At 28.8% G+C, this 115,343-nt stretch carries 140 protein-coding genes, 1 tRNA gene and 1 riboswitch (2 of these 142 running past the window's edge); of the genes, 16 read left to right on the forward strand and 125 right to left on the reverse strand.

The annotated features are described in order from the left end of the window. From K5V21_RS05915 to K5V21_RS05945, 7 genes are all read right to left on the reverse strand, one after another. A protein-coding gene (locus K5V21_RS05915) for a sirohydrochlorin cobaltochelatase (RefSeq protein WP_221859903.1) crosses the window boundary here: on the reverse strand, positions 1-608 show its 5' portion. 226 nt of this gene lie to the left of the window's left edge; the window shows 608 of its 834 coding nt (coding positions 1-608); it begins with the start codon at positions 606-608; the stop codon falls past the left edge of the window. A gap of 157 nt (positions 609-765) precedes the next feature. Continuing rightward, positions 766-950, reverse strand: a riboswitch (cobalamin riboswitch). 63 nt (positions 951-1,013) lie between these two features. Then, positions 1,014-2,450 (reverse strand): MDR family MFS transporter, encoded by a 1,437-nt coding sequence (locus K5V21_RS05920; protein ID WP_221859905.1) that lies wholly within the window; start codon positions 2,448-2,450, stop codon positions 1,014-1,016. 127 nt (positions 2,451-2,577) lie between these two features. Next, positions 2,578-3,156, reverse strand: coding sequence for a TetR/AcrR family transcriptional regulator (locus tag K5V21_RS05925; RefSeq protein ID WP_221859907.1), 579 nt, complete (start codon positions 3,154-3,156; stop codon positions 2,578-2,580). A 153-nt stretch (positions 3,157-3,309) separates the two neighbouring features. Then, entirely contained in the window at positions 3,310-5,208 is a 1,899-nt protein-coding gene (gene tdc / locus K5V21_RS05930; protein WP_221859910.1) for a tyrosine decarboxylase, read from the reverse strand. Continuing rightward, positions 5,192-6,643 (reverse strand): tyrosine-tyramine antiporter, encoded by a 1,452-nt coding sequence (gene tyrP / locus K5V21_RS05935; protein WP_307495020.1) that lies wholly within the window; start codon positions 6,641-6,643, stop codon positions 5,192-5,194. Before tyrP ends, tdc begins: the two co-directional genes overlap by 17 nt. Positions 6,644-6,918: 275 nt before the next feature. Further along, positions 6,919-7,356, reverse strand: a complete 438-nt coding sequence (locus K5V21_RS05940; RefSeq protein ID WP_307495018.1) for an N-acetyltransferase — start codon at positions 7,354-7,356, stop codon at positions 6,919-6,921. A gap of 109 nt (positions 7,357-7,465) precedes the next feature. Next, positions 7,466-7,645: a hypothetical protein gene (locus K5V21_RS05945; protein ID WP_221859912.1), complete on the reverse strand. Its 180-nt coding sequence runs from the start codon at positions 7,643-7,645 to the stop codon at positions 7,466-7,468. A gap of 170 nt (positions 7,646-7,815) precedes the next feature. On the opposite strand from K5V21_RS05945, the gene K5V21_RS05950 reads away from it, so the two are divergent. After that, positions 7,816-8,400, forward strand: coding sequence for a restriction endonuclease (locus K5V21_RS05950; protein WP_221859914.1), 585 nt, complete (start codon positions 7,816-7,818; stop codon positions 8,398-8,400). A gap of 54 nt (positions 8,401-8,454) precedes the next feature. Here K5V21_RS05950 and K5V21_RS05955 read toward each other — a convergent pair whose 3' ends face one another. The 4 genes from K5V21_RS05955 to gloA all read right to left on the reverse strand — a co-directional run bounded on the left by K5V21_RS05955 (position 8,455) and on the right by gloA (position 11,887). Next, positions 8,455-9,393 carry a TRM11 family SAM-dependent methyltransferase gene (locus K5V21_RS05955; protein ID WP_221859916.1) on the reverse strand — a complete coding sequence of 313 codons (939 nt, stop codon included), beginning with the start codon at positions 9,391-9,393 and terminating at the stop codon, positions 8,455-8,457. Between the two features lie 24 nt (positions 9,394-9,417). Next, on the reverse strand, positions 9,418-10,098 hold the full coding sequence (locus tag K5V21_RS05960) for a 23S rRNA pseudouridine(2604) synthase RluF (protein WP_221859917.1): 681 nt from the start codon (positions 10,096-10,098) through the stop codon (positions 9,418-9,420). A gap of 27 nt (positions 10,099-10,125) precedes the next feature. After that, complete coding sequence (locus K5V21_RS05965) at positions 10,126-11,331, reverse strand: BaiN/RdsA family NAD(P)/FAD-dependent oxidoreductase (RefSeq protein WP_221859919.1); 1,206 nt, start codon at positions 11,329-11,331, stop codon at positions 10,126-10,128. A gap of 172 nt (positions 11,332-11,503) precedes the next feature. Next, positions 11,504-11,887, reverse strand: a complete 384-nt coding sequence (gloA, locus tag K5V21_RS05970) for a lactoylglutathione lyase (protein ID WP_221859922.1) — start codon at positions 11,885-11,887, stop codon at positions 11,504-11,506. 182 nt (positions 11,888-12,069) lie between these two features. Between gloA and K5V21_RS05975 the strand changes: the two genes are divergently transcribed. Further along, on the forward strand, positions 12,070-12,483 hold the full coding sequence (locus K5V21_RS05975; protein WP_204594352.1) for an EamA family transporter: 414 nt from the start codon (positions 12,070-12,072) through the stop codon (positions 12,481-12,483). Between the two features lie 115 nt (positions 12,484-12,598). Here K5V21_RS05975 and K5V21_RS05980 read toward each other — a convergent pair whose 3' ends face one another. The 3 genes from K5V21_RS05980 to K5V21_RS05990 all read right to left on the reverse strand — a co-directional run bounded on the left by K5V21_RS05980 (position 12,599) and on the right by K5V21_RS05990 (position 14,830). Continuing rightward, positions 12,599-13,210: a manganese efflux pump MntP gene (locus tag K5V21_RS05980; protein WP_221859924.1), complete on the reverse strand. Its 612-nt coding sequence runs from the start codon at positions 13,208-13,210 to the stop codon at positions 12,599-12,601. Positions 13,211-13,445: 235 nt separating this feature from the next. Beyond that, complete coding sequence (locus tag K5V21_RS05985; RefSeq protein WP_221859926.1) at positions 13,446-14,276, reverse strand: Cof-type HAD-IIB family hydrolase; 831 nt, start codon at positions 14,274-14,276, stop codon at positions 13,446-13,448. A 167-nt stretch (positions 14,277-14,443) separates the two neighbouring features. After that, positions 14,444-14,830 carry a hypothetical protein gene (locus K5V21_RS05990; protein ID WP_221859928.1) on the reverse strand — a complete coding sequence of 129 codons (387 nt, stop codon included), beginning with the start codon at positions 14,828-14,830 and terminating at the stop codon, positions 14,444-14,446. 336 nt (positions 14,831-15,166) lie between these two features. On the opposite strand from K5V21_RS05990, the gene K5V21_RS05995 reads away from it, so the two are divergent. Continuing rightward, positions 15,167-15,694, forward strand: a complete 528-nt coding sequence (locus tag K5V21_RS05995) for a hypothetical protein (RefSeq protein ID WP_221859930.1) — start codon at positions 15,167-15,169, stop codon at positions 15,692-15,694. 107 nt (positions 15,695-15,801) lie between these two features. Here K5V21_RS05995 and K5V21_RS06000 read toward each other — a convergent pair whose 3' ends face one another. The 55 genes from K5V21_RS06000 to K5V21_RS06270 all read right to left on the reverse strand — a co-directional run bounded on the left by K5V21_RS06000 (position 15,802) and on the right by K5V21_RS06270 (position 49,479). Then, the gene (locus K5V21_RS06000) at positions 15,802-16,434 is read right to left on the reverse strand and encodes a peptidylprolyl isomerase (RefSeq protein ID WP_221860197.1); all 633 of its coding nucleotides are present in this window, start codon (positions 16,432-16,434) and stop codon (positions 15,802-15,804) included. 387 nt (positions 16,435-16,821) lie between these two features. Next, positions 16,822-18,279: a DUF4041 domain-containing protein gene (locus tag K5V21_RS06005; protein ID WP_221859932.1), complete on the reverse strand. Its 1,458-nt coding sequence runs from the start codon at positions 18,277-18,279 to the stop codon at positions 16,822-16,824. A 160-nt stretch (positions 18,280-18,439) separates the two neighbouring features. Continuing rightward, positions 18,440-19,330 (reverse strand): N-acetylmuramoyl-L-alanine amidase, encoded by an 891-nt coding sequence (locus K5V21_RS06010; protein ID WP_221859934.1) that lies wholly within the window; start codon positions 19,328-19,330, stop codon positions 18,440-18,442. Between the two features lie 80 nt (positions 19,331-19,410). Further along, the gene (locus K5V21_RS06015; RefSeq protein ID WP_221859936.1) at positions 19,411-19,719 is read right to left on the reverse strand and encodes a phage holin family protein; all 309 of its coding nucleotides are present in this window, start codon (positions 19,717-19,719) and stop codon (positions 19,411-19,413) included. Positions 19,720-19,772: 53 nt separating this feature from the next. Next, entirely contained in the window at positions 19,773-20,027 is a 255-nt protein-coding gene (locus tag K5V21_RS06020; RefSeq protein WP_221859938.1) for a hypothetical protein, read from the reverse strand. Positions 20,028-20,045: 18 nt separating this feature from the next. Further along, positions 20,046-20,312, reverse strand: a complete 267-nt coding sequence (locus K5V21_RS06025) for a BhlA/UviB family holin-like peptide (RefSeq protein ID WP_221859940.1) — start codon at positions 20,310-20,312, stop codon at positions 20,046-20,048. Positions 20,313-20,327: 15 nt separating this feature from the next. Continuing rightward, a complete protein-coding gene (locus tag K5V21_RS06030; RefSeq protein ID WP_245000656.1) occupies positions 20,328-20,480 on the reverse strand; it encodes an XkdX family protein in 153 nt (50 codons plus the stop codon). 19 nt (positions 20,481-20,499) lie between these two features. Then, on the reverse strand, positions 20,500-20,697 hold the full coding sequence (locus K5V21_RS06035; protein ID WP_221859942.1) for a hypothetical protein: 198 nt from the start codon (positions 20,695-20,697) through the stop codon (positions 20,500-20,502). Further along, positions 20,684-22,012 carry a hypothetical protein gene (locus tag K5V21_RS06040; protein ID WP_221859945.1) on the reverse strand — a complete coding sequence of 443 codons (1,329 nt, stop codon included), beginning with the start codon at positions 22,010-22,012 and terminating at the stop codon, positions 20,684-20,686. Before K5V21_RS06040 ends, K5V21_RS06035 begins: the two co-directional genes overlap by 14 nt. An 18-nt stretch (positions 22,013-22,030) precedes the next feature. After that, positions 22,031-22,183 (reverse strand): XkdX family protein, encoded by a 153-nt coding sequence (locus K5V21_RS06045; protein ID WP_221859947.1) that lies wholly within the window; start codon positions 22,181-22,183, stop codon positions 22,031-22,033. A gap of 1 nt (position 22,184) precedes the next feature. Further along, a complete protein-coding gene (locus K5V21_RS06050; RefSeq protein ID WP_221859949.1) occupies positions 22,185-22,553 on the reverse strand; it encodes a hypothetical protein in 369 nt (122 codons plus the stop codon). A gap of 12 nt (positions 22,554-22,565) precedes the next feature. Further along, entirely contained in the window at positions 22,566-23,027 is a 462-nt protein-coding gene (locus tag K5V21_RS06055; protein ID WP_221859951.1) for a hypothetical protein, read from the reverse strand. 19 nt (positions 23,028-23,046) lie between these two features. After that, positions 23,047-25,266, reverse strand: a complete 2,220-nt coding sequence (locus K5V21_RS06060; protein ID WP_221859953.1) for a Gp37-like protein — start codon at positions 25,264-25,266, stop codon at positions 23,047-23,049. Beyond that, positions 25,245-25,874 carry a hypothetical protein gene (locus K5V21_RS06065; RefSeq protein ID WP_221859955.1) on the reverse strand — a complete coding sequence of 210 codons (630 nt, stop codon included), beginning with the start codon at positions 25,872-25,874 and terminating at the stop codon, positions 25,245-25,247. The genes K5V21_RS06060 and K5V21_RS06065 overlap by 22 nt, the downstream gene beginning before the upstream one ends. 11 nt (positions 25,875-25,885) lie before the next feature. Next, positions 25,886-26,761, reverse strand: coding sequence for a phage distal tail protein (locus K5V21_RS06070; protein WP_221859957.1), 876 nt, complete (start codon positions 26,759-26,761; stop codon positions 25,886-25,888). An 11-nt stretch (positions 26,762-26,772) separates the two neighbouring features. After that, entirely contained in the window at positions 26,773-30,333 is a 3,561-nt protein-coding gene (locus K5V21_RS06075) for a phage tail tape measure protein (RefSeq protein WP_221859959.1), read from the reverse strand. Next, positions 30,334-30,474, reverse strand: a complete 141-nt coding sequence (locus tag K5V21_RS19340) for a hypothetical protein (RefSeq protein ID WP_245000657.1) — start codon at positions 30,472-30,474, stop codon at positions 30,334-30,336. It lies immediately after the preceding gene. A 143-nt stretch (positions 30,475-30,617) separates the two neighbouring features. After that, a complete protein-coding gene (locus K5V21_RS06085; RefSeq protein WP_221859961.1) occupies positions 30,618-30,959 on the reverse strand; it encodes a hypothetical protein in 342 nt (113 codons plus the stop codon). Between the two features lie 13 nt (positions 30,960-30,972). Further along, positions 30,973-31,497: a hypothetical protein gene (locus K5V21_RS06090; RefSeq protein ID WP_221859963.1), complete on the reverse strand. Its 525-nt coding sequence runs from the start codon at positions 31,495-31,497 to the stop codon at positions 30,973-30,975. 386 nt (positions 31,498-31,883) lie between these two features. Then, entirely contained in the window at positions 31,884-32,297 is a 414-nt protein-coding gene (locus tag K5V21_RS06095; protein ID WP_221859965.1) for an HK97 gp10 family phage protein, read from the reverse strand. Further along, positions 32,290-32,598: a hypothetical protein gene (locus K5V21_RS06100; protein WP_221859967.1), complete on the reverse strand. Its 309-nt coding sequence runs from the start codon at positions 32,596-32,598 to the stop codon at positions 32,290-32,292. The genes K5V21_RS06095 and K5V21_RS06100 overlap by 8 nt, the downstream gene beginning before the upstream one ends. Before the next feature lie 12 nt (positions 32,599-32,610). Continuing rightward, positions 32,611-32,916 (reverse strand): phage head-tail connector protein, encoded by a 306-nt coding sequence (locus tag K5V21_RS06105; RefSeq protein WP_221859969.1) that lies wholly within the window; start codon positions 32,914-32,916, stop codon positions 32,611-32,613. Positions 32,917-32,957: 41 nt separating this feature from the next. Beyond that, complete coding sequence (locus K5V21_RS06110) at positions 32,958-33,827, reverse strand: N4-gp56 family major capsid protein (RefSeq protein WP_221859971.1); 870 nt, start codon at positions 33,825-33,827, stop codon at positions 32,958-32,960. Positions 33,828-33,830: 3 nt separating this feature from the next. Further along, positions 33,831-34,451: a phage scaffolding protein gene (locus tag K5V21_RS06115; protein ID WP_221859974.1), complete on the reverse strand. Its 621-nt coding sequence runs from the start codon at positions 34,449-34,451 to the stop codon at positions 33,831-33,833. Positions 34,452-34,580: 129 nt separating this feature from the next. Next, complete coding sequence (locus K5V21_RS06120; protein ID WP_221859976.1) at positions 34,581-34,844, reverse strand: DUF6275 family protein; 264 nt, start codon at positions 34,842-34,844, stop codon at positions 34,581-34,583. 25 nt (positions 34,845-34,869) lie between these two features. After that, positions 34,870-35,172, reverse strand: a complete 303-nt coding sequence (locus K5V21_RS06125) for a DUF4406 domain-containing protein (RefSeq protein ID WP_221859978.1) — start codon at positions 35,170-35,172, stop codon at positions 34,870-34,872. Continuing rightward, positions 35,172-35,378: a Thoeris anti-defense Tad2 family protein gene (locus K5V21_RS06130; RefSeq protein ID WP_221859980.1), complete on the reverse strand. Its 207-nt coding sequence runs from the start codon at positions 35,376-35,378 to the stop codon at positions 35,172-35,174. Before K5V21_RS06130 ends, K5V21_RS06125 begins: the two co-directional genes overlap by 1 nt. Before the next feature lie 15 nt (positions 35,379-35,393). Then, positions 35,394-35,543: a hypothetical protein gene (locus tag K5V21_RS06135; RefSeq protein ID WP_221859983.1), complete on the reverse strand. Its 150-nt coding sequence runs from the start codon at positions 35,541-35,543 to the stop codon at positions 35,394-35,396. A gap of 8 nt (positions 35,544-35,551) precedes the next feature. Beyond that, positions 35,552-35,851 carry a hypothetical protein gene (locus K5V21_RS06140; RefSeq protein ID WP_221859985.1) on the reverse strand — a complete coding sequence of 100 codons (300 nt, stop codon included), beginning with the start codon at positions 35,849-35,851 and terminating at the stop codon, positions 35,552-35,554. A gap of 15 nt (positions 35,852-35,866) precedes the next feature. Beyond that, on the reverse strand, positions 35,867-36,634 hold the full coding sequence (locus K5V21_RS06145) for a minor capsid protein (RefSeq protein WP_221859987.1): 768 nt from the start codon (positions 36,632-36,634) through the stop codon (positions 35,867-35,869). Further along, entirely contained in the window at positions 36,627-38,063 is a 1,437-nt protein-coding gene (locus K5V21_RS06150) for a phage portal protein (protein ID WP_221859989.1), read from the reverse strand. Before K5V21_RS06150 ends, K5V21_RS06145 begins: the two co-directional genes overlap by 8 nt. 17 nt (positions 38,064-38,080) lie before the next feature. Continuing rightward, positions 38,081-39,340, reverse strand: a complete 1,260-nt coding sequence (locus tag K5V21_RS06155; protein ID WP_221859991.1) for a PBSX family phage terminase large subunit — start codon at positions 39,338-39,340, stop codon at positions 38,081-38,083. After that, positions 39,324-39,725: a terminase small subunit gene (locus tag K5V21_RS06160; protein ID WP_221859993.1), complete on the reverse strand. Its 402-nt coding sequence runs from the start codon at positions 39,723-39,725 to the stop codon at positions 39,324-39,326. The genes K5V21_RS06155 and K5V21_RS06160 overlap by 17 nt, the downstream gene beginning before the upstream one ends. Further along, complete coding sequence (locus K5V21_RS06165) at positions 39,718-40,029, reverse strand: hypothetical protein (RefSeq protein WP_221859995.1); 312 nt, start codon at positions 40,027-40,029, stop codon at positions 39,718-39,720. Before K5V21_RS06165 ends, K5V21_RS06160 begins: the two co-directional genes overlap by 8 nt. A gap of 38 nt (positions 40,030-40,067) precedes the next feature. After that, positions 40,068-40,283, reverse strand: coding sequence for a hypothetical protein (locus tag K5V21_RS06170; RefSeq protein ID WP_221859997.1), 216 nt, complete (start codon positions 40,281-40,283; stop codon positions 40,068-40,070). Positions 40,284-40,429: 146 nt separating this feature from the next. Further along, positions 40,430-40,505, reverse strand: a tRNA-Asn gene (locus tag K5V21_RS06175). A 139-nt stretch (positions 40,506-40,644) separates the two neighbouring features. Then, on the reverse strand, positions 40,645-41,184 hold the full coding sequence (locus K5V21_RS06180; protein ID WP_221859998.1) for a coiled-coil domain-containing protein: 540 nt from the start codon (positions 41,182-41,184) through the stop codon (positions 40,645-40,647). A 10-nt stretch (positions 41,185-41,194) separates the two neighbouring features. Beyond that, complete coding sequence (locus tag K5V21_RS06185; protein ID WP_221860000.1) at positions 41,195-41,599, reverse strand: YopX family protein; 405 nt, start codon at positions 41,597-41,599, stop codon at positions 41,195-41,197. A gap of 148 nt (positions 41,600-41,747) precedes the next feature. Continuing rightward, the gene (locus tag K5V21_RS06190; protein WP_221860002.1) at positions 41,748-42,173 is read right to left on the reverse strand and encodes a YopX family protein; all 426 of its coding nucleotides are present in this window, start codon (positions 42,171-42,173) and stop codon (positions 41,748-41,750) included. Between the two features lie 31 nt (positions 42,174-42,204). Continuing rightward, positions 42,205-42,360, reverse strand: a complete 156-nt coding sequence (locus tag K5V21_RS06195) for a hypothetical protein (protein WP_221860004.1) — start codon at positions 42,358-42,360, stop codon at positions 42,205-42,207. Between the two features lie 42 nt (positions 42,361-42,402). Next, positions 42,403-42,606 (reverse strand): peptidoglycan-binding protein, encoded by a 204-nt coding sequence (locus K5V21_RS06200; RefSeq protein ID WP_221860007.1) that lies wholly within the window; start codon positions 42,604-42,606, stop codon positions 42,403-42,405. A gap of 40 nt (positions 42,607-42,646) precedes the next feature. Further along, complete coding sequence (locus tag K5V21_RS06205) at positions 42,647-42,910, reverse strand: nucleoside triphosphate pyrophosphohydrolase family protein (RefSeq protein ID WP_221860009.1); 264 nt, start codon at positions 42,908-42,910, stop codon at positions 42,647-42,649. After that, positions 42,911-43,393 carry a Holliday junction resolvase RecU gene (locus K5V21_RS06210; RefSeq protein WP_221860010.1) on the reverse strand — a complete coding sequence of 161 codons (483 nt, stop codon included), beginning with the start codon at positions 43,391-43,393 and terminating at the stop codon, positions 42,911-42,913. Positions 43,394-43,475: 82 nt separating this feature from the next. After that, on the reverse strand, positions 43,476-44,189 hold the full coding sequence (locus tag K5V21_RS06215; RefSeq protein ID WP_221860012.1) for a hypothetical protein: 714 nt from the start codon (positions 44,187-44,189) through the stop codon (positions 43,476-43,478). Positions 44,190-44,223: 34 nt separating this feature from the next. Next, positions 44,224-44,616 carry a replication terminator protein gene (locus K5V21_RS06220; RefSeq protein WP_221860014.1) on the reverse strand — a complete coding sequence of 131 codons (393 nt, stop codon included), beginning with the start codon at positions 44,614-44,616 and terminating at the stop codon, positions 44,224-44,226. A gap of 1 nt (position 44,617) precedes the next feature. Continuing rightward, complete coding sequence (locus tag K5V21_RS06225) at positions 44,618-44,920, reverse strand: hypothetical protein (protein WP_221860016.1); 303 nt, start codon at positions 44,918-44,920, stop codon at positions 44,618-44,620. Next, on the reverse strand, positions 44,898-45,308 hold the full coding sequence (locus K5V21_RS06230) for a hypothetical protein (protein WP_221860018.1): 411 nt from the start codon (positions 45,306-45,308) through the stop codon (positions 44,898-44,900). The genes K5V21_RS06225 and K5V21_RS06230 overlap by 23 nt, the downstream gene beginning before the upstream one ends. 4 nt (positions 45,309-45,312) lie before the next feature. Beyond that, entirely contained in the window at positions 45,313-46,245 is a 933-nt protein-coding gene (locus K5V21_RS06235) for a DNA cytosine methyltransferase (protein WP_221860020.1), read from the reverse strand. Positions 46,246-46,342: 97 nt separating this feature from the next. Further along, positions 46,343-47,089: a DUF4373 domain-containing protein gene (locus K5V21_RS06240; protein WP_245000658.1), complete on the reverse strand. Its 747-nt coding sequence runs from the start codon at positions 47,087-47,089 to the stop codon at positions 46,343-46,345. 13 nt (positions 47,090-47,102) lie between these two features. After that, positions 47,103-47,414: a hypothetical protein gene (locus tag K5V21_RS06245; RefSeq protein ID WP_221860022.1), complete on the reverse strand. Its 312-nt coding sequence runs from the start codon at positions 47,412-47,414 to the stop codon at positions 47,103-47,105. Next, on the reverse strand, positions 47,407-47,943 hold the full coding sequence (locus K5V21_RS06250) for a hypothetical protein (protein WP_245000659.1): 537 nt from the start codon (positions 47,941-47,943) through the stop codon (positions 47,407-47,409). Before K5V21_RS06250 ends, K5V21_RS06245 begins: the two co-directional genes overlap by 8 nt. Positions 47,944-47,951: 8 nt before the next feature. Beyond that, entirely contained in the window at positions 47,952-48,437 is a 486-nt protein-coding gene (locus tag K5V21_RS06255; RefSeq protein ID WP_221860024.1) for a siphovirus Gp157 family protein, read from the reverse strand. Continuing rightward, complete coding sequence (locus K5V21_RS06260) at positions 48,438-48,608, reverse strand: hypothetical protein (protein ID WP_221860026.1); 171 nt, start codon at positions 48,606-48,608, stop codon at positions 48,438-48,440. Positions 48,609-48,713: 105 nt separating this feature from the next. Continuing rightward, a complete protein-coding gene (locus K5V21_RS06265) occupies positions 48,714-48,884 on the reverse strand; it encodes a hypothetical protein (RefSeq protein ID WP_221860028.1) in 171 nt (56 codons plus the stop codon). Between the two features lie 79 nt (positions 48,885-48,963). Continuing rightward, entirely contained in the window at positions 48,964-49,479 is a 516-nt protein-coding gene (locus tag K5V21_RS06270) for a hypothetical protein (RefSeq protein WP_221860030.1), read from the reverse strand. A gap of 512 nt (positions 49,480-49,991) precedes the next feature. Here K5V21_RS06270 and K5V21_RS06275 point away from each other — a divergent pair. Beyond that, the gene (locus K5V21_RS06275) at positions 49,992-50,186 is read left to right on the forward strand and encodes a hypothetical protein (protein ID WP_221860032.1); all 195 of its coding nucleotides are present in this window, start codon (positions 49,992-49,994) and stop codon (positions 50,184-50,186) included. Here the strand turns inward: K5V21_RS06275 and K5V21_RS06280 are convergent. From K5V21_RS06280 to K5V21_RS06305, 6 genes are all read right to left on the reverse strand, one after another. Next, positions 50,176-50,448: a hypothetical protein gene (locus tag K5V21_RS06280; RefSeq protein WP_221860034.1), complete on the reverse strand. Its 273-nt coding sequence runs from the start codon at positions 50,446-50,448 to the stop codon at positions 50,176-50,178. The genes K5V21_RS06275 and K5V21_RS06280 overlap by 11 nt on opposite strands. Positions 50,449-50,581: 133 nt before the next feature. Then, a complete protein-coding gene (locus K5V21_RS06285; protein ID WP_221860036.1) occupies positions 50,582-50,902 on the reverse strand; it encodes a transcription factor in 321 nt (106 codons plus the stop codon). A gap of 6 nt (positions 50,903-50,908) precedes the next feature. Further along, a complete protein-coding gene (locus tag K5V21_RS06290; protein ID WP_221860037.1) occupies positions 50,909-51,115 on the reverse strand; it encodes a helix-turn-helix transcriptional regulator in 207 nt (68 codons plus the stop codon). 19 nt (positions 51,116-51,134) lie between these two features. Beyond that, positions 51,135-51,467, reverse strand: a complete 333-nt coding sequence (locus tag K5V21_RS06295; protein WP_221860039.1) for a hypothetical protein — start codon at positions 51,465-51,467, stop codon at positions 51,135-51,137. 12 nt (positions 51,468-51,479) lie between these two features. Beyond that, complete coding sequence (locus K5V21_RS06300; protein ID WP_221860041.1) at positions 51,480-52,265, reverse strand: phage antirepressor KilAC domain-containing protein; 786 nt, start codon at positions 52,263-52,265, stop codon at positions 51,480-51,482. Between the two features lie 35 nt (positions 52,266-52,300). Next, the gene (locus K5V21_RS06305) at positions 52,301-52,501 is read right to left on the reverse strand and encodes a helix-turn-helix domain-containing protein (RefSeq protein WP_221860043.1); all 201 of its coding nucleotides are present in this window, start codon (positions 52,499-52,501) and stop codon (positions 52,301-52,303) included. A 167-nt stretch (positions 52,502-52,668) separates the two neighbouring features. Here K5V21_RS06305 and K5V21_RS06310 point away from each other — a divergent pair, with 167 nt between their 5' ends. The 3 genes from K5V21_RS06310 (at position 52,669) to K5V21_RS06320 (ending at position 54,846) form a co-directional block, all read left to right on the forward strand. Further along, complete coding sequence (locus K5V21_RS06310; RefSeq protein WP_221860045.1) at positions 52,669-53,199, forward strand: helix-turn-helix domain-containing protein; 531 nt, start codon at positions 52,669-52,671, stop codon at positions 53,197-53,199. Between the two features lie 36 nt (positions 53,200-53,235). Beyond that, positions 53,236-53,694 (forward strand): ImmA/IrrE family metallo-endopeptidase, encoded by a 459-nt coding sequence (locus K5V21_RS06315; RefSeq protein WP_221860048.1) that lies wholly within the window; start codon positions 53,236-53,238, stop codon positions 53,692-53,694. 81 nt (positions 53,695-53,775) lie between these two features. After that, positions 53,776-54,846 carry a site-specific integrase gene (locus K5V21_RS06320; RefSeq protein ID WP_221860050.1) on the forward strand — a complete coding sequence of 357 codons (1,071 nt, stop codon included), beginning with the start codon at positions 53,776-53,778 and terminating at the stop codon, positions 54,844-54,846. A gap of 156 nt (positions 54,847-55,002) precedes the next feature. On the opposite strand, the gene K5V21_RS06325 is transcribed toward K5V21_RS06320, so the two are convergent. The 13 genes from K5V21_RS06325 to K5V21_RS06385 all read right to left on the reverse strand — a co-directional run bounded on the left by K5V21_RS06325 (position 55,003) and on the right by K5V21_RS06385 (position 67,189). Further along, a complete protein-coding gene (locus K5V21_RS06325) occupies positions 55,003-55,902 on the reverse strand; it encodes a hypothetical protein (RefSeq protein WP_221860052.1) in 900 nt (299 codons plus the stop codon). Positions 55,903-55,978: 76 nt separating this feature from the next. Continuing rightward, on the reverse strand, positions 55,979-56,449 hold the full coding sequence (locus K5V21_RS06330) for a GNAT family N-acetyltransferase (RefSeq protein WP_221860053.1): 471 nt from the start codon (positions 56,447-56,449) through the stop codon (positions 55,979-55,981). An 87-nt stretch (positions 56,450-56,536) separates the two neighbouring features. Continuing rightward, the gene (locus K5V21_RS06335; RefSeq protein WP_221860055.1) at positions 56,537-57,388 is read right to left on the reverse strand and encodes a MurR/RpiR family transcriptional regulator; all 852 of its coding nucleotides are present in this window, start codon (positions 57,386-57,388) and stop codon (positions 56,537-56,539) included. A 45-nt stretch (positions 57,389-57,433) separates the two neighbouring features. Next, positions 57,434-58,402 (reverse strand): Gfo/Idh/MocA family protein, encoded by a 969-nt coding sequence (locus K5V21_RS06340; RefSeq protein ID WP_221860057.1) that lies wholly within the window; start codon positions 58,400-58,402, stop codon positions 57,434-57,436. 17 nt (positions 58,403-58,419) lie between these two features. Beyond that, on the reverse strand, positions 58,420-58,674 hold the full coding sequence (locus tag K5V21_RS06345; RefSeq protein WP_221860059.1) for a ribose-5-phosphate isomerase A: 255 nt from the start codon (positions 58,672-58,674) through the stop codon (positions 58,420-58,422). Between the two features lie 254 nt (positions 58,675-58,928). Next, a complete protein-coding gene (locus tag K5V21_RS06350; RefSeq protein ID WP_221860061.1) occupies positions 58,929-59,735 on the reverse strand; it encodes a DUF4097 family beta strand repeat-containing protein in 807 nt (268 codons plus the stop codon). A 264-nt stretch (positions 59,736-59,999) separates the two neighbouring features. Continuing rightward, on the reverse strand, positions 60,000-60,455 hold the full coding sequence (locus K5V21_RS06355; protein WP_221860062.1) for an arginine repressor: 456 nt from the start codon (positions 60,453-60,455) through the stop codon (positions 60,000-60,002). Positions 60,456-60,551: 96 nt separating this feature from the next. Further along, the gene (arcC, locus tag K5V21_RS06360) at positions 60,552-61,496 is read right to left on the reverse strand and encodes a carbamate kinase (protein ID WP_221860064.1); all 945 of its coding nucleotides are present in this window, start codon (positions 61,494-61,496) and stop codon (positions 60,552-60,554) included. Positions 61,497-61,650: 154 nt separating this feature from the next. Further along, positions 61,651-63,093 (reverse strand): arginine-ornithine antiporter, encoded by a 1,443-nt coding sequence (gene arcD, locus K5V21_RS06365; RefSeq protein WP_204594363.1) that lies wholly within the window; start codon positions 63,091-63,093, stop codon positions 61,651-61,653. Between the two features lie 75 nt (positions 63,094-63,168). Beyond that, positions 63,169-64,164 (reverse strand): ornithine carbamoyltransferase, encoded by a 996-nt coding sequence (argF, locus tag K5V21_RS06370; RefSeq protein ID WP_221860067.1) that lies wholly within the window; start codon positions 64,162-64,164, stop codon positions 63,169-63,171. A 113-nt stretch (positions 64,165-64,277) separates the two neighbouring features. Then, on the reverse strand, positions 64,278-65,516 hold the full coding sequence (gene arcA, locus K5V21_RS06375) for an arginine deiminase (RefSeq protein WP_204594426.1): 1,239 nt from the start codon (positions 65,514-65,516) through the stop codon (positions 64,278-64,280). 441 nt (positions 65,517-65,957) lie between these two features. Beyond that, positions 65,958-66,623 carry a hypothetical protein gene (locus K5V21_RS06380; RefSeq protein ID WP_221860069.1) on the reverse strand — a complete coding sequence of 222 codons (666 nt, stop codon included), beginning with the start codon at positions 66,621-66,623 and terminating at the stop codon, positions 65,958-65,960. Beyond that, the gene (locus K5V21_RS06385) at positions 66,620-67,189 is read right to left on the reverse strand and encodes an NAD(P)H-dependent oxidoreductase (protein WP_221860071.1); all 570 of its coding nucleotides are present in this window, start codon (positions 67,187-67,189) and stop codon (positions 66,620-66,622) included. Before K5V21_RS06385 ends, K5V21_RS06380 begins: the two co-directional genes overlap by 4 nt. 123 nt (positions 67,190-67,312) lie before the next feature. Between K5V21_RS06385 and K5V21_RS06390 the strand changes: the two genes are divergently transcribed. After that, positions 67,313-67,933 carry a TetR/AcrR family transcriptional regulator gene (locus K5V21_RS06390; RefSeq protein ID WP_221860073.1) on the forward strand — a complete coding sequence of 207 codons (621 nt, stop codon included), beginning with the start codon at positions 67,313-67,315 and terminating at the stop codon, positions 67,931-67,933. Positions 67,934-67,960: 27 nt separating this feature from the next. Here the strand turns inward: K5V21_RS06390 and K5V21_RS06395 are convergent, their stop codons facing one another. The 4 genes from K5V21_RS06395 to K5V21_RS06410 all read right to left on the reverse strand — a co-directional run bounded on the left by K5V21_RS06395 (position 67,961) and on the right by K5V21_RS06410 (position 71,829). Next, the gene (locus K5V21_RS06395; protein WP_221860075.1) at positions 67,961-68,857 is read right to left on the reverse strand and encodes a radical SAM protein; all 897 of its coding nucleotides are present in this window, start codon (positions 68,855-68,857) and stop codon (positions 67,961-67,963) included. 4 nt (positions 68,858-68,861) lie between these two features. After that, positions 68,862-70,256, reverse strand: a complete 1,395-nt coding sequence (gene amrA / locus K5V21_RS06400; RefSeq protein ID WP_221860077.1) for an AmmeMemoRadiSam system protein A — start codon at positions 70,254-70,256, stop codon at positions 68,862-68,864. A gap of 261 nt (positions 70,257-70,517) precedes the next feature. Continuing rightward, entirely contained in the window at positions 70,518-71,495 is a 978-nt protein-coding gene (locus tag K5V21_RS06405) for a calcium/sodium antiporter (RefSeq protein ID WP_221860203.1), read from the reverse strand. 34 nt (positions 71,496-71,529) lie between these two features. Then, positions 71,530-71,829 carry a metal-sensitive transcriptional regulator gene (locus K5V21_RS06410; RefSeq protein WP_243425026.1) on the reverse strand — a complete coding sequence of 100 codons (300 nt, stop codon included), beginning with the start codon at positions 71,827-71,829 and terminating at the stop codon, positions 71,530-71,532. A gap of 163 nt (positions 71,830-71,992) precedes the next feature. Between K5V21_RS06410 and abc-f the strand changes: the two genes are divergently transcribed. The 3 genes from abc-f to gltS (K5V21_RS06425) all read left to right on the forward strand — a co-directional run bounded on the left by abc-f (position 71,993) and on the right by gltS (K5V21_RS06425) (position 76,633). After that, positions 71,993-73,549: a ribosomal protection-like ABC-F family protein gene (abc-f, locus tag K5V21_RS06415; RefSeq protein WP_221860080.1), complete on the forward strand. Its 1,557-nt coding sequence runs from the start codon at positions 71,993-71,995 to the stop codon at positions 73,547-73,549. A 411-nt stretch (positions 73,550-73,960) separates the two neighbouring features. After that, positions 73,961-75,157 carry a sodium/glutamate symporter gene (gene gltS / locus K5V21_RS06420; RefSeq protein WP_221860082.1) on the forward strand — a complete coding sequence of 399 codons (1,197 nt, stop codon included), beginning with the start codon at positions 73,961-73,963 and terminating at the stop codon, positions 75,155-75,157. Between the two features lie 279 nt (positions 75,158-75,436). After that, entirely contained in the window at positions 75,437-76,633 is a 1,197-nt protein-coding gene (gene gltS, locus K5V21_RS06425) for a sodium/glutamate symporter (protein WP_221860084.1), read from the forward strand. Positions 76,634-76,719: 86 nt separating this feature from the next. Here gltS (K5V21_RS06425) and K5V21_RS06430 read toward each other — a convergent pair whose 3' ends face one another. Then, on the reverse strand, positions 76,720-77,325 hold the full coding sequence (locus K5V21_RS06430) for an FMN-dependent NADH-azoreductase (RefSeq protein WP_221860087.1): 606 nt from the start codon (positions 77,323-77,325) through the stop codon (positions 76,720-76,722). A 272-nt stretch (positions 77,326-77,597) separates the two neighbouring features. Here K5V21_RS06430 and K5V21_RS06435 point away from each other — a divergent pair, with 272 nt between their 5' ends. Next, a complete protein-coding gene (locus tag K5V21_RS06435; protein WP_280637769.1) occupies positions 77,598-77,966 on the forward strand; it encodes a winged helix-turn-helix transcriptional regulator in 369 nt (122 codons plus the stop codon). A 50-nt stretch (positions 77,967-78,016) separates the two neighbouring features. On the opposite strand, the gene K5V21_RS06440 is transcribed toward K5V21_RS06435, so the two are convergent. After that, positions 78,017-78,826, reverse strand: a complete 810-nt coding sequence (locus K5V21_RS06440; protein ID WP_221860090.1) for an alpha/beta fold hydrolase — start codon at positions 78,824-78,826, stop codon at positions 78,017-78,019. A 123-nt stretch (positions 78,827-78,949) separates the two neighbouring features. Here K5V21_RS06440 and K5V21_RS06445 point away from each other — a divergent pair, with 123 nt between their 5' ends. Continuing rightward, positions 78,950-79,627 (forward strand): HAD family hydrolase, encoded by a 678-nt coding sequence (locus K5V21_RS06445; protein ID WP_221860092.1) that lies wholly within the window; start codon positions 78,950-78,952, stop codon positions 79,625-79,627. 129 nt (positions 79,628-79,756) lie between these two features. Here the strand turns inward: K5V21_RS06445 and K5V21_RS06450 are convergent, their stop codons facing one another. The 13 genes from K5V21_RS06450 to K5V21_RS06510 all read right to left on the reverse strand — a co-directional run bounded on the left by K5V21_RS06450 (position 79,757) and on the right by K5V21_RS06510 (position 93,635). Continuing rightward, positions 79,757-81,067 (reverse strand): PTS sugar transporter subunit IIC, encoded by a 1,311-nt coding sequence (locus K5V21_RS06450; RefSeq protein WP_221860094.1) that lies wholly within the window; start codon positions 81,065-81,067, stop codon positions 79,757-79,759. Positions 81,068-81,292: 225 nt separating this feature from the next. Next, the gene (locus tag K5V21_RS06455) at positions 81,293-82,462 is read right to left on the reverse strand and encodes a MalY/PatB family protein (protein WP_221860096.1); all 1,170 of its coding nucleotides are present in this window, start codon (positions 82,460-82,462) and stop codon (positions 81,293-81,295) included. 2 nt (positions 82,463-82,464) lie between these two features. Continuing rightward, on the reverse strand, positions 82,465-83,217 hold the full coding sequence (locus K5V21_RS06460; protein ID WP_221860098.1) for a MurR/RpiR family transcriptional regulator: 753 nt from the start codon (positions 83,215-83,217) through the stop codon (positions 82,465-82,467). A 205-nt stretch (positions 83,218-83,422) separates the two neighbouring features. Continuing rightward, on the reverse strand, positions 83,423-84,103 hold the full coding sequence (locus K5V21_RS06465) for an ABC-2 transporter permease (protein ID WP_221860100.1): 681 nt from the start codon (positions 84,101-84,103) through the stop codon (positions 83,423-83,425). 1 nt (position 84,104) lies between these two features. After that, positions 84,105-84,743, reverse strand: a complete 639-nt coding sequence (locus tag K5V21_RS06470; protein WP_221860101.1) for an ABC-2 transporter permease — start codon at positions 84,741-84,743, stop codon at positions 84,105-84,107. A 2-nt stretch (positions 84,744-84,745) separates the two neighbouring features. Continuing rightward, on the reverse strand, positions 84,746-85,618 hold the full coding sequence (locus tag K5V21_RS06475) for an ABC transporter ATP-binding protein (RefSeq protein ID WP_221860103.1): 873 nt from the start codon (positions 85,616-85,618) through the stop codon (positions 84,746-84,748). Between the two features lie 24 nt (positions 85,619-85,642). Further along, on the reverse strand, positions 85,643-86,014 hold the full coding sequence (locus K5V21_RS06480) for a GntR family transcriptional regulator (protein WP_204594380.1): 372 nt from the start codon (positions 86,012-86,014) through the stop codon (positions 85,643-85,645). Between the two features lie 166 nt (positions 86,015-86,180). After that, complete coding sequence (locus K5V21_RS06485; protein WP_221860207.1) at positions 86,181-87,842, reverse strand: cell shape-determining protein; 1,662 nt, start codon at positions 87,840-87,842, stop codon at positions 86,181-86,183. Between the two features lie 231 nt (positions 87,843-88,073). After that, positions 88,074-89,372, reverse strand: a complete 1,299-nt coding sequence (locus tag K5V21_RS06490; RefSeq protein ID WP_221860105.1) for a homoserine dehydrogenase — start codon at positions 89,370-89,372, stop codon at positions 88,074-88,076. 136 nt (positions 89,373-89,508) lie between these two features. Next, complete coding sequence (locus tag K5V21_RS06495) at positions 89,509-91,272, reverse strand: C40 family peptidase (protein WP_221860107.1); 1,764 nt, start codon at positions 91,270-91,272, stop codon at positions 89,509-89,511. 155 nt (positions 91,273-91,427) lie between these two features. Then, positions 91,428-92,213, reverse strand: a complete 786-nt coding sequence (locus K5V21_RS06500; RefSeq protein ID WP_221860109.1) for a dimethylarginine dimethylaminohydrolase family protein — start codon at positions 92,211-92,213, stop codon at positions 91,428-91,430. A 40-nt stretch (positions 92,214-92,253) separates the two neighbouring features. Continuing rightward, positions 92,254-92,922: a PHP domain-containing protein gene (locus K5V21_RS06505; protein WP_204594384.1), complete on the reverse strand. Its 669-nt coding sequence runs from the start codon at positions 92,920-92,922 to the stop codon at positions 92,254-92,256. A gap of 128 nt (positions 92,923-93,050) precedes the next feature. Next, positions 93,051-93,635, reverse strand: coding sequence for a hypothetical protein (locus K5V21_RS06510; RefSeq protein WP_221860112.1), 585 nt, complete (start codon positions 93,633-93,635; stop codon positions 93,051-93,053). Positions 93,636-93,775: 140 nt separating this feature from the next. Between K5V21_RS06510 and K5V21_RS06515 the strand changes: the two genes are divergently transcribed. Next, entirely contained in the window at positions 93,776-94,156 is a 381-nt protein-coding gene (locus tag K5V21_RS06515; RefSeq protein ID WP_221860113.1) for a hypothetical protein, read from the forward strand. A 44-nt stretch (positions 94,157-94,200) separates the two neighbouring features. Here the strand turns inward: K5V21_RS06515 and aspS are convergent, their stop codons facing one another. From aspS to K5V21_RS06600, 17 genes are all read right to left on the reverse strand, one after another. Then, positions 94,201-95,994 carry an aspartate--tRNA ligase gene (gene aspS / locus K5V21_RS06520; RefSeq protein WP_221860115.1) on the reverse strand — a complete coding sequence of 598 codons (1,794 nt, stop codon included), beginning with the start codon at positions 95,992-95,994 and terminating at the stop codon, positions 94,201-94,203. Positions 95,995-96,053: 59 nt separating this feature from the next. Next, on the reverse strand, positions 96,054-97,304 hold the full coding sequence (hisS, locus tag K5V21_RS06525; RefSeq protein WP_221860117.1) for a histidine--tRNA ligase: 1,251 nt from the start codon (positions 97,302-97,304) through the stop codon (positions 96,054-96,056). Positions 97,305-97,315: 11 nt separating this feature from the next. Then, positions 97,316-98,743, reverse strand: a complete 1,428-nt coding sequence (locus tag K5V21_RS06530; protein WP_221860119.1) for a coproporphyrinogen III oxidase — start codon at positions 98,741-98,743, stop codon at positions 97,316-97,318. A gap of 9 nt (positions 98,744-98,752) precedes the next feature. After that, entirely contained in the window at positions 98,753-99,352 is a 600-nt protein-coding gene (locus tag K5V21_RS06535; RefSeq protein WP_221860121.1) for an MBL fold metallo-hydrolase, read from the reverse strand. Between the two features lie 18 nt (positions 99,353-99,370). Beyond that, complete coding sequence (dtd, locus tag K5V21_RS06540) at positions 99,371-99,820, reverse strand: D-aminoacyl-tRNA deacylase (protein WP_221860123.1); 450 nt, start codon at positions 99,818-99,820, stop codon at positions 99,371-99,373. A gap of 17 nt (positions 99,821-99,837) precedes the next feature. Further along, entirely contained in the window at positions 99,838-102,024 is a 2,187-nt protein-coding gene (locus K5V21_RS06545; protein ID WP_221860125.1) for a RelA/SpoT family protein, read from the reverse strand. A gap of 117 nt (positions 102,025-102,141) precedes the next feature. After that, entirely contained in the window at positions 102,142-102,660 is a 519-nt protein-coding gene (locus K5V21_RS06550) for an adenine phosphoribosyltransferase (RefSeq protein ID WP_221860127.1), read from the reverse strand. A gap of 45 nt (positions 102,661-102,705) precedes the next feature. Continuing rightward, positions 102,706-103,563 carry a DHH family phosphoesterase gene (locus tag K5V21_RS06555; RefSeq protein ID WP_221860209.1) on the reverse strand — a complete coding sequence of 286 codons (858 nt, stop codon included), beginning with the start codon at positions 103,561-103,563 and terminating at the stop codon, positions 102,706-102,708. 143 nt (positions 103,564-103,706) lie between these two features. Next, a complete protein-coding gene (gene secF, locus K5V21_RS06560; RefSeq protein WP_221860129.1) occupies positions 103,707-104,576 on the reverse strand; it encodes a protein translocase subunit SecF in 870 nt (289 codons plus the stop codon). 4 nt (positions 104,577-104,580) lie between these two features. Further along, complete coding sequence (gene secD / locus K5V21_RS06565; protein WP_204594395.1) at positions 104,581-105,831, reverse strand: protein translocase subunit SecD; 1,251 nt, start codon at positions 105,829-105,831, stop codon at positions 104,581-104,583. A 365-nt stretch (positions 105,832-106,196) separates the two neighbouring features. Next, positions 106,197-106,475 (reverse strand): preprotein translocase subunit YajC, encoded by a 279-nt coding sequence (yajC, locus tag K5V21_RS06570; protein ID WP_204594396.1) that lies wholly within the window; start codon positions 106,473-106,475, stop codon positions 106,197-106,199. Between the two features lie 127 nt (positions 106,476-106,602). After that, complete coding sequence (tgt, locus tag K5V21_RS06575) at positions 106,603-107,742, reverse strand: tRNA guanosine(34) transglycosylase Tgt (protein WP_204594397.1); 1,140 nt, start codon at positions 107,740-107,742, stop codon at positions 106,603-106,605. A 31-nt stretch (positions 107,743-107,773) separates the two neighbouring features. Beyond that, entirely contained in the window at positions 107,774-108,799 is a 1,026-nt protein-coding gene (queA, locus tag K5V21_RS06580) for a tRNA preQ1(34) S-adenosylmethionine ribosyltransferase-isomerase QueA (RefSeq protein WP_204594398.1), read from the reverse strand. Between the two features lie 17 nt (positions 108,800-108,816). Beyond that, positions 108,817-109,848 carry a Holliday junction branch migration DNA helicase RuvB gene (ruvB, locus tag K5V21_RS06585; RefSeq protein WP_221860131.1) on the reverse strand — a complete coding sequence of 344 codons (1,032 nt, stop codon included), beginning with the start codon at positions 109,846-109,848 and terminating at the stop codon, positions 108,817-108,819. A gap of 12 nt (positions 109,849-109,860) precedes the next feature. Continuing rightward, positions 109,861-110,469, reverse strand: coding sequence for a Holliday junction branch migration protein RuvA (gene ruvA, locus K5V21_RS06590; protein ID WP_221860133.1), 609 nt, complete (start codon positions 110,467-110,469; stop codon positions 109,861-109,863). Positions 110,470-110,675: 206 nt separating this feature from the next. Further along, the gene (locus K5V21_RS06595) at positions 110,676-111,260 is read right to left on the reverse strand and encodes a hypothetical protein (protein WP_221860135.1); all 585 of its coding nucleotides are present in this window, start codon (positions 111,258-111,260) and stop codon (positions 110,676-110,678) included. Between the two features lie 381 nt (positions 111,261-111,641). Then, a complete protein-coding gene (locus tag K5V21_RS06600; protein ID WP_221860137.1) occupies positions 111,642-112,649 on the reverse strand; it encodes a tyrosine-protein phosphatase in 1,008 nt (335 codons plus the stop codon). 253 nt (positions 112,650-112,902) lie between these two features. Here K5V21_RS06600 and K5V21_RS06605 point away from each other — a divergent pair, with 253 nt between their 5' ends. Together K5V21_RS06605 and K5V21_RS06610 are read left to right on the forward strand one after the other, a co-directional pair. Next, positions 112,903-114,408 carry an ABC transporter permease subunit gene (locus K5V21_RS06605; RefSeq protein WP_221860211.1) on the forward strand — a complete coding sequence of 502 codons (1,506 nt, stop codon included), beginning with the start codon at positions 112,903-112,905 and terminating at the stop codon, positions 114,406-114,408. A 12-nt stretch (positions 114,409-114,420) separates the two neighbouring features. Next, positions 114,421-115,170 (forward strand): amino acid ABC transporter ATP-binding protein, encoded by a 750-nt coding sequence (locus K5V21_RS06610; protein ID WP_221860138.1) that lies wholly within the window; start codon positions 114,421-114,423, stop codon positions 115,168-115,170. 61 nt (positions 115,171-115,231) lie between these two features. Here the strand turns inward: K5V21_RS06610 and K5V21_RS06615 are convergent, their stop codons facing one another. Beyond that, a protein-coding gene (locus tag K5V21_RS06615; RefSeq protein ID WP_221860141.1) for a DUF6241 domain-containing protein crosses the window boundary here: on the reverse strand, positions 115,232-115,343 show its 3' end. Its footprint extends 563 nt past the window's final position; the window shows 112 of its 675 coding nt (coding positions 564-675); the start codon falls outside the window, past its right edge; it ends in the stop codon at positions 115,232-115,234.

Here is a 115,343-nt window from a genome sequence, read left to right on the forward strand (position 1 = left end):
AATTTCACCTTTTTTATATTATTTCTTTCAATTCTCTTTAATACGCTATCTAAAGTTGGGTAGCCTTCTACAGTTCCAACAAATGCTCTTTCATGTCCTTCATCATATAGCATTGTTTGAAGAGCGCCATAAACAGCATTAGAATAATGGGCACTACCATGTCCAAATAAAACTACAGCTTCTTCTTCATCACATTCTAATAATTCTTTTATGCTTTCTATGAATATTGTATAATCATTTGGAAGTTCTTCTTCTCCTTGATAGAAAAATATTGGTCTTCCAAATTTCATAGTATCGAAATGCTTTTCAAATCTAACTACATTTCCCTTTACATAATCATATTCCTCTCCAGGTATCATGTGAATAGGTTGAACTAAAACTTCATTGTATCCTAAATCTTTTAATTTCTCTAAAACTATCTCTGGTGTGTCAACTTCTATGTTATGGACTCTTTTTAACTTATTTATTATCATATGAGATGTAAAACATCTAAATATATCATATCCTTTAAATTTATCTTTTATTTCTGTTTCGATCTTTTCAATTGAATTTTCTAATGCATCTAAATAACTCGTTCCAAAACTAACTACTAATATTGCCTTTTTCATAATTCACCTCTAAAAATTTCTTGTTTTATCTAAATAATGGGAATAATTAAAAAAGCACTTCTATCCCTAAGGATAAAAGTGCTTTATATACACAAAAAAACAAGATAGGATTAAAAAAATCCATCAAAATTTTATCTATTGTACTTCCCTCCGAAGAATAGCTAACAAATTTTAGGCAGGTTTCCTGACTTAAGGGTCATCCTTGCTTAATCCTTCCCAATATATATTAGTGGTTTCTTTTAAGCTCGTCTCCTTTTACAGTAGCGGGGGCTGTAATGGAATTTCACCATTTTCCCTTTTAATAATTTTAAAAAATTATTCACCTAAAACTAAATTATTTAATTTTACTATTTCTTATTTTTTAATTATATATTATATCTGTTTTTTATTCAATAAATATATTTTCTAATTCTTAGCTAAAAGTTCTAAGCTTTCTCCTTTATCCTTCTCATTTTTATCTTTTAATAAAAATGAAGCAAAAAAACCTATTAGAAGAAGTACTGCGGCTATAAAGAAAGCATAATTAAATCCATGAACTAACGCCATAGCATTATCATTTAAATTTGTTACTCCCTGTATTCCGTCTAAATAATTATTTTTCTTTGTTGTCATCAAGCTAACAAATAAAGATGATCCCATAGCAGCCGCTATTTGTTGAAGAGTATTTATAACAGCTGTTCCATGAGGATATTGTATTGGCTTTAGTTGATTTAAACTATTTGTCTGCGATGAAGTCATAACAAGTGGCATGCCAATATTAAGTATGCATAACAATATAATTACATTTGTACAACTTGTATTTATATTAACTCTTGATAATAAATAAAATGAAACTGTCAAAATAATAAATCCAAAAGCAACTAATTTTTTCGCACCAAATTTATCATATAAATGTCCTGTTATTATAGATACAAAGGCGTTTATTAAGCCAGCTGGTAATATAGCTAATCCAACTTGGAATGGTGACATATTATATAATCCTTCTAAATACATCGGCATAACAACTAATGTTTCAAATAGAGTCATCATAGACACCATAACAAATATTACACCAAGTCCATATGTTGAAGATTTAAATACTCTTAAATCAAGCATTGGCTCTTCTAATTTAAACTGTCTTAATGAGAATAAGATTAATGATAGAATTCCTATTAAGAAAAATACTAATGTCTTACTAAAATTATTATTTCCTAAAGTACTAAAGCCTACTATAATTCCTCCAAAGCCTAATGTTGATAAAATTATTGATATTACATCTATTTTAGGTTTTGTTATTTCTGTAACTTTTTCTAAATATCTATATCCAAGTATAATTGCTAATATTGCTAATGGAATTTCCACGATAAATAAATATCTCCATGATAATTTTTGAATTATAATACCTGATAAAGTAGGCGCTATTGACGGTGCAAATAATATTACAAAAAGTCCAAGTCCAACAGCTGCGCCACGTTTTTCTGGTGGATTTATAACAACTATTGTATTCATCATTATTGGTACAAACATTCCTGTTCCAGATGCTTGTATTAATCTACCTAAAAGTAATATTGTAAAGTTTGGTGCTGTAGCCGCTATTATAGTTCCTAATAAAAACAATGACATTGCTACTATATACAGTTGCTTTAAAGTAAATCTTTGAATTAAAAAAGCAGTAACTGGAACTAATATCCCTATAACTAAAAGATATCCTGTACTTAACCATTGAACAGTTTGTGCACTTATATTAAACTCTTCCATAAGTTTTGGAAGTGCTACATTTATTATTGTCTCATTCAACAAGGCCATGAACCCTCCAAATAGTAATACTGCCATAACCTTAAATATTTTTTCTTTTGATTGCATTTTCTAAACCTCTTTCTTTAATTAGACCAGTCTATATAATTTTTCCAAAAAAATATTATTAAATAAAATATATAAAGATTATTATAATCTTAAAAAGTTTTATAATAATCTTTATTCTAATAGAATTTTATTTTATATAGCTATTTATAATCATCTTTATTTTATCAGCAACAAGTAAAAGTGAACTATTATCTTTTTTAGTAAGAGACATTACTATTGCTCCCTCTATCATTATCTGTATTATTCTACTTATTTCTTTTGAATCATTTTCTGATATTCCAAGTTCTAATAATCTTTTATAATATAAAGATTCCCATTCTAAAAATGTATCCATACAAGCTTCTCTAAGAATTTCATTGGTCTGTGAAGCTTCTAATGCCAAAAGACTAACTGTTACTCCTTTGACTACTTCTTCTCTATCTACTATATCAGCTACATTTAAGATAACTTTTTGTATGCCTTCAATAGGGTTATTACTTAAATAAAGATTTTCTTTAATCTCTTCTTTTATATTGTTTTTAACTACTTTTATAGCTTCCAATGCTAACTCTTCCTTACCCTTTGGAAAATAATAATAAAGTGATCCTTTTGGTGCTTTACTTACCTTTAATATCGAATTTAATCCAGTAGCATGATATCCATTAGAGAAAAATAATTTTGATGCTGAATTTAATATTTTACTTCTTGTATCTATCTTTTTATCCAATTTAAATACCTCATTAGTTTTATTATACCGATTGGTCTATATATAAAATACATTCTGAGATTTAAATTGTCAAATATAATTTTTAGAATATATTAAAAAATTAGGAGTAGACCTCTAAATAGTTATAAAGTTCTACTCCTAAAATATTTTACTCTATTGCTTTTGTTCACCTAATATTTTTTCTAACTTTTCTACTATTGCGTCATCCATCTTCTTCATATATTCATTGAATACTTTTTCGCAATTTAAGAATGGTGATAATACACATGCTCTTAGGATTGTTACCTTTTTAACCCTCTTCCATTCTTCTGTTGAAATTCCACAATTATTAACAAATTTAAGTGGTGAATCACCGTAATCTTCTACTGTAAAGTCAGTATGTGAAGTTAAAAAGTCATTTACATATAAAGCTTCCTTTACATATGAAGCTTCTTCATAAAAATCATGATTTAAATCATTCATTACTTTTAAATCTTTATTTCCTCTTACATTAAATACAAAGTCAACCATATTAAAATCTGGTTCAACTAAAGGATAAACATCTACTATCTTATCTCCAACTTTATATGACTTTTGCATTTCTAATTTATGATAAAGCTTGTAAGCTCCTTCATTGCCTGCGCCTATAAGTTTACCATAGCCTGTTATATTAAGAGGTAATACTTTGTGAGCGGTCCAAACTGAAGCTGCTGTAGCACCTGCTTTTGATCCTTCAAGCATAAATGCACCAAGAAGTGATGGTATATCAGCTCCCTTTTCAAATACGTATGTTGCAAAGTAAGAAATTGAATCTCTCATTCTCTTATCTCTTACAATTATTCCTCCTGCTGAATATGGTATATATCCCATCTTATGTGGATCGATTGTAATTGTATCTGCCTTCTCCATAGATTTAAATGCATTGTATACATCATTTGATGGCCATGGTGTGCTTTCATCTAATATAGCTCCATGCTCTAGCATTTTTTCTTTTAATTTATCCTCTTTAATAAATGAATAATCATCATCTAAGAATATAGATCTCGCATATCCACCATAGGCTGCATCTACATGTACATAGAAATTAATTCCCTTCTTTGAGAATTCATCTCTTATTTCTATAATCTTATCAATATGGTCTATTGCGCCTTCTTCTGTAGATCCAACAACTCCAACAACTCCAAGTATAGGAATTTGTTTACTTGTATATTCTTCAATTGTCTTTCTAAGTTCATTCATATCCATTCTGTAATGATGATCAACTTTTACTGGAACAACCGCTTCTACTCCAAGACCAAGAATATCGCCAGCTTTAAGCCATGAATAATGTTTTGTTTGAGGTATTAGCCATTTTCCAAGCTTACCTATCTTATCTCCCATCCCTCTTGCAGAATGTTCTTTTATTTGGTCTAACATCTCTCCTGCGTTATCCATAAGATCAAGTATTTCAGAAACACTCATATTTAAAAGTTCCCATTCTGATTTACCATCTACAAGCTCTGGCATAACCTCTTTTACTGCAAGTGGAATAGATTTTATATTTCTTGCATACCATAAGCCCTCATAATTTGCTATGGATCCATCTGCACAAATATGCCCCCATCCATCATCATTATAACTCACTAATTTACAGAAATCTTCTCCAACATCTTCTTCCATTTGAGATGTAGCAGGTGAAGATTCATAGGCAACATTATTACCGTTATATAACATAGCAGCAAAATAACCTAATAATGCTGGCATTAATGTTTCTGAATTCATATGTCCTAAAAATCTTGGTGAATGCCATGGAACAGAACCTGCTCTCAATTTTGATGATAATTCAATCAATACCTCTTTAAGTCTATCTTTACTTACTACAAAGCTTTCTTTGCGTTCATCAGAAACTTTAATTATAGTATCATCTTCTGGATGAAAATTCTTTCTCCACTCAGCATGGTCATTAAATAATCTTAAAAGACTTTCTTCAAAAAAATCTTCATTTTCTGATTTAGGTCCTAAAAACATAGCTTTTAAATTAATATCCTCATTATTTTCTAAAATATCAGTACCTTTTTTAACGTCCTTTTCCATTATCTCTAATCTCCTTTTCTTTTGGTTTCTTCCATGAGTCTTTCTTAAATGCGTATATAATTAATGGTGAAATAAAACATACTATAGTTCCAATTACTTGGAATGCAATATACATAGTATCACCCTCTGGTGGTATAGAACTTGGAGGTATAAGGCTAACTACTATGGTTATGATTACACCAATCATAGCTAATATACATGTAATCCACATACCAGCTTTCCCACCTGGGATAGTAAAGGCTCTATGTACATCTGGCTTTTTATATTTTAGAATTATTTCAGCAAGTATTATAAATATATAAACTATACTATAAAGAATAGTTGTCAATATAAGTACCATAAAGAAACTATTATTAACATCTGGTACTACAACATATACAATTGCTACTAATGACACAACAATTGCTTGAATAAGTACAAATGTTATAGGAACATCACGTCTTGTTCTCTTTTGAAATATAGGTGGTAAATTCCCTTCTTCTGCAACCTTTATCATAGCTTTTGAAGGTCCAAGTACCCATGCACTTAATTGTGCAAGAACACCAATAGCTATCATTCCTGCAATAATATTTGTAAGCCATGGCATTCCAAGTTCATTAAAATAAATTTGGAATGGTTGAGTTATATTTGATAACTCTATCTTATCTGAAGGTATTGTATTTGCCTCTGTAAGCCCTGCAATAAGGTTAAATATTATAAGTAATCCCATTGATAGAAATACTGATATTGGATAATTTCTTTTTGGGTTCTCTATATTATTTGCATGAACTGATGCAATTTCAAGACCTGAAAATATAAATATTATTCCTGAAAAAAATGATAATTTGTCTAAAGATGCTAAACTTGGTATTGCTGTTTGAACGTTAAATGGTCCTAAATAGACATTTCCATGTTTAAATGTCCACCATAAGCCTAAAACAACTAATGCAACAAAAGGTATATATATACCAACTACTGCACCTATACTTCCTACTACTTTACCCATATCAAATTTAAAGTTTAGTAGAGTTACAGTCCAGTAAGAAATTACTATTATAATGAATATAAACATATTATTTTGTGCAAGTTCAGTTCTTCCTATTGCATAAGCAAGCATTACGCCAACAGTAGAACTTACCATAACCATACCAAAGAATAATTGAACCCATAAAAGCCATGCAGTTACAAATCCCCATCTTTCTCCTAATGCTTCTTTAACCCAAACTTGAGATCCACCTTCCTCTGGCCATCCAGTTGCTAGTTCAGCTGCAATAAGTGAAATAGGTATTGCAAAAAGTACTGCTGCACCTATCATAAAGAATATCTGTTGCCAACCAACAATTGCTAATGTTGGTACACTTCTAACACTTCCATAAAAAGCTATACTTATACCTACTAATTGAAATAGAGTAAGCTTTTTATTTCTATTTTCTAAGTCTCCCATACTCTTATTCACATCCTCTTCTTTTGCTTTATACTTTTAATATTTGGATAAATATATTTTTATAAATTACCACCATCCTTTATAAAGACTTATGTTATAGTCTTCCTCTAACTAAATTTATTATGTGTTACATTTTTTACTTTAATACAACTAATAATTTCCTATAAAACCATATAGAAATTTTGTCAAAAAAAGAAAGTAGAAAAATAAATTTATTTTTCTACTTTCTTCCTTACTTTTATAAACTAATATTTTTTATTTAAGATTTATTTCCAAATGATAAAAACTTATCTTTTCCACTTCATAAGTATTTCTTCTTTTAATGTTGCTGAGTCTATTGATTCACTAACTATTTCAAATCCTTCTCTTTTATAAAACTTTAAGGCTCTTACATTTTCCTTGAAAACATTTAATGTTAAACTATTTAATTCATTCTTAACTGTATCAACAAGTTCCCTACCTATGCCCTGTCCTTGACTATCATTAGCTACAAATAATCCCCCTATAAAATTATTATTTAGTATACTAATAAATCCCTTTATAATATTATCTTCTTTGTAAATATAAGTTTTTGATATAGGTATATATTTATTTCTAACTATATCTTGTGATTCTATCCAATAATTTTCATCAATAAAATCATGAGATTTTATTGTACTTTCAACCCAAATTTTCATAATTTCATCTATATCTTTTTTATTAAACAAAAAAATGTTATTTCCCACGCTTAAACTCCCCTTTATTTAAATGTTATATACCCTATAATTAAGTTATTTTATCATCAACTATATTTATATACAAGTAAAAGGGGAGTTAAATTACATTATACTTAATTTAAAATATTCTACTTGTTTTATCTAAAGTTTCTCTAATTAATTGAATCTCATCTTCTGTTAATATAGTTATTTTACTAATAGCTTTATTATCCATTCCCATTATTATAGCTGTCCTTGCAGCTTCTACTGCATTACTTCTGTCTCGTTTGTTTTTTAGGTTATTATCAGAATTATTCATATATAAAACCTCCTTACTTGATATATATTAAAAAGATTCACTAGTTTATACTTGCTCCTATACTTATTATTTAATATATGTTTATTTTTTATTATTTCCTATAATATTTCTAATATAATTGAAGATTATAAATCATTATATTAGTTAATAATACTATTAGAGGTGATTTTATGAATACATTGGAAATAGTTATAATATTGATTCTTATTATAACTATCTTAAAAATTATTACTCCATTAATTAATAAGGCAACTACTTTCAATGATGAAAAAATTAAGTTTAAAGTTAAGATGAAAAAAGAAAGTATAACTAATTTAACAGGCATAGAGTTTGAATATTTTTGTAGATGGCTTTTTGATGATATTTATCATTATAGAGATGTAATTGTAACACCTTCTGAGAATGATGGTGGAGTAGATTTAATTCTAACAGATGAAAACTTTGAAAAAACTTACGTAGAATGTAAAAGATATACAACTACATATGATTATAAAGATGATAAAAAAATAAAAAATTATGACTTTATGATAGGTAGAGAAATATGCCAGAAATTAGTTGGTGCAATGATGTCTAATGGAATAAAAAAAGGAATCATTGTAACTACCGGTGAAATACATCCTAATGCTGATAAATACATATCTGATCTTAATGAAAATAGTGATTTAGATATTAAATTTATAACTTTACATGAAATAGTTAAAATTCTTGATGCATATTCAGAATCAGAAAATTATTATATAAATATTGAAGTTTAGTTTTTTATAATTAAGCTTTCAAATTTTAAAAGTGTAGGAATTTTCCTACACTTTTTACTTACATATATTTATATATCTTTTAAAATTATTTTTTAGAATAACACCTTTATCTATAATTTCAAATCCCGATTCATTTATCATTTTATCCATATTTTCAAAGGTTATTATTATTGCTTTATTTGATATTCTTCGTGTTGTATCTATTATTTCCTGTTGCTGAGTAACTGTAGTTTTAGTAAATAATCCATAAGGCATATCTACAATAGCAATATCAAAATGATCTTTTATATCATGCATGTTACCTTTAATAATAGCTCTATCATATCCTAATGCCTTCATATTTTCCTTAGCATTACATGCTATTTGAGGGTTAATCTCATATCCTATTATATCTAATCCCATAGACTTTCCTTCAATTACCACAGTTCCAACACCACAGCAAGGATCTATTATCTTTTTATTCATATCTTGACCAACTGCTATATTTACAACAGTTCTCGCTACTCTTGTACTTAATGCATTAGAGTATGAAAAAGGTTTTTTATCATGACTAAGCCACTTACAATCATCCTTTTCATATATTCCAAATATCCACTTTCCATGAATCTTTATTAATCCTAGTACAATTTTAGGCTTATGAATATTAGGTATACCCTCTATAGACATTCCTATTTTTCTCATAGATTCTAATCTTTCTTTATAGCTAGCTTCATTTTTATCAAGTCTTATAAAATTTACTTTAAAATCTTCAAAAGACATGTTATCTTCTTTAATTTTTTTAACTACTTCTTCAAGTGTATCTTCTATATATATAATCTTTATACAGTGTTTTATAAATGGACTTCTAGATGGACTAATATAAACTTTTGAAAAAAATTCTTTACTATCATCCTCTTTTCCAAATAAATATTTCATTTCCATCCGGCATAAATCTTCTTCATACTCTGGATAATTTATAACATAAAAGTACCTTTCAAATTCTATATTATTCATTAAAATATACTCCTAATAATTCGTTTAGTAATCTTTTAATCTTTCTAGTTCTTCTTCTGTAAGATTGCGCCAGCTACCTTTCTCTATGCCAGTTATACTTATATTCATTATTCTTATACGTTTAAGACTTATAACGGTATATCCAAAAGTTCTACTCATTCTTCTTATTTGTTTGTTAAGACCTTGGGTTAATATTATTCTAAAAGTATCATCATTTATTCTACTAACTTTGCAGGGTCTTGTCTTAACATTTAATATCTCTACTCCATTTGACATTCCATATATAAAATCATCATTAAAAGGCTTATCTACTCTAACTATATATTCTTTTTCATGATTATTCTCAGACTCTAATATCTTATTTGCGACATCTCCATCATTAGTCATTATTATCAAGCCTTCAGATTCTTTATCAAGCCTTCCTACAGGAAATATATAATTCTTATAATTCATAAACTTAATTATATTATTCTCTACATCTTCTGCGGCAGTACAAGTAATCCCTTCTGGCTTATTTAGTGCTATATATACCTTTTCTATAGGTTTTAAAGGCTTATTATCTAAAAGTATTTCATCATTTTCTTCTACCCATTGCCCTTTAATACATAGCTTTCCATTAACTATTATTCTGTTCTCCTCAATAAGTCTATTAGTTTCTTTTCTTGAACAAATGCCATAATTGCTAAGTAGTTTATTTATTCTCATCTAAAAATCCTGTCCTTTTAATTAAATTTAATAATCACTTCCAGCTAAATGTCCTGTTGAATATGCTATTTGAAGATTATATCCTCCTGTTTCAGCATCAACGTCCATAACTTCTCCTGCAAAGAATAATCCTTTTATTACCTTAGATTCCATAGTTGAAGCATTTATTTCTTTGACATTAACTCCTCCACTTGTAACCATGGCTGCCTTTATAGTTAGTGTTTCTTTTACTGTAAGTTTCATTTCTTTTATATAATTAATAAGCTTTAGTTCATCTTCTTTTTTAAGGTCACTAGGCTTAACTTCAGTTAAGTTTAGAATTTCTAAAATTTCTTTTATAAAGTTTTGTGGAAGTGACCCTTTTAAATTATTTAGTATACTTTTATTAGGATTACTTCTAATTATCTTAGATATATCCTCTTTAGATTTATCTGATAAGAAATCTAAACTTATTTCCATTTCACCTTTTTCTAGTTCCTTATTAATATAGGAAGATAATTTTAATACTCCTGGACCTGATATACCAAAATGAGTAAAGATCATATCTCCAACAGTTTCAATTTTTCTCTTTTTTATTTTAGTAGTAAATATAACTTCTTTCATTGAAACACCTTGAAGATTTTTTACAAACCCTTCTTTTGTAACTAATGGAATAAGTGCTGCATATAAAGGCTTTATTGTATGCCCGTGTCTTTCTAAAATTTCAAACATACTTCCATCTGAACCTGTTTGAGGATGGCTCTTTCCACCAGTTGTTACTATAACTTTATCTGCATATATCTTTTTTCCTTCATTAACTATAACACCTTTAATCTCTTCATTTTCTACTATTAAATCTGAGACTTCTGTATTATACATTATCTTAACATTATTTTTTGCAAGATCTTTTTTAAATATCTCAATTACTTCTTCTGCTTTATCACTTTCTGTATATACCTTTTGGTCATATTCAACTTTATACTTTAAATTATTTTCACTAAAGTAGTTTAAAATATCTAAGTTAGAAAAATCATAAAAGGCGCTATATAAGAACTTTTTATTACTTACTACCTTATCAAAAAATTCTTCAATATCTCTATTATTTGTTATGTTGCATCTTCCGCCACCAGTAAGTCTAAGTTTCTTACCAATTTCATTGTTTTTTTCAACTAATATTACTTCATTGTTTTTTGAAGAAGTAATAGCTGCCATAATACCAGCAGGTCCTCCTCCAACGACTATAACCTTTGCCATAAAATCTTACTCCTATCTTAAGTAAATTTATCTAAATAAATTATTTAATTCATTTTTATATATAATATAATCCCTATATTATACTATATATAAAATTTGAACAAGTATATATAATTTTACTTTTAATAATGAAATTTAAAAAAGTGTAGTATATATACTACACTTTTAAACTTTATTGCTCTCTTATAACTTCTACCATATATCCATCTGGATCAGTTACAAAGTAATATTTAGGTTTCTCACCTGGTAATCCTTTTAAATCAGTAACTTTATATCCAAGTGAAATATGTTTTTCTCTCATTCCTTCTAAATCTTTAACTCCAATAGCCGTATGACTAAATCCATTTCCTATTTCATAAGGCTTTTCAGTATTATAGTTATAAGTAAGTTCTATTTCATATCCGTCAACTTCATTTGATAAATAAACAAGAGTAAATTTATGCTCTGGGAAATCCTTTCTTCTTGTCTCTATAAGTCCTAAACCTTCCTTATAAAACTTTAAAGATTTTTCTAAATCCATAACTCTTATACATGTGTGTAACATTTTCACTGACATATTTACAACTCCTTTTCATAATTATAATAATTATATTTTATCATATAAATTAATATAAAATTTAGTAATATATTAATTTAATATATTACTTTATTAAAGGATAATGATTTTCATTTTCGTATATTTTAATATTTATGCTATAATATAAGCATTCTTAATATATTGGGAAGGGGGAGTCTTTCATGTGGATTGTATATGCTATTATGTCTGCTGTATTTGCTGCAATAACTTCAATTTTTGCTAAGATTGGTATTAATGGAATTAATTCAAATTTAGCAACTGCTATTCGTACAATTGTTGTCCTAATCTTAGCGTGGGGAATTGTATTTACTACTGGAACTCATAAAGATATTAAAAACATATCAAATAAAAGTATGCTTTTTTTAATATTATCAGGTCTAGCAACAGGCTTATCATGGTTATTTTATTATAAAGCTATACAAATGGGGCAAGTAACAAGTGTTGTTGCTATAGATAAATTAAGCATTATAATAACAATTGTTTTAGCATTCTTTATACTAAATGAGCAAATAACAGTTAAATCAATTTTTGGAGGTATTTTAATAGCTGCGGGAACGCTTATTATGGTCTTATAATTTATTTACTTAATCTAATATTGTAATTTGTTTTTATACAAGTTAATAAATATATAATTCATAAAATAAAGACTTAGATATATAAATATTAAATTCTCTCTAAGTCTTTATAATATTAACCTATATGTTCAATAAGTATCTTTAATCCCATAAGTATTAAAATTATTCCTCCAGCAACTTCTGCATACTTTTGGAGAATACAGCCTAACTTTCTTCCAATTAAAACAGCTATCATACACAATACAAAAGTTGTTATTCCTATTATAGAGATTGCAGGTAATATACTAACATTTAAAAATGCAAAACTTACCCCTACGGCTAATGCATCAATACTTGTGGCTATTGCAAGTAGTGTTAAATTTTTATTACTTAATCCTTTTTCTTCTATTAATTCTTCTTCAACTGAAACTTCATTAGCTATGTCATCTTCATCTAGGCTACAATTTTCTTTTTCTCCTTTAAATGATTCATAAATCATCTTTCCACCAATAGCTCCAAGAAGAATAAATGCGATCCAATGATCAAAAGATTCAATATAATCTCTAAAATACCTTCCAGCAAACCACCCTATAAATGGCATTATAGCTTGAAATCCACCAAAAAATACTGCTATCTTTAAAGCATTTTCAAGTAAATTTTTCTTAAGGCTCATTCCCTTTGCAAGTGCCACAGCAAATGCATCCATAGATAAACCTATTGCCGTCATAAAAATTGATAAAAAACTCATATAATTTCTCCTCTTAATTTATTCTACTCATTTATCACAAAAAAATAAGACTTATGCGTAGCAAAAAAAACTACGCATAAGTCTCGCTATTTAATATTAAGCCAGAACCTTTCCCGTTCAATATGTTGACTTAATAACTCTTCACAATTCATTATAGAGCTAACTACTCCCTTATACAAATGAGTATATATTAATTTTACCATATTATATTATCAGAATTCTTTCATGAAATCAATTAAATTTTTAAAATAAACTTATCTATCGCTTTAGCCACTCCACTATTTTCATTAGTACCTGTTATGTAATCAGCATATTTCTTAATTTCTTCCGATGCATTATCCATGACAACAGAAAATCCTGCTTCTTTAAGCATTGATAAATCATTTCCACTATCCCCGATACACATTATCTCTTCTTTTTTTATTCCAAGTTTTTTTGCTAATATTTTAACTGCACTCCCTTTTGACGTACCTTTTGCCGTAAGTTCTGCACACCCTCCCCATGAATAAGCTATATCTACATAATCACTTAATTTATCTATATCTTTTTTAGCATCTTTAATGGTGCTGCTATCTTCATCTTCTATTATTATAAGCTTTAATATGTCAGATTCATATTCTTTAAATGCATCTCTAAAATCATCTACTTCATAAAACTTAATTTGTTCATCTATATCTACCCACTCATTCATTACTCTATGGCTATCATCTTCTGGAATTTTAGTATCACTTATTATTCCATAAGGTGTATCAAAATAAGCTAAAAATTTATGTTTTTTTATTACCTCATATATTTTATCTAAGGCTTCTCTATTTAATACAGATTTAAATATAACTTCATCCGTATCTTTTCCCCTTATATAAGCTCCATTTGAACATATTAAAGGTGCCTTTATTCCAGTAATCTTTGCATATATTCTTGCTGATGCAAAGATTCTTCCTGTTGATATTGCAATATTAACTCCTAAATCTGTTGCTTCTTTAAGGGCTTTTTTATTTTCTTCACTTACCTCATGATATTTATTTAATAACGTTCCATCCATATCTATACATACTAACTTATACATACTGTTATAAATCCACCTTTCAAACCTTAGATATAAATTTATATCTATTTTGTCATAATATCCCTGTAAAATACACTTTTCATACATCTTAATTATATCATAAACAAAGAGAAGCAATTCAATAATAAATTTCTTAAATTGCTTCTCTTTATTTTCATCATATATTCTTAAATATCATCATAGTGATCATCAAGTTCAATTTCTTCACATGTTTCTAATATGGTATCTAACCCTTCATAATCTTCTAATTTAAGTGATTTGTTGCTATGTTCTAATTTATTTAAAAGAATATTCTTTTCACACTTTAATATATCTGAATCTTTTATTTCTTTAATAACATCATTAGTATTAAACATTTTAATAATCCCGTTTTCATATCCTGATGCAAAATTTGCTTCACCTTTTGCCAAATCATCATATTCTAAATCATATTGCTTGCAGTATTCTTCAATGCTATATTTATTAAATTCTTCAGACATACCAATTGCTTCTCTAATACTATCTACCTGCTTTACTTCTCCTTCTGGAAATAAAATTACTACTCCATCTCTCATATCAAACCCTCCATTAATGTGAATTTATTTATAAATTCATTGTATCTCATAATTAAGATTTAAATAAAAATATTCTATGTATATTTTGTGATATTTTAAATTTAAAATAATATTTTTTCTTCTATAATCTACATATCATTATAATCTTTAAATGCTTCATGCTGAACATGCATTCACTTATAGATTTTACTTATTTATATTTATAGTATAAATTAATCACCAATCATTAATAAGCTAATACCTTAGATTAGTCAAGTATCAAGCTTATATTTCATATAATAAAATAATAGCACTATAATTACATAGTTTTTGTAATAACATAAGGAAGGTATAACTATGAGTAGCTTAATAGATATTAATCTTAAAAAAAATTTATTTGAACTTGAAAATTCTTTAGATGACAGTGAATTGATTAAGGGATATTTTGAAACAACAAATTGTAGTGCTGAAAAAGAAAGAAAAAGTCCAATTTCAGGTGGAGGACTTTTTGGATATCTATTTTCTGATGAATGGATATGGAATACCATATTTGTATTAACTAATAAAAATTTATATTTAATTAATACAAAAGAAAACTTTGAAAAAGTTTCTTTAAATAAGATACCTATAGAAAGTATAGTTTCTATAAATGTATTTAAACACAATGAAAATCCAATAATAGAATTGAAAATTAAGGGACACTCAAAAATACAATATACTCCTTTATCAACTAAATATTTAGATGTTCTGAAAAATATAAATAAAGTTAATATTTATGAAAATCAAAAGCCTAAAGTAATTAATACTGATAATTTATTATTTTCATATTCTATAGTTGCTGTATTGTTATTAGTTAGCATAATTATATTGTATATTTTAATATAAATTTTTATATTAATATCAATTCATAAGGATTTAAATATTCATAGTCTTTTATTTTATAATAAATTAAAAAGAAACTTCTATTAAATTAAGAAGTTTCTTTTTTATATTTATTTCATTTTTTCAGGTTCCTTATATTTTATGCCTTTAGTATCAACTTTAATTGATTCAATAACTACAGGCTCTTCTGGTTTATCATTAGCTCCTGTTTTAATGCTTTCAATCTTATGAAGCACATCAAGCCCTTCTGTAATCTTTCCAAAAGCAGCATATTCTCCGTCTAAGTGTGATGCTGCTTTTGTCATAATAAAGAACTGACTTCCAGCTGAATCTTTATCTCTAGACCTTGCCATAGAAAGTATTCCTTCTGTATGCTTTATATCATTATCAAAACCATTTGAAGAAAATTCTCCTTTAATACTATATCCAGGTCCTCCAGTACCAACACCATCTGGATCTCCACCTTGTATCATAAAATCAGGAATTATTCTATGAAATGTTAACCCATTATAGAAACCACTATTAGCTAATGCTATAAAATTATTAACTGTATTTGGAGCCTTATCTGGATATAATTCTCCTTTCATTGTTCCAAATCCTTTAACTTCAATAGTAACTGTAGGTAAACCTTTTTTATTACCCTCATTCTTATTTTCTGTAGATTTATTATTACTCTCTTCTACATTCTTTCCCTGCTCTTTATTTTCATCTTGCTTACTGTTATTGCCACACCCAACTAGCATAAAGCCAGATATTATTAATATTGATAATACTAATAATTTAAACTTCCCTTTTTTCACTAGTATTTCTCCCCTTTCCTTTTATATATACATATTGTACCATATTATACTTTACATATTTACTCTATTTACAATTTTTTAATACTATTATTTTACCTTTACCTCAGTTGTATTAACACCTATAAAGATATTTTTATCTTTATAGGTGTCTATGTATTATTTATTATTTCAAATATTTTTTTGACGAATTTTTGACGAATTAAGTAAACCTATAAATAAAACCAACTTTATATAATTGACTTATATTTAATTGTGTTTATAACAATAAAACATCATTCTGTATTGAATGATGTTTTATTTATACTTTCTTACTTAAATAATACTACAAGCTTACATTTTTAAACTTTGCCTATACTCTAAAGCTTCTGCCATTTTGGTAAACCTAATATCTCCGTTCAATTTATTATTAACAACCTTTTCTATATCTGATAAACTCACCTTGAAAAATTCTTTTCTTAAATTAACTTTATTCAATCTATTAGAATTAAATTTATTATGCAATTCTTTTTCTAAAGCTGGAGCATCGTCACTATAAATCATAGCATGTACATCAAATTTAAAAGGCACAGAAGCGTCACTTAGTTCTTTAATTCTATTCATAGGTTCTAGCCTTCTTGTTAACCCAATCTTATAGACATCTTCACCAAATGATCCTACATTTGATATTACATATACATATCCTGATCTTGTTTGCTGAGCCATTGATTTTGCTCTTTGCATTTTTTCTTCAGCTATTTTCAAATTCTCCTCAAGAGTTTTTATTTGCATTTCTAATTTTTCTTTTTCTTCATGATTTGCTTTATTAAATTCTACTCTAACTTTTTCCAAAGCTCTTTGATACAGTTTTTCTTCCTTTTGAGCCTCTTTCTCTAATTTTACTATTTCGGCCTGAACCTTAGCTTCTTCTCTCATCTGTTCCTTTATTTCCCTTTGTTCTTCTCGTTCCTCTTGAATTTTCACTAAATATTCATATTGTAATTGTAACTCTTCTATTTTCAACTTGAAAAACTCACTCGTTATACTAATATTATAACAATCTATCAATTTATTAATTTGAACCATAGCATTTTCTAATTTTTTTCTACTATTAACCATATTGCTAATAGTTAGCTTGTTTATTACTAAGTCTGACTCGTTATTAAATGCCCTCAATGCTAATTTACATAAATTATTAACAGCTCTGTTTTTTTCAGATTTATTCATCGAATAATTCCAAATATAGTCTACATTTTTAATGGTTATGGCTAGTCCGTTTCTTATAATCTCCCTTTGATTGTCCTTATTTACCTTTAATTGAAAATTATATTCTTCTGATAATTCATATTCATATTTTTTTTCAAATATTCCAACCTGAAAAGTGTATAACTCCTTTTCTAATTCATTATAATCTAATATCTCATTAGACATACTTATTTTTTCATTTATATGTTTTAATTCTTCCTTTGATGATTCTATTTTAAGTTGTAGGGTATCTCTAACGTTATTAAAATTAACTATATCTTCTAATGTACTATTCTGATTTTTTAATTCATCAATTTTAATATGTTCTAACTTAACCTTATCCTTTATTTCTTTTAATTCACTTTCTTTTTCTTTTATTTTAGAATCTAAATTACTTGAAATGCTTTCTTTTTCTTTTCTACTTAAAATAGCCTTATCATCTTCTTTAAGTTCGTTGTACATTATAATCATAATAAGCACAGTTACAAATCCAGCTAAAGGAACAACCGCTGAAATAACCCCTATAATTATTGCTATAATAATCAACGCTTTATATTTTGTATTCATATTTACCTCCTAGATATAATATTTACAATAACATTCAATATTCTACAATATTTTTCTTATAATAACAATATAACCCATATAAATATTGATAAATTTATAATTCAAATCTAAAAATGTCTATAATAAAAAAGGTGGTAAGATAAACTTACCACCTAAATAACTATTTTCTAAATAAAGCTTTCCAAGTATTCTTACCAATAACACCATCTGGATCAAGTCCATTTGCTTTTTGGAATGCAATAACAGCCTTTTTAGTTCCCTCAAAGAACTTTCCATCTATTCCATTTGTACTATATCCTAATGCATTTAATCTCTTTTGAGCTATTTTTGTTATATTTCCCCTTGCTCCATATCTAATTATAGGACAACATTTTAATGTATTTTCTCCAAAGTAACTATCAACTTTTATACTTCCGAATCCTTGGTCGTTTATCTCTTCTTGAAGTTCTTTTACTATAGGTCCACTTATTGATAATTCCCATAGTTCTTTTTTACTTGGATTTGATGGCTTAGTTGGTTCTGTTGAATTAACAGTATCAACTACAGCCTCTGCTATAGCTTTCGCAATCGCTTTATATCCTACTTGTAAGTACTTATTTGCATCATCTGTATCTACAAAACAACATTCTATAAGCATACTCTTAGCTTTTGTTTTTCTAATTACATAAAGGCCTGTACCTTCTTTTACTCCTCTATTTATAAATCCTAACTTAGAAATATTTTTACATACCTCTACTGCATCAGCGTATTGTCTACCTTTATAAGTATAAACTTCTACACCTCTACCACCACCTGCATTAAAGTGAATTGCTATAAACCAATCTAAATCTTGTCTATTGGCTTGTCTTACTACCAGCTCTAAGCTTTGTGATGTGCTACTAGCTTTATCTATAGTACAGTTAACAACATTAACTCCACTATTAGCTAATAATCTTCTAAGTTCTCCTCCAACCATTCTTGTTTCTTTACCTTCTACTATTCTACCTACTGCTCCACTTCCTGGTCCTGAAATAGTATGTCCATCATTTACTCCCATTGTTAATTTACTCATTTTAATTCCTTCTTTCTTTTAATTAATTTTTATATAAAAAGGCAATAAAATAAGAACTATCTCTAGTTCCTTCTATTGCCTTAATCTATTTTTTTTATGTCTCTATCTTCACTTTCCATTTCTTTCTCTGTCTGCTTTTTAAGTTGATTACCTAATACTGCCACGCCAGCACAACATATCCCTTGTAGTGTTGCTGTTACTAATAGATTTGATGTTATATCTTTATCTACTATATTTAATCCTACAGAGAAGATTATACCAACTAATATTAATATCCAAGGTATACTCCAATCTTTCATAGGACTTTTCTTTAAGCAATACCCAATAAACCATAACCCAGCTACAACTATTAACATATTTTCTGGTATAAATTTAATTATATTTTCCATTTTAATTACCTTCTTTCTTTTAATTTTTTTTTATATAAAAATAAGCCTTATTTCTAAGACTTTATAAATTCATATGTTTGCTCAAATATATCAGGCTTGCAAGGGTAAAATTCTCCTTTTACACCCTTAATAATATAATCACCTACATTCGCAGTATGGATTCCCTCTAGTGTTTTTACATATAGCTTATTTGTAGCTCTTCCTATTTCCCCACTTTGTAATTGTGGTAACAACCATTCAACACTTTCATCTGTTCCATCAAATTGAACTGCTTCAATTACAACTGGTTTCTTTCTGTATTTACTCATTTTGATTACCCTCTTTCTTTATTTTTGTGTATTATTTTTTATATCTTTAATATCCGACTTTATATCCTCTACATCATCATTTATCTCTTTTATTACATCTAACTTTGTAGAAAGATTATTTATTATTTCAATGTGCTGTAATTCTCTTTCTCTATTATCTTTTATAATTTGAATATAAGCTTCTTCTCTTTCTTTATTTTCTTTTCGAGTGTCCCAAAATAGATATACAAATAAAACACCCAATGGTCCACTTCCGATGATTATATCCATAATTTCCTTTGGCATAACTATCTAGCCTTTCTATTCTGTAATATCTTTCTTACTTGCTATAATCTCATTTCTTTCTTCTTCTGTTATCCATCCTTTTTCTACTGCATTTCCTACCTTACTTTCATTTAGTCTACCTTTTAAATATAGGTCCTTTACTTTCTTATACATGACTGTACTTCCCATTTTGATTCCTCCTTTCTTACTATAATTCTCTTGATAGTGCATCTTCCATTAAGAAGTTTATGGATTCTTCTGTTTCTTTTTGTTTTACTTTTAGTTCTTCTATTTCTTCCTCTGGTAATTTCTTTCTTTCTTCCTCTTTCATCTTTTCAGTTTCAGTTATAGTAAATGTCATTTCTCCAGTCATTGCATTAACAGTTAATTTTTTAGTTTCTATCATTTTCTATACCTCCTAAATTTCTTACTTTTATTCTAGTTCCATTTGGTAGATAAGCTCCTCCGCTATCTTGTATTCCAAAATCTAAGGTGAACTTGTCTATATATTTTAGTTCTGTGCTAAATCCACTTTTATGTCCGTAATAATTTCTAGAAAAATATCTATCCGAAGAATTATTGAACATATTTATATTAGATTCTGCAACAATAATAGTTATATCTTTGGTTGAATCTATATCTACTTTAGTAAATATATTTCCTTTAACTCTATTTACTAATGGATCAAATTTTTCTCTATACCCTCTATCACTAGATATAAACTTTTCAAACTTAATTTCGAATGGTGAGCTAAATACAGTAAAAACTTCTATACTAATATTTTTATACTTCTTTACAAGTTCTAGCTCTAATAATCCTGGAGCTTTTTCAAAATGAAATTTAGATACATCAATGTAACTTGAATTTGTAAATCTACTAAAGCCTGTTCCCAATGATGAACCTATTTTCCTTATTATTTTAAAACTATTTGTAGTTACATTGCTAACTGCAAATACTGTACTCTCTTGCTCTAACTCTGTAGGAACAACTCTAATATCAAACTTTTCTAAAAAGCCTTTTCCGTACACTAACATTACAGGATCACCATTTTTAAGTCCGTGATTTTCTTTAGTTATAAATGTTGCTGTATCATAAACTATTTCTGAAATCTCTATAACCTCATTACTATCATGAACATAATCTACTATTATCTCTCCACTTCCACCTTTACCTCTTGATGGTCTCCCAGTATCTTCATCACCTAAAAACCAATTGCCATTATCACCTATATGAGGCGTTATTCCATTTTCTCCTTGTAATCCTTGTGGCCCTTGTTCTCCTTTTAGTTTTTCTGGCGTTAATTCTTTTAATCTATTATTTACCTTCTCTTCTATTTCTTTAAGAGTATCTATAGTGTCCTTTTCTTCTACTATTTCCCCTTCTAGCGTTGAATTGACATAAAAATAAGGCTCTATTTCTGTTATAGAACCCTCTTCATCTTCTAACTTTATATTTAAATTTACTATACCTTTTACATTAACAAACTCTTTCTTAAGCTTTATATATAGCTTATTTTCTTTTACCATATCTTCATTAGCTTTTTGTTCAATTAAAGTTTCATCACTTCTTTTTCCTAATATAGAAAGTTTTATACTATTAGTGTCATTTGATATATTTTCTATATCAATACTTAAATACACAGTATCATTTTTACTAACACATCCTAATTCTATATTTTTATTATTATAAAGATCTACTTTATATTTAAGAATTCTTTCCATAAAAAGCTCCTTTCTATATTAAAAATCTTCGCCAGTTATTACTTTGAATTCTTCCGGAGTTATATCTCCATATCTATTTTTTTCTGTCTTTACTGCTTCTCTTAGCATTTCTATACCTACGCATTCCATGTCATATGCCATCTTCCAAAATTTAAAGTTTATATTCTCCATACTAGTTACCTTCTTTCAATTTTATAATTTCAATTTTATTTTGAGCTTGTTGTTGTATAATCATATTTATAATTAAATCTTTTTTCATACTTATTAATTTTTCATCAGCTAATTGTTTAGTTAAGTATTCTATCTTTTTATCAATTGTTAATCTATCTTCTTCCTCTTTTATTAGTTGCTTCTTATATTCCTCATCTTTAATAAATAAGTTATCAACTTCATTGTAAATAAATATGGTTGGACTTTGTATTAACTCCTCGTGTTCGGAGCTATCTATTTCTATTTCAATAAATTTATCTATTTCTGTCTTTGATGAACTATACCCATCTACTCTTTTAGTTTCTTTGTCTACTTGCACAAAAAACCTCATGTTATATCCCTCCTAAAATTCAACTATTTCTCTCAAGACCATTGCATGACTTTCTCCAGTATCATTATTATCATGACCTATTAACGCCATACCACCATCTGTAATATATATAGTTTTAACAATTTGAATACCTCTTGAATTTGTCATTGTTAATTCTCTAGACATTCCAATCATCCATTCATCTTTACTCACGATAGTTTCGCACCAGTTATAATCTCTAATTATACCATTGGTATACGCACTCCATCTTAATATCAATCCATTTGGAGTATCTTTTATATTTTTACTAAGTCTTGCTTTATGTCCTGCTGCAAGTACCCATGCTCCAGTCCATAACTTGTTTTTTTTACCAAAAACTTGTTGTACACTTCTACCATCATTCAAAATTACTTGTTCCGCTGTAGTTTTAAGCATTATATCAACGAAAGTTCCATCTCCATTATCAACTTTATAAGTTCCTTTTTTTACTGCCATATAAATCTCCTTTCTAATTCTAATATGTTTGTATCCAAACACGACCTCCAACATTTCCAGCAGGTCTATTATTAGATACTATTATTTCAGTTCCATCACCTTTATCTCCTTTAGGCCCTTGTGGTCCTTGAATACCTCTTTCTCCTTGTATTCCTTTAGGTCCTTGAGCTCCTATTGATCCAGTTTCTCCTTTCGGACCCTGAATACCTTGAATACCCTGTGTTCCTCTTGGCCCAATTGCTCCTTGTGGTCCAGTATCACCTTTAATCCCCTGAGGTCCTTGAGTACCTCTTGATGGTTTTAATGTATCTCTTCCTGCTATGAACCAGTTTCCATTAGCTCCTATCTCTGGGGTAGCTCCATCACTTCCTCTAGGTCCGATTAATCCTTGTAAACCCCTTTCCCCTTGGACACCTTGTAAACCTATTTCTCCTCTTTCACCCTTATCTCCTTTAGGTCCAATATTGCCTTGTGGACCTCGTGGTCCTTGCAAATCTTTAACTGCTTGCATAGCTTCTATAAAAACTTTATCATCTTGACTTAAAGGTATTTTAAATTCAATAGAGTTTCCACTTGTTTCTTTAAATATATTATTAGTTAATCTTATACCATTAAGATAAATTGCTATTGCATTTATTCCAGTTGGATAAGTATAGCCATCGTTCCAGCTAAATTTTGTTTGTCCTTCTGTAGCTATGAAAAACTCATGGAAAACAACATAACTTTGTCCATTACCTGCAGGTCCTTGTACTCCTTGTGGACCACGTTCACCTCTTGAGCCTTGAGGTCCTACACTTCCTTGCGGTCCAGTTTCTCCCTTATCACCTTTCAATCCTTGAGGTCCTATTGGACCTTGAATACCTCTTGAAGGCTTTAAAGTATCTACATTCCCAATAAACCAATTTCCATTAGTTCCTATCATTGGAGTTAAACCATTTTCTCCTTGCGGTCCATTTTCTCCTTGTACACCTTGTAATCCTCGCTCCCCTTGTATCCCTTGAATGCCCTGTATTCCCTGCACTCCCATAGGTCCACGTTCGCCTTGTTCTCCTCGGATTCCACGCGGTCCTCTTACATTAATTATGTCTGGAGCTTCAATCGAAGAATTTAATGACCATGATAAATTACCATCAACATCAGTTTTAGGTCTCCATAATTTACTTCCATTGTTCCCACTATAGTTCGGTGTTGAATTTATTTCTTGATTTATATCTTCGAGTGGATTGGGAATAATATCACCTAGAACCACGTCTATTTTAAAATATTTTTCATATACCTCTGTAATTTCAGTAACTCTTAAATTTTCAGAATCACTATCCATTTTTCTTATTACTATATCCCCTAAATTCCAATCTTTTTCATAAATAAAGTTTGTATTTATGACTGTACTTTCTGTTGAATTTATATAATCAAAAGCTTTTAACTTAGCCTTAGCCCTATCAGTTAACTTTTCCTTCTCCCCTTCCTCTATATCTCTAGCATCAATAAAAAGTTCCCTTCTATTCAGTCCTATCTCATTATTTCTATATACTTCTTCCACTTCTCTATTAGCGCCTTCACCTTGACCTGCAACATATCCCATTGTTTTATAATTTTTTGAATCATTTGTTTTGACAACATCAGTAATATTATTAAAATCATCACTAAAAATAACCTTGCTTTTAGATGTTGTTAAATCAATTCCTTCTATTACATCAAATATAAACTTTTTATTTTTTAAATCTAATGTGACCTGCCACCCTAATCCGGTTGAACTTCCTATGTTGTTAATTTCATAGTTTAGATATTTGTATCTACTTTGCCAACTAACAATTTTACCTCTGTGTTTAGATGGCGCTAGCACCAACTCATTAATCTTCCTTTTCTTATCAACTGGATTTATTACATTAGTTTCTACATAATGTTTTATTACATCTTCTGCATTTCCTTTAAAACTATCATGAATTTGTCCAGGAGGTGGAACTGTTATTCTTCTTTCTAATATAGATTTCAAGTCTCTACCTTTGACTGTTATTTGTTTTTTACTTTCATCAATAATCGGTGTTTCAACAATTAGCGGCTTATTAGGTGTAATAAAAAGTATATTCCCGTCTTTTAATATATCTTTATACTTTAAAGAGCATACTAATTGAAATTCTTTAGCTTGATAATAATTTCTTATAAAGTAAAAGGAACTATAGTCCTCTATAATTCCTAAAAAATTAAATTTATTATCTATTACTCTAATAGTTGTATCCATACATCTCCCACCTTTGATTCATCGGGTTTTTGACTTTGTATATATAAACCTCTAATACTTTTGCCCTGCATATTCTTAAACCAATCATCCCATAATTTTTGTTTTGATTGCCACTGTGAATTGAATATATTCCACATTTCTTGCGTGTCTGTTCTTCCTGTAAAGCTCATATATCCACATAAATTTTTATCATCTCGTTCATCAACTACATTTATATCAGATGCTCCTACGTTTATTTTAGCTAAACTTAATTCATATATCTTATTATCCCTTTGTAAATTAGGTGGCGATGTAGTTGATCCTTTTTTTATTTGTATATTCAATGTTCTATTTATAATATCTAGTTTTAAAACTACTCTATCTATTCTAGTAGTTCCAATTTCTATACTTTTATCTAATAAATTATCATTTGTATACAAATATCCGTTTATATTAGCTGTACCCTGCCTCACTTCTACAGTATTATTATTTTTCTTATAAACTCTTAAATTATCAATTGCAGGATTAACTCCGGTGCTCATAAATGTTGTAAAATATTTTGCAAAATCCTCTGATTTATATTTTCTATCTCCACTTATACTGTTAAAAAACCCTCCAAATTCAGCCATAATATCACCTCCTATAAGCTTAAATATTGATTTTTATATTTAATTAAAACTGATTGTGGAATATAATCTCCATCCGTACTATAACTTATATTATTTTCTCCTATTGGTACTTTAAAAAAGCTACTGAATATATCAATATACCCACTAGCATTTTTTCTCTCCCCATTTGATTTTATAATCTCAACTCTTGTATTTCCGTATGAAGTGCATATATACAACATTTCCCCATCATTAATTTTTTCATTTACTTTTATATATTCCTTATTATTTAAAGTAATCTTAGGATTCAATGCAGGAGCAGAAAAATACATTTCAATAGGTGCTTCCATATGCCCTGTATTTATAAAACTAATTTCATTAGGTCCTTTTCTTGCAAATTCAATGCCTTCACTGGATAACTCAAATTCAAATTCAAAATTACTTTCCCAAGTTTGAATATTAACTAATGTTTCTTTTTGATCTACCCACAAAGGATATGCAGCATTAAAATTTATCATAAAACTTTCTAATTGTTCTGTTGATACTCCAACTGAAAATACTGGCACAACTTCTGGTCTTAATACAATTTCTTTATCTATATAATCACTTGTATATTTAAGCACTACATCATCTAATGGATTTAAAATAGACACAAGTTGATTTCTTATCGTCTCAACCTGCGCTCTATTATCTCCTATTATTATTCCTTCTAGAATTATTTCTCTCTCACTTAAAGATGTAGAATTTATAGTCTGCCCTAATTGATTAACTCCCTTTATCTTTTGAAAATCACCTTGAGGAGCACCTTCATTAAAATTAGTACATATTATTCCACTATCTTTTAATCTACTTTGAATACTAATCTCTTTATTATTTTTTAAATTAATAATTTTAATTGTACTATCCATGCCACTCCTCCTTAATACTGTAATTCCCTCATGCTTCTTTTAGTTGCTTTAGCTACCTCATAAGGACTATCAACTCTACCATAAAAATTATTTGTTACTTGTATATCTCCAGTGCCTTTATTATAACTAGCATTTTCATCAGCTGTTAATACTCTTTCCCCTTTATGAAGTCTTGCTAAGTATCCATCAAAAGGAACATTATCTAATCCATTATAATGAAAATTAGGAGCTTTTTGAATTGATCCACCTACCCAATCAGTAAATGATTTTATAGGATGATCTATAACATATTGAACATTATCTCTCCATGCATCTTTTACCCAATCAAATATGCCTTTATTTTGTTCTGATTTAGGCTTAACAGGATTATTTTCTACTGCATCCTTATTCTTTTTATATTCACTATCTATAACAGTAAAGTTTATACGACCATTCTTTATATCGTTTTTTATATCGTCTTTAGCTTTTATAGGATTTCCGTAAATACGATTAACACTTTGCTCCCATAACCCCGTTATTTCCCCTGTTGAATCATCAACTTCAACATAGCACTTCTGCATACTCTTCGTTACATTATTATAAATCTCATAATATCCCGTCTTACTTATTTTTTCTAAGCCATCTAACTGTTTTGAGTATTCAACTAAGTTTTCAGCATTTTGCTTTTGTTGCTTAGTCATAATCTCCCCAGTAGCAGTATTTATATATTGATCTAATTGTGGATATTTATCTTTTGCTGCATCTATATATCCTTGATATTTATCATTCTCTTTCTTTACTGAATCACGTTTTAAATTTTCCAATTTAAGAATTTCAGCATCTGCATGCTTTTGTGTTTCACTATCCATCTGAGAATAACTTAATTTTATATTTTCTATTTGTTTATCATACTTTGTCTTTACACTTTGAACCTCTGCATCTCTAGCCTTATCCTTTTCTTTTAACAGATTTGATAACCCAGTCATATCTAGATTATTCATCCTAGCATTAAAATCTGCTTGTGCTGCTAATAATTCATCATTATTTTTTACTGTATTATTCATCTGTATTGTAGCTGCTTCATCAAGCAATTTATTAATTTCATCCTGCTCTTCTTTTTTAATATCTCTATGTTCTTTGGCTGCGTTTTCATAAATTGAATTAGCTTTCTTTGATAATTCATTAATCTTTTCAATTTGCTGCGACTGTGATTTATTAAAGAACTCCATTAATTTTTCTTCATTTTCATCTAACTTTCCATCATCAGCTTTAAATGCTTCTGCCATTTCTTTTTGCGTTTCCGGAGCTCTCTCTTTTATTTTCGCTATAGTTTCATCAAATAATTTATTTGTCCTTTGCTTTAAATTATTTATATCAGATTCACTTATAACACCATCTAATCCATTTGCATGCGCTAAATCAAACTTTAATGTAGCTACCTTATCTGAAAGTTCTGTTAATGCTTTCTTGGTTTCAGGTGATATTTTATCGCTCCACTCTTTATGCCTTATATTCATTTTATCCATTTCCTCAGCTGATAAAGCATACTGTCCATTTAATGCTAGTAAAGCATTCCCGACTAATCCTAATTCCTCTTTAGTTTGTAAACAACTACTTGACATTACTTCTGTATTCTTTGTATATAAATAAACTCCACCTGCTACCGCTCCTAAAATCCCCACTAAAGGTAATGCTACGCTCGCTACTGATCCAAACCCTAAAGCAGCAACTCCACTTGCTGCACCTGATGCTTGAGTAGCTACCGCTAACCCTTCTGTAGCAACTGTAGCACTCTTCATAACAGCTCCTGTTGCAACCGTTGCAGTTTTAAGTTTCTTAGTAAGATCAATTAACTTTACAAATCCACCTGTCAGTTTTCCAGTAACACTTAAAACTGGTCCAGCCGCTATTGCTACTGCTCCAAACTTTAAAATAAGTTGTTGTGTTTCTGGTGTTAATTCACTAAAGCTATTGGCAAGACTTCCTACCCCTTTAGCTACATCTGTAATTAAAGGTGCTATAACTTTAAATCCTTTTATAGCCGCTTCTTCTAAAGCTGATTTCATTTCAGCTAAAGAACCTTTAGCATTATCAGCCATAGTTTTCGCCATCTTTTCAGTTGCACCTTCTGATTTATCAATAGATTCTGCTAGTTTATCAAAGTCGCCTTGAGATGCATTTATTATAGCTAACCAACCTGACATAGCTTGCTTACCGAATATTTGAGCTACAGTAGCTGTTTGAGTAGCTTTTTCTAGATGTCCTAACCTTGATCTTAATTCTCCTAAGAACGTTCTGAAAGATTTCATTTTTCCATTACTATCTGTAACTGATATATTATATCTCTTCATAGCAGCGTACATACTATCAGTTGGTTTAACCAAGTTAGTCAATCCAGCTCTTAATGATGTGCCGCTTTGCGAAGCTTTAATTCCTGAGTTAGCCATTAAACCTATAGCTAGTGCAGTATCTTTGACATTATATCCTAATGCTCCTGCTACTGGTGCTGCATACTTAAATGTTTCCCCCATAAGATTTACATTTGTATTGGCATTACTACTTGCGGCCGCTAGAACATCAGTAAACATAGCAGTGTCTTTAGCTGTTAATCCAAAGGCTGTTAATGCATCTGTTACAATATCAGATGTTCTTCCTAAATCCTCACCACTTGCTATAGCTAAATTTAATACCGGTTCTATACCATCAAGCATATCCTTTGATTTCCAACCAGCCATAGCCATATACTCCATAGCTTGACCTGCATTCGTGGCACTAAATTTAGTTTTAGATCCCATTTCTTCTGCTTTAGCTTCTAGACTTTTAAATTCATCTCCTGTAGCTCCACTTATAGCTGATACCTTATCCATTTGCGCTTCGAACTCAATACCAACATGAGATGCAACTGTTGCAATACCTGCAAGTGGTAATGTTACATTTGTTGTCAAAGTTGAACCAACGCTTTTTAATCCATTAGATGCCTTTCCTAACTTTTCACTCATTTTCGTTAAATTAAATTCTTTAAGCTCTTTATTTGTTTTATTTAAAGCTTTCTGACTTTGTAATAATTCTGCTTGCCATTCATTTAATTTAATCTTTTGATTATCTAGCTTTTCTGTTGTAGCTTGAATTTTTTTCTTATTATTTTCAAACTTCTCATTTAAGTTACTTAACTTATCTGCTAGTTTCTTTGTCTGCTCTGCTTCCTTACCATAGGTCTTTTCGGCTTCCTGATGTTTTTTAGTTACCTTCTCAATAGTACTCTTTAATTTATCATTCTTTTGCACATACTTTTGTAATCTATCTTCTATCTTTTTATAAGCTTCTTTATTTATATCTATAGCTCTTGATTGAAGTTTCATTTTTTCAGTTAGTTCACGCTGCTTATTAGTTAATGTTGCTGTTTTATTCCCTAATAGTTCAGCACTTGACCCAGCAACTTTAAAACCGGACTCTGTTAGCTTTAGCTCCCTCTTAACACCTTCCATCTGCCTTTCAAAGTCTGAACCTTTTCTTGATGCTGTATCTATTCCATTTGAAAATGGCAATAAATTAGCTTTTATATCAACAACTAATGGAGCTAGTGCAATTCCCATCTACTTCTCCTCCTTTCCTTGAAATTTTCCTATAGCTTCATAATCAGCTTTAGTTTGAGTTAATCCCCATAATGTTTCTAGAAACTCTTGTCCTTTTTCAGTTCCTTTTAAACCACTTAACCAAGCATCTTTTCTGTACAATAAAAAAAGTGAATATGGCAGGTTATAAATCTCATTGAAATTTAAACCTGTATATTCACTTACCGCTTTTATATCAGCAGTTTCACAATAATACTGTTCTTCCCATTTTTCACTAGGGAAATATTTATTTACTATAGCTTCCCCTATTTTTCCTCTTGGTAAGGGGATTCTAAGTTTGGGTTTATTTCTTTTTTACTAATTGAATCAATCATCAAATTATAGACAGCTTTTATTCCAAGGAAAGAAAAACTATCTAAATCCTTTTGAGTAAACTTCTTACCATTTTCATTGTTATTTAAGAAGTCTAATATTAATTCAGCTTGTATTTTTTCTGATTTTTCTTCTACTACTCCCTCACTAGCTACATACTCTTGGAATGCCCTAACTCTCTTTGCAATACTGTAGGTCGCTTCATTCACCTTCACCATTTCACCATTTATTTTAATATCCATCTTACTATTATTTATTAAATCTAAATCTAGCACTTAAACATTCCTCCTATAATTCTTGCTCAAAACTTGCTAAGAAGTTCTTTATATATTCCATAGCTTGTATTTCTGCATTTATACTAACCTCTTTATCTGCAAAATCTAGTGCAAATCCATTACCACCTTGTCCAATCATAGTAAATCTTAAATGCTTACCATTTTCCTCATGCACAAATCTCACAAGTACATTTTTAAGTGATCCCCCACCTCCAAATGTTAAAGTTCTCTTTGTCTTTTCTTCATTCTCTGTAATCTTTGCAGTTGATAATAATGCCAGCTTATTTAAATCCCATGAAATAATCCCAGTCTTAGCTGTTAATTCTTCATCTGTAATAAATGATTTAACTATTCTTCCATATTGATTTTTAACATCATATCTCTTAGGCTTGTAATCAATACTGAATCCTGAGTTACAATGTCCTACATTATGAACATCTGTTTCTATTTCTACATCTTTCGGAATAGCATCACCTGTAAATTCATACATATATAGTTCTCCTGCTCCAACAATTATTGGCTTATCTGTATTTGCCATGTTATCTCATCCTTTCTATTCTTTAAATTTGATTATAAAAATAACGCTATTCTCAAACATTTGTAAATCGTCTCTGAATAACGTTCCTCCACCGCTTCTAGTGGCTTTAAATGCTATGTTCTTGTAAAATTTAAATTTACTATCGCTTTCTTTATTAATAAATATTTTTTCTAAGCACTCCTCTATAGCTTCTACCTCATCATAATCACTCCAAATTATTTTAATTTCAAGCTGTGTCTGGCTAATATAATCCTTTATAATCGGAGTATAAGAATATACCAAAGAGGGCTTAGATATATCTGTTGTATATAATGCAAAAAATCTATCTTTTCCAACTAATTTAACTAACTCTTTATTATTATTTAAATATTCTACAATTGTATTTTTTATCTTAATCCCTCCGTCAAAATATTCTGTATCATAGGTATGCTTCTAATCTTAGCATTTTCTAAAAATGGTTGTGGTCTTTGCCCTACTGTCTTGTGCCAGCCATCATACTTTCCACCCTCAGCTTTGTACTTCCATGGTGTTGTTCTCCCTTTCCCGTCTTTAGCATAAATTCCTGTACCTTGATGTACATAAGGAGCATACTCCATTGTATTCCCTACCCTTCCTATAACCTCACTAAAAACGATATTAACATCATGTCCCATTGCTGCTCTTAATGGACCTTGATCAACTGGACAGTTTTTCTTTGCTTCTCTTTCAACTACTAAACATACCTTATTTATGTTTTTCATAATTTGTAATCCCATTAACTTCTTAGCTTTTTCACAGCTGTTTACAAAATTACTAGACATTTTCTATCACCTTTAAAAATACTTGATTTAACCTTCCTTGTGGGTTAACTCCTTTAATCGAATATACTCTACTTCCATCTTTAATCCTATTATTGCCGCTAATATTCTTATTAAATGTTAATGCAATATGAGAACTTTCATTGTACATAGCATTATTCGTATTAACTCTGCTATCTGTATTGTAGATAGCTATTAAGATCTCATCTGTATCTACCCATGTCTTTTTTCGAGCCATAGAAGGTGTAGTTATCTCTCTAAGCTCTTGTAACGTAAGTTTTTTCATATCTCCATTAATACTCATGATAAACACCTCTCACCACGACAATTTTTTAAATTTCCTTATTTTCCTCTTCAAGTCTTTAGGCCAGTCTCTAATGAATGTCTGAGATACACCACTATAACTCTCACTCGATATACCCTCATTGCCTAATTTATTACACTTGATAATAACTAACTCAATCAAAGCTCCCTTTAAACCTTCAGGCATTTCAGATAAATTCGTATAGTCTAATATATCAAATTGACTTTCTTCGATTAAATCTAATATCACCATAACATCCTTATTTCTTGCTGCTACACTTCTTCTTCTTATCTTCTCTACCAAAATATTCTTATCCATTACTATCACCTACAAAAACAAGAGTAGATATTAAATCTACTCTATTTTTTAAACTTAGCTAAAACAACCTTACTAGGGTTTGATACCACCGCTGTATAAAATTCATCTGCACTTACAACTGTAGTTCTTTTTAATGTTTGTCTTTCCTTTTCAACATTTACATTTCTCTTTAAGTAAATTGTTAAAGCTGGTACCTCTTGATTTTGTATATTATCTTCTTGATTTTCTTCTAATATTATAATTGGACAAGAATAAAAAGCGCTTGTTGAATCTAAGACTACCTTCTTACTTGGAACTACTCTTACTCCAGCTATATTACCAATTTCACCAGTCATCATTACATTATTATTGTATTTATTTGCATCAATAAAATCTGGATCTTTTCTTAAAGTTGTAACTTGCTTTGGATTTACAAACATAATCTTTGGTTTTTGAGTTTCTTCATCAAATAAATCTATTGCATCTACAACTCCACTATATGCAATTTTAGCACTTGAGCCATCGTAAGTTAATGTTTTAACTGCTAATAAAGCACTCATACAATCATTATCCACTTTAGCTGCTAAAGATTTTGATAACTGTCCTGTTGCTTGTCCTAAAGGATCACCATAACCACTTAACAGTGCTTCATCAGTTAATGCAACTGCTTTCATTGCCTTCTTTACTTTCGCTTCTGTAGTTGAAGTTGTTAATATTGTTGTTCCTGCCTCTACGCCTTCTGCAACATCTTCAGCATCTCCAATGTATGCATAAGCTGGTACTGTTATAGTATCTCCCGGCTTTCCTTGTAATGTAGTGTCAATTTTAGCAAATGGTGTTACTACTATCTTTTTACCTATTTGCCCATCAATCATATCTGCCATAACTTGTGGGTCTATTAAATTTTCTAATTTTGTTGTTCCTGCTGCCATATCTTATTCCTCTCCTTTTAACGTATTATATAATTCTGGATCATCTTGATTTAATTTAACTCTTTCAAGATATCCCATTTTATTAAATTGATCTCTTGTAATTGTAGTAGGTTTATTATCTGGATTAGGTGGTGTTCCTCCACCTAAAGTAACCTCAAACATATCTTTATATGTTTCTTTAAATCCTTTAAGTTGTTCATCTAATCCTGTTACTGTTCCATCCTCATTTATTACTAGCTTATCTCTATCAAACTTACTAGATAACAAATCAGAATGTTTAGCCTTAGCTTTAGTTAATGCGTTACTAATAGCACTATCTAAAGTTAAATTTCTTATCTTTGTATCACTATCTGTTTTTAAAGTTTTGATAGTATCTTCATGCTGCTTAATTGTCTTTTGAAGTTCTTCATTATCAGCATTATTTTTCTTTAAATCTTTGATAGTAGTGTTAGCAGTATTAAGTTGTTCTTCTAAATCTTCTTTTTGAGATTTTAATTTACCTATTCTGTCATCTGCCTTTTCCTCTGTTGTTGTATAAATTTTTTCTTTGCTCATAGCTTTTGTAATTGACTTTATTTGTTCATCACTTAACCCTTGAGCTTTTAATAATTCTTCAAAATTCATTTTAAATACCTCCTATATTTACGCTTTTATACGAGTTTTGCTTCTCTAATATAGTTTACTTATTTCTTCTTTTACGCCTTGAATAAAGTTAAAAAGGCAAAATAAAAAAGCCTTACTTCTAAGACTCATTTACCTTTCAACTTTGTAATTTTCCCATTTCTTATAAGCATCTACATAAGTTTCTTTCTTATCTCCATTATGCGTAATTTCATAATACATACCATCTGATACTATAGTACTTACAAGAGCCTTATTGTTTTGTAAAGTCTTACAACTCCATACAATAAAAACGTCCTCCTCAGTAATCTGTTTCTTATCTGTCTTATCTGCATGTTCATTGAAATAATTTACTACAATCTCTTTGCATAGTTTTAAAAATTCTTTACTTCCCATTTTCAAACAACTCCTTTCTTATAATTTAATCTTCTATCCTATCAATTCCATATTGAACAGCTACTTCGTGTTCAATTTTACATCCTCTTGCATCTTTCCAGCCCTCACCAAAATAAGCAACATCAGCTGTAGCAAGTAACATTATAGATTTACCAATATAAGCTACAGGCTTATTACCTACAGGCTTATAATCCTTAAAGAAGGAATCTATTAACTCTATTGGTTCTCCTATAGTTCTTTCTGCTTTAATACGAATTTCTTCTCTTGCTTTCAATATTTCTTCATCTGTAAGACCTCTCATTGGTTGAGATATAAATAATTTTTTCATTATTCAACTACCTCCCAATCTTCTCTAGAAACATTAGAGAATGTAAAATAAACATCTTGAGTTTCTCTAATATCTAATACTCTTCTATCTTTGCAATGCATAAAGATAGATTCTTTCTCATTGTCCCAAACCCAATATCCTTCCCACTCTGGAAGTTTTACTTTCTTGCCTTCTTTCATAGCTTTTAATGCTAATCCAAATTTCATATCTAATTCTCCTTTCTAATTCTCCTTATTCATCATATTGGCAAACTTCATAGTTCTTAAACTAGCTAAAGCTAAATCTTTACTAATTAAATTAATACAATCCCTATCCTTAAGTTTCTTACCAACACTCTCAAGCTTACTTTCTAACCTTACTTTATCCATCATAAAAAAAATCACTCTCCAAACATATCTTTTAATCTTTTCATTTCTAATCTATTTTCTTCTGTTAACACTTTAAGCTTTTCTATATTTTTTAAGTATTTTTCACTATTGACATACATTCTAGATGCATTTACCATTAATTTTTGCATTTTTAATTGTCTCTGTTCTATTCTGTTGTTTAAATAGTACGAAATATATTTAGTATTACAATTAGGACAATTAAAATAAGCTCTTCTTACATCTCCTTCTACCTTCTCTATTAATAAGTCAATTTCAAATTCTTTATTACACTTATCACAATTAACTTTCATAAAAAACCTACTCCTTTATTCTATGACTGGTAAATAAGTACATCTGCAATTCGGATGTACTGGTAATATAGGTCTACTTGATAATGTATATATCTCACCATGCATTGATGCACATCTTGGACACGTTCTCTCATCTTCCGCTGCCCAGAATTCTACTTTTTTACATCCAGCATCTTTATACGCTTGGAATGAACTTTCATTTAATGCATGCATTGTTTCTGTTCTAACAAGCCTGTGTGCTACATTAAAACCTTCATTCATTCTATTGCTAAGTTGTATAGCCATTTCTGTTACTGTCTTACCTTGTGTAAGTCCATTTGTAAGTATATCATTCATATTCATAGCTAACATCTTTGTATTTTTCCATAGTCTTTCAGAAAAGTTGCTCCCAAGCCATGGTTTATTTAACATATGCTCCATTATTTTTTTGTTAGGCATAGAGTATTCAATCTCCCCTAACGCTTTCATAATACTTTCATAGTTCAATTTAATACCTTTATGCATATTTTCTTTTCCAAAGCTTTCAACATTGCTTCCAAGTTCTTTAATTATTATATTTATATTTTTTTGTAACTTCGAAAGTCTATTAAACTTATACATATCTGAACGTGATGGGGTAGCAGTTTTAATCTTTTCTGTAACCCTGTATATCTCATCTGATATACTTAAAGATGCTTCTTGATACATTTCTAATAATGCCCTATTTTTTTCTTCTAATGAATTGTATATATCCCACGTCGGCTTAGCTATTCTTTTCTCCCAGTATTCAGAATTCCTACTCATCTTCTCCACCTACTGGTATTTTATCGAAGTCTACTCCAAAGTCTTCTTTTTCTTTATTAAGTTGCTCAAGCTCTACTTCAACGTCTTTAACCCAAGGATGATTAGCAAGTATTGTTTTATTGCTTATTACTCCTTTAGATTCAACACAATTGCTTATAGTCTCCGCTTCATTAATAGTTATATTTTTATTAAATATAACTTCCAACTCTTCATTACTATAACTTCCTTGACTACTCTCTGATAGATAAATATTTATAAAATATAGAAGTTCTTCAAATCCTCTTTTAAAAAGCACTTCTAAAGAATTACACTTTAAATCTATTCCACTATATAAAAACTTAAGTGCTATACCTGATGGTGCTGAACCAAATTTATCTAAATCTTTATTTACACCTTGTCCACACTCATTAATATCTCTTTTAAGTTGTTCGTAATGTGCTTTTATAGCTTCTATATCCATTTGAGGATTAAGCACATCCACTCCTCCTTCAAGTACATCATCTATGCTTATAGCTCTATAATAATTAAGATTATCCACAAACTCGCCTAAGTCTTCTCCACCATATCCTTTTAGAACATAAATAAGATTCTTTACCTCTTCTATATAATTTGCAACTTCACTTCTGCTTAGATCATAGTTATCAATTAGACTTTTAACAAACTTTATATCTGGAAACTCTATTCTATTATTTTTAAATGCTATAAAAGGCACTCTATTCCATACTGCATATTCACTATTACCTGCAATATTTTTCTTATAGTGTCCTATGTCTCCAGCTATATCAAGGTATTTTTCACTATCAAGCATTATCTGCTCTCCATCCTTTATATAGTACTCAACCTTATCCGGATACCATATTTCAATTTTAGTTATTGTTTTCTTATTAATACCCTCATAAACTATTAAGTCATACAGTCTTATTAATCTATCTAGCCTTTTATGTCCTCTATCGCTCCATATAGGTATTATTTGTTCCGATGGAATAACCATAGTGTCAAGCTTACCATCGTCATTAATAAATACATGTAACCATCCTATCCCTTTGTTAGATGCTTCATATCCAAGTTCATTAAATATATCTTGAAAATATTTTGTTAATGTATCTTTAACCTTATTTATATATACTTCATTCTCACCTTTGAAGGTATATGGCTTAGTTAATAAATAGCTTACTTTTTCATCTACTAAGTTTTTGTATAATGAATGAGCTAATTTATTGTTGGCCTTAAATTCTGCTTCTACATCACCTTTTTCAGTATGCTGAATGATCTTTCTTTTTAATATATCATTATCAACCTTATAATACTGTTCACCAACAAGCATAAGTTTTCTATTATCTGAACTTAAAAAATCTTGTATTTCTTCTTTTAACCATTGAATAGTACTCATAGGTCCTTTAGTTGATACTGGTCTTCCTAATCCAAACATAAACATTCTACTCCCTTCTATTTAAGTACTCTTATTCCACCTTTTTTCTTTGTTTGCTCCATAGCATATCTTAAAGCATCCATAAGGTGGTTATAATCATCTATAGGCTTATTTATAACTTGTCCTTCCTTTGTATTCCATACATAGTTATTTAACTCTACTATTGTATTTTCACACTTAGGATGAACATATATTTTATAATCCTGGATGTTTTGTATTCCATTTAATATACTGTCTTTTCCTTTTTGAGCTGCTTTAATCCTTCTTATTCCTTGCTTTCTAATATCATCAATACTCTTAGGCTCTGCACTATCTGCAATTATCCTTTCTTTAGAATAGCCTTTATACTTAATCATATTAACTATATCTGTATTACTCATAGCCTTCTGATAATGTTCATCAAAAATAAAAAGCTCCTTAGCCTTTTCATCAACTAAGCAGCATATAAATGCAGTTGGGTCATTAGTATATCCAAAGTCTAACCCAAAGACACTAATAATTCCTTTTCTCTTATTTATTTCTTCTAACTTAAAATCAAGTTCAGTAAAGTTTTCATAAACTAAACCTTCTGCTATTCCCCACTCTCCGAGCCCTTCTATTTTATATCTTCTCGGATTCTTCTCTTTCATCTTTTTAAATATCTCTCTATCATCATCACCCAAAAACTCATTACATTTATAATTAGTTGTTAAGGCTAAGATATTATCATCTTTAGTATCAAAGAATCTTTTCTTTAACCAATGCTTCTCACTCCAAGGATTAAAGCTTAATGTTACTTGTTTAAAATATCCTTTAGGTAATTCACCTCTAATTGACATATCTACTTTATTAAAATCATCTTCATTCATTACTTGAAACGCTTCTTCAAACCAACACCAACATAAATATCCCACTTCAACTGTTATTGATGTAATACTCATTGGATCATCAAGACCTCTAAATAATATTTTTTGTCCTGTAGGTTTATAAGTAGCTTCTAATGGTGATTTACTAAAATGCCATAAATGTAATACTCCTAAGTTATTAGCAGCCCATTTTAATTGAGTATAAGTAGAATCTTTATGAGTATTGAATACTCTCCTAATTACTAATGTATTTGCCTTTGGATATTTCATCATATTATAGATTACCCACTGCGCTGTAGTAGTTGATTTCTTACTTCCTCTACCACCTTTAACGACTCTATATCTACCTTTAAACTTCCAAAAGGTACCGTAACCCTTACCTATCTTACTTGGCAAACTTATTCTCAACTCATTATTAGTCCTCAAGTTCATCTTCTCCCTCAAAGATAATTTTAGCATTTACATTAGTTTCAACCTTCTCAATAAATAATCTATATCTTTTACCTAATAACTCTGCTGCTTTAGTTCTATCTTGAAGTGATGCATCTAATCCAAATTGGTCTTTTTCTTCCCCCCTCATAACTTTTGTTAGATATTGGAGGACTTCTTCACCTTTTGCTATTCTCTTATCTTCTATTTCTTTTAGGCGTTCATCTATATATTGTTTTATATTAGGTTTTATTAGGTTTTCTGTTCCTATTACTGCTGCTGTTTTCTTACTATATCCTGCTCTCCTTGCTGCTTCTGTAGCATTGCCAGTTTCTATATAATAATCTGCAAATGCCTTTTGTTTTGGTGTAAGCTTTTTATTATCCATCTGCTCCACCTACTTCTTTATATATCTCAACTAATTTTAAAAGTATTTCCTGTTGTTTAAATGTACTTAGTATTTCTACCTTGACTTTAGAATACTTATTAGGATCTTTCTTATTTTCTGGATACATTTCGTTATACTCTTCTACATCCATTAAGTGAAATAACTTATATACAGTACATACATTTCCTGTTTTATTACTTATAAATTGTTCTCTATTTACTAAGTATATATATCCATAAATATTTAATCCCTTTACTAACTTATTTATCTTTCCTTGTATATTCATCACTTCACCTTCTTTCAAAATAAAAAAGAACCCCCAGTATGAGAGTTCTAATTGAACTATGTAAATAATATTATTTTTTTATCTAATATTATAGTTGTTTTTATAATTCTTTTACCTTTATATTTAATAACTTCGTCTTTTATATCTAATATCTCTCGCTTATCCTTTATTGCTAACTTTAAAAGCGTATGTACATTTTTATAATGTTCCAATGTATCATCACATGACTTTACCTCTTTTGATTCTTGAATAATATTTTTTAATTTAATCATCCCTTTTCCACCTTTATACTTTTATATATTATATTCTACAAAAGTATAGAATTCCCTTTAATAAAAAAGAGTCTGGTCGCTTAGACCAACCAACTCTTTTTTTGTAATCCCCTCCGAAGGGTTATCTAATTTTACCATATTTTTAATGGAGGAGATAGAGAGACTTGAACTCTCGACACATAGGTTAACAGCCTATCGCTCTACCAACTGAGCTATATCTCCACGTTGCAGGGTTTTATCCCTGCCTATATATAATTAAGAGGATCACAAATGAACAATTAAACTTCATCAATCTGTCCATATACTTATTATATTACTTTTTGTAAATAGTGACGTGCGACTTCTGTGCGATTTTCGTGCGCTATTTTTTATTAAACCAATAAAACCAATGTTCTACATTCCTTAATATAGCTATCTTTCTTCTATTTACATTACTTCTATCTATTTTTAATTTCTGTGCAACAAATTCCTCTGTCCTTCCCTTGCCATATATAAGCTTAATTATTTCCATTAACTCATCATTTAATTCTTTAATATTATCTTCTATTACTTCATTATCTGTTTCTATATTAAATCTTTTTTCTTCAAGATCAATTAATTCTAACTTACTTTTCTCTAGTATCTTTTGCATTCTTGCTGTTATATTCATCACAGTACTTTCAGCATAGCTTATTCCTGTACCCGATGTTTGTACTCTTTCCTCATAAGTAATAGCTCTGCTTTCCTCTGGAATACTAATATTTACTTCTCTTAAATCATGGTTTATCTTATCTATTCTTTCTTTTAAATTTTCGATTCTTTTGTCTAGTGTTTTTAATATATTTTCTCTTTTAAAATAAGTCTTAAGCTTTTCTTCTGTATCTTTAAGCAACTCTTCTTCGCTCAATAAATTAGTTTCCATAATTACCTCCTTATTTTAATAACTCTGGATTCTCATATATATTCCCTACAACTTCATATTTGTATGTCAAAATATTTGCAAAAGGAATGTGATTTCTTGTCACTACCGTTCCCTCTATCCCTATTATTTCTCCATCTACGCCATACATTCCATACTTATAATTCACTACTCTAATTAATTCACCTACTGATTCATGGTTGTGCTTTAATATATCCCCTTCATATATTTCTTTTCCGTTCTTATCTTTTAGTCCTGTATATTGTCCTACGGTTTCTTTCTTTACTGGTATAGCACCTAACCCATCAGTTATATAAAAACTATCCTCACCATCATCATTCCATTCTGTAGTATATCCTCCATAAAACCACACATCGGTATCAATACCTTTTCCTCTAAAAATAATCCTTCTCTCCATTTTCTTCACCTCATTTATATAAACTGGCTAGGCGTACTGTACTATATATTTAATGTGATGGGGGTACATCACATCCTTTCATATTTAAAATTATTACCTAGCCAGAATATAACTTAATTAAAATTTCATTTTATTTGCCTATTGTGAATTAATAAACTAATCTTAATGCTTTATTTTTATAGTGATTTCCTATAATTTTTAAGCACTCTATTGAATTATCTTCCATGAATTCTTGTTCCCAATATATTTCACCTAAAGTCTTTACATTATCATTCCAATTATCAGGAAATAAATCTCTTAGATTATCTTCACGCATAGCTATACAAAAAGAACCTATTTCAAAAACTATCTCTGCTTTATGAGTTAAATTCCCTACTGTAACTTCTACAATATCACCTTCATATATTTCATTATATTCATTATCTGTCATTCCAGTTGGTCTTAGTATTGTTGTATCTCCTAATATCTTTCCAACTATTTCTTCACACTCCATAATTGGTGTAAAATCTATAAGTTCAAATTTATCTTTATCTATTTCATTAACTGCTTTTAATACAAGCTCTTTACCCTTCATTTTTTCATTCCTCCTATCTTGCTATTGTGAATCAGTTGTTATAATAATCTAAAATATCTTGTATTTCTTTATCACAAAATTCGCAGAAATGTAAAACCTCTTGAACTCCATCAACTTCTATTACTTCCTCACTACAAAGTGTTTTATCATTGCAACAAGTACATTCTGTTAATACATCATACTTCAATTAATTCACTTCCTTTTCTTCACTTAATCTTGGAATTACGAATTAAGTTAATTTTATTCCTGTATTATTTATCTCACCGCAATATCCACATATTACGTGTGGTCTATTTAATTTTATTGCCGTTAATGATATTCTAGTTTCATTGTATGAACCACATTTTCCACAAATATATTTTATTTTTGGAGATTTATTAAATAACATAGATAGACTTTTATTCCACATTTCTAAATCTCTTACATTTACCATTTACTTCACCCTTTCCTCATATTACTAACCTATTAATAATTCACCTATTTACTTTTTCCCTTTCTATCCTTTTGAGTTGTCTATCTATCTTATACTCTTTAATTTCCTCAATTTTATCTCTATCAATAGCTTCAAAGCTCTTAAACTGTTCTAACATTATTTCTACATCTGCAACCTCTTCCATTGCATTTTCAACATCACCTTTTGTTATTGCAACAATCAATTCGCCTAACTCTTGAACCAATTGATTAGCTTGAGCTTCTTCTCCGTAATGATTTAAAATTTCTTTTAACTTTTCTTCCATTTACATTTCCTCCTTAAAGAAAGATTCTAGTTCATATCTAAATCTAACTTTCTTTTTAATCCCATCAATCTCTATTCCATTTTCTATACACCATTTAACAGGAATACTCTTTCTCTCTGCCTTTTCTATAAACTCTTGTACATTTTCTACCTTAACCGCATAAACCTTCTGTAATGGTCTGAAATTAAACATAAAATATGGTTTTATGTTTTTATAGTTACTCGCCTTTAACATTTCTTCTAATTGAGTCTTTCTTATTCCACTTAAAGGAATACTTACACCGTTATAGCTCTTAAGTTCTAATAGAAAAACTTTATTTTCTGTAACTACTTGAAAATCACAAATATTATGTGCTTGAAATCTTACATTTTCATTTTTAGTTCCTTTAAAGTTTGCTGTACCATCTTTAAATCTATATATAAAATACTTTTCTGAAACTGACTTCTTAAAATCTTCCTCGAACCTCTTTCCCTCATTTTTCAAACATACGCACCTTCTATCATTTGATTATCATATGAGAATACAATGGTAAAATTGTATCCCCATATGTCCTTAATCCTTGTTATTACGCTATTATCTTAATATTACTTATACCTTCTAATTCTTCTAATAAATATTCTTTTATATTATTAATAGCTTCATTTCTCCATGCCCCTCCATCAGCTTCATATATTGCTGCTCTTGGACCATCTTGCATTCTAAATATAAACTTACTCATTGGTTGTTCTACTTCTGGGAATGTTCTATAAGGTGCTAAACTTACTGGATTAGGTACTATTGCTTGTCCTACACTTGCTACACCTGTCTTAACTGTAACCTGTTGACTTACTCCATCATCACCTATACTCTTTACATTTTCATCTTGTACAAGTCCTGTATATTTTAGTAATGCATTTTTATCTCCTACCTCTACAAAACTACTTTGAAGCATTATATTAAATCTTTCTGTATCTATAAATTGGTCATAGCGAACATTGTTAGGTAATATAGCTTCTGCTTTAATATATAATTCTCTTTCCCTATCTTCATTTAAAGGACTATACAATCTTACTTCCTCTTCTGATTTTACTTGTATAAGTAATTCACCTTTTAACTCATCTACATTCCCTTTTATATAATCAACTAATCCTGTAAGTGTTGATACTGTAAGTGAACTTGCTACTGGTTCTGTAACTCTACTTAAACCTACTCTTGAATATGTTCCTTGTTCTAATTGAATTATTGGATCATCCTTTTCTCCTAAGTTTACTAAATACTCTATTGCTTCTTTGTTTATCATTTTATTTTCCACCTTTCAATTTATATAAATTTTATTATTTAACTAATTTAATACCTTCTAAGTTAACTGCTTTTTCTTCTCCTGTTGTAAGAACTTCTCCTGTATTTTCATCTACTCTCATTACACTTTGTCCTGGAACTTGTTTCTTATATTCACTTGCCAATATTCCACCTTTACCATCTGTTCCAATAACAATTTTTGTTGATAATGCTTTACTTGGTGCTAACTTAGGTTTAGCCACAATAGCAACTTCTGCTAAATCTCTAGACTCATCTGCAACTAATGTCATATCTATAGTTAATTTTCTTTTTACACCATAATCAGTATTTGGATCTGATATATTTTCCAATACCTGTTTTAAAGCTAGATTTACCTTTTCTGCTAATGCTCCACCTGCAAATGTTTCTAAATTAATCATGTTTTCCATTTTAATAATCCTCCTTATTTTTAAAGCCTTCTTTGGCATATTTCCAAACCATTCTAGAATCTGTATGGACTTCTTTTAGAAATCTGTACATATCCTCTAGCCTGTCCTTTTCTTCGCTTTTCTCTCCACGTTTTAAAAGCTTTCTATATTCTTCTCTTATTAAACTCCATCTTTCAGAAAGAATGTGACTATCTTTCATTAACTGATAGGCTCCTAAAATATCATTCTCTTTTAAGTTTCTATATCTATTTACTACGCTATTGTATAAAATAACATCTTGCTTATATTGTCCTTTGTAATTCATACTCACCCCCTAAAACTAATTTTCCACCCATGCACGCCCTTATAATATCTATCCCCTTATATTTACCCTCTATTGGTAATAGAGTCTTTATAAGGCGTTCTGTTTCTTTTAAACTTATATCTAATTTCTCTTTTATTTGTTCTACTGCATAGTAAATGTCAGCTCCAAACATCAAATTTAAATTATCTTGCAATGATGTCTTTATCTCATGGTCCAATTTACTACCATACTTACCATGAACCCCATAAGTGCCTCTATGATGTTCATAACATAAATACTTATGATTTAATTTACAATTAATAAGTGCTGGAGCTTGTCCTCTTTTTATTATGTGATGCTCTTCAACTAAATGAGTAGCTCCACATACTTCACAATATTCTTTTCTCATTTATTTATCCTTTCTTGGTATTGCGAACCTCATTTAATTTTTTGAATATATGAGATATAACATCTACAGTCCAACCATCGCCACATAATCCTATTCTTTTACTATCCGATTTTATAATTTTTGTATAATTGTCAGGCAATGTTTGTAATCTTTCTGCCTCTATAGGATTACATCTTCTATATAAATCTTCACCTAACCATATATTTAATTTATTAATTGGATTGGACTTCATCAATGTACACATAGTGCCATCCATAAAGTAAGCCCTATCTTGTTGTGAGTAATATCCTTTTCCACTTAAATCATATTTTATATAATTCTTAGTAAATACTTTTGTATTTTCAATTCTAGGATCTTTATAGTTTTTATAACTATTATCATAAATTATGTCTTTAATTTTTAACCCTTTATCATTAGGTTGGTTTATATTCCCATTATTAATATTTGTCCAATATAACCTTATCCTACGTTGAGCTGAAACCAATACACTATTTATTTCTATTGGTGTTGGTGATTCCAATTCTTTCGTGATTATATCTATAGTTTCTTTATTTGGTTTAACGTTTTCTAATAGAAATTTAACATCTGGATTATTATTTTTTCTAATCCAATTTAATATCCTTACATATTCGAAGAATAATTTAGATTTATCACCAGCCAAACCTAAACCATTTTGTTTTGCTTTACTTAAATCTTGACATGGACTTCCACCAATCAGCATATCTATCTTTTGAAATTTCCTTAGTTTCTCATTTGTAAGTTTAGTTACATCACCTACTTGAATTGTGTTAGGGTAATTATCTTGTGTTACCTTTATAGAATCATCACATATTTCACTAGCATAATATTTATTTACTTTTATACCCGCTCTTTCTAACGCTACTTGCCCACAACTTATCCCATCAAATAAACTTAATACATTTAATCCTTTTTTCATTTAATCCACTTTTGAATGAGTGCGCACTCTTATTACCTAGGATTAATTCAAATCTCCTTTCTCTTTTATTAATTTCACTTTTTCCTAAAATTACGAATTAACTAACCTCTATTCTTTTATTAAATGTTTTTTCTAATTTAGAGATATATTTTGTACTTATTATTTCTTTTTCTAAATCATTACTAGCTTTAATATTTATACAGGTATCATCTTCTGATATTTCACTTTTTATAAACCATGTTCTATATCCAACATCACCAACTAATTTATATATACTTTCATGGATTGGAGAAGGAAAGATTAAAGGTTCAAGTTTTTCTGCTTCTTCCTTTTCCTCTCCTTTAGTTTCCTTTACTTTACTTTCCTTTACTTTACTTTGGGGATTAATGTTTGAATTAACTTCATCTAAATCATTGTTAATGTCAACAATAACTAAGTTTTTGTATACATTAACTGTTTCATCATCTAAAAGTAGGTATTTCTTATTTATTTTTACCTTCTGTCTACGCCCTACTGCTTCCAAATATCTACGTTGAACCCCATCTGATGTGAGTATTTTGTAGTCTTTATACAACTTACTATCAAATAAGTTCCATTTAACACAATCATTAATGATTACATTAACCGAATTAATGTCTACATTAACTCTCTTTGAAAAGAGTAATTGTTCCTTTTCTGTCCACTCATAGAAGTAACTGTTCTTATAAATCTTCATTAATAATTTAATTACAATAGCAAAACCTTTAATTCCATGTTGAGCTTCTATAAGTGCAACCTTATCATCTTGATCTATATCTACATCTAAAGGGAAATAATCTAATCCTGTTTTTTGTGGCCTTGCCATACCCTTTTACCTCCTATAAGATTCCATCTGAATTAAAATACTTCTCCATTCTTGCATCGTTATATTCTTCATACTGCTCTATTAAGTTATTTCTTTCCTCTAATCTAGCTTTTAGCAATGTATTTTCTTCTTCTAATTCTGAATAACTCTTCTCTCCGCATTGCTCTAAAAGATTATCTATAGTTTCATCTAATTGTTTATAAGAAAGCTTTAATTTAACTTTTAGTTCTCCATCCTCAATATAAAGTTCATAATGTCCACCTGCTTCTAATCCATAAAAACATTCTTTATCCTTTTCTCTTATATCAACCTTTAAGCTATACATTATTCTCACCTTCTTTTTCTGGAGGCTTTATTAGAAATGCTCTCTTTTTAAAAGTTAAATTTCTAATTGATAACCCAACTATATTTTTATTTTCATCATAAGCAATTTTTTCTACTGAAAACTTATCTGTACAGGTCCATTTATTATTTCCTTTAGACTTTATATTGCAGTTTTCTTTACTTACCCATATAAATGGTGCTGTATAAAGTTCTCTACCTATCCCCCAGTTAAAACAAGCTCTTTTAAAGCTATCACTTGCTTGTCCTTTTTCTTTTTCTGTAAAGCTCTCTGTTCCTGTATCTTCTTTACTTATCCATTGTTCTTTATCTTCATCCCAAATACTAACTATGCAATTAGCATTTTCTCTTGTATGTGCTCTTTTCCAATTCATTGGCCCCACTGCTTCATCAAGAATATTCATATCACATCTAGCATCTTTATAAAGTAGTAAGCTTACTCCCTTCTCTGTTACTGTTGCTACTCTTACATCTATTTCACTTTCTTTTAAAGTTCTAAATTTAAGTTCCATATTCTCACCTACTTTATTTGTAATGATTTATTCTCTATTAATTCAGCGCCCTCTATAATCTCACCATTCTTAAGAGCATTCATTATTTCTTTTTTATTTGCTTTTTCTTCTACTTTTCTATTTATGAAACGTTCTTCTAACTTTGATTGATCTATAATATTTACTGCTTTAGATTTTCTGAATGATACTTTAAATAATTTACCTTCAACTTTATTTAATCCAATGCCCTTCATTTCAAAGCTTATATATTCTTTTAAGTTTTTAACTAAGTTCTCTTTTGATTTTTTAAAAGAAGTAAGTCTTTTTATTTCTTCATCAATTCCATCTGTATCTGCTTCAACTTCCTTTATAACTTTGCAAGTATTTTCTATCTTGATATTAATATCATCTTCTACTTGTCCTAAAGCTTCTTGTATCATTTCAACTGTTAATCCTTCTTCATCTCCTAACCCTTCAAGATTTCTATAATTTTGTGTTAATTCATATAATTTCATTTATCTTTCCTCCTGTGTTATAATATTCTCAACAATATTTTTGTTAGTGCTTTGGTTGTTTTGGTCGACGCCAAAGCACTCTTTTTCAGCTTTTTTTATTGCCTTTTTAGCAGTAATATTTTCTTCAAAGTATAAGTTAACTGCTTCTATTGCAATCTCTAATTTATCCATAATTCAATCCTCCATTCTTAAAACTTCTTTAAAATGCTTTCTATATTTAGTTTTTTTACAAGCAAATATATTTCTTAAAAATCTTCTTAACATTCTGTTACCTCCCTAAATTTCTACTAGAACTCTTGAATTTTTACTATTTCTTTTCTTTATTTTTCTCCTATTAGCATTAGTCCCATAATACTGAACTGTTCTAACTTTTATATTTAACGCTTCTGCTATTTGATATATAGTTCCCATGCACAGTATCTTTTCACCCTTATACAATGCATACATATCTATCCCTCCCCATGATACTTATCAAATATTCTGTATCCTAGTGCCCCGCCAATTAAGGCAGGGACTAAGAATAATATTAAAACTTCATACATAACATACTTCCTATAGGACTTTCTGTTAATCGTACTCGATTTAATTTAACTTCGTTTGGATATACATATGCATTTAAATACATTGCAGGATTCATACTAAGAAATTTACCTATTGGTCTTGAACACTGTCTTATAAATTCTTCTGCCTTCTCAACATTTAACGGAATTCTTTTTATTAGTTCACTCACTAACTCTTCTGTTGAAACACTCTCTAAATTCATCTTTCCTTCTATACCTTGTACACATAAATCTTTTCCGATTATATATCCTGGCAACTCAAAACTTTCGCGTCCGAAATCTATTCCGCCCCATATAGGTATATTATTAGTTGAAAGACTTACATTTACTGGCTTATCACCTTCTGATAGTTCAATCATTGTAACTCCTAATTGCGTCCATTCTTTTATAATTCCACCTAGCATTGGATGTTCTCCTATTTCAATACGACTTCCTATCTCGCTAAACTTGTCCTTAAATTCTTCTAATACGTATTTCTTCATATCAATACCCTCCTTGATGTTATTAGTTCTTTCTTGTGTTTGATTTATTGACATTTTCATCTCTCCTTTTTCATTACTTAGAATTATTTGTAAATCTTTTCTTAAATATTACTTAATATATTATTTGTTACTTGTACCACTATTAACCAATTTATATAATCAAATTATCAGTTTGTAAGACTTGAAATATATCATGAAAGTAGTGTTTTAATGATTAAAAATAAATATGATTTGCTAAAATTTCTTATCGATAATATGTCACAATCTACTCAACGTTTTTTTTACTTAGATCTTTTAATCTATGATTCTAAGCAAAAAGAATATTTAAACCAGCTAAAAAACGATGGCTTTATAAAAACATATCCCAGCTACATTTATATTTGTAATAAAGGACTTAAAATGATAGAACGGCTAGATAAGGTTTATTATTTCTCAATATGAACACTAATCAACTTTTATAATTTAAGTATCAGTTCTAGCAAACTGAAATATTTATGAAAGGTGATGATTTTATGAAACGTGTATATGCATGTTTGCTTGGAAATTGGATTGATATCACTGATGAAGGTTTACTTCACAACCGTAAACCCTTAACTTATATTGATGAAGAAATTCAAGATATGTTTGAATATGATTACATAAATGTACAATATGATAACAAAAACTACAGAATTCATCCATCATTAATTCAAGTTGTTAGTGATTAAACTCCAAATCTAAAGTTTTCTTGAAGGTATTACTTTTTTGGAAAGCCGTTTTATTTGCTTGACTTTTAAATTCTCTATCTATGCAAATTTTTAACTGTTCCCATTTATATAAAGGCATTCCATCAAGCAAATTTAGCAACTGCTCTTGAACTGGCACTTCTTGAGCAGTTCTTTTTAAATCCAAACCACATATCTGACAATAATTTTGACCTTCCTCTAATTTCTCATTTTTACATCTTGGACATTGTTCTAATTTACACATTTTACTTTCCTCCTAAAATTTATTTATATATTTATTTATTAGAGGTTTTATATAATACTTCTCTAATAAACTCAATCCTATAAACATAAGTGTTGCTTCGTATACAATGAAGTTACCTATATCCATTTTTAAACTAATCCATCTTCTCTTTGAATTTATTTAACATACTCAATCCTTCAACCCCAAATGATGAAATCTTTAATATAAACTCTCTTAATTCCTCATTTTCTCTTTTCAACTTACTTATCTCGCTATTTAATTGTCTTCTTTCATATGGTGACATTGGATTCTTTTCAAACTCTTCTATCCCTACTATTTCCTCCAAACTATATCTAGGTGTTGGTATATTAGGATTTCTTGTTATAATACCATCTTTCTCATATCGATATATGGTATTAGAATCTAAATCCCATCTTTCTGCTAATGAATTTCTGCTTATCATTGTTTTATCCATAACTAATCACCCTGTAATCTTTAAATCTTTGAAAATATCATCTGTTTTACAGTTATATAACTTCGCTATTCTTGCTATTAATTGAGCACTAGGCGTTCCATGACCTTGCTCTATTTTATAAAATGTACTTTTACTTATTTCTAACTTTTTATAAGCCTCCTCCGTTTCAAGTCCTGCATTAATTCTTCTTATTTTAATAGGTGTTATCTTCATTCCCTATCACTCCTTTCCATTAATACATTTCATATTCCATGCCAGTAATTTTTATAGGATTAAGAATTTCATGTAATTTATCCATTGGAATATTTATATATGACCTATTTTGTTTTACCCAATCATCTTCTGTTTCTTCTTCTTGTAATACATATAAATCAATCTTTAATTCTATAAATTCTTTATTAAATGTATGAATCTTTGCAAAAGTAAAAGGTATAAAATCAACTAATATTTTCCCATCATCGTCTTTTGGAAATAACCCTAAGTAAATATCATCTGATATAAACTCCACTTGTCTTATATCTCTTAAATTAATAACCTTATTATCTATTTCTAAAAATCTTTCCATCACAAAATCCCCCTAAGCATTTATTTTACTTTCTTTAATAAGTTTATTTATTATATAAACTTGTCCTCTTCCGGTGACCTTAGTTGTTTTATAAGTAAATACACCTTTATAAGTTTCTTTTGCTCCTTCTACAACTTCAAAATAGCCATTATCAATATACTTTTGTTTTGGGTCATATTTACTATTTTGTTTTATAAGCCCCCATTCTCTTAATTTAGCCCATAGTCTATTTCTCCCTATTTTTATTCCATCTTTTGAAGCTAATTGTGCAACATCTTCTACCTTTAAAGAATTTTCACTAACAGCTATTTGATTTATAAACCTATTCTTTTCTTCAAGTTCTTCTGTTTTAGCTTTTAAAAGTCCATCTTTCTTCTTTAAAGTTCTATGTGCAACTTCTAAAGCTCTCGCCATGAACTCTTCATCGTCCATTTGTTCATCCAGTGGAATATATCCACCTGTTTTTCTTATCTGTGGTAATACCTCATCAGTAACCCAATCTTGAAACTTTTCAGCTTCCTTCTTATGAGATTTAAATATTAATTTGTACACTCCACTTTCTGTTAAGAAATTTTCTCCTGTATTGTGCAATTTTCTAAAGGGTTTATTTGAACCTTTAGAAATATCTACATTTTTCAGCTTAATTACCTGGTTGCTATTCATTCTTTTAATAGCTGATTTAATCCCTTCTTCTGTTAAATCTAAGCATTCTCCACAATGATATGGATTAAATAAAACTTGTCCTTTTAATTCAAATACTTCTACTGGTTTGTTTTCAAAAATCATTAAGTTATTCATTCTCAACCACTCCTTGTTAGCGTTTTAGAAACATATTAATTAAAAAAAATTTCTACACCTGCATTTAACTCTTTACATATAGTCCTAGCTTCTCTTACGCTAAAATCTCCGCCTGTTCCATTTAATTTTTTATTAAATGTTGGAACTGACATTCCCAACATATTTGCTACAACCTTTTGTTTTATATTATTTTCTACTAAAAACCCTTTTAATTTAAGATATCCTTGTTTCTCCATTTGCTTCACCTCGCTTTGTTAGTGTTTAGGAAACATCCTATGACTAAATAGTACAACTTTCCAGTTTCCATGTCAACAACTTTTTTAAAATATTTTTATATTTTTGTTTACAAAAGAAAACATAAGAAGTATAATTTCGTTATAAGAAACTTTAAGGAGAGATTTATATGTATGATTTAGGTAATTTACTAAAACATCTTAGGGAAGAGAAAAATGTATCTATGGATAAAATGATTGAAGATATAAAAACACTCTATTCAATCAGTATTGCTAAAAGCACAATTTCAAAATGGGAAAATAATAAAGCTGACCCATCCATGGAAAATGCTAAAATACTCTGCAATTACTTCAATGTATCTCTCGATTATTTACTTGGTTTATCTAAATATAAAACCAAAGAAGAAGAACTTGAAATTTATAAATCTAAAATGCTTGAATTCGCCAATAAACATAATAAAAACTTATATGAAAAAACTTTACTAGATAACTTTAAGGAATTAAATGATATAGGGAAAAAGAAAGTTATTACATATACAAAAGATTTAGTAGAAATGCCAAAATATCAAAAACAAATATGGGAAGAAGAAAGCAAAGAATATTTAATGCCTAATGCAGCACATGAAATCGAAGGAGATTTTACAGAAGAAGATTACAAACATGATGATGATATTATGAAAAATGATGATTTTTGGAAATGATAAATCAATATTAAAAGCTTAAGAAGGTGATTGAGATTGACATATGATGAATTATTAATAGAAGCTGAACAGCTCGGAATAATTGTAAAAGAAATCAAGATGAGAACTAAAAAAGGTCGATGCTATGGAAATAGAATTGCTATAAATAATAATTTAAATGATATAGAAAAGGCTTGTGTTCTAGCAGAAGAACTAGGACACTATCACCTTACAGTTGGTGATATATTAGAACAAGAAAATAATATTGATAATTATAAACAAGAATTAATTGCTAGACGATGGGGATATGATAAAAAAATAGGTTTAATTGGTATTATAAATGCTTTTGAATACGGTTGTAGAACTAAATTTGAAATGTCCCAATACCTTCATGTAACAGAAGAGTATTTGAGTGAAGCTATAGATTACTACAAAGCTAAGTATGGAATAATGTATCAAGTAGATCATTATATAATTTATTTCACTCCAATACTATTAGTTGGTAAAGCTTTCTAAAATAAACAGTTAAGTTTTCATACTAACTGTTTATTTTAGAAAATTTAAAGAACATACATTCTTAGAAAGGAGTTGAACTCTATGGACTACAATATAACTTACAGAAAAAAAGATAAAGGAATTCAATTAATAGTCTCTTATAAAGATACATTAGGAAAATGGAAACAAAAATCTAAACAAGGTTTTGAAACCAAAAGAGAAGCGAAAAAATACGCCGACAAATTAGTTTCTGAATTAAAAGAACTATCAAAATTTAATAGCTGTGAACTTTCTAATCTTACAATTGGAGAATTAAAAAAGTATTATTTAGAGCATATCTATTTACACAAATCACTAAACACTTATAAAAATTATAAAGTTTGTTTAAATAACTTTTCTCTAGACAACATTTTAGTTTCTAACTTAACAATAGCACATGTTCAAAAATGTATTAATGACTTAATAAACACAGTCTCTCCTAGTACTCTAAATGGGAAAATAACTATTTTTAAATCTATGATGAACTTTGCAAAGAAACAATATAATATACCAATCATAGATATGTCTAATTTAGATACACCAACCATAAAAAAGGATACTTCTCGAAGAGCTTTGAGTGAAAATGAATCTGATAAAATACTAGAATTTTATTCAAAATCTAATAATACTGATTATTTTATAACAACTCTTTTAGGATTAACTTGTGGTTGCAGAGTTGGTGAGATTATGGGATTGACATGGAAAGATATAGATTTTAAAAATAATTCTATAAATATAAATAAACAATGGCAAAAGAAAAAAGATGGCAAATTCGGTTTTACTACTGTAAAAAGTAAAAACTCAAACAGAACTATTCCGTTGCCATCTACTACTAAAAATATTTTAATTAATTTAAAGAATGCTTTACCTTTAAACTTAGATCAGCGATTAATATATTCATCTTCCCTTAATGGGTTAACTGTAAATTTAAATAAACAACTAAGAAAAAACTTTAATACCTGCATACATGAATTAAGGCACACTTATGCTACAAAATTAATAAGCAATGGGTTAGATTTTAAAACTGCTGCTTACATACTAGGACACGATGTAGAACAAACTATGAGAGTATATTCACATGTAACTAACGAAATGTATAATAAGGCATCTGACTTAATATCAAATATTTTTTAATTTTTGACGAATTTTTGACGAAATGTATTTTTATCTTTTACTAATCGCTACAAATCCCAGTAATACTAATGTTTCTAAATTTAAGTCAGAGTAATATTATACTTTACATATTAATATAATCATTAAAAAGAGGATAAATATTATAATTCAAAATATTTAATTCTTAACACTACCTTCTATCATTTTAGCCATTTTCAAGCTATAATCTCCATCTTCAAATAATACTATATTTTTAGAAAATGTATCTAATTCTCTACTCTCATCTTGTACATATGCATAATATTCTATAATCTTTTGATTATTAACTTCATAAAGCATAGGCTCTTTTGGAATAAATCTATTGTTGATATATCTATTTTCTCCATAAAGAACAATATCACTTAGATTACCTGTCTCTAATTCCTTAATCTCATTAAATAACAATATAGCTTCCATATAACTATTTGGAGTTTTATCACCTTTGATTGCATTCATAAATGAATCTTCCATTTGATTTAACTCTAAGTCTACGCCCTCAAAGTATGTATCAATTAAATTATCTTGAGATGGCATAGGTATCATTCCATATCCCCTAAATGCATGTAACCTATATTTATCTTCAAAGTTATTTTTAATTCTATAAAGAATTAATCTATACCCATCCTTTACTCTTAGAGAGCTTTTCCCACTTATTATCTTATTTAAATCAATATCTACAATTCCAGAATAAGTTTCTATATATTCTTTAGAATTTTCCATAGATGTTACATTAAAACATTCTAAATCGCAATTACTTTCATTAATAGCTTTCTTAATATTGAATAAAGGTAATTCTGATGTCATTGGAGCTACATAAATTCCGCTTTCTCTTATCTCCTCAAAATCTAGATGTAATAATCTATAATTCTCATCTAATGCTTCATTTATCCCTTCTTCATCATTTGTGTTAAATCCATATCTTCTTAAGTGAAGTGAATACATGTAAGCATAATCTTCATAATCTACAGCTTCTTCTATGGCACCTTCTTTATCTAATTCATCTATATATGATTCATACATATCTCTTAATCTATTCATTAGTTATCCTCTTTTCCTTTAATACTATAATTTATAATAATTATATAATAATACTATTGATATGTATAATTTTTAATTATATATATTTCAACATTATATAAGCATCTAAACTTTTTTTATCCCAATTAAACTTTACTTTTTCTTTTATTACAAATCCTTTATCTATCCAGAACTCAGTAACATTACTATCATATCCATAAACTACATCAATTCTTATAGATTTACTATTAAATTCTTTAGCCATTTTCTCTATTTCATAAAACACATTACTTCCGAATCCATTATTTCTTAATTTATTATCTATCATTAAAAGAGATAAATAAGTTTCACTATCAAACCTCACATCACATATTCCAATAACATTATTATTATATAAAATCTTAAAGCTATCAAAATTCATTTTTTTCATTTCTTTAAGTTCTTTCACAATAAACTCTTTATCTACCTCTTCTTTATCTAAATGCTCTTTTAAAAATTTAGTATTTGAATTATAAATTTCAACTACAATTTCTATATCATCTTTTGTAAGATAGCTAAGACTAACCATATAATCATCCTCCATAAATTTGCTCTATTCCTTACTTATAAATATAATAAGAAGGTATAGAATTTTCAATTCAATACCTTCTAAATATTAAAATTTATCATCTACCATAGATTGTTCATGACTACTTATACAAGTATACCCATCTCTTTTATCTACTGCTAATAATAAAAATAATATTTCTATAACAGCCATAGTAGATAATTTTGAAAAAGCAAATTCATCTAAAAATAACCTCTCTCTTGTAGATGTGTTTATTCTGTATTTGCATTTACTAGCTAAGGGAGAACTTTCATGATTTGTTATACAAATTGTAGTTGCACCTTTTTCATTTGCAACATCTACTAATGTTAGAATTCTCTTAGAAGATCCTGTACTCGATACAGCTATTAATACATCTTCTTCAGTTAAACTATAGGAAAAAGCAAGTTGATTCTCCCATATTGAATTTGCCACAGCTCTTATTCCTATTTGATTTAATTTATATGCACCATCTAAAATTATAGGTATTGTATTTCCAACTGCTGCGAATTGAACAATTCTTGCTTTCTTAATGGTCTCTAAAATAGTTTTAACTTCCTTTTCATCCATCATAGATACAGTTTGTTTTAATTCTTCAATCTTATTAGCTAATATATTTTGAATAGATCCTGATATATTATTTATATCTAAAGTATTTGATATTTTACTTTCTTCCGATGTAACCATTTCTTTTGCAAGGCTTATTTTAAGGTGATGGAATCCCTTTAAATTGCACTTTTTACAAAATCTTATTATAGTAGCTTCACTAACATTACTTTTAGATGCTAATTCTGAAACTGTCATATCAACTACTTTTTCTTGATTATTTATAACATAATCTGCAATTTTCTTTTCTGCTTCATATAAATTATCATAAACTGCAAAAATTTTATCTAATACACTTCTTTCTTTATTTTTCAATTTATCATTGCTCCTTTTTAATTATATGAAGTTAATTAAATAATTTTATTCAAAAGGATATTTAATTCCCCATTGATTTCTAACTTCATCCATTATATCCATTACATCAATAGATAAATTTAATGCATCTGCCTTCTCTTTATTTTTGATACAATTATTCATTTCCTCTACTTCATAAATTAAAGCCTTCATACCATCCCCAGCTTCTATATTTTCAATTCTTCCATCAAGATAAGTTATTGTGGCTTTATTTGCTCTTGGAAAATCATCAACAGTTATAAATCCATTCTCACAAGCTATAATACCTCTCTTTGGCATCTTAGCTCTCATTGTAAGAGTTATTACAGCCATTTCATCTTCTGCATTCTTAAGTATTATTCCTGATTGTTCATCTACACCTGTCTCAAACTTTTTAACTGTTGTTAAAACTTCTTCTGGCTTACTTGAAAGGAAGTATCTAGTGAATGATAATGCATAAGTACCAATATCTAAAAGAGCTCCTCCCGCTAAATCTTTATTAAAGAATCTATTAGTTGAATCATTTTCCTTACAACTTCCAAAAGATACTTGAATCATTTTAAGCTTTCCAAGCTTTCCATCCTTTATCATATCATTAAGCTTTTTATATAGTGGCATATGATAGATAGTCATTGCTTCTGCTACAATTAAATTCTTAGATTCTGCAAGTTCTACTATTTCTTTTAATTGATCTCCATTAACTGTTATTGCCTTTTCGCATAAAACATGCTTATTATTTTTAAGACTTTCAATTATATATTCGTAATGATTGCTATGTGGAGTTGATATATATACTACATCTATTTTCTCATCCTTTAGCATTTCTTCATAATTTCCATAAGCCTTCTCCACATTATGTTTTTTTGCAAATTCTTCTGCTTTTTCAAGTCTTCTTGAGCCTACTGCATAAATACTTCCATTCACTTCATTTATTGCACCTGCAAAATCTGCTGCTATAGTTCCTGGTCCTAATATTGCCCATTTTATATTATTCATATCCTTCACCTCATAAATTATTTATTTTTATAAATTATTCTAGTTCTCTCTTCACCTGTAACTACTACCTTTTTAACTTTAGTTATAAATAATGAAGTATCTATAACTCCACAAATATTTTTCAAGCTTTTCTCTAATTCATATGCATCTTGAATGTGTTCAAAGGTTACATCTATTAACAGATTTCCTCCTTCAGTTATTGTATATCCATCTTTCGCCCTACTACTTCTAATTCTAGTATTTCCACCTAACTTTTTAACTTCCTTCTGCACATAACTAATGAAATCCTCTATATTTTCTTTAAATTATATTCTTTCAAAGTTTTATCCCTACTTATATATTCTTTTATTCATTAGAAAAATTTACTCACTTTTAAATTTATAACAAATTTTTCTATCCCCTAAAACTATAATATTATAATAGTAATATTTCGTCAATAATTATATATACGAAATATTATTTTGTATATATAATTATTTTGCATATTAAAACATAATAAAAAGAGTGGATTTCTCCACTCTTTTTATTATTTAATCACTATACTTCCAACCCCAGATTTTACTTCTAAATTATATTTACTTTCTCCACTTACAGTCTCCTGAATAGTAATACCTCCAATTCCTGTTTCTGTATCTATTTTAATTGGAGAATTTTTTGGTATATCAACTATACATCCTCCAACACCACCTTCTATTTTTATATTCCCTCCAATTTCTTTAATATTCACATTCGTGGAACCTACACCACCTTCAATATCTATATTTCCACTTTTATTATCTAGATTCAAATTAACTTCTCCAACACCCTGTTCTAAATCTAAATCTTTAAACCCTATATTTTTTATATCTAACTTTCCTGCTCCACCTTTAATATCTATCTTATTTAACTCTAGCTCCTCTATACTTATTACTCCAGCTCCACATTTAAATTCTAAATTTCCATTAAAATTTCTTGGTACCTCTATAGATACATTTCTTTTTTTATCACTTTCTTCTAATATTCTAAAGTCTAAATTATAATTTATATTTTTATCTGCTATCTTTACTTTATTTCCAACCTTCTCTACTATAGTATCTTCTGCATCAAAATTAATATTAACTTTCATTTCTTTTCCATCATAAGGTATTATAGCTATATTTCCATAATCTATTTCTATATCTATCTTTTTTGAATCATCCATATTAATGCTTTTATTTAACCCTTCTCCATTAAAAAGATCCTTATTTTCCGTATTATTAGTTCTAAAACCCTCTCCAAATCTAATACTACATCCCCCTACAAGCATTGATAGTGATATTATGGCTATAACTATTAAAATATTTTTCTTTTTCATATTTCCTCCTAAATAAATTTTTTAATTAATCATATATATGTAAAATATACATTATTTTACATATATATGCTATACAAATTATAAATCTATACGCAAATTTTATATTAGTCTTTTTATATCACCGAAAAATAAAAACCTATATAAATAAAAATAAGGAATATATTAAGCTTTTTTACTTAATATATTCCTTATAATTAGGATTGTTATTTTATTATGCTTATTTATAAATATTCTTATATTTAAAGTAAGAATATACAAAAATACTTAAAGTCTCAAATCATTTAATTCTTTATATACATGTTTCGCGTATTCATGACTTCGGCATAAAACCAGTACATTATTATTGCTTGCAACTGTTCCAGCTATTTTTTTATCATCTAATCTATCAATTAATTCTCCTACAGCTGCAGCCATACCATTCATTGTTTTTACTGATATAAAATATTCTTGTATAAAGATACTCAATACTGCATCCTTAAATACACTTTGACATCTCTTTCCAACATCTTCTCGTGTAACTATTATGTATTTATATTCCTTATTACCTGCTGGCTTTCTAATTATATGCATCTCTCTTAAGTCTCTTGATAAGGTAGCTTGAGTAACATTAATTCCACGGCGCTTTAGTTTCATAACTAATTCATCTTGTTTACCAATCTCTTCATTTTCTATTATATCTAGTATCTCTTCGCGTCTTCTTTTCTTTAGTTCATTTTCCATAATACTCTACTCCTCTTCGTAAAATACTATTTCTTGATGCTAAACTAAACATCCCAATTTTAGTTTAGCATCATTAAATTTAAGTTTAAATTAATACTATCTTACTATTTTAGTTCCTGATTCTCCAACTAAGGCATCATTAGCTCTCTTAAGTGATGCAATAATAGCTGTTTTATTTTCTCCTGATTCTGTAAACTTCTTACAAGCTTCAACTTTAGGTAACATACTACCTGGAGCAAATTGACCTTCTTCAATATACTTGTCTACTTCTTCAAGATTAATTTCCACTAACTCTTTTTGATTAGGTTTATTGTAATTTACACAAACTCTATCTACTGCTGTAAGTATTAATAATATATCAGCATCTAGTATTTCTGCTAATTTCTCTGCTGCAAAATCTTTATCTATAACTGCTGGGACTCCAACAAGCTCATCGCATTCTCTAACTACTGGTATTCCACCACCACCACAAGCAATAACTACGAATCCATCGTTAACCATTGTCTTTATAGCTTCTTTTTCAACAATATCAATAGGTTTTGGTGAAGCAACAACTCTTCTATAGCCTCTTCCAGCATCCTCTTTCATTACATATCCTTTATCTTTTTCTAGCTTTTCAGCTTCTTCTTTAGTATAGAAAGACCCTATTGGTTTTGTTGGATTTTGGAATCCTTTATCATTTTTATCTACAACTACTTGAGTTACAACAGTCTCAACTGATTTTTTTATATTCTTTTTATTTAATTCTTCTAAAATTGCATTTTGCAAATGATATCCAATATAACCTTGTGAGAATGCACCTACAACATCAAATGGGAATAGTGTATTATTATGATCAGCTTGATATGCTGCTTCTATACTTGCAAGTATTTGTCCTACTTGTGGACCATTGCCATGTACTATTGAAACTTGATGTCCAGCTTCTATTAATTTAACTACTGATTTTGCAGTTTCCTTACAAGTCTTTAATTGACTTTCTGCACTTTTATCCTTTGGATCTGATTGTAATGCATTTCCACCTAACGCTAAAACTATTTTCATCTTTTGTTCCTCCTTACAATTTCCAAATTATACTTTTATCTTTTGTTTAGTATTTAATATTTTTTATCTTTATCTTTTGTTTGCTTTTAATCTACTTATCTTTTGTTTATATAGCTTTCTATTTATATAGCTCTTATCTTTTGTTTAGTAAGTTTTATATACTTATAGTTCCATTTACTAGTAAAACTACCGCTATTATAGCAATTACAATTACTCCTATTGCAATTCCAAATTCTGTTCCTTTAAATACTTTTCCATCTTTATCATTTTGTTTCTTTGCAATATAGTAGAATATAATACCAATTGCATAAAGGATAAAGCATAGCAATAAGTATTTTAACCCGGCTGCATAACATAACCATATAGCATATACAGTAGCAATCGTTGCACAAATTTTATCTCTTGTTCTTCCTACTGGATTAACATCATAAGTTTCTCCAGTTATTGTAAGCTTAAGTCCATACATGGCACTTAAAAGATATGGTACAAGTATCGCTGTACTTGCTACTGAATATAATGCTTGATAAGTACTACTAGCTACTAATGTTAATACTAAAAATACTTCAACTAAAATATTTGTAATTATTAATGAAGCTGCTGGTGCTCCATTTTTATTTGTTTTTGCAAATATCTTAGGTAAAACACCATCTTTTGCAGCTACAAATGGAATTTCAGCACATAATAATGACCATCCAAGTAATGATCCAAATAATGAAATTATTAAACCTATATTTATAAGAACTGCTCCCCATTTACCAACAGCAAACTCTAAAACATATGCCATTGATGGATTGTTAAGTCCTGAAAGGTCAACTCTATTCATTACCCCTAAAGACATTAATGAAATTAAAAGGTATATACATAAAGTTCCTATAAGTCCTATTACAGTTGCTTTACCAACATCACTTTGTTTTTTAGCTCTACCAGATACAACTACTGCACCTTCAATACCTATAAAACACCATAATGTTACTAACATAGTATTCTTTGCTTGATCTAGTACACTCCCTATATCTGTAGTACCCCAGAATTCAAATGTGAAGTTATGTAAATTAAATGCAAATATTGCAGCAACTATAAATACACAAATAGGCACTAATTTTGCTATAGTAGTAATTAAGTTTACAAGGGCTGCTCCACTTACACCTTTAAGTATTAATGCAGTAAATGCCCAAACTAATATTGAAGCTCCAATAATTGATGGTAAGTTATTACCTTCTCCAAATACTGGTGCAAAATATCCAATTGCTCCAAATAGTAATACTGAGTAAGATACATTACCAATCCATGCACTTAACCAATATCCCCATGCAGAGTTGAATCCTATGTACTCACCAAAACCAGCTTTTGCATAACTATATACACCACCACTTAGCTCTGGCTTTCTATTTGCTAATGTTTGGTAAACAAAAGCAAGTGCTATCATACCAATACCAGTTATAATCCAACCTAAAATAATTGCGCCTGTACCTGCTCCTCTTGCCATATCAGATGGTAAATTAAATGCTCCACCACCTATCATAGATCCAACAATTAATGCCGCTAGAGATGCAAATCCAAGATTCCTTTGTTCACCAGTTGATTTTTCTTCTGACATTACTATCACTCCTTATTCAGTTTGATTTTAGGGAAAATTTTAGTCGACTATTAATTAATAGCCGACTAATGTTGATTATTTTCCTGCTGTAGCTACCATTACGGCTTTTATAGTATGCATTCTATTTTCAGCTTCATCAAATACTACTGAATTTTTACTTCTGAATACTTCATCCTCAACTTCTCTAATGTCGCATCCTAATCTCTTTTGTATATCTACTGCAACTTCAGTATCTAAGTCATGGAATGATGGTAAGCAATGCATGAATAATGTATTCTTATTACCAGTTTTATTCATCATTTCTCTTGTAACTTTATATGGTGAAAGTAATTTAACTCTTTCTGGATATAAGTTTTCATCTTCTCCCATTGATACCCAAATATCAGTATATATAACATCAGCACCTTTAACTGCTTCATCAACATTATCAGTTACTTCAATTATAGCTCCTGTTTGTTTTGAGTATTCTTGCATTTCTTTTACTATTTCTTGATCTGGATCTAAGCTCTTTGGTCCTAATGCTACAAAGTGCATTCCCATTTTAGCTGCACCATACATTAAAGCATAGCTCATATTATTTCTTATATCACCTGTAAATACTAACTTTATTTCACTAAGTGGTTTATGTGCATGTTCTTCTATTGTAAGAAGGTCAGCTAATATTTGAGTTGGGTGGTCTACGTCAGTTAATCCATTCCAAACAGGAACTCCTGCATGTTTTGCTAAAGATTCAACAGTTGCTTGGCTGAATCCTCTAAATTCAATACCATCGTACATTCTTCCAAGTACTTTTGCAGTATCTTCTATTGATTCTTTTTTACCCATTTGTGAATTTGTTAAGAAAGTTACATGTGCTCCTTCTTCTGCTGCTCCACATTCAAAAGCACATCTAGTTCTAGTTGATGTTTTTTCAAATAATAATACTACATTTTTACCTTTTAAGCTGTCTCCTAAAATTCCTGCTCTCTTTTTAGCTTTTAAATCATGTGATAAGTCTAAAAGATATCTAATTTCTTCTGGTGTAAAATCCTTTAATGTTAAAAAACTTCTTCCTTTTAAATTAACTGCCATTTTAAATTCCTCCTTAGTTTTAAACCTAAGTGTTTACTCTCCATACTCTAATTGAATCAAAGAGAGTAAACACTACATGTATTTTTTATATTTAATTTTTTAATAAGCTATTTTTATAAATCTTCTCTTATTAGTGGCATTGACATACATCTTGGGCCACCTCTTCCTCTTGAAAGTTCTGATGATGGAATTACATGTAATTTTATTCCATACTCTTCTAATATTCCGTTTGTTACATAGTTTCTTGAATAAACTACAACTTCACCTGGTGCTATTGCAAGAGTATTTGAACCATCATTCCATTGTTCTCTAGCTGCGATGATTTCATCACCACCACCACATTTAATTAATGTAACTTTTCTATCTAAATATTTGCTTAATATATTTTCTAAAGTATCTACTTCTTTTACAGTTTTAAGTGCTCCTTCATGTTCTGGATCCTTAGTTATTGCATAAACATTTAAAGGTCCTACAATTCCTGGATGAACTGTAAATTTATCATAATCAACTTGAGTAAATACTGTATCTAAATGCATGAATGCTCTACTTACTGGTATTTGGAAAGCTAGTACAGTTTTAAATGTTGAATCATTATTGAATAATAGTCTTTTAGCTAGTTTTTCAACTGAAGCTGAATCAGTTCTTTGTGAAATACCAACTGCTAAAGTATCTTTTGATAATATTAATTCGTCTCCACCTTCAATTGAAGTATTTTCATCTCTGTTAAACCAGAAAGGAACTTCTTTACCTTTAAATCTTGGGTGATTTTCGAATATGTATTTCGCAAATATTGTTTCTCTATTTCTAGTTTCTGTTCTCATGTGATTTAATGTAATACCATGTCCAATTGTTGCAAATGGATCTCTTGTAAAATAAAGATTTGGCATTGGATCACAAACAAATGGATAAGTGTTATTTACTAAGTCATATAATGAATCTCTATTATATTCTTTAAGTTCTTCTTTTCTAACACCTGCCATCATCTTATCAACCATAGCTTTATTTTCAAAACTTAAGAAATATCTAGTTAAAGCATCTTTTAAAGACTCACTTTCAACTCCTGCTTCATCTATAAATTGACTTATAAATTTCATTTTTACTTTTTCATCAGTAGCTATTGCTTCTGCAGCAAGTACTTCTAAATAAAGAACTTCAACTCCTGCATCTCTTAAAGTTTGTGCAAATGCATCATGTTCTTCTCTTGCAATTTTTAAATATGGAATATCATCAAAAAGTAATCTGTCTAACAAATCTGGTGTTAAATTTTCAACCTCTTCTCCAGGTCTGTGTAATAGTACAGTTTTTAATCTTCCAATTTCTGAGGTAACATTTAAAGCTCTTTCTCCCATAATATTATCGCTCCTTTTTCTTTTGTAATTTGCAAACAATTCTGCGGGGTCAATCACAATTGATTAACACTGTTTACAGTTTTTATTATATATACCTGTTATAACGCTTACAAACCATTTTATGGAATAAAATGCATAGCATTTTTCAATTTTATTCATTCTATGAATTAAAACTTGCATTATTAAATAATATAATAATGTAAAATTCTCTCTATTCATTGCTTTATCACGTTAAAATATTAACTATCCAAAATGAATAATTTATGCATAAACTTGGAATAAATTTATTTATATTTTTTCTATTTTTTCTATTTTATTATATAACCTTCTCTATTTTTTCAGTAATTTCAATATATTCTCATACATTTTCATACATATTTGATATCTATTATCAAATAAATGCAAATAAATAGGAGAATAATATGTTATCCTCCTATTTATTTCTTATTTTATATGTGGCTTATTCCATAAACTTTTTATACTTACTCCGTTTTTTATTCCTTGATAAATCCAACCATAACTTCCACCAAGTAAAAATACCCTTTTATTTAATTTTGCTGTAACAAATATATCCTTTTGCATAGCTTTCTCTTTTATAATGCTATCTTTCATAATATCTAAAGCTAACCTTGCATCCTCTTTTACCTTTGCTTGCCAAGGTATATTTGGTGATCCACTAAAAAATTCCCCAGCACCTATTCCAATTCCGCCAGACCATTTAATCCCCAAAGAATTACAATAATTTTTTAAAACTCTTATTGCAATTTTTGTCTGTTCTCCTTCATAGAAGCCACAGTTTACTAATCCATATAAATTTACTTTATTTACTTTATATCCATTTATATTAATCCAATCATCAAATTCTTCTAAATATTCTATAACTGTAGAAGGAAGAGTATCTACATATAATGGAAATGCAATTGCAACTATATCACTATCTTTTATTAATTTAAAACTATCTCTCTTACTACTTCTATCTTTTATATTGATCTTTGATATTTTAATACTATTATCTGATAAATTTAATTCACTTTCTATCCTCTCTAAGAAATATTCACTTCCACTTTTTTTACCTTTAGGACTTCCATTAATAAAAACTATTTTTTTCATTTTATATCTCCCTTAATAATTCTTGGTATATCTTTCAAATACTCCTTTATATCTTCTATGTTTTCTACAATAAATATATCTGATTTATCTTTTTGAAGATTTACTTCATTAGCCTTTACTAAACTTTTAAATGTATATCTTTCTTCTTCTGTTATATTAGTACAATATCCAACATGGATTAATTCTGGATATCTTTTATATCTAGGTTTATGATGAACTTCATTATTTGTTATTTTAAAAAATGGAGATATATTTGGTATAACTCTATCTAAGCTTCTTTTTAATGTAACTGAATATGATCCATATGTTATTCTTCCAATATATATTACAAAATCTGAATTAATAAATTCTCTATTTATCTCTTCACCTTTATCTTTTATAACGCACAATCCTGGAGTCTTAACCCAACACCCAAAGCATCCAATGCAACTTTTTAAATCATATTCATTTAAATCTATTAGATTTAAATCTTCTAAATTTGTTAATTCCTTTTTTAAAAAGCTTATAATTTCATATCTTAAAATTTTATCCTTATTTTCTTTATCAACTAAAATTAAAATTTTCATATACTCTCCTTCATTTTCCATGTTTACACCGTCAACTTAATCCCATTATATATCTGTATGTTTACACTGTCAACCTTCTTGTGTTATAATTATAAAAATTATTATTTTAAAGGACTGAGGTATATGAAAGAAGTATTAATAGATAAATATCACCATGGAGACTTAAGAGAATCACTAATTTATAACGGGCTAAAATTATTAAACGAAAAAGGACTAGACGGATTTTCACTAAGAAAAGTTGCTTCTCTTTGTAATGTAAGCCATAGTGCCCCTTATAAGCACTTTAAAAATAAAGAAGAGTTAATAAATTGTATTTTGGAAACTGTAACTTCTAAATTTTATAATTCACTAAATTCTGTCTTAAAAGATTTTAATGGGAATTCAAAAGAGCTTATGATAACTCTTGGAAAAGAATATGTGAAATTTATGGTTGAAAATCCAGACTACCTTAAGTTTTTATTTTTCAATGAAAATACGTATCCAATTTCTTTAAACCATGAAATTTTTAATTCATCTAATAATGATTTTAACAACTCATCAAAGGAAAATGCTTTTATTTTATTTAAAGATGCTTCATTGAAATATTTAAAAGATATACATATAGATCCTAAAGATTACATAACTATTATTTTATCTATGTGGAGTATTGCTCATGGATATGCTGTTTTAATTACAACTAAATCTATTTATATTGAAACTGACTATCTATTAGAATTTGAAAAAATGGCGTGTAGGATACTTTAAATCTTACATACCATTTTTGTTTAAAAATTATATTTCCTTTATATATTTCTCTTCTTCTTCAGTAACATTACCTAAGTATATATTTTTTACCTTACCTCTAAGTAGCCTATATGCATCTTTCATTTCTTCTAATGATGTCATTTCTTTCGTCATTTTATAATTTGGAAAATATCTTGATAAATGAAGAGGTATATTCACATCTATACTTTCTATAAAGTTTCCTAACTCTTCTATAAAGCTATTATTTGTATTTTCTCCTGTAACTAGAAGTGTAGTAATTTCAACATGTATTCCACTTTTACTAGCTACCCTTATAATATCTTTGACAGGTTCTATACGGCCTTTGCATAATTTATTATAATAATCATTATCTCCTTTTAAATCAATATTCATTGCATCAATAAATGGTGCTAATTTTTTAAAAGGCTCTTTGTTTATATATCCATTAGTTACTAAAACTATTTTTTTATCTTTATTCAATTCCTTTATTCTTTTTGAAACATCATATACAAATTCATAAAAAATGCTAGGTTCATTGTATGTAAATGCTACTCCTAGATTATCAAAAGTTGAACATACAAGTTCTGAAACCTCTTCAACTGTCATTTTCTTTGATTTAGGCATATACTGAGAAATAGAATAGTTTTGGCAAAATGAACATTTAAAGTTGCATCCAAATGATCCTATAGATAATATTTCACTTCCTTTATAAAATTCATATAATGGCTTCTTTTCTATTCTATCCATAGAAATACTAGTTATTTCACCATAATTTATTGTATATAATTTAAGTTCTCCACATACTGAACTACTTTTCCGTGCTCCACATATTCCAAAATGACCATCTTTAATTAAGCACCTATGAGGGCATAAATTACACCTTATCTTTCCGTCTTCTATATTATAGAATCGAGCTTCTTTCACTGCTTTAATCTACCTCCTCAAATCTATCTACTTTAAATCTTTTTAATATATAGTTTTCGTAAGGAGATATATTTCCTTTTTGAAGGGCTATGGAAACTTGTGTATCTGCATCTTCTATGCCATCTAAATTAGGTAATAGTAATCCCATATTTTCTTCATTTTGAACTATAACACCATATATTTTAGGATCTAAATCTTTCTTTTTACAAATTTCACTTTCATGCAATATATCTACCGATATATCACATTCTAACAGTTCATCTTTTCTTAGCTCTGAAAATCTTGGATCATTAAATGCAGCACTTAATGAATTTTTTATAATTTCATTACCTATACATTCTGTTGTAGGCTTTATAGTTCCTACACATCCTCTTAGATCTCCTCTTATCTTTAAAGATACAAATACGCCTCTCCTACTTCCTAACAATTCTTCATCTTTTATATCTTTATATCTTACAGAGACTCTCGTATTAAAGAAATTTTCTATATTTAATCTAGCAAGTCTTGTATAAGGATTACCTTCTCTTTTTCTTCGTCTGTGTCGCTCTTCCTTCTCAAAGATTAAATTATTATATAATGACTTTCCATTTTTAACATCAAACTTCATAACAGCATACCCTACACCAAAAGGTGCTTCATAGCTTAATAAGTTCCCTTTAACTTTCACTCCATCTAATGCACCTGCTAATACATAAAGAGATCTTAATCCACATTCCCCTGCTTCTAAAATTAACTTTTCATCTATCTTAAATAATCCCTCTATATTCCCACGCTCCAATATACCTATTAACTCTCTATCAAATTTTTTGCCATAAGGGCTATAATCATATGGACCGTCTTCACTTAGTCTATGTGATAAATCTCCTGATGATATAAATGCAGTCTTATCACCCATTTCTTCTGCCGCCTTTTTTATTTGCATTCCAAATTTATATAATTCAATAGGTGATAGAAGCCCATATGTTATATGAACTATTTTATACTGCTTATTTCTTAGGATATTATAAAGTGGAACTAGTGCTCCATGATCAAGTTCTACCCTTACATTATATGATTTAGCTTTATCTTTATTTAAATTAACTACTGGAATTTCTTCTTCCATACAGTATTCTAAAATTTTTTTAGTGATATCTCTATCTATCTTTAAATCATAATATACATCACTTACTCCAAACCTACTTAAATCCCCCTCTACATTATAATCATCTATTATACATACTCCATCTCTAAATACATTCCCATGTGGTGTTATTATAATTATTGTTTCAATATTATTATGTTTTATCTCTTTCCCTATAATTTCACAAGACTTAATAGTTTCCCTTATCTCTTCCTCTTTCCCGTTGCCTACTTCTGGTATCATAATTGGTGGGTGAGGCATTAAATAATATCCTTTCATTCTATACTCCTTCTTTCCTAGAATAACTAGTAATTTATACTATATTTATTATTTTTCTTATAAGTATTATTATCATTGTTCTTCTTAACTATTAATAAAAAATACTTTTTTCCTTTATTATAATAATGTATCTTATTACTTTGTTTTTCTCTAAGTATGATAAGTTTATTGATTCTTTTATTATTTATCTAAATTGTTTAATCTTATATAAGCTATATTTTTATAAATAAAAAGAGCCTATATTAATATAAGCTCTTTTTGTTAATTTCTAATTATAATATATGAAAGATAAACAACATATACAAGTATTAAAACTGTTCCTTCTAGTCTGTTTAGCTTCTTTATCTCTTTATCTTTATTAAAGAATATTATGATTCCTATAATTATAGTTACTATTATTAGGAATAACAAATCCATATAGAGATTTCCTGTTACAACTATTGGGTTAATAGTTGATGATAATCCTAGTATAAGTAATATATTAAATATATTAGATCCGAGTACATTTCCTATTGCAATTTCAGTTTCCCCTTTAAGCGCTGCAACTATAGATGTCACAAGTTCTGGAAGAGAAGTTCCAACTGCTACAATTGTAAGTCCAACTAGTTTTTCACTCATTCCTATGGAATAGGCTATATTAGTAGCTGAATCAACTACAAACTTTCCACCAAGTACAATTCCAATTATTCCAACTATAATCTTTATAATATTTGGTCCTATCCTTATATTAGTAGTAGCTACTTTTGACTCCATATCTGTGTCCCTAGAACCCTTATCTTTAATAGCACTCCTTATTAACACTATAGTGTAAATTATACATAATAATAGTAATATTACTCCGTCTATTCTTGATATTAATCCATCTTTTCCATTAAAACTAATTCCAAAAGCAATTATATAAAGTATTATTGCAACTAATATATTAACAAAAAAATCTCTCTTTACAATTCTCTTTCTAATTATAAGTGGCATTGCAATAGCTGTACCTCCAAGCACAACTAATGTATTAAATATGTTAGAACCTAAAACATTACCTATTGCAATTCCATTATTTCCTTGAAGAGCTGATATTGAACTTACTGCAAGTTCTGGTGCGCTTGTTCCAAGTGAAACAATAGTAAGTCCAACTATAACTGATGGTATCCCTATCTTTTTTGCTATACTTGATGATCCATCAACAAAAATATCTGCTCCTTTTATTAAAAGAATAAACCCTATAATTAAAATAACTATATTAATGATATTATTCATCACTATTACTCCCTTATATACCTTACTTTACAAAGTTATTTATCTTTTTAACCAGTACTTGAACCTTCTTTTGCTCCTCTGACCCTTCTTCAAATCCTAAACAATTTATAGCATAGTTTTCTATAATTAATCCACCAACATTGTTTATGGCAGATCTTATTGCTGCAACTTGAACAAGAACATCACCGCAACAAGCATTCTTTTCCATCATTCCTTGTATTCCTTTAACTTGCCCCTCGATCCTTCTTAGTCTATTCATTATATCTTTTCTGAGCTTTTCATTATGCTCATCAAAAATTAACATATCTTTATCATTTTCCATTTTAGAACATCCTCCTTATACCTCTAGGTGGTATTTTCTTCATTCTTATATTCTACATTATTTTTTTTAATTTTAAAAGCCATTAATATTGTACACTTTTTCTTTACAAAATATAATGGTACTATTAAACTTATTCTTAGCAATATATTTTTAGGAGGATAAAATGAGTATAGTTACTGTTAAAGAGATGAACCATGGATTTGGTGATAGAGCTATTTTTGAAGATGTTTCTTTTAGACTTTTAAAGGGAGAACACGTTGGGCTTATTGGTGCAAATGGTGAAGGTAAGTCTACCTTTATGAATATAATCACAGGTAAACTTATGCCTGATGAAGGAAAAGTTATTTGGTCAAACAATGTACGTGTTGGATATATGGACCAGCATGCTGTTTTAAATAAAGGTACTTCTATCAGAGATGCCTTAAGAGAAGCTTTTAGATATTTATTTGACTTAGAAGCTGAAATGAATTCACTTTATGAAAAAATGGGTGAGGTTTCAGAAGATGAACTAAACAAAATGCTTGAAAGAACTGCTGTTATTCAAGATATGCTTGATAATAATGGGTTTTATATGATAGATGCAAAAGTTGATGAAGTCGCAAAAGGTCTTGGCCTTTTAGATTTAGGACTTGAAAAAGATGTCGATGATTTATCAGGAGGTCAAAGAACTAAAATACTACTTGGAAAACTTCTTTTAGAGAATCCTGACATATTACTTCTAGATGAGCCTACTAACTATCTAGATGAAGAACATATAGAGTGGCTTAAGAGATATCTACAAAGTTATGAAAATGCATTTATACTTATATCTCACGATATACCATTTTTAAATGATGTTATTAACTTAATATATCATGTTGAAGAAAGAAAACTTACAAGATATGTTGGTGACTATTATGAATTTAAGAGAAAACATGAAGAAAACAAGAAAAGACTTGAAATAGCTTATGAAAAGCAACAAAAAGAAATAGCAAGACTTGAAGATTTCGTTGCTAGAAATAAGGCAAATGTTGCAACAACTGGTATGGCAAAGTCAAGACAAAAGAAATTAGATAAAATGGATAGAATAGAGCTTTCAAAAGAAAAACCAAAACCTGAATTTGATTTTAAATATTCAAGAACATCAGGAAAAACTATCTTTGAAACTAAAGATTTAGTAATTGGATATAATGAACCTCTTACAAAACCTCTTAATCTTTATATGGAAAGAGGTCAAAAGATAGCTTTAGTCGGTGCTAATGGTCTTGGTAAGTCTACTCTACTTAAGAGTTTACTTGGAAAAGTTAAGCCACTATCTGGTGAAGTTATGCTTGGAGATTATCAAAATATAGGATATTTTGAACAAGAAGATAGAGAAGAAAATAATAATACTTGTATAGAAGAAGTTTGGAATGAGTTCCCAAGCAAAACTCAATATGAAATAAGAGCTGCCCTTGCTAAATGTGGACTTACTACTAAACAACTTGAATCTAAGATAAGAGTTTTATCTGGAGGAGAGGCTGCAAAAGTTAGACTTTGTAAAATACTTAATACTGAAACTAATATTCTTATCTTCGATGAGCCTACTAACCACTTAGATGTAGATGCTAAAGATGAACTTAAGAGAGCTTTAAAAGAATATAAAGGATCAATACTTCTAGTATCCCACGAACCTGAATTCTATAGAGATATAGTTACAGAGATTTGGAACTGTGAAGATTGGACATTAAAAATCATATAATAATTCTAGAATTTAAAGAGTTAGCATAAAAGCTAGCTCTTTTTCTTAAATTATTTATAATTAATAGGTGGAATTGTAATATAAATATAAGTTTTATTTTTATTTATATATTGATTGCTATACTAATTTTATTTATAAAAATTCTTAGGAGAGTTTGACTTTTAAAATAATATAATTTATAACTATTAATATAATATATAATTAAAGATCAACATTTTGTTGGTCTTTTCTTCATTTAATATTCTGTTATTTTTTTCTAACCTTAATTATTATTAAGTATTTTCTATTATATAAGACGGTAAATTTCTCATTTTTTCATAAATACTTTAATTATTATTAAAACTATAGTAAAATTATTAATAGATAATTCAAAATTTGCATTTAATTTGTAATCACAAAGGAGGAACATAATTGGAATTAAAATTTGATATATTTCAAACAATGGCATTAGCTACTGTTGTTTTTTATTTAGGAAATTTTTTAAAAAGTAAAATAAAGTTTTTATCAAAATATTGTATACCTGCACCAGTAATTGGTGGGCTTCTATTTGCAGTGCTAGTTCTTGTTTTAAGAATAACTAATATTGCAACAATAACTTTAGATACTACTCTTCAAAATTTATTTATGACTGCATTCTTTACTAGTGTTGGGTTTACTGCAAGCATTAAGATACTAAAAAAGGGAGGACTTAACGTAATAATATTTTTATTCCTTTCTATATTATTAGTAATATCCCAAAATGCATTAGGTGCATCACTTGCAAAATTATTTAATTTAGATCCTTTACTTGGACTTTGTACAGGCTCTATTCCTATGATTGGAGGTCATGGAACTGCTGGTTCATTTGGACCTCTTTTAGAGGAAATGGGTGTTGCTGGAGCAACTACTGTATCATTTGCTTCTGCAACTTTTGGACTAGTTATGGGTAGCCTAATAGGTGGTTTTGTTGCTAAAAATTTAATTGAACGCAATAAACTTAAAACCCCAAAGGAATCTCACGATAAATTTATACCAGTAAGCGACTTCCATGAAGATAACAAAGCACTTCTTTGTAATAAAAGACTTATGAAAGGTGTTTCTTGGATATTTATTGCAATGGGAATTGGCTCAGTAATTTCAGGATTTATTCAAAACTTAGGACTTACTTTCCCATCATATATAGGTGCTATGATAGCTGCTGCTATTATTAGAAATCTATGTGATATTAAAAATGTAAAACTTGAAGAAAAAGAAATAGAAGTTATCGGTGGAATAAGCCTTTCATTCTTCTTATCTATGGCTTTAATGGGACTAAAATTATGGGAACTATTTGACTTAGCAGGCCCTATGGTTGTAATGCTAGTTGGGCAAATGCTTCTTATGGGATTATTTGCTTACTTTATTACATTTAAAGTTATGGGGAAAGACTATGAAGCTGCTGTATTTGCATCTGCAAATTGTGGATTTGGTATGGGCGCTACTCCTAATGCTGTAGCAAATATGGATGCATTAACAAGTAAGTTTGGCTTTGCACCAACTCCATATCTTACAGTTCCAATTGTAGGATGTTTATTTATAGATTTTGTAAATTCAGCTGTAATTACACTATTTATAAATCTATTACATTAAATTTCTCTATAGAGTTAATTTATATTATAATATTTAGATCTATCTAATTGTTTTTATATCAATTAGGTAGATCTTTTTTATTATGCTTTATACCTTACTTATTAATATTATTTTATTGTAATATTTTTCCTTATGTTTAATCTTTGTTAAAAAACTTTTAATTTTATTAAAATTATTGTAAAATTACCATTAAAAGATTCTGTATATTAAAAATAGCATATTAATATTTATTATATTTTATATAATTATTAAATACATTTCTTAAAGGGGGCAAAACATATGGAATTAAAATTTGATATTTTTCAAACAATGGCATTAGTTACGCTGGTATTTTATATGGGGCAATATTTAAAAAATAAAGTATCAGTATTATCTAAGTACTGTATTCCATCACCTGTTATAGGTGGCATTATCTTTGCAATAGTAGTTCTTATTTTAAAAGTTACTAATATTGCAACTATATCTTTAGATACTACACTACAAAATATTTTTATGACTGCATTCTTTACTAGTATAGGATTTACAGCTAGCATTAAAATATTAAAAAAAGGTGGTATTAGTGTAGCAATATTCTTGCTTTTATCAACACTACTTGTAATCTCTCAAGATACTTTAGGTGTATCTTTAGCATCTTTATTTAATTTAGATCCATTGCTTGGACTTGCTACAGCTTCTATTCCAATGATAGGTGGACATGGAACAGCAGGATCCTTTGGACCACTATTAGAGTCTATGGGTATTTCTGGTGCAACTACAGTATCTTTTGCTTCTGCGACCTTTGGACTAGTTATGGGAAGTTTAATTGGTGGTATTATTGCTAAAAATCTGATAGAGCGTAAAAATTTAAAAACGCCAAAGGAATCTCACGATAAATCTATTCCAGTAAGTGATTTTCATGAAGATAATAAAGCACTTCTTTGTAATAACAGGCTTATGAAAGGTATTTCCTTAATTTTTATTGCCATGGGACTTGGTTCAATAATCTCCGGACTTATTCAAGCCTTAGGACTTACTTTCCCATCATATATAGGTGCTATGCTAGCTGCTGCTATTATTAGAAATCTATGTGATATGAGAAATATTACTCTTGTTGAAAAAGAAATTGAAACTATAGGTGGAATTAGTCTATCATTCTTCTTATCTATGGCTTTAATGGGATTAAAGCTATGGGAACTTTTCGATTTAGCAATACCTATGATTATAATGTTAATTGGACAAACTGCCCTTATGGCTTTATTTGCTTACTATATAACCTTCAGAGTTATGGGGAAAGATTATGAAGCTGCTGTATTTGCATCTGGAATTTGTGGATTTGGTATGGGCGCAACGCCTAATGCTATTGCAAACATGGATGCATTAACAAGTAAATTTGGATTTGCTCCAAATGCTTATTTTACAGTACCAATTGTAGGATGCTTATTTATAGACTTTGTCAATTCAACCATTATAACTTTATTTATAAATATACTTCACTAGAATTATATTTAATTTTTACATAATAAAAAGGATTCATATCCCTATGATTAAAAATCATTAAAGATATGAATCCTCTTTTTATTTTATTAAAATTCTTTTGCTAATTTATCTGATTTATCTTTTGCTTCATTTACAATTCTATCTACATCTATACCTTGAACATCTACATTTTCTGCTATTATAGTTTTGAAATCTTTTATCCCGAAGAAAGCAAATATAGTTCTTAAATATCTCTCTTCCATTTCAAAATTTGAAGTAATAGCATTTGAATAATCTCCGCCTCTAGATGATACAAATAGAGCCTTTTTACCTTCACATAATCCAACTGGACCTTCTGCAGTATATTTAAATGTTATTCCTGTTACACTTATATAATCTATATAAGCTTTTAATATGGCTGGAATACTTAAGTTCCACATTGGCGCTGCTATAACATATTTATCTGCTTCTTTAAATTGATATGCATACTTTAGTACCTTATGATTTCTACTCTCTTCATTTTTAGGTCCAAATACTACGCTTAAATCTTCTCCTCTTAGGAAATCTATACCTTCTTTATATAAATCTAAAGTTATAACTTCATCATTTGGATTATTCTTTTTATACTCATTAATAAACTCATCTGATATACTGTAAGTTCTTGATTTTCCTTCTGGTTTTATATTTGCTTTTATATATAATACTTTACTCATTTTACTCTCTCCTTCATGTATACTTTTTCTTGTAAATATATTATTTTAAACATGCTTTATTATTTACTAAATATATTTTACTATTCTCTTTATATGAGAAAAGTATATTACTTATATACCTTTTCAACAAGTAGGCACTTTTTTTATATATAGTATACAAAAAGATACTGTAATTACTTTAACCTTAATAATATTTCATATATATACTTAAAAATATTTTTTATTAATTTATGATATAATGTAATAAATATAAAATATGAGGTGCTTATATAATGACCAAAGACTTAAGCATTCATGACAAGTGTCACATGAATGAAATTTGTGAAAAACCTGAATCATGTCCCATGATTTTAGTACATAAATTGGTTTCAGGAAAATGGAAAATACTTATTTTATGGTATTTGACTAATGGTTCTTTAAGATTCAGTGAATTAAAAAGAAAGCTTCCTGATGTTACACAAAAAATGCTAACTAACCAACTTAGAAGTTTAGAGCAGGATAATTTAATATACAGAAAAGTTTATCCAGTAGTTCCTCCTAAAGTTGAATATGGATTAACTGATATAGGTAATAAAATAATACCTATACTTGAAAATATGCATAATTATGGAATTGAATATATTAATTCATCTTTAGATTAATATATTATTATTTATAAACTAAAAGAGCTATATTTCTAGCTATTTTAGTTTTATTTACATATAAATTTAATAAGCCTTTTATTAAATTCATCTAGTTGATCATAGAATAGCCCATGACCACTCTCTTCAAAAGCATATAGGGTAGACCCATGTATATTTTTATTTAATTCTAAAGCAAACTCAAAAGGACATATCTCGTCTAACATTCCATGAAATATTCCAGTTGGTACCTTTATACACTTTAAATCATCAAACATATTCTCATCTCTAAGAGATATAGCTGTCTTTATTGTCGCATATCCTGTAGATTTAAGTGATATTAATGAAAACCAACTTCTAAATTCTTCACTTACATTGCTTGCAAAAATTTTTTTTCCAAAATCACTTATAGCTTTTGGTCTATCCTTATATATTGCTTTAATAATAACATCAACATCTTCTTTTGAAGTTCCATATGGATATCCAGGGTATTTTGTAAAAGATGGTGCTGCTGCTCCTAAGAGTGCAAGTTTCGATACCTTATATCCTTTATGTCTTGCCATATATCTAATAGCTATTGCTCCTCCCATTGAAAACCCAGCAAGAATTAGAGATTTAACATCTATATTTTTTATTATTTTATATAAATCATCAGCTAAATCATCATAAGAATATCCTTCAAAAGGCTTATCTGATTTTCCAAATCCTCTAATATCTATTGATATACAACGTATATTATATTTAGGTAATATGTTATATTGATACTCAAATACCTCACTAGTTAAGGGCCAACCATGAATAAATAACACAGTAGGATTTCCACTTGGATTTATATCATTCACCGCTATTTTTACATCTTTACTAATTTTTTGATAATACATTCTAACACCTCTATTTATTAATATTAGATAATATGTATTTTTTAAATATATTAGACCATCTGTTAGTATTATAAATGTTTTGATATAATATAATTGCCAATTTAATTATGAGGGGAGTATTTTATGGGATACAAAGGGATAATATTTGATTTTAATGGAACTCTTTTTTGGGATTCAGAAAAGCATGAACTTGCATGGAAGAGATTCTCAAAGGATCTTAGGGGACATGAATTAAGTGATGAAGAAATTAGACTTAATGTCCATGGTAGAACAAACAAAGTGATTTTAGAGTATATTCTCGAAAAAACTTTTACTGATAATAGCTTTGAAACCTTATCTAAAGAGAAAGAAAAAGTTTATAGAGATATGTGCTTAGATGATATAGCTTCATTTAAACTAGCACCTGGTGCTACAAAATTATTTGATTACTTGAAGGAAAAACATATTCCTTTTACTATAGCTACAGCATCTGGTAAAGAAAATGTATTATTCTTTATAGAAAAATTTAATCTAGATAAATGGTTTGATACCGATAAGATAATCTTTGATGACGGGACAATCCTTGGTAAGCCTGAACCTGATATGTATATAAAAGCTTCTAAAGCACTTAATTTAGATCCTAAAGATTGTATTGTTTTTGAAGATGCTATATCTGGTGTTGAAGCTGCAAGGAGAGCTAATATAGGTAAAATAATAGTAATTGCTCCTACAGAAAAAGAAGATTTATTTAAAAATCTATCTTCTGTTAGTGGTACTATTGTAGATTTTAATTTTAATAAAGAATTTTTAGAATTAGACTAATTAAATTTTAGATTATATAACAAACTACATTTATAAAAGCCTACTTAATAATTATTAAGTAGGCTTTTATGATTTTATTGTTAAGTTATTAAATGCATGAGTTAAAATATAATATAAATTTTAATTTCTTTATAAATTATTTTGTTCTTCTACTAACTCTTCTTTTCTATATTGATTATCTAAAGCTTTAACAAATGGATAGTATATCATAGTTGATACTAATATACATATAATTTGTACTGCTGCCCCTTGCCATCCTGCTACTAAGAATCCACTAAATATTCCTGGTGTTGGCCACGGAGCTTGTATTCCATTAAATAATGGCATAAATCCTATCTTCTGAGCAAAATATGCAATAAGTATAGAAACTGTAGGTGCTAATGCTACTGGTATTAACATTAATGGATTAAATATTATAGGAAGACCAAATACTAATGGTTCATTTATATTGAATAATGCAGGCACAGCACTAAGCTTTCCAAGCATCTTTAGTCTTTGTGATCTAGCAACAAGCAATACTGATATTATTAATCCGATTGTCATACCTGCTCCTCCAATAGTTGCAAATTGATCAATCATTTGAATTGTACCAATATGACCATTTTGAAGAGTTAAGTTGCCAGCTTCAAACAATTTTTGATTTTCTAATGTATTTGCTGTAATCATTGGATTTACTACTGAATTAACAACCCCCGGATGGATACCAAACCACCACAATAATCCATTAAGTAACCCAACTATAGTTATAGCTCCAATAGATGCAGTTAATCCTTGAAGTGGAACTTGAAGCATTTCATATATCCATTCGTGAAGTGATGTTTCTGCTGCTAAAGCTAGTCCATTTACTAAAAGACTAAACGCTATAATTAATACTCCTGGTATAAGTGCACTAAATGATCTTGATACCATAGGAGGTACACTATCAGGTAATTTTATAACCATTTTCTTTCTAACTACAAATCTAAATATCTCTGTTGAAGTTATTCCCATAAAAATTGCAGCTAATATCCCCTTAGATCCAAGCCACGCCATTGGAAGTACTCCTGAAACTATTTCCCTTGATTCTGGTGCTATGGCTATTTTAGGAGTTATTATTATATATGAAACTAGTGCAAGTATCATAACTGATAATTTATCAAGCTCATAATCCTCTGATAATTTGTAAGCTAAAGTACCACAAAGCATAAATCCCATCATATCAAAAGTAGCCTTGTAAGCTGGTGATATATATGAAACCCAGTCTTCACCAAAAATACTTGCCATAAATTCTGGATACCCCTCCACTGGGAAGCTAGTTATAAGTAAAAATATTGATGCGATAATTGTAAGTGGCATTACAGCTAAAAACCCTGATCGTAATGCACTAAAATACCTCATACTTGTAACTTTTGATACCGCAGGTACCATTTTTTCCTCAATTAAATTCGTAAATTTCTCCATACCCCTCTCTCCTCTCATCTACTATGTACGATTTAATTATATCAATTTACATTTTAACAATATATCCCTTTATTAGAGAAATTTCTCCATTTATTCTATTTCAATTAATTATTTTATCTTTTTAACTTTATTTATTTAATATTTTTTGATAAATTTCACATACTTCTTTAAATTATTATTAAATTTAAAAGAGGTTTATCTAAAAACTAGATAAACCTCTTAATTTTATATTTCATTATAAAACTCTAAAATCTTTTTCATTGCCTCTTCTAATATACTACTATTTGTTGCTACATTTATTCTCAAAAAACCTTTATAATCATCAATAAACCTATTCCCACATTCCAGAAGAACCCCTGTCTTTTTAGCAAGATCTATCGAAAATTTAAGACTATCATCTATCTTATTAAACTTAACCCATATTAAATATCCGGCATCTGGAATCATAATACTACAGTCAATATGCCTTAAGTATTTATTTACTAAATCAATATTTTTTTCTATTTTTTCAATTAATTCTTTTACCCATAGATATCCATTTTTATAGCAAACACTTGAAAACTCTGCTCCTAATATATTTAAGTGTATCTTACGCTTCATCATTCCTTCACATACTTTATCTTTTAAATTAACATTTGAAATCAAAGCATATCCTACGTTTAATGATGCAATATTGAATGTTTTATTTGGAGATCCTATAACTATATAATTATCAAATTTTTCTTTTAATTTATAGATCGAAGAAAAACTATTATTATAAAGAGCTAAGTCTCCATGTACTTCATCGGAAATAACTAAAACATTATTTTTCTTTGCAATCTCTAAAATCCTTTTTAATTCTTCTGTGTTCCAAATCCGACCTGACGGATTATGAGGATTACAGAGTAATATACATTTTATATTTTCATCATTAATCTTTTTGTTTAACCTTTTAAAATTAATAAAATATCTATTTTCTTTAATTTCTAAAGGCTCTCTAATTAATTCTAAATTATTATTTAAAGTTATGTCTTTAAAAGGTCCATAAACTGGAGTAAAAACTAATACTTTATCATTGTAATTTAAAACTTCACCTAGTACTACATTCATAGTCGTAAGTGCTCCTACTATAGGAACTATATCATCTAAATTAACATCTAAACCTTGTTTTACTTTATACCAATGTTTTATATCACTTTTAAATTCATCCTTTATATCAAAATATCCAAAATCTCCTCTTGAAACAATATCAATAAAACCTTTACTTATTTCCTCCGGAAGTCTATAATCCATATCTGCAATAAATAATGGATAATATGGCTCCTTTGCATCTTTAAATCTTTTTTGTATATATTCTCTATTCCATTTCTTTGTATTATTTTCTTTTCTATCTAAAATTTCATCAAAATTGTACATACTTACCCTTTCATTTTATACTTTTCTATAAATCTTTTTATTATGAGATCCATAGCTATATGCACATTTAATCTAGTATCAACATTTTCATCTGAATCATGAGAATGTCCTGTATAAACAACGTATCTACAAAGTCTCTCAAAAGTTGATCCCCTTGACTCTGTTATAAGTACGACATCCACTCCTTTTAAATTTGTTTCAACAAGTACTTCTAAAAGTTCCGGAGTTTCTCCACTTCTTGATAGCATAAATACAAGATCCTCATTTCTTTTTAATATCTTACTAGATAATCTCATAAATCTTGAATCATCGTGTTGCTCTACTGGTATTCCTAGAAGTTGTAATTTAATTTGAAATATCTTACCTAAATAATTACTCATTCCCATACCATATATAGTGATTTTTTTGCATTTCGCCATCTTATCTACAATTTCATCCTGTTGACTCTCTGTCACAAGCTTATAGGTTTCCATTATAGAATTTATATAGGAGTTATCAGAGAACTCTTTATTGTCCTCTATAAGCTTATTTTTTTCAAAGTAGTCGTCCTTAAATTGTACAAAGCTTTTATACTCTAACTTTTTAGAAAGTCTATGTACAGTACTTGTACTTGTAGTGAATATTTCTGCTATATTTTCTATTGTGAAGGTTTTGTAAGTGAACCTCTCTTTATTTTCCAGAAGTTCATGTAGTAGTTCCTTCTCAAGTCTAGTTAGGTTCTTAGTATAAGTTGATATTCTTCTATGTAAATTCAAAAATTCCACCTCTTCCATAATTAAGTAAATAAATCAACTTAACTTTATCATAAAATGGTAATTTTATCACTATATGCCCTTTATTATACAGATAATTTTATCAACTTTTTTATCAATTCAGGACAAATTTTTCATTACTAGTTCATAAATAAAAATAAGGTTATTTCACAATCTGCAAAATAACCTACTAAAAACCATAAAATCCCTATAATTCTATACTCTTAAATTTCTTTAATATAATTCTCGATGATAACATAGCCGCTACTATTAAAATTAGACTTGATAATATTAAAACAACATTTAAATTCTCTGAAATAAATGTTAATTCTTCTTTAGATACAAAAAATTTCTTAAATACGTTAATACCAAGGGCAATTATAAATATAGGCACAGTTCTAGTATAAGATAGCATAGTACTCTTTGGATATAATAATTCTATATAAAAGTTTAATACAGATAATGTATAAAATATTATAAAAATTATACCTACAACTCCCCAATTAACTACATTACTTATACCAAAATAATATGAAATTAAAGCCTGTATAATTATATTTGGAGTTAAATATATGATAAAAATAACTATAGGGGTTACTGCCTTACTTATTACAATATCCTTTAATCTTATAGGAAGTGATCTTAATAGCATATTTATACTTCCACCTTTAGAACTATTCTTTGCAATTATATAATTTATACTAGCTATGGGAAAAATCAGTATCCCCATTACAAAAAACATCATTAAATTTCCTATAAAACTTTCTATACTTTGTCCTTCAACTTTATATTCAAATAATGAAATAATACTCGTTACAATTACCCATGGACAATAGATAAAGAAAATTAATCTTTGAACCTTTATATCCTTTAAAATCAAATTTTTCATATTATTTCACATCCATTCTATTATAAATTATATTGCTAATTATAAATGATATTATAGATACTATTGCTCCTATTAATAAGAGTATAGGCTTAGGATTTAATAAAATATTATCTGATATAACATCTGCAAAATCTCCATTTAAATATCCATCTATTAATATATTAGATATTATAAAAAAACTTACTACAGCAATAATATTAGCTATCTTATAGTATTTATAATTAATAGTTATAAATATAGGCTCAAGTATTGATATATAAAGTAATTCAATAAAAATAGCAAGAATTATAACTGCAGTATTCACTTCCATAGTAGGAGGAATAATAATACTTATTAACCTATACATTATATAAGTTAATATATTAATAAAAGTAATATAAATTAAAGCACTTATATATTTTGATAATATATACGTACTTTTCTTTATTGGTAAAGAACTTAAATATATTTGAAATTTATTTCTTTTTGACAATTCAATAGTACTTACTATTAAATAAAATATCATAAATGATCCCATAATATATATACTTTCTGATCCTCCATTCACTATAAAAATTGCTGACATAAATATTAATGCTATTATAAATGATTTAGCAAACTTTTTCTGAATAAAAAATTCTATTTTAAGTAAATTTCCCATAGCTATTCCCCTCTCTTTTTTGAATAATAAATAACTATATCATCTAAACTTGCTCTTTCAAAAATAAGCTTATCTCCGTACTCATTCTTAAGTTTATCTCGTTTATTACTTAAAGCCTCAAAATTATACCTTGATTTTCTTACACCAACTAAATCTTTTTTAATTTCACTATCAAGAACATCAATAGGACCTTTAACTACTACATATTCTTCTAAGAGCATATCTTTTTCTTTTGAAAATTCTATTCTACCGTTATTTATAAAGGTTATATAATCTGCAAGTTTTTCTAAATCTGTTGTTATATGAGTTGAATAAAGAATTGATAGTTCTTCTTCACTTATTAAATCAAATAAAAGATCTAATAATTCACTTCTAAAAACAGGATCTAATCCCGATGTAGGCTCATCTAATATCAATAGCTCTGCACCATGTGAAAGAGCAATTGCCAATGAAAATCTCATCTTTTGTCCTTTTGATAGCTCTTTTACTTTCTTCTTAATATTTAAATTAAACTTATCTATATAAAATTTAAATTTTTCTTCATCCCACTTTGAATAAAATGGTGCTATGATTTTCTTATTTTCATCTATGGAGAAATCTTCAAATGTACAACAATCATCATAAACAAAACCTATTCTATCTTTTATGCTTACCTCATATTCTTTTAAATTTTTATCGAATACTTTTATATATCCACTTTTTAAATTTACTAAATTCATTATTGATTTTATTATTGTTGTTTTTCCTGCTCCGTTTGGACCTACAAGTCCCATTATAAATCCTTTTGGAATAGAAAAGCTTACATTTTTCAAAGAAAACCCTCTATATTCTTTGCTTATATCCTTAACTTCTAATGCATTAATATAATTACTCATTAAATTCTCTCCTTTTTATTTAATTTAAACTTCTTTTAAAGTTTTAAGTATATAGACTAATTCATCAAAATCTAATCCAATACTATTTGAAATATCTATCGCCTCTATAAGTTTTTCTTCAATCTCTCTTAATTTTTCTTCTCTTAAAAGTTCTTTATTTTGTTCTGCAACATAAGATCCTTTCCCTGGAAGTGTGTATACATATCCATCCTTTTCAAGCTCCTCATAAGCTCTCTTAGTGGTTATCACACTAACTCTAAGTTCAGATGCTAGACTTCTTATTGATGGCAGTGGTGAATTTTCTTTAATATTTCCAGATACTATCTCATTTTTTATCTCTTTTGCAATCTGTTCATATATTGGTACTCCTGAAGTATTTGAAATAATGATATTCAAACTCTCACCTCTTTCTAACAAACAGTACATACTGTTTATATACTGTATATATATTATATATACAGTATATACTCTTTTTAAAATAAATGTCAATATATTTTAAATTTTTTAGCAAAAAAAGATCGTATAAACACTTAACGCATGCTTATACGATCCTAATTTAAAATTACTCTTTAACTTCTGCTTGCTTCTCAGCTTCAGTATTATATTTTTTGCCCTTTTCTTTATCCTTTACTTCTGTATTAACATTTGAAAAAGAGTTAACTATTATATATCTACTATCTCCAACATTCATATAATCAATCTTAACTTTATCTCCAACCTTACTTAAAGCAACTTCTCTTGCTGTTTCTGTTGATACTGAATATATATTATCTGAGCCTTTAAGCTTTACATCATATATACTTGATCCCTCTTTTATAACTAATCCTATTCTCTCTATTTCACCTTCAACTGACTTAGCGTTATTACTTCCTTCTAATGAAATATTAGTGTTAGTTAATACCTCTAAATATTTATTTAAAGTTGATTGAAGTGAATCTCCAACTGCTACAGTATTATAATTTTTAACATTAACCATGGCATAATTTTTAACTAATCCATTTGCATCTTTTAATGTCATAAAGTATGTTGGTTCATTTTGAATATTAATTAAATATGGGAATGTTGCTGTATATTTGTATTGTTGTACCTTACCTTCAGCAGACTTCATAGCTGCTGTTTCTGTTGCACCTGCTGTTTTATACATTGTTGTCTTTCCTGTTCTTGTATTAGTTAAAGTAAATCCAACTAAACCTTGGTCATTTCCAACTGAAGTTATACCAGTGTAGTAATAACATTCATCATTATTATATATTAAATTCATTCCCTCTGTAGATACAAGCTTGTCCTTATCACTAAAGTTAAATACTCCATGAACAAGCTTACCCCATTTATCTATATATCCTTTGATAAATGAATCAGGCTGTATTCTATCAACCCATTTTGGCATATTTTCAATATCATATACTTCTGCTTCCCCAGTTTGTGAATCAATAATTAATGCACCTGTAGCTTTAGCTTCAGTAATTCCAACACCCGTATCGTACCTTGTAATAACCCAATATGGATTTCCTTCATCATCTAGTTCGAAGGTATAATCTGTATGTGCTGCCTTCATATCTCTTAAAAAGGCTGCTCTATCTAAATCTGTTAAAAGATATGAAGATTCTAAATACTTTATTTTAAGCGGTTTTCCACCTACTTCAGTTACAAGTTCAACATCATTTTGATTTGTAGCACTTACCTTTACATATCCTGGCGTTCCTTCATAATTAGTTATCCACTTTATAAGTGATGAATGCTCCAGTGGCGCTACATAATAAAGTTCTCCATTTACACTTTGAAGTGTTAAATCTCCTATATACACCTGACTACCAAGGCTTGGTATTTCCCCAAGCTTTTTGTCAGCTAATTTACTAGCAAGTTCTTTATCTATTGTTGGTAATTGTTTTAAATCAATATGTTGTATTTGACTTGAAAATTCAACTCCATCAACTTCCCCAATCAAATCTCTGTGAGCTTTATAATTAACTAGAGGACTAAATACTATCATAAGAGCTACATAAATAAATATACCCGTTCCTCCAGCTATAATATACTTTTTACTAAAGTGTGTTATACCATAAGCAATACTACTTATTATAAATGGAATAATTAATGCTAAGAAGCTAATAGATAAATCTAAAATTAATCTACTTTGTAAAAATAATATTATTGCCATTACTAAGTATGATATAACAAGCCATTTTAGATATCCTTTAAAACTTGCTTTTTTGCCTTTTGCCATATTAGTTACATTGTCTTTTGACCTTTTAAATTTCGATATCATGTCAAAAATATCAGAAAAATCTCCCCTATTATTCATAATCTAAATTCTCCTTTTCGTTATATTGTTTGTATTATATCATAATGTAATAATAAATACTATATAGTATAAAAATTTATTCATATTTTTTTTATACTATATTCAAATAATAAATACATAAAAGCTATCACCAATATAGTGATAGCTTCTAAATTATTCAAAATCTTCTATTCTCATTATACTTTTTATCTTTTTAACACTTTTAAGTTCATATATATCATCTATTGTATTTATTATTTGCGCTTCTCTACATGTATGTGTTACAAGAACTAAATCAACCTCTTTTTCACTCTTTTTTGATATTTTTTGAATAACAGCTCCTAAACTTATATCATATTCTCCGAAAATTGAGGTCACTTCTCCAAGTACCCCTGGCATATCAAGTACTCTAATTCTTATATAATACTTACTCTCAACACCTCTAATATCTCTAAATTTCTTATCCCACAAATTATTTTTAACTACATGATTATAATTTTCAGAATTAACATCATTTTTAAGTATTGTTATCATATCACTAACTACAGCACTTCCTGTTGGTAATTCTCCTGCACCTCTTCCATAAAACATTAAATCTCCTACTGCATTTCCTTTAATTAATATAGAATTAAAAGAATCATATACATTTGCTAAAGGATGATTTTTAGGAATCATTGTTGGATGTACTCTCATCTCAACCTTACCATTTCTATCTTTAACTATTGCTAATAGCTTTATAACTTTACCAAATTCTTTTGCATACTTTATGTCTATTGATTTAACGCTTGTTATCCCTTCTCTATAAACACTATTCACATCAACTTTTGTACCAAATGCTAATGAAGATAATATAGCTAGTTTATACTGTGCATCATAACCTTCAATATCTGATGTAGGATCTACTTCTGCATATCCCATATCTTGCGCTCCTTTTAATGCTTCCTCAAAATTAAGACCTTCCAGCTCCATTTTTGTTAGTATATAATTTGTTGTTCCATTTATTATTCCATACATCTCCTCTACCTTATTTGCAGTTAGGCTCTCATTTATTCCTTGTATAATAGGGATTCCACCAGCTACGCTTGCTTCATATTGGAACATAAGCCCCATATCATCAGCTTTTTTAAAAAGCTCATCACCTTCTGTTGCAAGAAGCATTTTATTAGCTGTTACTATATGCTTTCTTTTCTCCATGCATTTAATCATATATTCTCTAGCAGGTTCCATTCCACCCATAACTTCTATAATTATTTTTATAGAATCATCCTTTAATATATCATTAAAATCTGTTGTAAGTAATTCCTTAGGTACATTTATTCCTCTTTCTTTCCCTATATCCCTTACAAGTATCTTTGATACATTTACCTCATACCCTGAACGTTTCATAACTTCTTCTCGATTTGACTTTAATATAGTCCAAACACCTCGACCAACATTCCCTAGTCCAAGCAAAGCAATATTAATTTTTTTCATATATAGACCCCCTCATTTTAAAGTACCCCAATTATGATATAAATTTATTATATAACTAATATCCATATTTTTCCATGATATATTTTTATTCCAAAGAAAAAAGCCTTAGTTAACTAACTAAGACTCTTTATTTATATTAATTTAAAACTCTTCTAACTCTGCCGATTTTACTCCAAGGCACATTAGCTATCTTTACATAATCATGTGATTTAGGTGCTTCTATCCATTGTCCATTTCCTATATACATCCCAACGTGTTGAAGACTTCCATAGAATAATAAATCTCCTGGTCTTGCATCACTTACTGATACTTCTCTTCCTGCGTTTATCTGATCATATGTTGAACCACCTATGCTTATTCCAACTTGTTTAAAGCCCCAATACAATAATCCTGAGCAATCAAATGCTCTATATCCATTATTTATATATTTTGATGGTATATTATATTTCCCTTGTGCTGCCTCATTTGGATACATATTTTTAAACATTCTTAAACTATCATTAGTTATAAGTTCTCCTTTACCTCCCCAAATATATGGTGAGCCAAGCTGCTGTTTTAATATGCTATAAACTCTATCAAATGATGCTGATGATGGTGTAGAAGCTTCATCTTTATCTATTATCTTTATATAATCTGAGCTTGCATACCCAACTTTACCGTTTGCATTTACCTTATACCAATTACCTTCTCTTGCAGTAATTTTAAAAGTTTCACCTGGAAATAAATATCCAACAACTGAGCTACTTGTATTTGGTGATTTTCTAAGCCTTAGACTAGTTGAAACATTAACAACCTTACCATACTCACTAAGTGACTCACTGCCACTGCTACTTCCACCGTTGTTGCTGCTTCCGCCATTATTGTTTCCTTCTCCACCTACTTGTACATAATCTTGATGGACATATCCAGTAGTTCCATCATGTCGTATCTTATAGAAGCTACCTGACTTTCCAAGAATATCGAAAGTATCTCCTGCTAATAGATATCCTACAACTGAACTACTTGTATTTGGTGCATTTCTTATTCTTAAATTTGAAGTTACATTAATAACCTTTCCTTTTCCTGAAGCACTTTCTGAGTTGCTACCACCATTATTATTGTTATTATTGTGGCTGTCATCTCCTTGGCCTATTATTTTTACATAGTCCTTATGAACATAACCAGTACTACCTTTAGCTTTTATTTTAAACCAGTCACCTGATCTTCCAAGGATATCAAACTTATCTCCATTTGAAAGATATCCAACTACTGAATGACTCGTTGAGGCTCCGCTTCTTATCCTTAAGCTACTTGTTACATTAGTAACTTGTCCAACTTTACCACCTAATGAATTATCGGTATTTCCACCATTATTATTATTACTATTATTATTACTTTCTCCAATTACTTGTACATACTCTCCTGATATATACCCTATACGCCCATTTGAATTTATTTTATACCATCCACCTGATTTTCCAATAATATCAAATGTATTACCTTCATATAAATATCCTATTACTGAATGACTTGTTGAAGCTCCACTTCTTATTCTTAGACTACTTGTTACATTAATAACTTTTCCTTTGCCTGAAGAAGCACTTCCTGAATCCGAACTCCCTGAGCCTGTCTTTATATAATCACCATATACATATCCTGTATTTCCTCTGAAATCAATTTTGTACCATGATCCTGATTTTCCAATTATATTTACTTTTTCTCCATTACGTAAATAACCTAGAACTTCTGAGCTAGTATTTGCACTTGCTCTTACTCTAAGGCTACTTGTTACATTTATTACCTGTCCCGTACTTGTTGATTTATATTCATCTGCATGAGCTGTGACTGTATCATGCATTAGTACTGCTCCAGTACCCGCAGACGTAGCCAGCATTAATGCCATAATCTTCTTCTTATCCATTATATCACTCCCATATATCCAAATTATAACACTCTACTTCTACATTTTACCTCATTTTAATAGATAATTAAAGATTTTTTTGTTCCTTCTGTTAATATTAAACATTATATGTTATTTTATGAATATTAATTAATATTTTTTATATTTTATTAAATTTATAATGTAAGCGGTAGCGTACTACACCCAATACTTCCTCCAGCCTTCACTATTTCATCGTATTCACAATAAAATACTTTATATCCAGCTTTTTTTAGCACCCTAGTTGCTTCAGTATCGCTACATATTATCTTCTTTTTGCCAATAGGTAGTACATTAGTACCAAGATTGTCTGCACTTTCATTAGAAATGTAATACAAATTTTTTATTTCATTTTCAATCTTATCAATATCATAAACGTATTCACTTATTATTGCTGATTTTTTATCCAATATATTAAATACACAATCTAAATGCAATTTATTTTCTGAATCAAATTTTATTGGAACTACATTGTATTTTAACCCTTTTTCATCTATATATTGTCTAAGTTCTTCTATTCCAGCTTCAGTTGTTCTTTGACTTATTCCAACAAATATAGTTGAATGTCCAACTACCACATCTCCACCTTCTATATTATTTTCAAAAATATAATGTTCTATCTTATTTTTTCTTACAAATTCTATAAGTTTTTCAGTTTCTTTTTTTCTACCTGCACTTCTCATATTACTAATAAACATAATATTTCCTAAAGCAAATCCAATATCTCTAGTAAACACTTCACTATTGCTATTTTCAGTATTTAAAAAATAATATTTTATACCCTCTTCTGATAATATATTTAGCAAATTATTGTAGTTATTAAGTGCTTTCTCTTTACAAAAAGTGCCTTTATGCTTATTATTGTTATTAGTAATTTCTATAAAGCTCGGATATCTCATTAAAATGTATTTTATTTCGCTCATATTTTATTCCTCTTTCGTAATTATTTTATAATTCATTTTTTCAAAAACTAAATAATTTGTCAATATCCTTTAAGTCTAAATAAATAAAACCTAACATGCTATATTTATTTTTACTATCAAACATTCTATGAAAATCTGACCCAGCTGTATAAATATACCCTCTTTCTTTCGCTATATTTATAAAATATTCTGTATCACTTTTAGTATTTTTTGAATGTATTGCCTCTATTCCATCAAAATCATATTTTAATACTTCGTGTAGTAAATCTCTTCTTACAGTAACCGGATGAGCTAAAATAACTTTTGCTTTAAATTTTTTTAAAAAAGCTATTCCCTCTTCTACAGCTAATTTTTTTCTATGTTTCTCTTCTCTATCATCTTTTAAATATTCTTTTCTAAATTCTTTTATTTTTCCTTCTCTAATAAGTTGTAGTCCCTTAATAAATTTTTTATTTTTATATACTTTATAGTTAAAGTATCCCAAAACATGCACTCTTTCACCTCTATATCTAGTTGAAAGTTCTAATGCTGGAATAATTTTTATTTTTCTTTTTTTCCCTTCTTTAACTGCTTCCTCTACACCATCTACTGTATTATGGTCTGCAATAGCAATAGCATCTAGCCCCACTCCTTTTGCTAATATTACAATTTCTCTTGGTGAAAGTTCTCCATCAGAACTTTTAGAATGTATATGAAAATCCCCTCTCATTATTTAATGACCTACTTTTTATTGCTTTCTTATACATACTATTCATAAATCCATAAATTCGTACATATTCGACAAATATTATAAAGGAGAAATTTAAATATTTCTCCTCTATAACATTTACATAATTATTATTCTTTAATTTCAATTTTGTCTTTTTTGATTTCATCTTCTTCAAAAGTATCTTTTTCAATTTCTTTATTATTTTTCAATTCTTTATTTTTATCATCTTCTTTAAATGTTTCTTTATCCTTTATTTCTTTATCTTCTTTATCAAATTCATTTTTTTCTTCATCTATACGAGAAGAGTCATATAAAACACTAGTTTGTTTTTCTGACTTACTTTTCTTTTTAGTAATTTGAACTCTCTTTGCATATGCTTGTGGAGGAATAGATTTAGTAATCTTTTTATCTAAAACTACTGAAACATAATCTCCAACTTCACATTTAATTTCTTCTTTACACTCTTTTTTACAGCCTTCGTGTATCTTAGTATTTTTATCAATTATTATAAGAACTTGACCTTTATAAGTTTCGCACCCTTTCATATATCCATCTACAGTTACTCTAATATTACCTGAATCATTACATTTTTCAACTTTTTTAATCTCCCCCATTAATAATGGATCCTTTAATGGATTAGCTGAAGCTGATACCCCAAATAGCCCAAGGAAAAAAATAGCTACAAGTATTGTTCTTTTAAGTTGTTTTTTCATATAATATCCTCCTTTGTTATTTATTCAAAAAATATCTTTCCTCAAATAATAAAAATTTATTCAAAATATTATATAAAAATGGTTAATTTATATTTTATTTGAATATAATCATATTAAGAATAGTATTTAGGAGGCTATATATGAATATAAAAAAATATGAAATCCTACAAAGAGGAAAATGCCTACTTCTCTATCTTTTACTACTACTTTTTATAGCCTTTTTTATTGAAATTATTACAGATTTCTTATATGCTGACATCTTCCTTATTCTTGGATTAATCACATCCATAATTGGTGGCTTTTCATTATATGGAGGAGCTCATATAGGAAATGGTATTAATACTCTAGGACAAAGTAATTCACAGTATGTATCACAAGCTAATTTAGAAATAACTCATCATGAAAAAGAATCCTTAGATAGGGCAAATAATGCTTTAAGGACAACATTAATAGATGTTAGGTTTCATAGTCTTGAGATAATGCTAAGTGGAATAATACTAATAGTCATAAGTATTATTTGAAAAATCTAATAGAAAAGACACCAAAATTTTGGTGTCTTTTTTTATTATTCTTCGTTTTCTTCTTTTAATTTTATTGCAATTCCAAGCTCTTCAAGCTGCTTTTCATCAGCTATATTTGGAGCTTCACTTAAATAGCAATATGCATTTTGATTTTTTGGGAATGCTATAACATCTTTTATATTTTCAGTTCCTGCTAAGAACATTATCATTCTATCTAAACCAAATGCTAATCCGCCATGTGGTGGTGGTCCAAATTTAAATGCTTCTAGTAAGAATCCAAATCTATTCCATGCCTCTTCCATAGTAAATCCTAATGCTTTAAACATTCTTTCTTGAAGCTTAGTGTCATGTATTCTAATTGATCCACCACCAAGTTCTTCTCCATTTAATACAAGGTCATATGCTATTGATCTAACCTTTCCTGGATCTGTTTCTAAGAATTCTAAATCTTCTTCCATTGGTGCTGTAAATGGATGGTGACATGCAGTATATCTACCTTCTTCTTCACTGTACTCAAATAATGGGAATTCTGTAATCCAAGTAAAGTTAAATTCATTTTTATCTTTAATTAAATCCAGCTTTTTAGCAAGTTCTAATCTTAATGCTCCTAAGCTTTGGAAAACTACTGAATTTTTATCAGCAACTATTAAAACTAAATCTCCCATTTTTGCATCAGCAGCTTCTAAAAGCTTAGCCATTTGATCTTCATTTAAGAATTTAGCTATTGGAGATTGTATTCCATCTTCTTTAACTTTAATCCATGCAAGCCCTTTAGCTTTATATGTTTTAACAAATTCTCCAAGTCTATCGATATCTTTTCTTCCCATTGTTGATCCACCTTCAACACAAAGTGATCTTACTGATCCACCATTTGTAAGAGCATCTGAGAATACTTTAAATTCAACATCATTTACTGCTTCAGAAAGATCGTGAATTTTCATTCCGAATCTTAAGTCAGGTTTATCTGAACCATAGCTTTCCATAGCTTCTTTAAATGTCATTCTCTTAATTGGAAGAGAAACCTCATGTCCTAATACTTCTTTAAATACATGAGCAATTAACCCTTCATTCAATGATATTATATCTTCTTGATCTACAAAACTCATTTCTAAGTCTACTTGAGTAAACTCTGGTTGTCTGTTTGCTCTTAAATCTTCATCTCTGAAACATTTAGTTATTTGATAGTACTTATCAAATCCAGATACCATTAATAATTGCTTAAATATTTGTGGTGATTGAGGAAGTGCATAGAACATTCCTGGATAATTTCTAGAAGGAACTAAGTAATCTCTTGCACCTTCTGGAGTACTCTTAGTAAGTATTGGTGTTTCAACTTCTAGGAATCCATTATTATCCAAATAGTCTCTAACTGCCTTTGAAGCTCTATTTCTTATCATAAATATTTTTTGCATATCTGGTCTTCTAAGATCTAAGTATCTATACTTTAATCTTATACTTTCAGCTGCATCTAAGTCTTCCTTAATATATATTGGAGGAGTTTCTGATTCTGAAAGAATTTTTATATCCTCACACTTTAATTCTACAAGTCCTGTATCTAAATCCTTGTTTGGAGCTTCTCTTAAAACTACTTCACCAGTTACTGCGATACAGTATTCAGGTCTAACTCCCTTTGCTTTTTCAAATACTTCTTCTTTTACGTCATCTCCAAATACAACTTGCATTATTCCAGTTCTATCTCTTAAATCAATAAACTGTAATCCTCCAAGCTTTCTATTTCTTTGAACCCATCCCATTAAAGTAATTTTCTTACCTACATGTTCTTCTCTAGGTTCACCACACATCATTGTTCTTTTTAAACCGCTAAGCGCTTCTGCCATATGTGATTCCTCCATATCTATTTTAATATAATTTTTCACATTTTTAAGCTTTCTATTAATTATTCTTTAATAACTTCTTTTATTTTCTCTAAGTCATTTAAGCTTAACTCAAACTGCTCTCCATCTTCCATTCTCTTAAATCTTGCTACTTTGCTTTGTAACTCATCGTCACCTAAAACAACACTAAATTTTGCACCTATTTTATTAGCATATTTCATTTCTGCTTTAAAGCTTCTTCCTGCATGATTTATTTCTGAACTTACACCAATATTTCTTAAAGCATGAGCTAACTTAAATGCTTCCTTAGCTCCTTCTTCTCCTCTTGATGCTAAATAAAGTTCAACAACTGGATCTTTTGGAATTTCTATTCCTTCTTTTTCGATGGCCATTATAAGTCTTTCTATTCCCATACCAAAACCAACTGCTGGTGTCTCAGGTCCACCTATTTCTTCAATTAGTCTATCATATCTTCCTCCTCCACATACTGTGAAATCAGAATTTAATATTTCAAATATTGTCTTAGTATAATAATCAAGTCCTCTAACTATACCTGGATCAATATTATATTCTATTCCTAAAATATCTAAGTACTCCTTAACCTTTGTAAAGTGATCACTACATTCTTCACAAATATAATCTAATATTATTGGAGCATTCTTAGTTATTTCTTTGCAACTATGTTCTTTACAATCTAATATTCTCATTGGATTCTTTTCAAATCTAGTCTTACAAGTAGGACATAAATTGTCATAATTATCTTCTAAGAATTTCTTTAATGCCTCATTATATTTAGGTCTACAAGTTGGACATCCTAAATTGTTTATATTAAGAGTTAATCCCTTAAGTCCTATTTTATTTAATACTGTCATAGCAAGTGCCATAACTTCAGCATCCATTGAAGGCTTTTCAGTACCAAACATCTCAATTCCAAATTGATGAAACTGTCTATATCTTCCCTTTTGAGCTTTTTCATATCTAAAGCATGGAGTTATATAGAATAACTTAGTTGGTTGTGCCTCATTAAATAATCTATTTTCAATAAAAGCTCTAACTGCTGGTGCAGTTCCTTCTGGTTTTAAAGTTATACTTCTTGATCCTTTATCTTCAAAAGTATACATTTCTTTTTGAACTATATCTGTTGTTTCTCCAACGCCTCTTAAAAATAATTCTGTATGTTCAAAAATTGGAGTTCTTATTTCTCTTATTCCAAAATTCTTTGATATTTCTCTAAATATATTTTCAACATAATGCCATTTATAAGCATCACTTGGTAACATATCCTTAGTACCCTTAGGTGCTTGTATTTCCATTTAATTCCCTCCTATTTATATAATGTATCTAGTAATTTTATCTTACCTTTTATCATTTCATCTATTCTATTTACATATTCTCTAACATCTTTAACATTTGGGAATCTTTCTATTCTGTTCTCATCTAAGAAAACTACCTTGGATACTGCATCAGCGCCAAGTGCAATTATAGTTTGAGTATCTTCTATCATCTGCATATTATAAATACACTCTTTTCCTTCCTTTGCATATCCTAGGTTCTCCATATTTCCAACCATGTTTTTTTGTCTATACATATAGTATGCTTTAAGTCCTAACTCCTTAGAAAGTTTTTTACTTTCATCATACATTTTAGCTATTTCTTCTTGATCTTTAATTCCAAGACCTTTTTTAAGTATAAAGTTCTCATAAAGTCTTGAGCCTCTCTTTAATGAAAGTCCATGAACAGTTAAACTATCAGGTTTAAGTTTTTTTATTTCTCTTACAGTATTATAAGCTTCTTCAAGCCCTTCTCCTGGAAGTCCTATTATCATATCCATATTTATATCATTAAACCCAAGTTCTCTTGCCATATTGAATTTTTCTTTGACATCTTCTACACTATGATTTCTTCCAATTAATTTTAAAGTTTCATCATTCATAGTCTGAGGATTTATACTTATTCTTGAAACTTTATACTTTTTCATCGTTTCAAGTTTTTCTCTAGTAATTGAATCAGGTCTTCCACATTCAACTGTAAATTCTAAAATTTCTCTATCTCTTACAAAAGAATTATAAACCTTATTCATCATATCTTCAAACTCTTCATTTGATACAGCAGTTGGAGTACCACCTCCAAAATATACTGTTTCTATCTCTAAGTTCTTTTTATCTACATATTCTTTGATTTTCTCTATTTCATGAGAAAGTGCATTCAAATAAGGAGCTACTAGCTTCTTATTTCCTCCTATAGGATTAGATGCAAAAGAACAATATAGACATCTTGTTGGGCAAAAAGCCATACCTATATAAATAGCAATCTTTTCATTATTTTTTTTTACAAACTTTTCTTCAAGTTTTGCAACATCAATACAAAGTTTTGCTTTCTCTTCACTTGCCATATGCTTATCATAGAAATATTTTATTATTTCCTCTTCGCTCTTTCCTTCATTAAGAAGTTTTAAAGCAATCTTAGAGGGTCTTATTCCTACTAAAGTTCCCCAAGGATAAACATCATTAGTTATTTCTTTAAGCCCTTTAAATATAGCCTTCTTAATAGAATCCTTTATATTATCTCCAACTGTCTCCTTTATCTCTAAAGTTGAATTTTTAAAGATAATTTCATCATTTTCTATATTTACTATATAATCAAAGTCTGCCGCTTCTGGAAACTTTAATTCATCTAGAGGAAAATATATATTAAACATTTGATAGACATCATATCTGTATTTTAAATCATTTAATCCTATATTAATTATCATAATTTCTCCTTAAGTTAAAAATGGATTATTTCTCTTTTCAAATCCAATTGATGACTTTGGTCCATGACCTGGATATACAGTGATATCATCACCTAAAGGTAATAACTTAGTCTTTATACTACTTATTATCTTTCCAAAGTCTCCTCCTGAAAAGTCTGTTCTTCCTATTGCACCTTGGAATAATGTATCACCTGAGAATAAATCTTTATCAATTAGGAAACAAACTCCACCTTCTGTATGTCCTGGTGTATGGATAACATTAATTCTGTGATTTCCAAGATATAATTCTGTATTTTCATCTAAATAACCATCAGCTTTTCTTATGTTTCCAAAGACATAATTATCATTTTCTATATACTTTACTTCTGATTCATGCATGTAGAATGGAATATTTAATAATTTACTTAAATATTCAACAGCTCCAACATGATCAACATGCGCATGAGTTAATAAAATAAATTTAGGCTTTATATCTAAACCTTTTATTATTTCTTCAAGTTTTATTTCATCTCCACCTGGATCAATGATCCCAGCTTCTCTTGTATCATTATCAATTACTATATAGCAGTTTGCATCATATATTCCTGCTGGTATTGTTTTTATTATCATAAAAGCATCTCCTTAAGATTAAAATTGTTTGAAACTATCTAGTAGAATAGTAACTGGCCCATCATTTTGAATATCAACTTGCATATGAGCTCCAAATTCTCCTGTTTCTACTTTTAAACCTGTTTCTTTTAACATCTCTATAAATTTATCATATAATATTTTAGCTTCTTCTCCACTTTTAGCATTCATAAAATTAGGTCTTCTACCTTTTCTACAATCACCATAAAGAGTAAATTGTGAGATAGCTAATATATCACCTTTTACATCTAATAAAGAATGATTCATCTTATCATTTTCATCTTCAAAAATTCTAAGATTTATTATCTTATCCTTTATGTATTTTAAATCTTCTACAGAGTCCTCTTTTGAAATGCCAACTAGAACATTTACCCCTAAATTAATTTCTCCTACTACTTCTCCATCTACTCTTACTCTTGATGAAGAAACTCTCTGTACTACTGCTCTCAAAACGAACACATCCTTTTTTAATTATTCATTCTGTATACGTCTATTACCCCTTTAATCTTTCTTATAGCTTTCATAAATTCTTTTAATTGTTCAACTGAGTTTATTTTAACCTTTATATTTATAATAGCTATATTTCCTTTTGCTGAATTAGCATTTAATGAATTAAGTGGTAATCCCTTTTCACTAATAACAACCATTATTTCAGATAAAATCCCCATTCTATCTTCTGTCTTTATTTGTATTTCAGCAACATAACCAGATCCTTCTGCTCTTCCAAAACTTGCTTCAACTATCTTTTCTGGTTCAGTCTCTATTAAAGTTTTTAGATTGTTACAGTCTTTTCTATGGATTGATACACCTCTTCCCTTTGTGATATATCCTAAAACATCATCTCCAGGAACCGGGTTACAACATTTTGCGAATCTTACCATAATATTATTAAGACCCTTTATTGCTATTCCATAGCTTTTCTCTTTTTCTTGTTTTCTTTCACTCTTTTGTATTTGTTCTTCAATATTTTTTTCTACAGCTTCTTTAGAATATTTCTCTTTTTCATCTATATTATCTTCTTTAAGTCTTGAAACAAATGTAGATGCAGTTATCATTCCAACACCTATACTTGAATAAAGATCATCCATTTGATGAATGTTATATCTTTTCATCATTCTATCATATACATCACCTTTTGCGATATCATGATAATTTACACATTGTTTTTTTAGCTCTTTTTCTAAAAGTTCCTTACCTTTTTCGATATTTTCTTCCTTTTTAACTCTCTTAAACCACTGCCTTATTTTACTTTTAGCTTGATTACTCTTTGCAATATTAAGCCAATCCATCTTAGGCCCTTTAGCAGTTTTTGAGGTTATTATCTCTACTATTTCTCCAGTTTTAAGCTTATAATCTAAAGGAACTATTTTCCCATTAACTTTAGCTCCGACACATCTATTTCCTATATCCGTATGTATTCTATAAGCAAAATCTATTGGTGTTGATCCACTGGCAAGGTTTATTACAACTCCTTTTGGAGTGAATACGAATACTTCATCTGAGAATAAATCTATTTTGAATCCTTCCATAAACTCTTCCGCATCTGAAGTTTCCTTTTGCCATTCTAAAATATCTCTAAGCCATGCAAGCTTTGTTTCAAAGTTCATACCTTTCTCTTCATCACTACTACCTTCTTTGTACTTCCAGTGAGCAGCTATACCATACTCTGCTGTTTTATGCATCTCAAAAGTTCTTATTTGAATTTCAAAGGTTTTTCCTTGTGGCCCAATTACAGTTGTATGAAGAGATTGATACATATTAGGTTTAGGCATCGCTATATAATCTTTAAATCTTCCTGGAATAGGCTTATATATAGTATGAACAATACCTAATACTCCATAGCAATCCTTAACAGAATCAACTAAAATCCTTATTGCTGTTAAATCAAATATCTGCTCAATACTTTTATGCTTATTAACCATCTTTCTATAAATACTATAAAAATGTTTTGGTCTTCCCTCTATATCTGCATCAATTCCTGAATCTTCAAGCTTTTCATGTAAATCTTTTATAACGGAATCTATATATTCTTCCCTTTCAATTCTCTTCTCAGCGATTTTATGAACTAAATCATAATATTCCTCTTCATGTAGATATCTAAAGCTTAAATCCTCTAATTCCCATTTAATTTTAGACATCCCCAGTCTATGTGCAAGTGGAGCATAAATGTCTAAGGTTTCCTTTGCCTTTTGTTTTTGCTTCTCTTTTTTCATAAACTTTAAGGTTCTCATATTATGAAGTCTATCTGCTAATTTTATAATTATTACTCTTATATCCTTAGCCATTGCAAGGAGCATTTTCCTTACATTATCAGCTTGTTGCTCTTCTTTAGTCTTATATTTGATTTTACCAAGTTTTGTAACACCCTCAACTAAATTTGCAATCTCTTCATTAAATTCCTTAGCCATATCCTCATAGGTGTAATCTGTATCTTCAATTACATCATGTAAAAGACCTGCAGCAATTGTACTTGTATCCATCCCTAGTTCAGCCAAAATACAAGCTACATCTATTGGATGTATTATGTAAGGTTCTCCAGATTCTCTGCTTTGACTTTTATGAGCCTCTTTTGCTAAATTATATGCTTTTTTTATTGTTTCGATATCAACATTGTTACAATTTTCATTTATAACTTTAACTAAATTTTCTATCATTAGGATTACTCTCCTTAAAATAGTCTAAAAAACTATAATTACTTAAAATCAAAGGCTGGTTTTCTAACCAGCCATTATCTATTATTATATAATATTATCAAATCATTTTCAATAATTTTAGAGATCGTACTTTGTTAATGACATTACATCATAACCTTTAAGCTTATCTATACCATTTAATTCAGTAAGTTCAATGACAAAATCCAATGATGCAACTTCACCACCTGCAAGTTCTACAAGTTTTGCAACTGCTTCAATAGTTCCACCTGTAGCTAATAAATCATCAACAATTGCTACTCTTTGTCCTTTTTTAATTGCACCTTTGTGTAACTCTAAATTATCTGTACCATATTCTAAATCATAAGCTATTGAAAGAGTTTCCCCTGGTAATTTTCCAGGCTTTCTAACTGGTATAAATCCTACTCCTAAAGCATAAGCAACAGGAACTCCAAATATGAATCCTCTAGCCTCTGGTCCTACTACTACATCAATATTCTTGTCCTTTAAATGTTCAACTATTGCATCAACAGATGCTCTTAACCCTTCTCCATCACCTATTAATGTAGTGATATCTTTAAAGCTTATTCCTTCTTTTGGAAAGTTATCAATTACTCTTATTTTGTCTTTTAAATTCATACTAATTCCTCCAATATTTTAAGAATTTCACCTACAAATTAAATTTTATATTTGGCGTATTCTCGTATTGTATAAATATTTCGCTATCTGTTCCGCTCTATCCTCATCATTTGTTGTAAGTAATTCTAAAACGATTCTAGCATTATTAATCATACCAACTGCACTTGTAGTTGGCGTAATTAAATTTATCATTTTCTCTATATTCTCATCATCAAGTTCTTCTATATTATTAAAATTAATTATTGCTCTTAATCCAATATTATTCGTGTTATCTAAAAACTTCTTACCTTCTTTTAAGAAAACAGCGTTTTCCCCTCTTGCTGAAGAACCTGCCCATTTCGTACCAATTAAAATTAGATCCAAGTATTTATTAATACTCTTCATATTGTAATAAATAGCTATTGCTTGCATTAGCTTAAAAGTCAACGCACTTATAGATAACGTCTTGTACCTATATTGGCATGACTTTTGTCTAGGATTTATGTAAATGTAATCTCTCTTCTCTTCTGTTTTTTTATTTTCAAGAACAATTAAATCTATTCCAAGGCTTTCACATAATTCTACTTCAATCTGTGAAACTAAATCCACCCCTAAAGTAATAAGTAATTCTCCCCCTAGAAAATCAACTTTAGTCTTTATATCAAAAGAGCCTACCTCTTTACATTCTTCCCCTCCGTCGTGTATTAAATACTCTACATCTGCATTTAAGTATCTTAGCACTAAGCTTAAGGAAGCAATTGCACAAATACCATCAACAGTGTTTGTTCCATATATAATGATTTTTTCCCTATTATTAATAGCAGTAACAAGACGCTCTATAGACTTGTTCATGTCTTTTAAAATAAAGGGGTTATATCCTCTTATGTAATTAGGACAATATATGCTCTCCCAAAACTTACGCATCACTTACTATCTCCTCCATAAAATTAGAAAACAATAATATTATAATTTAAAACAGGTCATTTGACAAATATTTATGAAAAAAAAATAAAAAACCCTCAAAACTTAGTTTTGAAGGTTTATATTTCGCTGTCGTAATCAATAAATTATGCTTCTACTACCTTCTTTTTTGTTCCTTTTTTTTGTAACCAAACCCACATTGGTGATGCTATAAATATTGATGAGTAAGCTCCTGTAGCTATACCAATTATAAGTGGGAATGAAAACTCCCTAACTGTAGGAACAAAAATATTAACTGCTATTATTGTGATCAATGTAGTAAGTGTAGTATTAATTGATCTTGACATAGTTTGTGTTAAACTCTTATCTGCAATTTCTGTTGGAGAAGTTCTTCTCATAAACTTAGAATTTTCTCTTATTCTATCAAAAATTACTATAGTATCATTTATTGAGTAACCTACAATAGTAAGTATCGCTGCTATAAATGGTGAGTTAACTGTGATATTGAATATCGCATATACACTTAATGTAATTAATATATCATGGAATAGAGCAATTAATGCTGCTATACCAAACTTTATTTCAAATCTTATTGCTATATAAATAAGCATACACACGAAAGCTATAGCTAATGCTATAAATGCTTTTTGTGTTAATTCTTTTCCTATTGATGCTCCAATTTCATTTTGTGAAACTAAAGCCTTATCACCTATTTTAAAATCTTTTTTGAATTCATCATATATTTCATTAACCTTTTGACTACTTAAGTCTGGAGCTTTAATTTCATACTCTGTACTATTTACAGTATTAGTTACAGCCTCTGGTGAATATTTTTTAACAATATTATCTGCTGCTGCTTTATCAAATTCTTTACCAAAGTTAAATACTACTTGAGTACCACCTTTAAAGTCTATTCCAAAATTAAGACCTCTTGTAAACATAAACCCTAATCCAATTACTATAACAGCAAGTGATAAAGCAATCCATATCTTTGCATGTTCAATTATCTTTAGCATAGCTTTACCCCCTTTTCACTTTCACTCTAAAACGAGATGGCTTACTTAATAATCCAGCATTTAAAGCTTGATTCATTAAGAATTTAGTAACTATTAGTGCAGTAAATAAACTTACAACTATACCTATCATTAATGTTATTGCAAATCCTTTAACTGAGCCTGAACCGAAAAAGTATAATACTAGTGCTGCAATCATTGTTGTTACATTTGAATCAACTATTGATGAAAGCGCATTATCAAATCCTCTTTTTACAGCGGATTTTACTGAAACTCCATTCCTAAGTTCTTCTCTAACTCTCTCAAATATAAGTACATTTGCATCAACTGCCATACCTATAGTAAGTAATAAACCTGCTATACCTGGCAATGTAAGTGTTACACCTACTTCAACAAATACTAAAAGTACTAATGTTGTATATAATGTTAAAGCTATACTTGCAATAACTCCTGGCACTCTGTAATAAAGAATCATAAATACAAATATTAAGCATATACCAATAACACCAGCTTTCATAGCATTTGGTAATGCTGATGCTCCAAGCTGTGCTCCTACTGTTTGTTGTGAAAGAGCTTTTATTGAAACTGGAAGTGCTCCTGAATTTATAAGTCCTGCAATATTTTTAGCTTCATCTACACTGCTCATTCCAGTTATTACAGCTTCTCCATTAGTTATTTGGTTTTGAACTGTAGGATTTGTAAGCTGTTCATTGTCCATATTTATTGAAATTTGTTTTCCTAAGTATTTTTGTGTAGCTTCTGAAAATAACTTTGTACCCTCATCATTTAACTCAAGGGAAACTACTGGCTTATTAGTTTGTTGATCAATAGTTGCAGATGCTTTCTTTACATCTTTTCCAGTTAATATAACTGTTCCATCTGGTGCCTTAAATGTAAGATCTCCTGTTTTACTTAAAGCATCAACTATTCCTTGAGAATTATATTCTCCAGGTATATCAACTCTAATTCTATTGTCACCTTCTGTAGTAACAACAGTTTCAGCTACTCCAAGTTTATTAACTCTTAGCTGAATTAAATCTTTTGTTTTTTGTAAATCCTCGTGACTTACGTTTTCATCCTGAATTCCAAGTAGCACTGAAACTCCACCCTGAAGGTCTAATCCTTTTGTTATTGTATCATTGAAAGATTTAACCTCCCATCCGCCTACCTTAACGCCCCTGAAGCATACAGCCGCAAGAATTATGATAGCTAAGGTGCAAAGCGTGAAAATAAATGTGCTTTTTCCTTTTCCTTTCATCTTTATCCCCCTTCGTCATTTAAGTATTAATCTTCATATTATAATTCCCAATTTAATGATATAATATCCTATTTTTCCTACTGGATCTTTACATTTATTGGTATTTTATTTCGTAAATCGATTTTTATTATAACATAATAACTTACCTTAATAAAGTATTATGTAGCCATTATAAGTTTTTCTTAATAAGTCTTATATATTAAAATTTGTCGATTAATGAATATTTTCTTTCTCAATCAACATACTTTTTCTTAAAAATATATAATAAATATATATTTCATTATATATTTTTATAATATATTTAATAAAATATATTATTTGAATACAAAAAAAATATCCATCAACATTGCTGATGGATATTTATATTATGCTTTTGCTTCTTCTTTATATACTTTACTTGCAATTGAATTTCTTACTAACTTAATCTTTGTTCTATCTGAACTAGTTTCGATAACAACATGTTCTTCATCCATTTGAACTATTTTACCAACAATTCCGCCTCTTGTCATTATTTCATCGTTAACTTGTAATGCATCCATCATTTGGCTATATTGTTTCTTTCTCTTCTTTTCTGGAAGGATTATCATGAAGAAGAAAAGTCCGAATATTAATACTAATGGTAGTATTTGATATAAAATTGCCATTGTTCTACTTCCTTTCGCGCTAAAATTATTCTTCGTTGGAATTAAATACTATTCCATAAAATGAGTTTACAGTTATTTCTTTTTGTTGTCAACCAAGTTTTCACTTTATGAAGTACAATTCATAGAATTATTTTTTTATATTCCATTCTTTAAGCTTTTGTTCTTTAAATTCTTTAAATCTATCTTCATCTATAGCTTTTCTTATGTCTTCCATAAGTTTATTATAGAAATAAAGATTGTGAAGAACACAAAGTCTCATAGCAAGCATTTCTTTTGCTTTAAATAAATGTCTTATGTATGCTCTTGTATAATTTTTACAAGTAGGACATTGACATCCCTCATCTATTGGACTTTTATCTAGTTCAAATCTTTTGTTCATTATATTTATCTTACCATCTTTAGTGAAAACATGGCCATGTCTTCCGTTTCTTGCAGGAAGAACACAATCGAAGAAATCTACACCTCTTTCAACTGCCTCTAATATATTAGCTGGAGTTCCAACTCCCATTAAATATATTGGTTTATCTTGTGGAAGATAAGGTACTACAGTTTCTATAACTTCATACATTTCCTCATGAGTTTCTCCTACTGCAAGCCCACCTATTGCATAACCATCTAAGTCCATCTTAGAAATTGTTTTTGCATGTTCAATTCTAATATCTTTAAAAGTTGCACCTTGATTTATACCAAATAGCATCTGTTCTTTATTTATTGTGTCAGGAAGTGAATTTAACCTATCCATCTCAGCTTTACATCTTTCAAGCCATCTTGTAGTTCTAGCAACTGATTTTTCTACATATTCTCTTGGTGAAGGTATTTCAATACATTCATCAAAAGCCATTGCTATTGTTGAAGCTAAATTACTTTGTATTTGCATACTTTCTTCTGGTCCCATAAAAATCTTTTTACCATCTATATGTGAATTAAAGTAAACTCCTTCTTCTTTTATCTTTCTAATTCCTGATAATGAGAATACTTGGAATCCACCTGAATCAGTAAGAATTGGTCTATCCCAATTCATAAATTCATGTAATCCACCCATTTCTCTAACAACTTTATCTGATGGTCTAAGGTGTAAATGATATGTATTTGAAAGCTCTACTTGACATCCTATATCTTTTAGATCCATACTTGAAACCGCACCCTTAATAGCTGCTAAAGTTCCGACATTCATAAATACAGGTGTCTCTATTGTTCCATGAGGTGTAACAAATCTACCTCTTCTAGCATCTCCGTCTTTTTTTAATAATGTATATCTTTTACTCAAAAATTTCACTCCTTTAAATTTATCCTAAATGTTATTTTATAAACATTGCATCTCCAAATGAGAAGAATCTGTATCTTTCTTTTACTGCTTCTTTATACGCATTTAATACATGTTCTTGTCCTGCAAGTGCAGATACTAACATTATTAAAGTTGATTCTGGCAAATGAAAGTTTGTTATTAAATTATCTACAACTTTAAATTTATATCCTGGGTATATGAATATATCAGTCCATCCACTACATTCTCTTACAAATCCATTTTCATCACCAATAGTTTCTAGAGTTCTGGTTGATGTTGTTCCAACTGATATTATTCTCCCACCATTTTTCTTAGTATTATTTATTATATCCGCTGTTTCCTTTGATAATTGATAGAATTCTGAATGCATAACATGTTCATCAATTGTTTCAGCTTTAACCGGTCTAAATGTACCAAGCCCTACATGCAAAGTAAGGTATGCAACATTTACTCCTTTATCTTCTATTTCCTTTAATAATTCTTCAGTAAAATGTAATCCAGCTGTTGGTGCTGCTGCTGAGCCTGTTTCTTTTGAATAAACTGTCTGATATCTTTCTCTATCATCAAGTCTCTCATGAATATATGGAGGAAGTGGCATTTCTCCTAAAGAATCTAAAACCTCTTCAAATATACCTTCATATTCAAACTCTATAACTCTATTTCCAGTTTCTAAGACTTCTAAAACTTCACATTTAAGTTTTCCTTCTCCAAATTCAAATCTTCTTCCTGGTTTTGCACTCTTCCCTGGTTTTGCTAAGCACTCCCATTTGTCTCCATCTAATCTTTTAAGTAGTAAAAACTCAATTTTACCACCAGTTCCTTCCTTACACCCTATAAGTCTAGCAGGCATAACTCTCGTATTGTTTAAAATTAGGGTATCTCCTTCATTTAAATAATCTAATATATCCTTAAAGATTTTATGTTCTATTTTCCCAGTCTTTTTATCAAGAACCATTAATCTTGATGTATCTCTTTTCTCTAACGGATGTTGTGCTATTAACTCCTCTGGTAAATAAAAGTCAAAATCGCTTACTTTCATATCTTTCGTCTCCCTTACTATTTAAAAAAACTTTTTTGTTCTCCTCGTTTATTCTCAACACCAAATTTTCTTCCTAAATGTTTATAAGCCTTTTCAGTTGCAACTCTTCCTCTTGGAGTTCTTACTATAAAGCCTCTTTGAAGAAGATATGGCTCATATACATCCTCTAAAGTTCCAAGTTCTTCTCCTATAAAATAAGAAAGAGTTTCTATTCCAACAGGCCCACCTTTAAAATTGTCAATAATAGCTTCTAATATTTTATTGTCGACTCTATCAAAACCTTGGCTATCAACCTCTAATAATTCTAAAGCTTCTCTTGATTCTTTAAAACTCACTAGATTATCCGCCTTAACTTCTGAGTAATCTCTAACTCTCTTTAAAAGTCTATTTGCAATTCTTGGTGTACCTCTTGACCTTCTTGCAATCTCTGCTGCACCCTCTTCTGTTATAGCGCACCCAAGAACTAATGCACTTCTTACAATAATATCCTTTAACTGCCCTTCCGTATAGTATTCCATAGAACATAATACCCCAAATCTATCTCTAAGAGGAGAGGTTAACATTCCAATTCTAGTTGTTGCTCCTATTAAAGTAAACTTTGGAAGATCCAACCTTATAGATTTTGCAGCAGCTCCTTTACCAATAACTATATCAAGTGCATAATCTTCCATAGCAGGATAAAGAATTTCTTCTACATTTCTATTTAATCTATGAATTTCATCTATAAACAAAACATCATTATCTTCAAGTGTCGTAAGAATTGCAGCTAGATCTCCCGCTCTTTCTATAGCTGGTCCTGATGTTATTTTTAAATTACCACCCATTTCTGTTGCAATAATATTTGCTAGAGTAGTTTTACCAAGACCTGGTGGTCCATATAAAAGAACATGGTCTAACGCTTCGCCTCTATTTTTTGCCGCTGTTATAAAAATATCTAATCTTTCTTTTACTTTATCTTGCCCAATATATTCACTTATTTTTTGAGGTCTTAAGCTTAATTCACCATTAAAATCTTCATTAAGCTCATCTGGCGTAATAATTCTTTCCATATTTTAAATCACCTAACCCATTAATACTCTTAAACAATCTTTTATCATAATTTCTACTGTGCTATCTTTTTTAACATTTTTTATTGCCATATTAGCTTCCTTCTCACTATATCCTAAAGCTAAAAGTGCTCCAAGAACTTCTGATATCTTAATTCCATAATCATCATTATTTGCATCTAACCCTTGACTACCATCACTATCTTCATCAAAGAATTCATCAGGTTTTAGCTTATCTTTAAGCTCTAAGATAATTCTTCCAGCTGTCTTCTTTCCTATTCCTGGTGCTCTACAAAGGTGTTTATCATCACTAGTCATTATTGCATATTTTAAATTATTAATTTTACTTATTGATAAAAGTGACAATGCAGCTTTTGCTCCAACACCATTTATACTAAGTAACATATTAAACATTTTCAGTTCTTCCTTAGATAAAAAACCATATAATCCAATAAAATCTTCCCTAACTATTTGCTCTAAATAAAGCATGACCTCTTCTCCAATAGCTGGCATTCCAGCCATTGAAATTCCTGAAGAATATATTTTATATCCTATGCCATTATTTTCAACAACAACATAATCCTTTATTATTCCTACGTATTTACCTTTTATGTACTCGTACATTAAGGTTCCCCCTTCCTGTGTCTAGGTGAAAGTATGTTCCCATATAAGTCTACTTATTACTTTATCATTTTAATCAAAATCTTTCAACAAATCATATTATTTTTAAAAATATTTTAAGACCTAGCAATCTTTATTGCTAGGTCTTAAAAGTTTGACTAAAATTCCTCTAGTCGCAAGATAAGTTTTACTATTAAATTAAGAGGTTTTTAGGTAATTAGCTCTGTTATTTTATTTTCAACATCTTCAAGCTTTGTACTATTAAAATACTTATAATTTTTAAGCTTATTTACATCAATATCTCTAAGCATATCTATAGGAGTATCTTCTGAATATACTTTTTCTTTTTTTATAGTACCTTTATCATCCGTTTTGTAAATAGCTAGGTAACCATCACTTTCGCCTATATAATATGTATTTGGCTTTAATGAATCCTCCTTCTCTCTTTTGTATACAAAAGTATCATCTGATTTATTAGCTAGCTTATAACCATTAGATAATACTGCTTTTGAAAGAATTTCTTCTGTAAGATTTTTTTCTATATTAAGTTCTTTAAGTAGTTCACTGACTGTAGTAGTCTTATCTCTAGTTTCACCTGTATAGAATGATACTTTTAGATCTTCTCTAAGTGCCCTTTCTCCTTGACTAGCAACAGTTTCCTCAGCAGTACTTTCAAATTGATTATTTAAATTTCTATTTTTAATACTCTCTGATACAAAATAATAGCTAGTAAAAAATAGACCAATAATTCCTATAATAAACATTGTAAAATAAAACTTCTTATTTATCTTCATTTTCATCACTCCTTATTGGTCATTATTTACATTATTCCACTTTTTATACAAAATCTTAAATTTTTTTCTTTCTTTTTACTAAATATTTTTTTACTACTAATAAATTAAAATATAAGAGGTTTTGCTTATATACAAAACCTCTTTATCTATACTTTAACTTATCTTCATATTCTTTATTAATGTAATATTTTTTAATTATTCACTTAATTAAAATACTCCATCTGAACCCCTACCAAATTCTTCTTCATTTAATAATCCATTATCACTAATAAAATCACTTAATTTATCTGCTTTTTAGATTGCACAGCTTTTTAATACTTCAGATTATAAAATTAAATTTATCTACAAATAAGTTAATATACATAACTAATCAATAAAAGCTTAATATAGATATGTATTTCTTAAATTTTTTAAATCATCTTTATTTAAGTCATATTCTTTTTCAAAGTATTCATCATAAGAACTATAATTATCCTTTATTACTTTTAGACTTTCTCCTATAAAATCTCTATTCACGCCTAAAATTCCCTCTATTAATTTCTTAGTTTCTTCATCTTTAATATATGGGTTACACATAGCCATAACTTTTTCATTACTTACTTTCCTATTATTATTACTTTCTAAATAATCTAAAATAACAGTTTCTTCTGGAACATTAAGTGCAAGTAATATTAATGCTGAACCTATACCGGTTCTATCCTTACCTGCTGTACAATGTTGTAATATAGCTGTATTTTGTGGATTTTTAAAAAGCTTAAATAATTCTTTAAATGCTGGATTATTTAATGGCATACTCTTATATCCTTCTATTAATAATTCTTTAGGAGTTATTGTCATTTTATCTCCTTTTAGGATTCCTTCTACATAACTTGCCATATCTAAATTGTCATTTCCTAGATTGCTCATAGCTGATATATTTATATTTTTAACCCCCTCAACTTGCACATCTGGACTTTTATCTGCTTCTTCCTTTGATCTATAATCTAATACATATTTAATACCTAAAGTCTTAAAATATTCTAAATCATCACCCTTTAAATTAAACAAATCTTCTGATCTATAGAATAATCCCCATTTAACTCTCCTTCCATCCTTAGTATCATAACCACCTAAATCTCTAAAATTTGAAAATTTTTCAAGAGGTACTATTCTTTCAGCTAATATTATTTCACAATCACTATCATTATCTTTAACCTTATAAAAAGTTCTATTGTTTGGTTCTGGATCCATAAACTTTATTTCATCAGTATTTTTAAAATCTTTTAAAAATTCTTCATCTCCATTTAATTTGCTACTATAATAAACTTCTAAATCACTACATTTTCTATTTAGTTTAATTGTAATTTCTCCATTATCTCCTCGTATTATATTTCCGTTTAACTTTTTCATTTTCCCATCCTCCCTTAAGTAACTATATATATATTAATATTATAACTCTTAATTTAAAACTTTCTTTTTAAAAAAAATAATTTATATAAAAATAAATAATTAGTAATTTTATTCACATAACTTCTTTTAAAATTACTAATCATAATTATTAACATATATTTAAACTCAACATTGTTGACAATTCCGATGGGAATTGTATATAATCAAAAAATAATATATTTTAATAATGGGAAGAGGACTACAAATGAAAAAGATGAAAAAGAAAATTTTATTACTTATTACATCTCTTGCACTGATTATTCTTGCTTTTGTTGGGTGTGCACCAAAAGAAAATAATCAAGTAGCAAACACCAATAAAAAAACTATAACCATCGGTACATCTGGATCTTACTATCCATTCACTTTTTCAGATAATGGTAAGCTTAGTGGATTTGAAATTGATATTTGGAATGATATAGGTAAGCGTCTTGGATATAATGTAGAATTTAAGACAGCTTCCTTTAGCGGATTATTTGGAATGCTTGAAAGTGGTAAAGTTGATACATTAGCTAATCAAATAACCATATCAAATGAAAGAAAAGAAAAATACTACTTTACTGAACCAACTGTATACAGCGGAGCTCAAATCATAGTAAAAAAAGGTAATGATTCAATAAAGTCATTTAATGATTTAGAAGGTAAAAAAGTTGGTGTTGACCTTGGTAGTAACTATGAACAGATAGTTAAAGATAAAGGCAAAGGTAAAAATATACAAGTTATTACATATCAAAATACAGATGCAGCTTTTAATGAACTATTACTTGGAAGAATAGATGCTGTAGTTATTGATAAAGTTTCTGCCCTTGCTGCTATAAAAGAAAAGAATTTAACACTACAACTTGCAGGGTCTCCTATTGATAAAATAGAAAATGCATATCCTTTTAGAAAAACTAAGGAAAATGAAGATCTTGTTAAACAAGTAAATAGTGCTTTAAATGATATGAAAAATGATGGTACATTAAAGTCTATATCTGAAAAATGGCTTGGAATGAATGTAACTGTTCCAAACAATAATGAAGGTAATACAAATTCTGCTGTAGCTAATACCCATAGTTCATTATCTTTTGATTTTATGTATTCACTAAAATTAATACCTATGCTACTTACAGCTGTTAAGACTACTTTATCTCTTTCAATCTTTGGTATGATAATAGGACTTATAGTAGGTATTGTTCTTTCAATAATAAGAATTTATAAATTGCCTGTTTTAAAACAAATAGCTGAAATTTATATCTCATTCTTTAGAGGTACACCTCTTTTAGTTCAATTATTCTTATTATATTTTGGTGTTCCTCAAGTAATACCTGGACTTGAAAATATGAGTGCATATACAGCGGCTCTTATAGGCCTTGGATTAAATGCTTCAGCATATATTGCTGAAATACTTAGATCATCAATAAATGCTATAGATAAAGGTCAAATGGAAGCTTGTCTTTCAGTAGGCATGACAAAAGGTCAAGGTCTTAGAAGAATCATTCTTCCTCAAGCATTTAGAATAGCTATACCACCTCTTGGTAATATCTTTGTAGATACTGTCAAAGGTTCATCTCTTGCTTTTACATTAGGTGTTGTAGAACTTCTTGCCAAAGCTCAAATGGAGGCTGCAGCAAGCTACAAATTCTTTGAAAGCTATATTGTTGTAGCTATTATGTACTGGATTATAATCGAATTCTTTAATTACCTACAAAGAATCTTAGAAAGAAAACTTTCAGTATATTAAGGGGTGAATGGAATGATAAAAGTAAAAGGTTTAAAGAAAAACTTTAAAAAGTTAGAGGTATTAAAAGATATTAATTTAGAAGTAAAAACTGGAGAAGTTGTTGTTATACTTGGACCATCTGGTTCTGGTAAATCAACCTTTCTAAGATGTCTAAATTATTTAGAAAAACCAGATAAAGGCGAAATTTCAATTGGTGATGTTGATATAAACACAGAAAATGTATCAAAAAAAGATATAGCTAATTTAAGAAAACAATCAGCAATGGTCTTTCAGCATTATAATTTATTTAATAACAAAACAGTTCTTCAAAATGTAACTGAAGCTTTACTTGTTGTAAAAAAATTAAATAAAGATGAAGCAATAAAAATCGCCTTAAATGCAATAAAAAAAGTTGGTATGGAAGATAAAAAGGATGTTTATCCTGGAACTTTATCTGGAGGTCAAAAACAAAGGGTTAGTATTGCTCGTGCTATGGCAATAAATCCAAATGTTATTCTTTTTGATGAACCAACTTCAGCACTTGATCCGGAACTTGTAACTGAAGTTTTAAATGTTATTAAAGATCTAGCAAAAGAACATAGAACAATGATTATAGTTACTCATGAAATGTCTTTTGCTAGAGATGTTGGTGATAGAATAATATTTATGTCAGATGGTGTTGTTGTTGAAGAAGGGACTCCTGATGAAATATTTAAATTCCCTAAAAATGATCGAACAAAACAATTCCTAAGTAGATTTGTAAATCTAAATAAAGATGTATAATTAATTATATAAAAAATCCTATCTAAGATATCTTAGATAGGATTTTTATATCTTTATAAGCTCATTCTTCATTATCAATTTCCGCTATAGCTTCATTTATACCTTCATTATTTAAATCTATAGCTTTACCTACGGTTCCACCAAGCTTTTTCCATACATAGTTATGAACTTCA

The organism is Clostridium sardiniense, assembly GCF_019753795.1.
GTDB lineage: Bacteria > Bacillota > Clostridia > Clostridiales > Clostridiaceae > Clostridium > Clostridium sardiniense.

What these genes read in the sequence shown, in the direction of transcription:
- K5V21_RS05920 (WP_221859905.1), bottom strand. Translation starts at nt 2,450, where the DNA reads ATGCAATCAAAAGAAAAAATATTTAAGGTTATGGCAGTATTACTATTT.
- tdc (WP_221859910.1), bottom strand. Translation starts at nt 5,208, where the DNA reads ATGGAAAAGGACGTTAAAAAAGGTACTGATATTTTAGAAAATAATGAG.
- K5V21_RS05945 (WP_221859912.1), bottom strand. Translation starts at nt 7,645, where the DNA reads ATGAATAATTCTGATAATAACCTAAAAAACAAACGAGACAGAAGTAAT.
- K5V21_RS05950 (WP_221859914.1), top strand. Translation starts at nt 7,816, where the DNA reads ATGAATACATTGGAAATAGTTATAATATTGATTCTTATTATAACTATC.
- K5V21_RS05955 (WP_221859916.1), bottom strand. Translation starts at nt 9,393, where the DNA reads ATGAATAATATAGAATTTGAAAGGTACTTTTATGTTATAAATTATCCA.
- K5V21_RS05960 (WP_221859917.1), bottom strand. Translation starts at nt 10,098, where the DNA reads ATGAGAATAAATAAACTACTTAGCAATTATGGCATTTGTTCAAGAAAA.
- K5V21_RS05965 (WP_221859919.1), bottom strand. Translation starts at nt 11,331, where the DNA reads ATGGCAAAGGTTATAGTCGTTGGAGGAGGACCTGCTGGTATTATGGCA.
- gloA (WP_221859922.1), bottom strand. Translation starts at nt 11,887, where the DNA reads ATGTCAGTGAAAATGTTACACACATGTATAAGAGTTATGGATTTAGAA.
- K5V21_RS05975 (WP_204594352.1), top strand. Translation starts at nt 12,070, where the DNA reads ATGTGGATTGTATATGCTATTATGTCTGCTGTATTTGCTGCAATAACT.
- K5V21_RS05980 (WP_221859924.1), bottom strand. Translation starts at nt 13,210, where the DNA reads ATGAGTTTTTTATCAATTTTTATGACGGCAATAGGTTTATCTATGGAT.
- K5V21_RS05985 (WP_221859926.1), bottom strand. Translation starts at nt 14,276, where the DNA reads ATGTATAAGTTAGTATGTATAGATATGGATGGAACGTTATTAAATAAA.
- K5V21_RS05990 (WP_221859928.1), bottom strand. Translation starts at nt 14,830, where the DNA reads ATGAGAGATGGAGTAGTAATTTTATTTCCAGAAGGAGAAGTAAAGCAG.
- K5V21_RS05995 (WP_221859930.1), top strand. Translation starts at nt 15,167, where the DNA reads ATGAGTAGCTTAATAGATATTAATCTTAAAAAAAATTTATTTGAACTT.
- K5V21_RS06000 (WP_221860197.1), bottom strand. Translation starts at nt 16,434, where the DNA reads ATGCTAGTTGGGTGTGGCAATAACAGTAAGCAAGATGAAAATAAAGAG.
- K5V21_RS06005 (WP_221859932.1), bottom strand. Translation starts at nt 18,279, where the DNA reads ATGAATACAAAATATAAAGCGTTGATTATTATAGCAATAATTATAGGG.
- K5V21_RS06010 (WP_221859934.1), bottom strand. Translation starts at nt 19,330, where the DNA reads ATGAGTAAATTAACAATGGGAGTAAATGATGGACATACTATTTCAGGA.
- K5V21_RS06015 (WP_221859936.1), bottom strand. Translation starts at nt 19,719, where the DNA reads ATGGAAAATATAATTAAATTTATACCAGAAAATATGTTAATAGTTGTA.
- K5V21_RS06020 (WP_221859938.1), bottom strand. Translation starts at nt 20,027, where the DNA reads ATGAGTAAATACAGAAAGAAACCAGTTGTAATTGAAGCAGTTCAATTT.
- K5V21_RS06025 (WP_221859940.1), bottom strand. Translation starts at nt 20,312, where the DNA reads ATGCCAAAGGAAATTATGGATATAATCATCGGAAGTGGACCATTGGGT.
- K5V21_RS06030 (WP_245000656.1), bottom strand. Translation starts at nt 20,480, where the DNA reads ATGGGAAGTACAGTCATGTATAAGAAAGTAAAGGACCTATATTTAAAA.
- K5V21_RS06035 (WP_221859942.1), bottom strand. Translation starts at nt 20,697, where the DNA reads ATGATAGAAACTAAAAAATTAACTGTTAATGCAATGACTGGAGAAATG.
- K5V21_RS06040 (WP_221859945.1), bottom strand. Translation starts at nt 22,012, where the DNA reads ATGGAAAGAATTCTTAAATATAAAGTAGATCTTTATAATAATAAAAAT.
- K5V21_RS06045 (WP_221859947.1), bottom strand. Translation starts at nt 22,183, where the DNA reads ATGGAGAATATAAACTTTAAATTTTGGAAGATGGCATATGACATGGAA.
- K5V21_RS06050 (WP_221859949.1), bottom strand. Translation starts at nt 22,553, where the DNA reads ATGAGGTTTTTTGTGCAAGTAGACAAAGAAACTAAAAGAGTAGATGGG.
- K5V21_RS06055 (WP_221859951.1), bottom strand. Translation starts at nt 23,027, where the DNA reads ATGGCAGTAAAAAAAGGAACTTATAAAGTTGATAATGGAGATGGAACT.
- K5V21_RS06060 (WP_221859953.1), bottom strand. Translation starts at nt 25,266, where the DNA reads ATGGATACAACTATTAGAGTAATAGATAATAAATTTAATTTTTTAGGA.
- K5V21_RS06065 (WP_221859955.1), bottom strand. Translation starts at nt 25,874, where the DNA reads ATGGCTGAATTTGGAGGGTTTTTTAACAGTATAAGTGGAGATAGAAAA.
- K5V21_RS06070 (WP_221859957.1), bottom strand. Translation starts at nt 26,761, where the DNA reads ATGGATAGTACAATTAAAATTATTAATTTAAAAAATAATAAAGAGATT.
- K5V21_RS06075 (WP_221859959.1), bottom strand. Translation starts at nt 30,333, where the DNA reads ATGGGAATTGCACTAGCTCCATTAGTTGTTGATATAAAAGCTAATTTA.
- K5V21_RS06090 (WP_221859963.1), bottom strand. Translation starts at nt 31,497, where the DNA reads ATGGCAAATACAGATAAGCCAATAATTGTTGGAGCAGGAGAACTATAT.
- K5V21_RS06095 (WP_221859965.1), bottom strand. Translation starts at nt 32,297, where the DNA reads ATGTCTAGTAATTTTGTAAACAGCTGTGAAAAAGCTAAGAAGTTAATG.
- K5V21_RS06100 (WP_221859967.1), bottom strand. Translation starts at nt 32,598, where the DNA reads ATGAGTATTAATGGAGATATGAAAAAACTTACGTTACAAGAGCTTAGA.
- K5V21_RS06105 (WP_221859969.1), bottom strand. Translation starts at nt 32,916, where the DNA reads ATGGATAAGAATATTTTGGTAGAGAAGATAAGAAGAAGAAGTGTAGCA.
- K5V21_RS06110 (WP_221859971.1), bottom strand. Translation starts at nt 33,827, where the DNA reads ATGGCAGCAGGAACAACAAAATTAGAAAATTTAATAGACCCACAAGTT.
- K5V21_RS06115 (WP_221859974.1), bottom strand. Translation starts at nt 34,451, where the DNA reads ATGAATTTTGAAGAATTATTAAAAGCTCAAGGGTTAAGTGATGAACAA.
- K5V21_RS06120 (WP_221859976.1), bottom strand. Translation starts at nt 34,844, where the DNA reads ATGGGAAGTAAAGAATTTTTAAAACTATGCAAAGAGATTGTAGTAAAT.
- K5V21_RS06125 (WP_221859978.1), bottom strand. Translation starts at nt 35,172, where the DNA reads ATGAAAAAATTATTTATATCTCAACCAATGAGAGGTCTTACAGATGAA.
- K5V21_RS06130 (WP_221859980.1), bottom strand. Translation starts at nt 35,378, where the DNA reads ATGAAATTTGGATTAGCATTAAAAGCTATGAAAGAAGGCAAGAAAGTA.
- K5V21_RS06135 (WP_221859983.1), bottom strand. Translation starts at nt 35,543, where the DNA reads ATGATGGATAAAGTAAGGTTAGAAAGTAAGCTTGAGAGTGTTGGTAAG.
- K5V21_RS06140 (WP_221859985.1), bottom strand. Translation starts at nt 35,851, where the DNA reads ATGAAAGTTAATTGTGATAAGTGTAATAAAGAATTTGAAATTGACTTA.
- K5V21_RS06145 (WP_221859987.1), bottom strand. Translation starts at nt 36,634, where the DNA reads ATGAGTAGGAATTCTGAATACTGGGAGAAAAGAATAGCTAAGCCGACG.
- K5V21_RS06150 (WP_221859989.1), bottom strand. Translation starts at nt 38,063, where the DNA reads ATGTTTGGATTAGGAAGACCAGTATCAACTAAAGGACCTATGAGTACT.
- K5V21_RS06155 (WP_221859991.1), bottom strand. Translation starts at nt 39,340, where the DNA reads ATGAACTTGAGGACTAATAATGAGTTGAGAATAAGTTTGCCAAGTAAG.
- K5V21_RS06160 (WP_221859993.1), bottom strand. Translation starts at nt 39,725, where the DNA reads ATGGATAATAAAAAGCTTACACCAAAACAAAAGGCATTTGCAGATTAT.
- K5V21_RS06170 (WP_221859997.1), bottom strand. Translation starts at nt 40,283, where the DNA reads ATGATTAAATTAAAAAATATTATTCAAGAATCAAAAGAGGTAAAGTCA.
- K5V21_RS06180 (WP_221859998.1), bottom strand. Translation starts at nt 41,184, where the DNA reads ATGGAAACTAATTTATTGAGCGAAGAAGAGTTGCTTAAAGATACAGAA.
- K5V21_RS06185 (WP_221860000.1), bottom strand. Translation starts at nt 41,599, where the DNA reads ATGGAGAGAAGGATTATTTTTAGAGGAAAAGGTATTGATACCGATGTG.
- K5V21_RS06190 (WP_221860002.1), bottom strand. Translation starts at nt 42,173, where the DNA reads ATGAAGGGTAAAGAGCTTGTATTAAAAGCAGTTAATGAAATAGATAAA.
- K5V21_RS06200 (WP_221860007.1), bottom strand. Translation starts at nt 42,606, where the DNA reads ATGGTAAATGTAAGAGATTTAGAAATGTGGAATAAAAGTCTATCTATG.
- K5V21_RS06205 (WP_221860009.1), bottom strand. Translation starts at nt 42,910, where the DNA reads ATGGAAGAAAAGTTAAAAGAAATTTTAAATCATTACGGAGAAGAAGCT.
- K5V21_RS06215 (WP_221860012.1), bottom strand. Translation starts at nt 44,189, where the DNA reads ATGATAAACAAAGAAGCAATAGAGTATTTAGTAAACTTAGGAGAAAAG.
- K5V21_RS06220 (WP_221860014.1), bottom strand. Translation starts at nt 44,616, where the DNA reads ATGGAAAACATGATTAATTTAGAAACATTTGCAGGTGGAGCATTAGCA.
- K5V21_RS06225 (WP_221860016.1), bottom strand. Translation starts at nt 44,920, where the DNA reads ATGAATTACAAAGGACAATATAAGCAAGATGTTATTTTATACAATAGC.
- K5V21_RS06230 (WP_221860018.1), bottom strand. Translation starts at nt 45,308, where the DNA reads ATGAGAAAAGAATATTGTGAAGTATGTGGAGCTACTCATTTAGTTGAA.
- K5V21_RS06235 (WP_221860020.1), bottom strand. Translation starts at nt 46,245, where the DNA reads ATGAAAAAAGGATTAAATGTATTAAGTTTATTTGATGGGATAAGTTGT.
- K5V21_RS06240 (WP_245000658.1), bottom strand. Translation starts at nt 47,089, where the DNA reads ATGGCAAGGCCACAAAAAACAGGATTAGATTATTTCCCTTTAGATGTA.
- K5V21_RS06245 (WP_221860022.1), bottom strand. Translation starts at nt 47,414, where the DNA reads ATGTATAGCTTAAAGGTTGATATAAGAGAAAAGGATAAAGAATGTTTT.
- K5V21_RS06250 (WP_245000659.1), bottom strand. Translation starts at nt 47,943, where the DNA reads ATGGAACTTAAATTTAGAACTTTAAAAGAAAGTGAAATAGATGTAAGA.
- K5V21_RS06255 (WP_221860024.1), bottom strand. Translation starts at nt 48,437, where the DNA reads ATGAAATTATATGAATTAACACAAAATTATAGAAATCTTGAAGGGTTA.
- K5V21_RS06260 (WP_221860026.1), bottom strand. Translation starts at nt 48,608, where the DNA reads ATGGATAAATTAGAGATTGCAATAGAAGCAGTTAACTTATACTTTGAA.
- K5V21_RS06265 (WP_221860028.1), bottom strand. Translation starts at nt 48,884, where the DNA reads ATGTATGCATTGTATAAGGGTGAAAAGATACTGTGCATGGGAACTATA.
- K5V21_RS06270 (WP_221860030.1), bottom strand. Translation starts at nt 49,479, where the DNA reads ATGAAGAAATACGTATTAGAAGAATTTAAGGACAAGTTTAGCGAGATA.
- K5V21_RS06275 (WP_221860032.1), top strand. Translation starts at nt 49,992, where the DNA reads ATGAAACGTGTATATGCATGTTTGCTTGGAAATTGGATTGATATCACT.
- K5V21_RS06280 (WP_221860034.1), bottom strand. Translation starts at nt 50,448, where the DNA reads ATGTGTAAATTAGAACAATGTCCAAGATGTAAAAATGAGAAATTAGAG.
- K5V21_RS06285 (WP_221860036.1), bottom strand. Translation starts at nt 50,902, where the DNA reads ATGGATAAAACAATGATAAGCAGAAATTCATTAGCAGAAAGATGGGAT.
- K5V21_RS06290 (WP_221860037.1), bottom strand. Translation starts at nt 51,115, where the DNA reads ATGAAGATAACACCTATTAAAATAAGAAGAATTAATGCAGGACTTGAA.
- K5V21_RS06295 (WP_221860039.1), bottom strand. Translation starts at nt 51,467, where the DNA reads ATGGAAAGATTTTTAGAAATAGATAATAAGGTTATTAATTTAAGAGAT.
- K5V21_RS06300 (WP_221860041.1), bottom strand. Translation starts at nt 52,265, where the DNA reads ATGAATAACTTAATGATTTTTGAAAACAAACCAGTAGAAGTATTTGAA.
- K5V21_RS06305 (WP_221860043.1), bottom strand. Translation starts at nt 52,501, where the DNA reads ATGGAGAAACAAGGATATCTTAAATTAAAAGGGTTTTTAGTAGAAAAT.
- K5V21_RS06310 (WP_221860045.1), top strand. Translation starts at nt 52,669, where the DNA reads ATGTATGATTTAGGTAATTTACTAAAACATCTTAGGGAAGAGAAAAAT.
- K5V21_RS06320 (WP_221860050.1), top strand. Translation starts at nt 53,776, where the DNA reads ATGGACTACAATATAACTTACAGAAAAAAAGATAAAGGAATTCAATTA.
- K5V21_RS06325 (WP_221860052.1), bottom strand. Translation starts at nt 55,902, where the DNA reads ATGAATAGATTAAGAGATATGTATGAATCATATATAGATGAATTAGAT.
- K5V21_RS06330 (WP_221860053.1), bottom strand. Translation starts at nt 56,449, where the DNA reads ATGGTTAGTCTTAGCTATCTTACAAAAGATGATATAGAAATTGTAGTT.
- K5V21_RS06340 (WP_221860057.1), bottom strand. Translation starts at nt 58,402, where the DNA reads ATGAATAATATAAAATGGGCAATATTAGGACCAGGAACTATAGCAGCA.
- K5V21_RS06350 (WP_221860061.1), bottom strand. Translation starts at nt 59,735, where the DNA reads ATGAAAAAGAAAAATATTTTAATAGTTATAGCCATAATATCACTATCA.
- K5V21_RS06355 (WP_221860062.1), bottom strand. Translation starts at nt 60,455, where the DNA reads ATGGAAAATGAACTAAAGAAAAGAAGACGCGAAGAGATACTAGATATA.
- arcC (WP_221860064.1), bottom strand. Translation starts at nt 61,496, where the DNA reads ATGAAAATAGTTTTAGCGTTAGGTGGAAATGCATTACAATCAGATCCA.
- arcD (WP_204594363.1), bottom strand. Translation starts at nt 63,093, where the DNA reads ATGTCAGAAGAAAAATCAACTGGTGAACAAAGGAATCTTGGATTTGCA.
- argF (WP_221860067.1), bottom strand. Translation starts at nt 64,164, where the DNA reads ATGGCAGTTAATTTAAAAGGAAGAAGTTTTTTAACATTAAAGGATTTT.
- K5V21_RS06380 (WP_221860069.1), bottom strand. Translation starts at nt 66,623, where the DNA reads ATGAAAAAAATAGTTTTTATTAATGGAAGTCCTAAAGGTAAAAAAAGT.
- K5V21_RS06385 (WP_221860071.1), bottom strand. Translation starts at nt 67,189, where the DNA reads ATGAAAATTTTAATTTTAGTTGATAAAGAAAATAAGGATAAAATTTTA.
- K5V21_RS06390 (WP_221860073.1), top strand. Translation starts at nt 67,313, where the DNA reads ATGAAAGAAGTATTAATAGATAAATATCACCATGGAGACTTAAGAGAA.
- amrA (WP_221860077.1), bottom strand. Translation starts at nt 70,256, where the DNA reads ATGAAAGGATATTATTTAATGCCTCACCCACCAATTATGATACCAGAA.
- K5V21_RS06410 (WP_243425026.1), bottom strand. Translation starts at nt 71,829, where the DNA reads ATGGAAAATGATAAAGATATGTTAATTTTTGATGAGCATAATGAAAAG.
- abc-f (WP_221860080.1), top strand. Translation starts at nt 71,993, where the DNA reads ATGAGTATAGTTACTGTTAAAGAGATGAACCATGGATTTGGTGATAGA.
- gltS (WP_221860084.1), top strand. Translation starts at nt 75,437, where the DNA reads ATGGAATTAAAATTTGATATTTTTCAAACAATGGCATTAGTTACGCTG.
- K5V21_RS06430 (WP_221860087.1), bottom strand. Translation starts at nt 77,325, where the DNA reads ATGAGTAAAGTATTATATATAAAAGCAAATATAAAACCAGAAGGAAAA.
- K5V21_RS06435 (WP_280637769.1), top strand. Translation starts at nt 77,598, where the DNA reads ATGACCAAAGACTTAAGCATTCATGACAAGTGTCACATGAATGAAATT.
- K5V21_RS06440 (WP_221860090.1), bottom strand. Translation starts at nt 78,826, where the DNA reads ATGTATTATCAAAAAATTAGTAAAGATGTAAAAATAGCGGTGAATGAT.
- K5V21_RS06445 (WP_221860092.1), top strand. Translation starts at nt 78,950, where the DNA reads ATGGGATACAAAGGGATAATATTTGATTTTAATGGAACTCTTTTTTGG.
- K5V21_RS06450 (WP_221860094.1), bottom strand. Translation starts at nt 81,067, where the DNA reads ATGGAGAAATTTACGAATTTAATTGAGGAAAAAATGGTACCTGCGGTA.
- K5V21_RS06455 (WP_221860096.1), bottom strand. Translation starts at nt 82,462, where the DNA reads ATGTACAATTTTGATGAAATTTTAGATAGAAAAGAAAATAATACAAAG.
- K5V21_RS06465 (WP_221860100.1), bottom strand. Translation starts at nt 84,103, where the DNA reads ATGAAAAATTTGATTTTAAAGGATATAAAGGTTCAAAGATTAATTTTC.
- K5V21_RS06470 (WP_221860101.1), bottom strand. Translation starts at nt 84,743, where the DNA reads ATGGGAAATTTACTTAAAATAGAATTTTTTATTCAGAAAAAGTTTGCT.
- K5V21_RS06475 (WP_221860103.1), bottom strand. Translation starts at nt 85,618, where the DNA reads ATGAGTAATTATATTAATGCATTAGAAGTTAAGGATATAAGCAAAGAA.
- K5V21_RS06485 (WP_221860207.1), bottom strand. Translation starts at nt 87,842, where the DNA reads ATGGCAAAAGGCAAAAAAGCAAGTTTTAAAGGATATCTAAAATGGCTT.
- K5V21_RS06490 (WP_221860105.1), bottom strand. Translation starts at nt 89,372, where the DNA reads ATGAAAAAAATTAATATTGCTTTGCTTGGACTAGGGAATGTTGGTCGA.
- K5V21_RS06495 (WP_221860107.1), bottom strand. Translation starts at nt 91,272, where the DNA reads ATGGATAAGAAGAAGATTATGGCATTAATGCTGGCTACGTCTGCGGGT.
- K5V21_RS06500 (WP_221860109.1), bottom strand. Translation starts at nt 92,213, where the DNA reads ATGAGCGAAATAAAATACATTTTAATGAGATATCCGAGCTTTATAGAA.
- K5V21_RS06505 (WP_204594384.1), bottom strand. Translation starts at nt 92,922, where the DNA reads ATGAGAGGGGATTTTCATATACATTCTAAAAGTTCTGATGGAGAACTT.
- K5V21_RS06510 (WP_221860112.1), bottom strand. Translation starts at nt 93,635, where the DNA reads ATGAAAAAACAACTTAAAAGAACAATACTTGTAGCTATTTTTTTCCTT.
- K5V21_RS06515 (WP_221860113.1), top strand. Translation starts at nt 93,776, where the DNA reads ATGAATATAAAAAAATATGAAATCCTACAAAGAGGAAAATGCCTACTT.
- aspS (WP_221860115.1), bottom strand. Translation starts at nt 95,994, where the DNA reads ATGGCAGAAGCGCTTAGCGGTTTAAAAAGAACAATGATGTGTGGTGAA.
- hisS (WP_221860117.1), bottom strand. Translation starts at nt 97,304, where the DNA reads ATGGAAATACAAGCACCTAAGGGTACTAAGGATATGTTACCAAGTGAT.
- K5V21_RS06530 (WP_221860119.1), bottom strand. Translation starts at nt 98,743, where the DNA reads ATGATAATTAATATAGGATTAAATGATTTAAAATACAGATATGATGTC.
- K5V21_RS06535 (WP_221860121.1), bottom strand. Translation starts at nt 99,352, where the DNA reads ATGATAATAAAAACAATACCAGCAGGAATATATGATGCAAACTGCTAT.
- K5V21_RS06545 (WP_221860125.1), bottom strand. Translation starts at nt 102,024, where the DNA reads ATGATAGAAAATTTAGTTAAAGTTATAAATGAAAATTGTAACAATGTT.
- K5V21_RS06550 (WP_221860127.1), bottom strand. Translation starts at nt 102,660, where the DNA reads ATGAATTTAAAAGACAAAATAAGAGTAATTGATAACTTTCCAAAAGAA.
- K5V21_RS06555 (WP_221860209.1), bottom strand. Translation starts at nt 103,563, where the DNA reads ATGCGTAAGTTTTGGGAGAGCATATATTGTCCTAATTACATAAGAGGA.
- secF (WP_221860129.1), bottom strand. Translation starts at nt 104,576, where the DNA reads ATGCTAAAGATAATTGAACATGCAAAGATATGGATTGCTTTATCACTT.
- secD (WP_204594395.1), bottom strand. Translation starts at nt 105,831, where the DNA reads ATGAAAGGAAAAGGAAAAAGCACATTTATTTTCACGCTTTGCACCTTA.
- yajC (WP_204594396.1), bottom strand. Translation starts at nt 106,475, where the DNA reads ATGGCAATTTTATATCAAATACTACCATTAGTATTAATATTCGGACTT.
- queA (WP_204594398.1), bottom strand. Translation starts at nt 108,799, where the DNA reads ATGAAAGTAAGCGATTTTGACTTTTATTTACCAGAGGAGTTAATAGCA.
- ruvB (WP_221860131.1), bottom strand. Translation starts at nt 109,848, where the DNA reads ATGGAAAGAATTATTACGCCAGATGAGCTTAATGAAGATTTTAATGGT.
- ruvA (WP_221860133.1), bottom strand. Translation starts at nt 110,469, where the DNA reads ATGTACGAGTACATAAAAGGTAAATACGTAGGAATAATAAAGGATTAT.
- K5V21_RS06595 (WP_221860135.1), bottom strand. Translation starts at nt 111,260, where the DNA reads ATGAAGATAAATAAGAAGTTTTATTTTACAATGTTTATTATAGGAATT.
- K5V21_RS06600 (WP_221860137.1), bottom strand. Translation starts at nt 112,649, where the DNA reads ATGAAAAAGTTAAACGGAAATATAATACGAGGAGATAATGGAGAAATT.
- K5V21_RS06605 (WP_221860211.1), top strand. Translation starts at nt 112,903, where the DNA reads ATGAAAAAGAAAATTTTATTACTTATTACATCTCTTGCACTGATTATT.
- K5V21_RS06610 (WP_221860138.1), top strand. Translation starts at nt 114,421, where the DNA reads ATGATAAAAGTAAAAGGTTTAAAGAAAAACTTTAAAAAGTTAGAGGTA.